Source organism: Streptomyces sp. 17_S59 (genome assembly GCF_056930295.1).
Genome location: NZ_JBXOWD010000001.1, coordinates 4,277,370 through 4,388,487, shown reverse-complemented (window position 1 = coordinate 4,388,487; position 111,118 = coordinate 4,277,370). Strand labels below are relative to the sequence as shown.

General features: G+C 70.8%; 110 protein-coding genes and 2 pseudogenes (2 of these 112 only partly in view). 50 read left to right on the top strand and 62 right to left on the bottom strand.

Going from position 1 to position 111,118, the window contains the following annotated elements:
• The 4 genes in view from AC1Z4A_RS19875 to AC1Z4A_RS19860 are tightly spaced (at most 55 nt apart) and all read right to left on the bottom strand, a layout consistent with a single transcriptional unit that may run on beyond the window.
• A protein-coding gene (locus AC1Z4A_RS19875; protein WP_483680642.1) for a hypothetical protein crosses the window boundary here: on the bottom strand, nt 1–1,097 show its 5' portion. 163 nt of this gene lie to the left of the window's left edge; only the first 1,097 of its 1,260 coding nucleotides appear in the window; the start codon lies at nt 1,095–1,097; its stop codon lies off the left edge, out of view.
• Between the two features lie 10 nt (nt 1,098–1,107).
• Complete coding sequence (locus AC1Z4A_RS19870) at nt 1,108–2,046, bottom strand: N-acetylneuraminate synthase family protein (protein ID WP_483680640.1); 939 nt, start codon at nt 2,044–2,046, stop codon at nt 1,108–1,110.
• Between the two features lie 55 nt (nt 2,047–2,101).
• Nucleotides 2,102–3,556 (bottom strand): cytidylyltransferase domain-containing protein, encoded by a 1,455-nt coding sequence (locus AC1Z4A_RS19865; RefSeq protein ID WP_483680638.1) that lies wholly within the window; start codon nt 3,554–3,556, stop codon nt 2,102–2,104.
• Between the two features lie 20 nt (nt 3,557–3,576).
• Nucleotides 3,577–4,905: a DUF6716 putative glycosyltransferase gene (locus tag AC1Z4A_RS19860; protein ID WP_483680637.1), complete on the bottom strand. Its 1,329-nt coding sequence runs from the start codon at nt 4,903–4,905 to the stop codon at nt 3,577–3,579.
• Nucleotides 4,906–5,092: 187 nt separating this feature from the next.
• On the opposite strand from AC1Z4A_RS19860, the gene AC1Z4A_RS19855 reads away from it, so the two are divergent.
• From AC1Z4A_RS19855 to AC1Z4A_RS19845, 3 genes are read left to right on the top strand one after another with little or no spacing between them, the layout of a single operon-like run.
• The gene (locus AC1Z4A_RS19855; RefSeq protein ID WP_483680636.1) at nt 5,093–6,076 is read left to right on the top strand and encodes a glycosyltransferase family 2 protein; all 984 of its coding nucleotides are present in this window, start codon (nt 5,093–5,095) and stop codon (nt 6,074–6,076) included.
• Nucleotides 6,076–7,428 (top strand): polysialyltransferase family glycosyltransferase, encoded by a 1,353-nt coding sequence (locus AC1Z4A_RS19850; RefSeq protein ID WP_483680635.1) that lies wholly within the window; start codon nt 6,076–6,078, stop codon nt 7,426–7,428. Before AC1Z4A_RS19855 ends, AC1Z4A_RS19850 begins: the two co-directional genes overlap by 1 nt.
• Nucleotides 7,425–8,561 carry an acyltransferase family protein gene (locus AC1Z4A_RS19845; RefSeq protein ID WP_483680634.1) on the top strand — a complete coding sequence of 379 codons (1,137 nt, stop codon included), beginning with the start codon at nt 7,425–7,427 and terminating at the stop codon, nt 8,559–8,561. The genes AC1Z4A_RS19850 and AC1Z4A_RS19845 overlap by 4 nt, the downstream gene beginning before the upstream one ends.
• Before the next feature lie 158 nt (nt 8,562–8,719).
• Here AC1Z4A_RS19845 and AC1Z4A_RS19840 read toward each other — a convergent pair whose 3' ends face one another.
• The 5 genes from AC1Z4A_RS19840 to AC1Z4A_RS19820 form a co-directional block, all read right to left on the bottom strand.
• Nucleotides 8,720–9,388, bottom strand: a complete 669-nt coding sequence (locus tag AC1Z4A_RS19840; protein ID WP_483680632.1) for a response regulator — start codon at nt 9,386–9,388, stop codon at nt 8,720–8,722.
• On the bottom strand, nt 9,385–10,671 hold the full coding sequence (locus AC1Z4A_RS19835) for a sensor histidine kinase (protein ID WP_483680629.1): 1,287 nt from the start codon (nt 10,669–10,671) through the stop codon (nt 9,385–9,387). Before AC1Z4A_RS19835 ends, AC1Z4A_RS19840 begins: the two co-directional genes overlap by 4 nt.
• Nucleotides 10,672–10,681: 10 nt before the next feature.
• Nucleotides 10,682–11,872, bottom strand: a complete 1,191-nt coding sequence (locus AC1Z4A_RS19830; protein WP_483680628.1) for an acyltransferase family protein — start codon at nt 11,870–11,872, stop codon at nt 10,682–10,684.
• Complete coding sequence (locus AC1Z4A_RS19825) at nt 11,865–12,851, bottom strand: alpha/beta hydrolase (RefSeq protein ID WP_483680626.1); 987 nt, start codon at nt 12,849–12,851, stop codon at nt 11,865–11,867. Before AC1Z4A_RS19825 ends, AC1Z4A_RS19830 begins: the two co-directional genes overlap by 8 nt.
• A gap of 145 nt (nt 12,852–12,996) precedes the next feature.
• The gene (locus tag AC1Z4A_RS19820; RefSeq protein WP_483680624.1) at nt 12,997–13,647 is read right to left on the bottom strand and encodes a TetR/AcrR family transcriptional regulator C-terminal domain-containing protein; all 651 of its coding nucleotides are present in this window, start codon (nt 13,645–13,647) and stop codon (nt 12,997–12,999) included.
• A 98-nt stretch (nt 13,648–13,745) separates the two neighbouring features.
• Between AC1Z4A_RS19820 and AC1Z4A_RS19815 the strand changes: the two genes are divergently transcribed.
• Complete coding sequence (locus tag AC1Z4A_RS19815; protein ID WP_483680622.1) at nt 13,746–15,308, top strand: FAD-dependent monooxygenase; 1,563 nt, start codon at nt 13,746–13,748, stop codon at nt 15,306–15,308.
• Nucleotides 15,309–15,474: 166 nt separating this feature from the next.
• Nucleotides 15,475–15,942 (top strand): hypothetical protein, encoded by a 468-nt coding sequence (locus AC1Z4A_RS19810; protein WP_483680620.1) that lies wholly within the window; start codon nt 15,475–15,477, stop codon nt 15,940–15,942.
• A gap of 123 nt (nt 15,943–16,065) precedes the next feature.
• Here the strand turns inward: AC1Z4A_RS19810 and AC1Z4A_RS19805 are convergent, their stop codons facing one another.
• Nucleotides 16,066–17,466 carry a GntP family permease gene (locus AC1Z4A_RS19805; protein WP_483680618.1) on the bottom strand — a complete coding sequence of 467 codons (1,401 nt, stop codon included), beginning with the start codon at nt 17,464–17,466 and terminating at the stop codon, nt 16,066–16,068.
• A 31-nt stretch (nt 17,467–17,497) separates the two neighbouring features.
• The gene (locus AC1Z4A_RS19800) at nt 17,498–18,001 is read right to left on the bottom strand and encodes a gluconokinase (protein WP_483680616.1); all 504 of its coding nucleotides are present in this window, start codon (nt 17,999–18,001) and stop codon (nt 17,498–17,500) included.
• 144 nt (nt 18,002–18,145) lie between these two features.
• Here AC1Z4A_RS19800 and AC1Z4A_RS19795 point away from each other — a divergent pair, with 144 nt between their 5' ends.
• Nucleotides 18,146–18,898: a FadR/GntR family transcriptional regulator gene (locus AC1Z4A_RS19795; RefSeq protein ID WP_483680615.1), complete on the top strand. Its 753-nt coding sequence runs from the start codon at nt 18,146–18,148 to the stop codon at nt 18,896–18,898.
• Between the two features lie 63 nt (nt 18,899–18,961).
• Here AC1Z4A_RS19795 and AC1Z4A_RS19790 read toward each other — a convergent pair whose 3' ends face one another.
• Nucleotides 18,962–20,431: an amidase gene (locus AC1Z4A_RS19790; RefSeq protein WP_483680613.1), complete on the bottom strand. Its 1,470-nt coding sequence runs from the start codon at nt 20,429–20,431 to the stop codon at nt 18,962–18,964.
• Between the two features lie 58 nt (nt 20,432–20,489).
• On the opposite strand from AC1Z4A_RS19790, the gene AC1Z4A_RS19785 reads away from it, so the two are divergent.
• The 7 genes from AC1Z4A_RS19785 to AC1Z4A_RS19755 all read left to right on the top strand — a co-directional run bounded on the left by AC1Z4A_RS19785 (nt 20,490) and on the right by AC1Z4A_RS19755 (nt 28,210).
• Nucleotides 20,490–21,020 carry an SseB family protein gene (locus AC1Z4A_RS19785; RefSeq protein ID WP_483680611.1) on the top strand — a complete coding sequence of 177 codons (531 nt, stop codon included), beginning with the start codon at nt 20,490–20,492 and terminating at the stop codon, nt 21,018–21,020.
• Nucleotides 21,017–21,589 carry a hypothetical protein gene (locus AC1Z4A_RS19780; RefSeq protein ID WP_483680610.1) on the top strand — a complete coding sequence of 191 codons (573 nt, stop codon included), beginning with the start codon at nt 21,017–21,019 and terminating at the stop codon, nt 21,587–21,589. The genes AC1Z4A_RS19785 and AC1Z4A_RS19780 overlap by 4 nt, the downstream gene beginning before the upstream one ends.
• On the top strand, nt 21,589–26,451 hold the full coding sequence (locus tag AC1Z4A_RS19775) for a putative T7SS-secreted protein (RefSeq protein WP_483680608.1): 4,863 nt from the start codon (nt 21,589–21,591) through the stop codon (nt 26,449–26,451). The genes AC1Z4A_RS19780 and AC1Z4A_RS19775 overlap by 1 nt, the downstream gene beginning before the upstream one ends.
• A 7-nt stretch (nt 26,452–26,458) precedes the next feature.
• Entirely contained in the window at nt 26,459–27,091 is a 633-nt protein-coding gene (locus AC1Z4A_RS19770; protein ID WP_483680607.1) for a YjaG family protein, read from the top strand.
• A gap of 84 nt (nt 27,092–27,175) precedes the next feature.
• Nucleotides 27,176–27,364: a hypothetical protein gene (locus AC1Z4A_RS19765; RefSeq protein WP_483680606.1), complete on the top strand. Its 189-nt coding sequence runs from the start codon at nt 27,176–27,178 to the stop codon at nt 27,362–27,364.
• The gene (locus AC1Z4A_RS19760; RefSeq protein WP_483680605.1) at nt 27,361–27,702 is read left to right on the top strand and encodes a hypothetical protein; all 342 of its coding nucleotides are present in this window, start codon (nt 27,361–27,363) and stop codon (nt 27,700–27,702) included. Before AC1Z4A_RS19765 ends, AC1Z4A_RS19760 begins: the two co-directional genes overlap by 4 nt.
• A 64-nt stretch (nt 27,703–27,766) precedes the next feature.
• Nucleotides 27,767–28,210 (top strand): macro domain-containing protein, encoded by a 444-nt coding sequence (locus tag AC1Z4A_RS19755; protein WP_483680603.1) that lies wholly within the window; start codon nt 27,767–27,769, stop codon nt 28,208–28,210.
• A gap of 243 nt (nt 28,211–28,453) precedes the next feature.
• Here AC1Z4A_RS19755 and AC1Z4A_RS19750 read toward each other — a convergent pair whose 3' ends face one another.
• The gene (locus AC1Z4A_RS19750) at nt 28,454–29,095 is read right to left on the bottom strand and encodes an NAD(P)-dependent oxidoreductase (protein ID WP_483680602.1); all 642 of its coding nucleotides are present in this window, start codon (nt 29,093–29,095) and stop codon (nt 28,454–28,456) included.
• A 96-nt stretch (nt 29,096–29,191) separates the two neighbouring features.
• Here AC1Z4A_RS19750 and AC1Z4A_RS19745 point away from each other — a divergent pair, with 96 nt between their 5' ends.
• A complete protein-coding gene (locus tag AC1Z4A_RS19745; RefSeq protein ID WP_483680601.1) occupies nt 29,192–29,563 on the top strand; it encodes a winged helix-turn-helix transcriptional regulator in 372 nt (123 codons plus the stop codon).
• 340 nt (nt 29,564–29,903) lie between these two features.
• Here AC1Z4A_RS19745 and AC1Z4A_RS19740 read toward each other — a convergent pair whose 3' ends face one another.
• The 4 genes from AC1Z4A_RS19740 to AC1Z4A_RS19725 all read right to left on the bottom strand — a co-directional run bounded on the left by AC1Z4A_RS19740 (nt 29,904) and on the right by AC1Z4A_RS19725 (nt 32,460).
• Nucleotides 29,904–30,449 carry a hypothetical protein gene (locus tag AC1Z4A_RS19740; protein WP_483680600.1) on the bottom strand — a complete coding sequence of 182 codons (546 nt, stop codon included), beginning with the start codon at nt 30,447–30,449 and terminating at the stop codon, nt 29,904–29,906.
• Nucleotides 30,446–30,715, bottom strand: coding sequence for a DUF7848 domain-containing protein (locus AC1Z4A_RS19735; RefSeq protein WP_483680599.1), 270 nt, complete (start codon nt 30,713–30,715; stop codon nt 30,446–30,448). Before AC1Z4A_RS19735 ends, AC1Z4A_RS19740 begins: the two co-directional genes overlap by 4 nt.
• Nucleotides 30,712–31,128, bottom strand: coding sequence for a hypothetical protein (locus AC1Z4A_RS19730; protein ID WP_483680597.1), 417 nt, complete (start codon nt 31,126–31,128; stop codon nt 30,712–30,714). The genes AC1Z4A_RS19735 and AC1Z4A_RS19730 overlap by 4 nt, the downstream gene beginning before the upstream one ends.
• A 105-nt stretch (nt 31,129–31,233) precedes the next feature.
• On the bottom strand, nt 31,234–32,460 hold the full coding sequence (locus tag AC1Z4A_RS19725) for a helix-turn-helix domain-containing protein (RefSeq protein WP_483680596.1): 1,227 nt from the start codon (nt 32,458–32,460) through the stop codon (nt 31,234–31,236).
• A gap of 185 nt (nt 32,461–32,645) precedes the next feature.
• Here AC1Z4A_RS19725 and AC1Z4A_RS19720 point away from each other — a divergent pair, with 185 nt between their 5' ends.
• The 8 genes and pseudogenes from AC1Z4A_RS19720 (at nt 32,646) to AC1Z4A_RS19685 (ending at nt 40,268) form a co-directional block, all read left to right on the top strand.
• Nucleotides 32,646–32,915 (top strand): hypothetical protein, encoded by a 270-nt coding sequence (locus AC1Z4A_RS19720; protein ID WP_483680594.1) that lies wholly within the window; start codon nt 32,646–32,648, stop codon nt 32,913–32,915.
• Nucleotides 32,916–33,251: 336 nt separating this feature from the next.
• A complete protein-coding gene (locus AC1Z4A_RS19715; protein WP_483680592.1) occupies nt 33,252–33,698 on the top strand; it encodes a hypothetical protein in 447 nt (148 codons plus the stop codon).
• 1,629 nt (nt 33,699–35,327) lie between these two features.
• Nucleotides 35,328–36,518, top strand: a complete 1,191-nt coding sequence (gene mycP, locus AC1Z4A_RS19710; RefSeq protein ID WP_483680589.1) for a type VII secretion-associated serine protease mycosin — start codon at nt 35,328–35,330, stop codon at nt 36,516–36,518.
• 6 nt (nt 36,519–36,524) lie between these two features.
• Nucleotides 36,525–36,794 (top strand): annotated as a pseudogene (locus AC1Z4A_RS19705) (carboxymuconolactone decarboxylase family protein); the annotation flags it as partial.
• Nucleotides 36,795–37,007: 213 nt separating this feature from the next.
• Nucleotides 37,008–37,202 carry a hypothetical protein gene (locus tag AC1Z4A_RS19700; protein ID WP_483680587.1) on the top strand — a complete coding sequence of 65 codons (195 nt, stop codon included), beginning with the start codon at nt 37,008–37,010 and terminating at the stop codon, nt 37,200–37,202.
• Between the two features lie 68 nt (nt 37,203–37,270).
• Nucleotides 37,271–38,512, top strand: coding sequence for a DUF1266 domain-containing protein (locus tag AC1Z4A_RS19695; protein ID WP_483680586.1), 1,242 nt, complete (start codon nt 37,271–37,273; stop codon nt 38,510–38,512).
• Nucleotides 38,513–38,626: 114 nt separating this feature from the next.
• On the top strand, nt 38,627–39,148 hold the full coding sequence (locus tag AC1Z4A_RS19690) for a hypothetical protein (RefSeq protein WP_483680584.1): 522 nt from the start codon (nt 38,627–38,629) through the stop codon (nt 39,146–39,148).
• Nucleotides 39,149–39,455: 307 nt separating this feature from the next.
• The gene (locus AC1Z4A_RS19685; protein WP_483680583.1) at nt 39,456–40,268 is read left to right on the top strand and encodes an alpha/beta fold hydrolase; all 813 of its coding nucleotides are present in this window, start codon (nt 39,456–39,458) and stop codon (nt 40,266–40,268) included.
• A gap of 79 nt (nt 40,269–40,347) precedes the next feature.
• Here AC1Z4A_RS19685 and AC1Z4A_RS19680 read toward each other — a convergent pair whose 3' ends face one another.
• From AC1Z4A_RS19680 to AC1Z4A_RS19665, 4 genes are all read right to left on the bottom strand, one after another.
• Nucleotides 40,348–40,773, bottom strand: coding sequence for a VOC family protein (locus AC1Z4A_RS19680; RefSeq protein ID WP_483680581.1), 426 nt, complete (start codon nt 40,771–40,773; stop codon nt 40,348–40,350).
• Nucleotides 40,774–40,843: 70 nt separating this feature from the next.
• The gene (locus tag AC1Z4A_RS19675) at nt 40,844–41,794 is read right to left on the bottom strand and encodes a LysR family transcriptional regulator (RefSeq protein ID WP_483680580.1); all 951 of its coding nucleotides are present in this window, start codon (nt 41,792–41,794) and stop codon (nt 40,844–40,846) included.
• Nucleotides 41,795–41,867: 73 nt separating this feature from the next.
• Nucleotides 41,868–42,395 (bottom strand): hypothetical protein, encoded by a 528-nt coding sequence (locus AC1Z4A_RS19670; protein WP_483680579.1) that lies wholly within the window; start codon nt 42,393–42,395, stop codon nt 41,868–41,870.
• 197 nt (nt 42,396–42,592) lie between these two features.
• Nucleotides 42,593–42,904, bottom strand: coding sequence for an SH3 domain-containing protein (locus tag AC1Z4A_RS19665; RefSeq protein WP_483680578.1), 312 nt, complete (start codon nt 42,902–42,904; stop codon nt 42,593–42,595).
• Between the two features lie 336 nt (nt 42,905–43,240).
• Between AC1Z4A_RS19665 and AC1Z4A_RS19660 the strand changes: the two genes are divergently transcribed.
• The 3 genes and pseudogenes from AC1Z4A_RS19660 (at nt 43,241) to AC1Z4A_RS19650 (ending at nt 45,754) form a co-directional block, all read left to right on the top strand.
• Complete coding sequence (locus AC1Z4A_RS19660; protein WP_483680576.1) at nt 43,241–43,801, top strand: RICIN domain-containing protein; 561 nt, start codon at nt 43,241–43,243, stop codon at nt 43,799–43,801.
• Nucleotides 43,777–44,250, top strand: a pseudogene (locus AC1Z4A_RS19655) (alpha/beta hydrolase); the annotation flags it as partial. The gene AC1Z4A_RS19660 and the pseudogene AC1Z4A_RS19655, both read left to right, overlap by 25 nt.
• A gap of 259 nt (nt 44,251–44,509) precedes the next feature.
• Nucleotides 44,510–45,754: an RICIN domain-containing protein gene (locus AC1Z4A_RS19650; protein WP_483680575.1), complete on the top strand. Its 1,245-nt coding sequence runs from the start codon at nt 44,510–44,512 to the stop codon at nt 45,752–45,754.
• A 26-nt stretch (nt 45,755–45,780) separates the two neighbouring features.
• Here the strand turns inward: AC1Z4A_RS19650 and AC1Z4A_RS19645 are convergent, their stop codons facing one another.
• The 9 genes from AC1Z4A_RS19645 to AC1Z4A_RS19605 form a co-directional block, all read right to left on the bottom strand.
• Nucleotides 45,781–45,993 (bottom strand): hypothetical protein, encoded by a 213-nt coding sequence (locus AC1Z4A_RS19645; RefSeq protein WP_483680574.1) that lies wholly within the window; start codon nt 45,991–45,993, stop codon nt 45,781–45,783.
• A 1-nt stretch (nt 45,994) separates the two neighbouring features.
• The gene (locus tag AC1Z4A_RS19640; RefSeq protein WP_483680572.1) at nt 45,995–46,597 is read right to left on the bottom strand and encodes a nucleotidyltransferase family protein; all 603 of its coding nucleotides are present in this window, start codon (nt 46,595–46,597) and stop codon (nt 45,995–45,997) included.
• Between the two features lie 40 nt (nt 46,598–46,637).
• Complete coding sequence (locus tag AC1Z4A_RS19635) at nt 46,638–48,272, bottom strand: acyl-CoA mutase large subunit family protein (RefSeq protein ID WP_483680570.1); 1,635 nt, start codon at nt 48,270–48,272, stop codon at nt 46,638–46,640.
• 159 nt (nt 48,273–48,431) lie between these two features.
• On the bottom strand, nt 48,432–49,952 hold the full coding sequence (locus AC1Z4A_RS19630; RefSeq protein ID WP_483680568.1) for a hypothetical protein: 1,521 nt from the start codon (nt 49,950–49,952) through the stop codon (nt 48,432–48,434).
• Nucleotides 49,952–50,629: an RNA polymerase sigma factor gene (locus AC1Z4A_RS19625; RefSeq protein WP_483680566.1), complete on the bottom strand. Its 678-nt coding sequence runs from the start codon at nt 50,627–50,629 to the stop codon at nt 49,952–49,954. Before AC1Z4A_RS19625 ends, AC1Z4A_RS19630 begins: the two co-directional genes overlap by 1 nt.
• A 34-nt stretch (nt 50,630–50,663) precedes the next feature.
• A complete protein-coding gene (locus AC1Z4A_RS19620) occupies nt 50,664–51,626 on the bottom strand; it encodes a DUF4328 domain-containing protein (RefSeq protein WP_483680564.1) in 963 nt (320 codons plus the stop codon).
• A gap of 267 nt (nt 51,627–51,893) precedes the next feature.
• Nucleotides 51,894–52,472, bottom strand: a complete 579-nt coding sequence (locus AC1Z4A_RS19615) for a hypothetical protein (RefSeq protein WP_483680562.1) — start codon at nt 52,470–52,472, stop codon at nt 51,894–51,896.
• Between the two features lie 98 nt (nt 52,473–52,570).
• Nucleotides 52,571–54,685, bottom strand: a complete 2,115-nt coding sequence (locus AC1Z4A_RS19610) for a glycosyltransferase family 4 protein (protein WP_483680560.1) — start codon at nt 54,683–54,685, stop codon at nt 52,571–52,573.
• A gap of 417 nt (nt 54,686–55,102) precedes the next feature.
• Nucleotides 55,103–56,752, bottom strand: a complete 1,650-nt coding sequence (locus AC1Z4A_RS19605; RefSeq protein WP_483680558.1) for a beta-N-acetylhexosaminidase — start codon at nt 56,750–56,752, stop codon at nt 55,103–55,105.
• A 408-nt stretch (nt 56,753–57,160) separates the two neighbouring features.
• Between AC1Z4A_RS19605 and sdhC the strand changes: the two genes are divergently transcribed.
• The 4 genes from sdhC to AC1Z4A_RS19585 are packed head-to-tail and all read left to right on the top strand — an operon-like array spanning nt 57,161 to nt 60,565.
• The gene (sdhC, locus tag AC1Z4A_RS19600; protein WP_483680556.1) at nt 57,161–57,541 is read left to right on the top strand and encodes a succinate dehydrogenase, cytochrome b556 subunit; all 381 of its coding nucleotides are present in this window, start codon (nt 57,161–57,163) and stop codon (nt 57,539–57,541) included.
• 8 nt (nt 57,542–57,549) lie between these two features.
• Nucleotides 57,550–58,023, top strand: coding sequence for a succinate dehydrogenase hydrophobic membrane anchor subunit (locus tag AC1Z4A_RS19595; protein ID WP_483680555.1), 474 nt, complete (start codon nt 57,550–57,552; stop codon nt 58,021–58,023).
• Between the two features lie 20 nt (nt 58,024–58,043).
• Nucleotides 58,044–59,798: a succinate dehydrogenase flavoprotein subunit gene (sdhA, locus tag AC1Z4A_RS19590; protein ID WP_483680554.1), complete on the top strand. Its 1,755-nt coding sequence runs from the start codon at nt 58,044–58,046 to the stop codon at nt 59,796–59,798.
• Nucleotides 59,798–60,565 carry a succinate dehydrogenase iron-sulfur subunit gene (locus AC1Z4A_RS19585; RefSeq protein WP_483680553.1) on the top strand — a complete coding sequence of 256 codons (768 nt, stop codon included), beginning with the start codon at nt 59,798–59,800 and terminating at the stop codon, nt 60,563–60,565. The genes sdhA and AC1Z4A_RS19585 overlap by 1 nt, the downstream gene beginning before the upstream one ends.
• A 69-nt stretch (nt 60,566–60,634) precedes the next feature.
• On the opposite strand, the gene AC1Z4A_RS19580 is transcribed toward AC1Z4A_RS19585, so the two are convergent.
• The 3 genes from AC1Z4A_RS19580 to AC1Z4A_RS19570 form a co-directional block, all read right to left on the bottom strand.
• Entirely contained in the window at nt 60,635–60,862 is a 228-nt protein-coding gene (locus AC1Z4A_RS19580; RefSeq protein ID WP_483680551.1) for a hypothetical protein, read from the bottom strand.
• 51 nt (nt 60,863–60,913) lie between these two features.
• Complete coding sequence (locus tag AC1Z4A_RS19575) at nt 60,914–62,491, bottom strand: ABC transporter substrate-binding protein (RefSeq protein WP_483680550.1); 1,578 nt, start codon at nt 62,489–62,491, stop codon at nt 60,914–60,916.
• 185 nt (nt 62,492–62,676) lie between these two features.
• Entirely contained in the window at nt 62,677–62,958 is a 282-nt protein-coding gene (locus AC1Z4A_RS19570; RefSeq protein ID WP_483680548.1) for an SCO4848 family membrane protein, read from the bottom strand.
• 109 nt (nt 62,959–63,067) lie between these two features.
• Between AC1Z4A_RS19570 and AC1Z4A_RS19565 the strand changes: the two genes are divergently transcribed.
• The gene (locus AC1Z4A_RS19565; RefSeq protein WP_483680546.1) at nt 63,068–64,456 is read left to right on the top strand and encodes a D-alanyl-D-alanine carboxypeptidase family protein; all 1,389 of its coding nucleotides are present in this window, start codon (nt 63,068–63,070) and stop codon (nt 64,454–64,456) included.
• On the opposite strand, the gene AC1Z4A_RS19560 is transcribed toward AC1Z4A_RS19565, so the two are convergent.
• From AC1Z4A_RS19560 to trpS, 3 genes are all read right to left on the bottom strand, one after another.
• Entirely contained in the window at nt 64,347–65,303 is a 957-nt protein-coding gene (locus AC1Z4A_RS19560; protein ID WP_483680544.1) for a YihY/virulence factor BrkB family protein, read from the bottom strand. The two genes, AC1Z4A_RS19565 and AC1Z4A_RS19560, sit on opposite strands and share 110 nt — an antisense overlap.
• A gap of 111 nt (nt 65,304–65,414) precedes the next feature.
• Nucleotides 65,415–66,005 carry a 2'-5' RNA ligase family protein gene (locus tag AC1Z4A_RS19555; RefSeq protein ID WP_483680542.1) on the bottom strand — a complete coding sequence of 197 codons (591 nt, stop codon included), beginning with the start codon at nt 66,003–66,005 and terminating at the stop codon, nt 65,415–65,417.
• 127 nt (nt 66,006–66,132) lie between these two features.
• On the bottom strand, nt 66,133–67,146 hold the full coding sequence (trpS, locus tag AC1Z4A_RS19550) for a tryptophan--tRNA ligase (RefSeq protein WP_483680540.1): 1,014 nt from the start codon (nt 67,144–67,146) through the stop codon (nt 66,133–66,135).
• 103 nt (nt 67,147–67,249) lie between these two features.
• Between trpS and rocD the strand changes: the two genes are divergently transcribed.
• Nucleotides 67,250–68,455 (top strand): ornithine--oxo-acid transaminase, encoded by a 1,206-nt coding sequence (rocD, locus tag AC1Z4A_RS19545; RefSeq protein WP_483680538.1) that lies wholly within the window; start codon nt 67,250–67,252, stop codon nt 68,453–68,455.
• Between the two features lie 151 nt (nt 68,456–68,606).
• On the opposite strand, the gene AC1Z4A_RS19540 is transcribed toward rocD, so the two are convergent.
• Entirely contained in the window at nt 68,607–68,885 is a 279-nt protein-coding gene (locus tag AC1Z4A_RS19540) for a hypothetical protein (RefSeq protein ID WP_483680535.1), read from the bottom strand.
• A 293-nt stretch (nt 68,886–69,178) separates the two neighbouring features.
• Between AC1Z4A_RS19540 and AC1Z4A_RS19535 the strand changes: the two genes are divergently transcribed.
• A complete protein-coding gene (locus AC1Z4A_RS19535; protein WP_483680533.1) occupies nt 69,179–69,859 on the top strand; it encodes a DUF6585 family protein in 681 nt (226 codons plus the stop codon).
• Nucleotides 69,860–69,919: 60 nt separating this feature from the next.
• Here AC1Z4A_RS19535 and AC1Z4A_RS19530 read toward each other — a convergent pair whose 3' ends face one another.
• Nucleotides 69,920–71,113 (bottom strand): glutathionylspermidine synthase family protein, encoded by a 1,194-nt coding sequence (locus AC1Z4A_RS19530; protein ID WP_483680530.1) that lies wholly within the window; start codon nt 71,111–71,113, stop codon nt 69,920–69,922.
• Between the two features lie 21 nt (nt 71,114–71,134).
• On the bottom strand, nt 71,135–71,470 hold the full coding sequence (locus AC1Z4A_RS19525; protein ID WP_483680528.1) for a hypothetical protein: 336 nt from the start codon (nt 71,468–71,470) through the stop codon (nt 71,135–71,137).
• Between the two features lie 85 nt (nt 71,471–71,555).
• Between AC1Z4A_RS19525 and AC1Z4A_RS19520 the strand changes: the two genes are divergently transcribed.
• Nucleotides 71,556–72,386 carry a hypothetical protein gene (locus AC1Z4A_RS19520; RefSeq protein WP_483683651.1) on the top strand — a complete coding sequence of 277 codons (831 nt, stop codon included), beginning with the start codon at nt 71,556–71,558 and terminating at the stop codon, nt 72,384–72,386.
• 33 nt (nt 72,387–72,419) lie between these two features.
• Here the strand turns inward: AC1Z4A_RS19520 and AC1Z4A_RS19515 are convergent, their stop codons facing one another.
• On the bottom strand, nt 72,420–73,421 hold the full coding sequence (locus tag AC1Z4A_RS19515) for a GlxA family transcriptional regulator (protein WP_483683650.1): 1,002 nt from the start codon (nt 73,419–73,421) through the stop codon (nt 72,420–72,422).
• 89 nt (nt 73,422–73,510) lie between these two features.
• Here AC1Z4A_RS19515 and AC1Z4A_RS19510 point away from each other — a divergent pair, with 89 nt between their 5' ends.
• On the top strand, nt 73,511–74,443 hold the full coding sequence (locus AC1Z4A_RS19510; protein ID WP_483683649.1) for an NADP-dependent oxidoreductase: 933 nt from the start codon (nt 73,511–73,513) through the stop codon (nt 74,441–74,443).
• Between the two features lie 661 nt (nt 74,444–75,104).
• Complete coding sequence (locus AC1Z4A_RS19505; protein ID WP_483680526.1) at nt 75,105–75,959, top strand: YwqG family protein; 855 nt, start codon at nt 75,105–75,107, stop codon at nt 75,957–75,959.
• A gap of 81 nt (nt 75,960–76,040) precedes the next feature.
• Here the strand turns inward: AC1Z4A_RS19505 and AC1Z4A_RS19500 are convergent, their stop codons facing one another.
• Together AC1Z4A_RS19500 and AC1Z4A_RS19495 are read right to left on the bottom strand one after the other, a co-directional pair.
• The gene (locus tag AC1Z4A_RS19500; protein ID WP_483680524.1) at nt 76,041–76,487 is read right to left on the bottom strand and encodes a hypothetical protein; all 447 of its coding nucleotides are present in this window, start codon (nt 76,485–76,487) and stop codon (nt 76,041–76,043) included.
• Between the two features lie 145 nt (nt 76,488–76,632).
• A complete protein-coding gene (locus tag AC1Z4A_RS19495; RefSeq protein ID WP_483680522.1) occupies nt 76,633–77,388 on the bottom strand; it encodes a dienelactone hydrolase family protein in 756 nt (251 codons plus the stop codon).
• Between the two features lie 391 nt (nt 77,389–77,779).
• Between AC1Z4A_RS19495 and AC1Z4A_RS19490 the strand changes: the two genes are divergently transcribed.
• The gene (locus tag AC1Z4A_RS19490) at nt 77,780–78,265 is read left to right on the top strand and encodes a hypothetical protein (RefSeq protein WP_483680519.1); all 486 of its coding nucleotides are present in this window, start codon (nt 77,780–77,782) and stop codon (nt 78,263–78,265) included.
• Nucleotides 78,266–78,547: 282 nt separating this feature from the next.
• On the opposite strand, the gene AC1Z4A_RS19485 is transcribed toward AC1Z4A_RS19490, so the two are convergent.
• Complete coding sequence (locus AC1Z4A_RS19485) at nt 78,548–78,808, bottom strand: DUF397 domain-containing protein (RefSeq protein WP_483680518.1); 261 nt, start codon at nt 78,806–78,808, stop codon at nt 78,548–78,550.
• A complete protein-coding gene (locus AC1Z4A_RS19480) occupies nt 78,802–79,635 on the bottom strand; it encodes a helix-turn-helix domain-containing protein (RefSeq protein WP_483680516.1) in 834 nt (277 codons plus the stop codon). Before AC1Z4A_RS19480 ends, AC1Z4A_RS19485 begins: the two co-directional genes overlap by 7 nt.
• Nucleotides 79,636–79,755: 120 nt before the next feature.
• Between AC1Z4A_RS19480 and AC1Z4A_RS19475 the strand changes: the two genes are divergently transcribed.
• Both AC1Z4A_RS19475 and AC1Z4A_RS19470 read left to right on the top strand, forming a co-directional pair.
• Complete coding sequence (locus AC1Z4A_RS19475; RefSeq protein WP_483680511.1) at nt 79,756–80,103, top strand: hypothetical protein; 348 nt, start codon at nt 79,756–79,758, stop codon at nt 80,101–80,103.
• Between the two features lie 441 nt (nt 80,104–80,544).
• Entirely contained in the window at nt 80,545–81,450 is a 906-nt protein-coding gene (locus AC1Z4A_RS19470) for a hypothetical protein (protein WP_483680508.1), read from the top strand.
• Here AC1Z4A_RS19470 and AC1Z4A_RS19465 read toward each other — a convergent pair whose 3' ends face one another.
• A complete protein-coding gene (locus tag AC1Z4A_RS19465) occupies nt 81,451–82,317 on the bottom strand; it encodes an LLM class flavin-dependent oxidoreductase (protein WP_483680506.1) in 867 nt (288 codons plus the stop codon).
• Nucleotides 82,318–82,432: 115 nt separating this feature from the next.
• On the opposite strand from AC1Z4A_RS19465, the gene AC1Z4A_RS19460 reads away from it, so the two are divergent.
• Complete coding sequence (locus AC1Z4A_RS19460) at nt 82,433–82,645, top strand: ferredoxin (protein WP_483680504.1); 213 nt, start codon at nt 82,433–82,435, stop codon at nt 82,643–82,645.
• Nucleotides 82,635–84,038, top strand: a complete 1,404-nt coding sequence (locus AC1Z4A_RS19455; protein ID WP_483680502.1) for an NAD(P)/FAD-dependent oxidoreductase — start codon at nt 82,635–82,637, stop codon at nt 84,036–84,038. The genes AC1Z4A_RS19460 and AC1Z4A_RS19455 overlap by 11 nt, the downstream gene beginning before the upstream one ends.
• Nucleotides 84,039–84,042: 4 nt before the next feature.
• On the opposite strand, the gene pdxR is transcribed toward AC1Z4A_RS19455, so the two are convergent.
• Complete coding sequence (gene pdxR, locus AC1Z4A_RS19450) at nt 84,043–85,527, bottom strand: MocR-like pyridoxine biosynthesis transcription factor PdxR (RefSeq protein ID WP_483680501.1); 1,485 nt, start codon at nt 85,525–85,527, stop codon at nt 84,043–84,045.
• A 47-nt stretch (nt 85,528–85,574) separates the two neighbouring features.
• Here pdxR and AC1Z4A_RS19445 point away from each other — a divergent pair, with 47 nt between their 5' ends.
• The 3 genes from AC1Z4A_RS19445 to AC1Z4A_RS19435 all read left to right on the top strand — a co-directional run bounded on the left by AC1Z4A_RS19445 (nt 85,575) and on the right by AC1Z4A_RS19435 (nt 87,472).
• Nucleotides 85,575–86,072 carry a carboxymuconolactone decarboxylase family protein gene (locus AC1Z4A_RS19445; RefSeq protein WP_483680500.1) on the top strand — a complete coding sequence of 166 codons (498 nt, stop codon included), beginning with the start codon at nt 85,575–85,577 and terminating at the stop codon, nt 86,070–86,072.
• 143 nt (nt 86,073–86,215) lie between these two features.
• A complete protein-coding gene (locus AC1Z4A_RS19440) occupies nt 86,216–86,599 on the top strand; it encodes a VOC family protein (RefSeq protein WP_483680499.1) in 384 nt (127 codons plus the stop codon).
• A gap of 93 nt (nt 86,600–86,692) precedes the next feature.
• Complete coding sequence (locus tag AC1Z4A_RS19435; RefSeq protein WP_483680498.1) at nt 86,693–87,472, top strand: isocitrate lyase/PEP mutase family protein; 780 nt, start codon at nt 86,693–86,695, stop codon at nt 87,470–87,472.
• Here AC1Z4A_RS19435 and AC1Z4A_RS19430 read toward each other — a convergent pair.
• The 9 genes from AC1Z4A_RS19430 to AC1Z4A_RS19390 all read right to left on the bottom strand — a co-directional run bounded on the left by AC1Z4A_RS19430 (nt 87,396) and on the right by AC1Z4A_RS19390 (nt 98,817).
• The gene (locus AC1Z4A_RS19430; RefSeq protein WP_483680497.1) at nt 87,396–88,538 is read right to left on the bottom strand and encodes a hypothetical protein; all 1,143 of its coding nucleotides are present in this window, start codon (nt 88,536–88,538) and stop codon (nt 87,396–87,398) included. The genes AC1Z4A_RS19435 and AC1Z4A_RS19430 overlap by 77 nt on opposite strands.
• 85 nt (nt 88,539–88,623) lie before the next feature.
• Nucleotides 88,624–89,601: an ABC transporter substrate-binding protein gene (locus AC1Z4A_RS19425; RefSeq protein ID WP_483680496.1), complete on the bottom strand. Its 978-nt coding sequence runs from the start codon at nt 89,599–89,601 to the stop codon at nt 88,624–88,626.
• A gap of 1 nt (nt 89,602) precedes the next feature.
• Entirely contained in the window at nt 89,603–91,636 is a 2,034-nt protein-coding gene (locus AC1Z4A_RS19420) for an ABC transporter permease (protein ID WP_483680495.1), read from the bottom strand.
• Nucleotides 91,633–92,736, bottom strand: a complete 1,104-nt coding sequence (locus AC1Z4A_RS19415; protein ID WP_483680494.1) for a quaternary amine ABC transporter ATP-binding protein — start codon at nt 92,734–92,736, stop codon at nt 91,633–91,635. Before AC1Z4A_RS19415 ends, AC1Z4A_RS19420 begins: the two co-directional genes overlap by 4 nt.
• 2 nt (nt 92,737–92,738) lie before the next feature.
• Nucleotides 92,739–94,274 carry a GMC family oxidoreductase gene (locus tag AC1Z4A_RS19410; protein WP_483680492.1) on the bottom strand — a complete coding sequence of 512 codons (1,536 nt, stop codon included), beginning with the start codon at nt 94,272–94,274 and terminating at the stop codon, nt 92,739–92,741.
• 72 nt (nt 94,275–94,346) lie between these two features.
• Nucleotides 94,347–95,855, bottom strand: a complete 1,509-nt coding sequence (locus AC1Z4A_RS19405; RefSeq protein WP_483680490.1) for an aldehyde dehydrogenase family protein — start codon at nt 95,853–95,855, stop codon at nt 94,347–94,349.
• Nucleotides 95,856–96,012: 157 nt separating this feature from the next.
• Complete coding sequence (locus AC1Z4A_RS19400) at nt 96,013–96,804, bottom strand: DcrB/PsbP domain-containing protein (RefSeq protein ID WP_483680487.1); 792 nt, start codon at nt 96,802–96,804, stop codon at nt 96,013–96,015.
• Between the two features lie 43 nt (nt 96,805–96,847).
• Complete coding sequence (locus AC1Z4A_RS19395) at nt 96,848–97,375, bottom strand: hypothetical protein (protein ID WP_483680485.1); 528 nt, start codon at nt 97,373–97,375, stop codon at nt 96,848–96,850.
• Nucleotides 97,372–98,817 carry a hypothetical protein gene (locus AC1Z4A_RS19390; protein ID WP_483680483.1) on the bottom strand — a complete coding sequence of 482 codons (1,446 nt, stop codon included), beginning with the start codon at nt 98,815–98,817 and terminating at the stop codon, nt 97,372–97,374. The genes AC1Z4A_RS19395 and AC1Z4A_RS19390 overlap by 4 nt, the downstream gene beginning before the upstream one ends.
• Nucleotides 98,818–99,828: 1,011 nt before the next feature.
• On the opposite strand from AC1Z4A_RS19390, the gene AC1Z4A_RS19385 reads away from it, so the two are divergent.
• Entirely contained in the window at nt 99,829–100,752 is a 924-nt protein-coding gene (locus tag AC1Z4A_RS19385; protein WP_483680481.1) for a hypothetical protein, read from the top strand.
• Between the two features lie 178 nt (nt 100,753–100,930).
• Here the strand turns inward: AC1Z4A_RS19385 and AC1Z4A_RS19380 are convergent, their stop codons facing one another.
• On the bottom strand, nt 100,931–101,113 hold the full coding sequence (locus AC1Z4A_RS19380) for a DUF6255 family natural product biosynthesis protein (protein ID WP_483680479.1): 183 nt from the start codon (nt 101,111–101,113) through the stop codon (nt 100,931–100,933).
• 485 nt (nt 101,114–101,598) lie between these two features.
• On the opposite strand from AC1Z4A_RS19380, the gene AC1Z4A_RS19375 reads away from it, so the two are divergent.
• Entirely contained in the window at nt 101,599–102,450 is an 852-nt protein-coding gene (locus tag AC1Z4A_RS19375) for a helix-turn-helix domain-containing protein (protein ID WP_483680477.1), read from the top strand.
• 17 nt (nt 102,451–102,467) lie between these two features.
• Entirely contained in the window at nt 102,468–103,043 is a 576-nt protein-coding gene (cyaB, locus tag AC1Z4A_RS19370; RefSeq protein ID WP_483680476.1) for a class IV adenylate cyclase, read from the top strand.
• Between the two features lie 252 nt (nt 103,044–103,295).
• On the opposite strand, the gene AC1Z4A_RS19365 is transcribed toward cyaB, so the two are convergent.
• Nucleotides 103,296–103,430, bottom strand: coding sequence for a hypothetical protein (locus AC1Z4A_RS19365; RefSeq protein ID WP_483680474.1), 135 nt, complete (start codon nt 103,428–103,430; stop codon nt 103,296–103,298).
• A gap of 362 nt (nt 103,431–103,792) precedes the next feature.
• On the opposite strand from AC1Z4A_RS19365, the gene AC1Z4A_RS19360 reads away from it, so the two are divergent.
• The 3 genes from AC1Z4A_RS19360 (at nt 103,793) to AC1Z4A_RS19350 (ending at nt 104,803) form a co-directional block, all read left to right on the top strand.
• Nucleotides 103,793–103,996: a hypothetical protein gene (locus tag AC1Z4A_RS19360; protein WP_483680472.1), complete on the top strand. Its 204-nt coding sequence runs from the start codon at nt 103,793–103,795 to the stop codon at nt 103,994–103,996.
• A 29-nt stretch (nt 103,997–104,025) separates the two neighbouring features.
• Nucleotides 104,026–104,205 (top strand): hypothetical protein, encoded by a 180-nt coding sequence (locus tag AC1Z4A_RS19355; protein ID WP_483680471.1) that lies wholly within the window; start codon nt 104,026–104,028, stop codon nt 104,203–104,205.
• 112 nt (nt 104,206–104,317) lie between these two features.
• Nucleotides 104,318–104,803: a hypothetical protein gene (locus AC1Z4A_RS19350; RefSeq protein WP_483680470.1), complete on the top strand. Its 486-nt coding sequence runs from the start codon at nt 104,318–104,320 to the stop codon at nt 104,801–104,803.
• A gap of 75 nt (nt 104,804–104,878) precedes the next feature.
• On the opposite strand, the gene AC1Z4A_RS19345 is transcribed toward AC1Z4A_RS19350, so the two are convergent.
• The 4 genes from AC1Z4A_RS19345 to AC1Z4A_RS19330 all read right to left on the bottom strand — a co-directional run bounded on the left by AC1Z4A_RS19345 (nt 104,879) and on the right by AC1Z4A_RS19330 (nt 109,255).
• On the bottom strand, nt 104,879–105,868 hold the full coding sequence (locus AC1Z4A_RS19345; protein WP_483680469.1) for a malate dehydrogenase: 990 nt from the start codon (nt 105,866–105,868) through the stop codon (nt 104,879–104,881).
• A gap of 153 nt (nt 105,869–106,021) precedes the next feature.
• Complete coding sequence (locus AC1Z4A_RS19340) at nt 106,022–107,056, bottom strand: helix-turn-helix domain-containing protein (protein ID WP_483680468.1); 1,035 nt, start codon at nt 107,054–107,056, stop codon at nt 106,022–106,024.
• Between the two features lie 610 nt (nt 107,057–107,666).
• Nucleotides 107,667–108,509 carry a helix-turn-helix domain-containing protein gene (locus AC1Z4A_RS19335; protein WP_483680467.1) on the bottom strand — a complete coding sequence of 281 codons (843 nt, stop codon included), beginning with the start codon at nt 108,507–108,509 and terminating at the stop codon, nt 107,667–107,669.
• A complete protein-coding gene (locus AC1Z4A_RS19330; protein WP_483680466.1) occupies nt 108,506–109,255 on the bottom strand; it encodes a helix-turn-helix domain-containing protein in 750 nt (249 codons plus the stop codon). The genes AC1Z4A_RS19335 and AC1Z4A_RS19330 overlap by 4 nt, the downstream gene beginning before the upstream one ends.
• Nucleotides 109,256–109,580: 325 nt before the next feature.
• Between AC1Z4A_RS19330 and AC1Z4A_RS19325 the strand changes: the two genes are divergently transcribed.
• The gene (locus AC1Z4A_RS19325; RefSeq protein ID WP_483680465.1) at nt 109,581–110,021 is read left to right on the top strand and encodes a hypothetical protein; all 441 of its coding nucleotides are present in this window, start codon (nt 109,581–109,583) and stop codon (nt 110,019–110,021) included.
• Nucleotides 110,022–110,130: 109 nt separating this feature from the next.
• On the opposite strand, the gene AC1Z4A_RS19320 is transcribed toward AC1Z4A_RS19325, so the two are convergent.
• Nucleotides 110,131–111,118, bottom strand: the 3' portion of a protein-coding gene (locus tag AC1Z4A_RS19320; RefSeq protein ID WP_483680464.1) for an NADP-dependent isocitrate dehydrogenase. It continues 230 nt past the right edge of the window; the window shows 988 of its 1,218 coding nt (coding positions 231–1,218); its start codon lies beyond the right edge, outside the window; it ends in the stop codon at nt 110,131–110,133.

Genomic DNA, 111,118 nt, shown 5'->3' with positions numbered 1-111,118 from the left:
GTGCCGGCGAGCGCCAGCGGCAGGGTGTGCACCACGGTGGAGGGGAAGCTCAGGACCGTACGGCCGATGGGCCCGCGCCGGGCGATCAGCTCCAGCGGCAGCTCGGGCCGGACGACCTCCAGGCCCAGCCCGGATATCCGGCGCAGCTTGTCGGTGTGCTCGCGGCGGTGGGCGAAGTAGCGGGTGGCGCCGTGGGCGCCGGCCAGGCCGGCGACGGCGGAGAGGTAGCGCTCGGGGTCCACCACCCCGGTCTCCACGAGGCTGGTGCCCACGAGGTCGGTGCCCCGGGTGAGGCGGGGCGGGCCGTAGGTGGCGCGGGTCCAGGCGAAGTCGTTGGCCGTGACGGTCACTCCGGGTGGCGCCTCCACCGGCATCGAGGTGAAGATCTGGACCCTGCGCCGGTCGGTCGGTGTGAGCTTCCGGCGCGCAGAAGCAGAGACCGGCGCGAGAAGGATCTCGCGCGCCCCGCGCCCACCGCGCCCGCTCCGGTGCCAGCGCACCAGGCGTTCACCCCGGGCCAGTTGGGCGACGAACTCCATGGTGGCCGTGCCGTCGTCCACCACGACCAGCTCCCGGGCCCGGGTGAGGGTCAGCAGCAGCTGTACGTACCGGGAGAAGGGGTCCCCGATGACGATGCGCTCCGCGCGGCGCAGCGGCCGGGCGAGCGAGCCGACGGTGCCCAGCGGCGCCCCGGGGCCGCCCCGGGCCTCCTGCCAGCGCACGCGGTGGCCCTGGTCCAGGGCCAGTTCGGTCATGCGGCGCAGCTGACCGCGGGTCATGGGGTCGTGGGGGGCCAGGACCACGACGAGGAGGTCGCCTGCGAGGCTACCCGGCGGAGCGATGTCGCGGGCGGTGGGCTGGCGGGGCACGCCGTCGCGGAGCGGGCGGGGCTCGGCGCGGGGTGCGGGCACGCGGCGGAGCGCGCTGCGGTACGCCCACTCGAGGACGTTCAGCAGCTGCACCGGGCTCTCCACGAAGGCCAGCGTGGCGGCGTCCGGCTCCGCCGGGCCGGGGCGCGCGGCCCCGCGGGGGCGGCGGGCGGGAGTACCCGCCGCCTCCGCGGGCGGGCCGGCCTCCGGCCGCTCGGGCGTGGTCACCGGGTGCCCATCAGACGGCGACCGGTTCGCGGTCGCCGCCCTCGGCGACGACGCCGACGACGCGGCGGAGCTTCTTCATCGGGCCCAGCTCGCTCTCGTACACCTGCTTGATCCCGTCGCCGAGGGACTCCTCGACCACGCGGATGTCGCGCACGAGCCGCTGGAGACCGCCCGGTTCGACGGAGGCGGCCTGATCCGAGCCCCACATCGCGCGGTCGAGGGTGATGTGGCGCTCGACGAACGCGGCGCCGAGGGCGACGGCGGCGAGCGTGGTCTGGAGGCCCGTCTCGTGACCGGAGTAACCGATGGGGACGTTGGGGTACTCGGCCATCAGGGTGTTGATCACCCGGAGGTTCAGCTCGGCGGCCCGGGCCGGGTAGGTCGAGGTGGCGTGGCAGAGCACGATGTTCTCGCTGCCCAGCACCTCGACGGCGTGCCGGATCTGCTTCGGGGTGGACATGCCGGTGGAGAGGATCACGGTCCGGCCGGTGGCGCGCAGGGCGCGCAGCAGCTCGTCGTCGGTGAGACAGGCGGAGGCCACCTTGTGTGCCGGGACGTCGAACTTCTCCAGGAACGCGACGGACTCGGCGTCCCACGGCGAGGCGAACCAGGCCATGCCGCGCTTGCGGCAGTGCTCGTCGACGGCCCGGTACTCGTCCTCGCCGAACTCGACGCGGTACCGGTAGTCGATGTAGGTCATCCGGCCCCACGGGGTGTCCCGCTCGATGTCCCACTGATCGCGCGGGGTGCACACCTCGGGCGTGCGCTTCTGGAACTTCACCGCGTCGCAGCCGGCGTCGGCGGCCGCGTCGATCAGGGCGAGGGCGGTGCCGAGGTCGCCGTTGTGGTTGATGCCGATCTCGCCGGTGACGTAGACGGGGTGGCCGGGGCCGACGGGCCGGTCGCCGAGGGTGCGCGTGCGCGTGCCGCTGCGCGGGGCAATGGTCATGACGAGGCGGTTCCTTAGGTGGTGAGGCGGATGGGGCGGGGTCACGGGTCACGGGTCACAGGGATGGGCCCAGGAGCCAGGTGGCGATCTCGCGGACGGCGCCGCGGCCGCCGCGCGTGGCGGTCACGGCCCGGGCGGCGGCGCGCACGGTGTCGTGGGCGTCCGCGACGGCCACGGGCCAGCCGACGAGGCCGAAGCAGGGCAGGTCGTTGACGTCGTTGCCGACGTAGAGCACGCGCTCGGGGGCGATGCCCTGCTCCTCGCACCACTGCTTGAGCGCGACGTCCTTGCGGTCGGTGCCGTGCACGACGGGCACGTTCAGCTTGCGGCCGCGGGCGGCGACGACGGGGTTGGTCTCCGTGGAGAGGATCAGCAGCGCGAGCCCGGCCCGGCGCAGCGCGGCGACGCCGAGCCCGTCGCCCCGGTGCACGGCGACGAGTTCGCGCCCGTCGGCGTCGATGAGGACGCGGTCGTCGGTCTGGGTGCCGTCGAAGTCGAGGACGACGGCGTCGACGTCCTCGCGGGCGGGCAGGGCTGCGGGCGACTCGTCGGTGTCGAGGAGCGGGGCGAGGGCGCGGGCCCGGGCGAGGTCGTGCGGGTCGTCGATCTCCAGGACGCGGGAGGGGTCGGTGCGGACGAGGTCGGTGCGGCCGAAGAAGCGGTGGCGGGTTTCGCGGAAGCCGCTTGCGTCCATGGCGTAGGCGGCGCCGGTCTCCAGGAGGTCCTGGGGACGGTCCTGGCGGCGGGGGCGGGTGATTTTGTCGTGGTTGACGCCGTGGGCGTCGGCGGCGCCGGGGGTTCCGGGGGTTGTTTCCCCGATCCCGCCCTTTCCCGAAACCGGGGGCTCGGCCCCCGGACCCCGGGGTGGTTGCTGCCCGGTGGGCCGGTTTGTGCCCACCCGTTCCGCCCTGCGGAACGCCTGCCCACAAACCGGCGGCAAATCCAGCCCGTCCGGCGTTTGAGGACCGGGGGTCTGGGGGCGGAGCCCTCGGTTTCGGGAAGGGGCGGGGTGGGGAATGCCGCCGGAGGCCCCCGCCCCGTCCCCCTCCCGCCATACGAAGCCGTGGAACGGGGCCACCGTCAGCGCGCTGTCCGCGCCGCCCTCCACCACCGCCGACGCCACCCCGTCCACGTCCCGGTGGGACAGGAACGGGCTCGTGCACTGCACCAGCAGCACCGTGCCGACCCGGCACCCCCGCATCGCCTCGTACGCATCCATCGCATGCAGCACCGCCGCCTCACTGCTCGCCGTGTCCCCCGCGATCGCCGCGGGCCGCTGGACCACGAGCGCCCCGGCGCCGCGCGCCGCCGCCGCGATGGCGGGGTCGTCCGTGGACACCACGACGTCCGTGACCAGGCGCGCCGCCCGGCACTGGCGGACCGCGCGGGCGACGAGCGGCACTCCGCCGACGGCGGCGAGGTTCTTGGCGGGCACCCCTTTGGAGCCGCCGCGGGCGGGGATGACGGCCAGCACGGCCGGCTGAGCGGACTCGGACTCAGACGCGGACATCGTGTACTCCTCGACGGTCGTCACAGCTCCCCCAGGCGGCGGATGACGGGCGCCACACGCTGCACCCCGTGCCGGTACGCCCCGCGCGCGGCGTCGCGCAGTGCGCTGCGGGTGGCGCGCCGGAGGGCGCTCTCCGGGCGCTCGGGCGCCGCCCGTCCGGGCAGCGGCCGGCCCTGCGGGTCGAAGCCGTGCCGGGCGAGGATGCCGGGGAGGTAGCCGGGGGCGGTGTGCGGTGTGTAGTAGGGGGCGAGCGGCGGCAGCGCGCGGCGTGCGGTCAGCTCGGCGAGGCGCTCGCGGGCCGCGTCGAAGGCGTGAGCGTAGCGGCCGTCCGCCGCGACGCCCTGGCGGGCCGTCCAGGCCGGGTCGGGCTCCGGCAGGTGCCCGGCGTCGAGCCGGTCCCAGGAGGCGAGGCAGCCGGAGCCGAGGAAGTGGTGGTTGCCCAGCGGTTCGCGGATGCCGAGGTCGGTGAGGACGGCGGTGGGGATGCCGCGGTGGAGGGACTCCAGGGCGGCCGTGGAGCTGACGGTGACGAGCAGGTCGGTACGGTCCAGGACCTCGCCCATGTTCCCGTACACCAGGCGGAAGTTGGGCGGCAGGACGCCGCCGCGGATCCTGGACGCCAGCTTCTGGTACGGGAGTTCCTCGATGTGCGTGGTGTGTTCGCCGGGCTTGCTGCGGAGTTTGACGATCACCTCGCGCTCCGGGTGCAGCCGGGCGTGCCGGGCGGCCCGCTCCAGGAGGTAGCTGCGGTCCGCGCGGCTCTCCGGCACGGACGGCTGGGCGGCGAACACCACGGTGTACGGGCGGTCTTGGGGCCTGCCCGCGTACCGTTCGCCGCCGAGGAACGGCAGCGCGCACTCCGTGACGGACTCCGCCGGGGCGCCCACCCCCTCGTACACATCCCGGAAACGTTCCGCGTCGTGGCGGGAGTTGGCGAGGACGAGGTCCGCGCCGTGCCGCAGCAGCAGACCGTCGGCGAGCTTCTCGTAAACGACCCCGACGTAGCCGGTGACAACAACGGGACGGCCCGGGTCCGGCCCCCACGCGGCGGCCAGCCCGTGCAGCACGGCCTGCACCGCGCCGCCGACGCAGGCGAGCACCACCACGTCGTACCGCTCCGGGTCGGCGGCCCGGACGAATTCGGCGCCCGTGACCTCGCGCGGTGCCCCGGTGCGGATGCCGACCTCGGTGAGCTGGCGGGGCGTCGGGGTCGCGCGGCCCCTCAGCAGGAAGCCGTCGAACCGGCCGGCCGGCGCGAGCCGGTGCGCGGTGAGCGCCCCCCATTTCCACCGGGTGTCGGAGTCCGCGAGCACGGCTGTTCGCGGTGGCGATTCGGAACGTGATGGCACATCGCCGACGATAGAAATCGATTCCGTTTTGCCGCCCAACGGGACTTCAACAACCGGTAAACAGCACACCGACGATCGGAGAATCGGTTGACGCGGCAGGGCGGTTCATCGTTCCGCCGCACTTCGTTCACCCGTGATTCCGCCGGGTGTCAGAACGAATGCCGGGCCACCGCATAGCGTCACGTGAGTGGTCAAGCTCTCCGTCGTCGTGCCGTTCTACAACGTGCAGACATACGCCCCCGACACACTGAGAAGTCTACGTGCGAACGCGCGGGAGGACTTCGAATTCATTCTCGTCGACGACTGTTCGACGGACGGGACGCCGGGGGTGCTGGAGCGCGCCGGGCGCGAGCTGCCGGGGGCCGTGCTCCTGCGTCACGAGCGCAACGGCGGCCTCGCCACCGCCCGCAACACCGGGCTGGACGCGGCCCGCGGCGAGTACGTCGCCTTCCTGGACGGGGACGACTGGCTGGCCCCCGGCCACTGCGCCCGGCTGGTCGCCGCCGCCGAGGACTTGGGCGTGGACTTCGTGCGCACCGACCACGTGCAGTGCACCGGCCGGATCCGGACGATCCACCGGGCGCCGGTCGGCCGCCGCGGGGTGCCGCTGAAGCCGCGCGAGGCGATACTGCCCGCCGACCGGTCCACGTCCGTCGACTACCCCTACGCCTGGGCGGGCGTCTACCACCGCCGCCTGCTGGACGAGGGGCTGCTGCACTTCCGGGACGGCCTGCGGACCGCCGAGGACCGCCCGTGGATCTGGCGGCTGCACCGCGAGGCGCGGTCCTTCGCCGTCGTCGGGCTGCTGGGTGTCTTCTACCGCCGGGGAGTAGCCTCCTCGCTCACGCAGATCGGCGACGTACGGCAGCTCGATTTCCTTCGCGCATTCGACCAGGTAATCGACGAAACTTCGCGCGATCCGGATGCGGAAAAGCTCCTCCCCAAGGCCGTTCGCACCTATCTCGCCATTATTTCGCACCACCTCGGCAGCATCGAACGATTCGAACCGGCCGTCGCCCGGGCACTGCGCTCGCTGAGTGCGGCGGCAATGAAACGCATGCCCCAGGACCTGCTCAAGGACGCCCTGAATTCCATGGACGACGACCGCGCCGCCCGGCTGCGGAGACTGCGTCGCAGGCCCGCCCCCGCACCCGCGGGGGTGGCCGGCTGATGCCCGCCCCGAAGCGCACCCAGCTCCTCCTCGCCTCCACCCTCTACGGCGCCGCCACGCTCGCCGCCGCCCTGGACGCCGGGCTGCTCCCCGCCGCCGACCGCCGGCTGCTGCTCGTCGCCAACACCGCCGCCACGCCCGAGACCACCCCCGCCTTCGACGAGGCCCCGGGCTTCGAGCGGCTGCGCTCCCGCTTCGACGGGGTGCTCTCCTGGAACGAGACGATCAGCCCCTTCCACCCCACCGGCTGGTCCCCCCGCCCCGACGACGCCCCCCTGTGGGAGCGGCACCTGCGGCTGCTGTGGGGGCTCGGCACCGACGAGGTGGAGATCGTCCTGGAGTCCCTCCAGGTCAACCCCGCGATGGCAGTGGCCCAGGTGTTCCCCGACGCCCCGCTGGAGGTCTACGCCGACGGGCTGATGAGCTACGGCCCCACCCGCAGCAAGCTCGACCCGCTGATCGGCACCCGGGTACGGCGCCTCCTCCACCTCGACCTCGTGCCCGGCCTCAGGCCGCTGCTGCTCACCGAGTTCGGGGTGGAGTCGCAGGTCGTGCCCGGCGAGGTGTTCACCAAGGTGCTGGCCGAGCTGTCCGACGCGGCCGCCGACGGGCTGCCGGAGGCGCCGGAGGGGGCCGCGCTGCTGCTCGGCCAGTACCTGTCCGCGCTGGACATCCTCTCCCCCGAGGAGGAGGAGCGGCTGCATGTGACGATGCTGCGCGGCGCGGTCCGCCGCGGCCACCGCGAGCTGGTCTTCAAGCCCCACCCCTCCGCCCCCGCCCGCTGGTCGCGGCTGCTGGAGGACGAGGCCGGGCGGCTCGGCGCCCGGCTGACCGTGCTGGACACGCCCGTCCTGGCCGAGGTGGTCTACCAGCGGCTGCGCCCCGCGCTCGTCGTCGCCTGCTTCTCCACCGCGCTGCTCACCGCCCGCACCTTCTACGGGCTGCCCGTCGCCCGCGCCGGCACGGACCTGCTGCTGGAGCGGCTGGCCCCGTACCAGAACAGCAACCGCGTGCCGGTGACCGTCGTGGACGCCCTGCTGCCCGACCTGGCGGAGGAGGAGCGGCCCGAGGGCGGCGACCCCGACCTCAACGGGCTGCTGGCGGCGGTCGGTTACGCGATGCAGCCGCAGATCCACCCCGGCCTCCGCCCGGCCGCCGAGCGCTATCTCTCCGCGCACCTGGACGCCCGCACCCGGCGCTACTTCAAGCGCCGCCGCCTGACCGCGCTGGCGCTGCCCGGCGCGATCCCCTCCCAGCTCGCCTTCCTGCCCCGCAACCCGGCCGTCCGCCGCATGGCCCGCCGCGCGCGGGCGATGAAGCGGCGGCTGACGAAGAAGACGGTGACACCATGACGGCTCCGGCTCCGGCCGCGACCCTCCCCCAGGCCCGCACGCCCGCACCGGACTCCGGCGACCGGAAGGGACGGCTGCGCGCGCTCGACGGGCTGCGGCTCGTCGCCGCGCTGATGGTCTGCCTCTACCACTACGGCGGCCGGGACGGCGACGTCAGCCGGGCGTGGGGGGTCTCGCCGCGGCACGAGTTCCCGCATCTGTCGACGGCCTTCGCCTACGGCTGCCTGGGCGTGCAGATCTTCTTCGTCATCAGCGGGTTCGTCATCTGCATGAGCGGCTGGGGCCGTCCGCTGCGCTCCTTCGCCGCCTCGCGCGCCGCCCGCCTCTACCCCGCGTACTGGGCGGCGATCGTGCTCGTCACGGTCGTCTTCGCGCTGCCGTGGGTGGCGTACAAGACGGTGTCGGCGAGCGACACCCTGGTGAACCTCACCATGCTCCAGCAGCCCGCCGGGGCCGACCGGGTGCTGGGGGTGTGCTGGACGCTCTGGGCGGAGCTGCGCTTCTACGCGCTGTTCGCGCTGTTCGTGGTGGCCCCGGGGGCCACGCGGCACCGCGTGGTGCTGTTCTGCGCGGTGTGGACGCTGATGACGGTGATCACCACGGCCTCGCACGTGGAGTTCCTGCGCGTGGTGTTCATGCCGGAGTACTCCGCGTTCTTCATCGGCGGCGTGGGCCTGTACCTGGTCCACCGCTTCGGGCACGACGCGCTGTCGTGGGGCATCGTCGCGATCAGCTTCCTGCTGGGCCAGCACTACGCCGTGGCGGGCCTGGCACACCCGCCGAACCCGCACTACTTCTCGTACCGCTCCCCCGCGGTCATCATCGCCGTGCTCGCCCTCGGCTACGCGGCCGTGGCGGCGGTGGCCCTGGGCCGGACCGGCCGGGTGAGCTGGGGCTGGCTGCCCTTCGCTGGGGCGCTGACGTACCCGTTCTACCTGGTGCACGAGCACCTGGGATGGGTCGTGATCGGCGGGCTACACCGGGGACTGGGCGTCCCGTCGTACGCGACGTTCGCGCTGACGATCGGCCTGATGCTGCTGCTGGCCTGGACGCTGCACCGGCTGGTGGAGCGGCGGTTCACGCCGCGGCTGCGGCGGGCGCTGGAGGGAGCGGGCGGGCCGGACACCCCCTAGGGTCTGTCCGATGGGCCAGCACAGGCCCCGCGCCGCCTGGCACGGCGCCTCGCCGCGTTGTCGCATCACCCGAGTACGCCCGGTACGCGGGAGATGCTCCGCCTTGCGATCCACCGCACCAGACGACGCGGGGCCCGCACTGACCCATCGGACAGACCCTAGTACCCGGCCGGGCGCACCAGGCCCGTCTCATAGGCGAAGACCGCGGCCTGGGTGCGGTCGCGCAGGCCCAGCTTGACCAGGATCCGGCTCACATGGGTCTTCACGGTCTGCTCGGCCACCACCAGCCGCCCGGCGATCTCGGCGTTCGACAGGCCCTGCGCGATCAGCGACAGGACCTCGGTCTCGCGCTCCGTCAGGCCTTCGACGCGGCTCTTGAGGGGGCCGCGGGAGCCGCCGGTCATCCGGGCGAACTCGGCGATGAGGCGCTTGGTCACGCTCGGCGCGATCAGCGCCTCGCCGGTCGCCACCACCCGCACCGCCTGGGCGAGTTCGGCGGCGGAGGCGTCCTTGAGCAGGAAGCCGGAGGCGCCTGCGCGCAGCGCCTCGTAGACGTACTCGTCGAGGTCGAAGGTGGTCAGTACGAGGACCTTGACGGTGGAACCGGCCGGTCCGGTGATGCGGCGGGTCGCCTCGATGCCGCCGAGCACGGGCATGCGGATGTCCATCAGGACGACGTCGGGGGCGAGTTCGGCGACCTTGGAGACGGCGTCGAGGCCGTCGACGGCCTGGCCGACGACCTCGATGCCGGGCTCGGCGTTGAGCAGCACCGTGAAGCCCTGACGGACCATCACCTGGTCGTCGGCTATCAGTACGCGGATCGTCATGCCGGGTCGTCCTTTGCGGGGTGCGTGGGAAGTTCGGCCACGACTTCGTAGCCGCCCTCCGGGGTGGGGCCGGCGGCCAGTTCGCCGCCCAGCATCGTGGCGCGCTCGCGCATGCCGAGGAGGCCGTGGCCCGCGCCGGGCGAGGGCGGGGCAGGGCGGTCCGGGGCGGTGTTGGTCACGCGGACGGTGAGCACCGCCGGGCCGTAGGCGAGCGCGACCCGCACCGCCGCGCCGGGCGCGTGCCGCATGGCGTTGCTGAGCGCCTCCTGCACGATGCGGAACGCCGACAGCTCGACGCCGGGCGACAGCGGGCGCGGCGTCCCCGTGGTCCCGGTGGTGATCGCGACCCCGGCGGCGCGGACGTTGCCGACCAGCTCCGGCAGCCGGTCGAGGGCGGGCTGCGGGGTGTGCCGGGTCCCGTCGGCCGGGGCGTCCTCGGAGCGCAGCACGCCCAGCACCCGGCGCAGTTCGGTGAGCGCCTGGACGGCGTTCTCGCGGATGCCCGCGAGGTTCTCCTTCAGCTCCTCGGAGGGGTTCTCGGCCAGATGGGGGGCGACCTGCGCCTGGATGGAGATCACCGACATGTGGTGGGCGACCACGTCGTGCAGCTCGCGGGCGATGCGGTTGCGCTCCTCCAGGAGGGTGCGCCGGGCCCGTTCCCCGGCGGTGATCTCCTCCTGCTCGACGAGCCGGGTGCGGGCCAGCCGGCTCTTGCGCAGCGAGGCGCCGACCAGGGCGGCGGTCGTGAAGCACAGCACGCCGGTGTTCCAGCCCGTGTGGTGGTCCTGCGTCTCGAAGACAGTGTTGAGCAGCCCGGACGCAACGGTGATCAGCAGCGCCGCGGCCGTGACCCAGGGGCGGACGCGCAGCGCGAGGAGGAGCAGCACGAGCGTGTGGGAGGCGATGCCCTCGGCGTTCCAGGGCCAGATCACGTTGGGGTTGATGGTGTCTTCCCGGACCAGCGCGGTCAGGAAGAGCACGGTCGTCGAGAGCCACCAGGCGGGCACCGGGCGGAACAGCGCCAGGACGACGGCGCCGGACTGGAGCAGCACGAGCGGCAGCCGGGTCGGCGAGGCCCCGACGCCCGCCATGTGCTCGGCCGCATTGCCCCAGCCCAGCAGCACCGCGACGACCACCACGTGGACGTGCGCCACCCGGCCCGTCCAGAGGGACCGGGGCAGCGGGTCGCGGGCCACCGTCAGCAGGCCCTCGCGCAGGGCGCGCGGCGCCGCCTGCAGGGCGGCCGTGACCCGTCGACCGCCCTTCCCCTCCCCCGTGTTCACAAGATCCACTCTAGACACGGGGCAGCTCGACGGTGCGTACGGGCCGCCGCCCGCACACGACCCGGGACCCGCCGCGCGGCCGCACCTGCTCGTGCGCCCGGAACGCGGCACAGCACACCAGCAGCGCGACCGCGAAGACCGGCAGCCAGGCGAGCCGGGCGAGCACCCAGCCCGCGCCGTCGGGGACGGTGTGCAGGCCGGGCAGCGGGCGGCCCGCGAGCAGACCGAGCGAGGTGACGGCCATCATCGCGGTCTGGTGCCAGAGGAAGACCGTCATCGCCGAGAGGTTCAGCAGGGCGACCGCGGCCCAGACGGCGGGCCGCGCGAGCACCCGCCGCAGCGGGGCACGCAGCAGGAGGGCGGCGCCGCACTGGGCGAGGCCGAAGGTGACGGCCGCGAGGGTGGGCGGGTTGAGGTTGGAGACCGCGGCGCCGGGCACGCCGACCATGGACGCCGGGTAGCCGGCCCACAGGACGAGTCCGGCGGTGACGGCGCCGCCGCCGAGCAGCAGCGCCCATCCGGTCGTACGGCCCCGCAGGCCGCCCCGGGCCCGGAGCGCGCCCAGGCAGTAGGGGACGAGCCAGCCGGCCGCCACGTTGAGCCAGCCGAGCCGGGCCGGGCCGCCGAGGCCGAACCGCAGGAGGTCGACGTGCAGCACCACGGCGAGCGGCCAGAGCGGGTGCAGCCGGGCGACCAGCGGAGTGGCGGCGGTGAGCACCGCGAAGACCAGCAGGAACCACAGCGGCGACAGCACCAGCTTGAGGAGCGTGTGCAGGGTCTCGATGCCGACCCCGGACACGAGCATCCCGGCGGCTGCCGCGGCCCACACCACCAGCACGGCGGCGACGGGCCGGAACAGCCGGACCAGCCGGGCGCGGAGCCACTGCCCGTAGGTCGTGCCCCGGGCGCGGGCCGAGGCGTAGCCCGCGGCGCCGACCTCGCCGCCTACCAGGAAGAAGACGGCGAGGGTCTGGAACACCCAGGAGACCGGGGTGAGTTCGGGCAGGTAGGAGAGGGGGCTGGTGGTGTGCACCGTGCCGCTGTCGGAGACGAGGGCGGTCACCAGCCAGTGGCCGAGGACGACGCCGAGGATGGCGAAGCCGCGCAGGGCGTCGAGGGCGCGGTCGCGGTCGGGCGGGGTGGCGGCGTCGATGCGGCGTAGGCGGTCACGCAGGGGGGTGACGCGCAGGGCGTTACGCATGGCTGCCCTCCTCGGCGGGCTGAAGGCCCGAGATGATCCGGGCGATGTTGGCCAGGGGTACGGAGCCGGGCTTGAGGTAGTCGCTGTGGCCGCCGTCGCCCGCCGGGAAGATCCGGGCGCCGAACTCCGGGGAGACGGGGTCGGTGCCGAACCCGACTGTGGCGAAGGGCAGTTCGAGCCGGGCGTGGGGCACACCGGCGATCCAGTCGCTGCCGCCCCGGCCCGCCCAGACGGTGGCGGGGGTGTGCAGCGCGGCCGCATCCGGGACGCCGACGCCGGGGCTGCCGTACAGGACGATGCCGGCAACGGCCAGCCCGGGTGCGGCGGCTGCGCAGACGACGGTGCCGTAGGAGTGGCAGACGAGGGAGGTCCGCGCGTCCGGCCTGGCGGCCCGCAACTCTTCGGCAAATCGGTGCAGTTCGCGACCGGCGGAGTCGGCCAGGTCGCGGGTCAGCACGTCGGGGGTCAGCATGCCCGGCGTGCGGTAGCCCAGCCAGGCGATGACGGCGGACCGGTCGCCGAGCTGCGCCCGGAGGGCCTCGGCGTCGGCCCGGAGGCGCCCGTACCGGTCGAGGTCGTTGTCCGAGCCCGGGACCAGCACGGCTATCCGCTCGGCCGAGGAGATGTCGCCGAAGACCTCCGCGGTGCGGCCGCCGTCGCGGCCGTCGAAGGAGAGGAACCGGCGCGCCGGGTCGGCCATGGCGTGCAGCGCGGCGGCCCGCTTCCGATCGCCGTGCCGCTCGGCCGCCTGCTCGGCGGCCCGGATGTCCGCGCGGGAGGCGGCGTACCGCTCGGCGAGCGCGGCGGGGGCGGCGTCCCGCAGCGGGGACGCGGCGGCGGGCGCGGGCGCGGGGACGGCGGCTGGCCGGGCGGCGCCCGCCACCGGCACGGCCACCGAGGCCGCGACGAGGGCGGCGAGCAGGGTGCGGCGCAGTCGGCTCGTGCGGCCGGTGCCGCTCGTGCGCGGGCGGGACGCCATGGCGTGGTCCTTCCGTACCGGGTGTCGTTCGTGCTTGCGGTACGGAAGCTATGGAGAAGGTGTCGTGGTCGGCGTCCCGCCGGGGAGCCAGGTTCGATGTAGCTCTCAGGTATGACGGGTAGCAGATGGCGGGTAGCAGATAACGCTACGGACGCACCTCCGGCGCGATCTGGGCCTCGATGCCCGCGACGACGATGCGCAGCCCGGTCTCGAAGCCCGCGTCGAGGTCCTCGAAGAACTCCCAGCCCGCCTCGGTCGCGAGCGGATGACCCTCCAGCTTGCGGGCGCGGTCGCTGAGTTCGTACATGGGGTCGCGCTCGCCGTGGGGGACGGGGTAGACGGACTGCTCCTCCATCACATAGCCCATCGTGTAGGTCTGCACGGTGAACCAGGCGCGGGCGGCGGTGCGCGGGGTGAAGCCGGCGTCCACGAGGACGCGCATCATCTCCTCGACCGGGCCCGCATAGCCGCCGTCCGTGAAGCGCGTGCCGCCGAAGACCTTGGCGCCGTCGCGGTACTCGAGCAGGAAGCCCCGGAGACCGCGGGCCACGCCGGCCAGGTAGCCCTGCCACGTGCTGCGGTCGACGGCGGCGATGGGAGCGGCCATCCGCCGGAACATCTCCGTGGCCACCTCGTCGAGCAGCTCCTGCTTGTTCTTGAAGTGCCAGTACAGGGCGGGGGCCTGGACGTTCAGCTCTTTCGCGATCCTGCGCAGCGTGAGCCCGTCGAGGCCCACCTCGTTCAGCAGGCGGAGGGCGGCGTCGGCCACCTGGGCACGGTCGATTCTGGAAACCACCTTGACAGCTTAACAACGTTCAGTTCACTCTGGGTGCAGACCGCACTTAACAAAGTTAAGGACGACTGAGGGGGACCCCTGTGTCTGCTCGTACTCCTGTGTCCGCTCGTACTCCGCACACCGAAGTCCTGATCACCGGTGCCGGCCCGACCGGCCTCGTGCTCGCCATCGACCTCGCCCGGCGCGGCATCCGCCACCGCCTCGTCGACCGCGCCGAGCGCGGCTTCTCCGGCTCGCGCGGCACGGGCATCCAGCCGCGCACCCTGGAGGTCTTCGACGACCTGGGCGTCGTCGAAGAGGTCCTGGCCGCCAGCCGCCCGGTGCCGCCCGCGCAGGACTGGGCCGGCCCCGAGCGCCGCGCCGTCCGCGCCCTGGCGGAGCACGCCGACGAATCCCCCGGCGTGCCGTACCGCTTCCCCCGGACGCTGCCGCAGTGGCGCACCGTGGAGATCCTCCGCGCCCGCCTCGAAGCACTGGGCGGCGAGGTGGAGTTCGGCACCGAGCTGACCGGCTTCGACCAGGACGCCAACGGCGTCACCGCGACCCTCCGCCGCCCGGACGGCACCACCGAGACCGTACGGGCGGACTGGCTCGTCGCGGCCGACGGCGGCCGCAGCACCGTCCGCCGGGCTCTGGGCGTGCCCCTGACCGGCGAGAGCCTGGTGGACCCGCGCCCGGCCCTGGTGGCCGACCTCCTGCTGGGCGGCCCCGACCGCGCGGAAATCGACCCGGACCACTGGCACATGTGGGCCTCGGAGGGAGGCGGCCTGATCGCCCTGCGCCCGCTGGAGGGCACCGACGCGATCCAGATCATCACCGGCTTCGCGGAGACGCACGGTGACCTGGACCTGGCGCACGACGCCACCCCCGAGGCCCTGACCCGCCACCTGACGGACGGCACCGGTCTGCGGCTGACGGTGGAGGAGGTGCGCTGGGCCTCCGCCTACAAGGCCCGCACGGCGATGGCGGAACGGTTCCGTGCAGGCCGGGTGCTGCTGGCCGGGGACGCCGCGCACGTCCACTCCCCGGCGGGCGGCCAGGGCCTCAACACCAGCCTCCAGGACGGCTACAACCTCGGCTGGAAACTGGAGGCCGTGCTGCGCCTGGGCGCGCCGGACACCCTGGTGGACTCGTACGACTCCGAGCGGCGCGGGATCGCCGCGCACGTGCTGGGGCTGAGCAGCCGCGTCCACGAGGCGGACCGGGCGAGCGGCAAGGGCCTCCACCGGCGCGGCAAGGAGGCCCACCAGCTGGACCTCGGCTACCGGGAGGGCCCGCTGACCCGGGAGCTGCGGCAGGACCTGGCCGAGGGCGCGCTGCGCGCGGGCGACCGGGCGCCGGACGCGCCGTGCACGGACGCGGCGTCGGGGGCGGCGGTGCGGCTGTTCGACGTGTTCCGCGGGCCGCACTTCACGCTGCTGGACCTGACGGGGGACGGGGCGGCGGTCGACGTGCCGGAGTGGGTGCGGACGTGCCGGGTGGGCGGGCCGGAGGCGGATCTGCTCGACGCGTGGGGGCACGCGAAGTCGGTCTACGGCTCCGGGCTGTTCCTGGTCAGGCCGGACGGCTACGTGGCGCTGGCCACGGACGAGCCGGGGGACGTGCGGGAGTACACGGCCGCGCTGCTGACCGCCGCTGCTCCGGCTCCGGTTTCACAGTGACCCCACCGGAAACGGCTTGCCCACGCCCGTAGTTCAGGCCAAAGACTGATACGAACACGTCATCACTTTGCCAAGGGCATACCTGCGCATGGTCTCGCTGAGAGAGTCCCCTTGCGGTGCCCGTCCGGGCACCGCAAGGGGAACCACCGGACAAAGGAGTCCTCTGGTGAGAAAGAGATCGGTGGGCAAGAGAGCAGCCGTACTTCTCGCAAGCTCCGCACTCGCCGCCGTCACCCTGACCGGCCAGGCGACCGCGGCGACCGCGCACCACTCCCCCGCGTCCGCGACGGCCAAGGGGATCACGGCGAGCCAGACGCGCTTCGCACCGTTCGTGCTCAACCACAACGAGTCGGTCAGCTCCGACACGGCCACGCTGGTCATGCAGTCCGACGGCAACCTCGTCATCTACGACGAGTTCGGCCGTGCCCGCTGGGCCACCAACACGGTGGGTCAGGGCTGGACGGCCGCCTTCCAGACGGACGGCAACTTCGTCGTCTACACCCGCTCCGGACATGCGGTCTGGGCGTCCAACACCGCCGGGCACCCGGGTTCGCGCCTGGCCGTCCAGGACGACGGCAACGTCGTGATCTACGACGGCAGCCAGGCGATCTGGAACTCGCGCACCCAGCACTGACTTCCCCAGCAGCTGTAGCGCCACCTTCCGCTTCCGGCAGGCCGGGCCCCTGTGTGCAGGGGCCCGGCCTCGCCGAGGAAGCAGGAACCAGCCACTCCCTTACAACACCGGCTACAGCACCGGCTACAGCACCAGCGACAGCGCCATCACGAACCCCAGCGACACCACGGAGATCACCGTCTCCATCAGGGACCAGGTCTTGATGGTCTGCCCGACGTCCATGCCGAAGTACTCCTTCACCATCCAGAACCCGGCATCGTTGACGTGGGAGAAGAAGAGGGACCCCGCGCCCACGGCCAGGACCAGCAGGGCCGCGTGCGTCGTGCTCATGTCGGCGGCGAGCGGGGCGACCAGGCCGGCCGCGGAGATCGTGGCGACCGTCGCCGAGCCCGTCGCCAGGCGGATGCCCACGGCGATCAGCCAGGCGAGCAGGAGGGCGGAGACGGACCAGCCCTTGGAGACGTCCAGGATCATGCGGCCGACGCCGACGTCGATGAGGGTCTGCTTGAAGCCGCCGCCCGCGCCGACGATCAGCAGGATGCCCGCGATGGGGACGAGGGACTTCTCGACCGTCCCGGCGAGCCGTTCGCGGCCGAAGCCCGCGGCGCGGCCCAGCGTGAACAGGCCCACGAGCACGGCCGCCAGCAGCGCGATCAGCGGCGAGCCTACGACGTCGGCGACGCGCTGGACATGGTTCTTGGGGTCGTCCACGACGATGTCGACGAGGGCCTTGGCCAGCATCAGCACGACCGGCAGCAGCACCGTGCCCACCGTGGCGGCGAAGCCCGGGCGGCGCTCCAGCTCCTCCGAGGGCCGCTGCGGGACGAGCTTCTCGGGCGGGGTGATGTCGACCCAGCGCGCCGCGTAGCGGGAGAAGAGCGGGCCCGCGATCACCGCGGTCGGCACGGCGACGAGGACGCCGAGGGCCAGGGTCACGCCGAGGTTGGCGCCGATCGCGTCGATGGCGGCCAGCGGGCCGGGGTGCGGCGGTACGAGGCCGTGCATGACGGAGAGCCCGGCGAGCGCGGGGATGCCGATGCGCATCAGGGAGAAGTTGCCGCGCTTGGCGACCAGCAGCACCACAGGGATCAGCAGCACGATCCCGACCTCGAAGAACAGCGGCAGCCCGATGATGCCCGCGATCAGCACGATCGCCCAGGGCATGGCGCGGTTGCCCGCGCGGGCGAGGATCGTGTCCACGATCTGGTCGGCGCCGCCGGAGTCGGCGAGCAGCTTGCCCAGGATCGCCCCGAGCGCGATGAGGACGCCGACGCCCGAGACCGTCGAGCCGAGCCCGGCCGTGAAGCTCGCGATGGCCTTGTCCATGGGCGCGCCCGCGGCGGCGCCGAGGACGAGCGAGCCGATGGTCAGCGCCAGGAAGGCGTGCAGCTTGAACCGGGTGATCAGGAGGACGATGACGGCGATGCCGGTGAGAACGGCGATGCCCAGCTGTGCGTGACCCGCCGACGTGATCGGTGCGGTGGGTGCTGCCGCGGCCAGCATCTCGACGCTGAGAGTGCTCACGGGGCTTCCTAGGAAAGAGAGTTGGGGGGAGTCAGAGCCGCCGCAGTGCGGCGACCGCCCGCTCGGCGATGACGGCCGCCTCGGGCGCGACGTCGACGACGACGCCCGCCTCGTCGGCCCCGAGCGGTTCGAGGGTGGCGAACTGGGAGTCCAGCAGCCGGGTGGTCATGAAGTGCCCCTTGCGGGCGGCCATGCGGGCGGCGATCAGCCCGCGGTCGCCGGTCAGGTGCAGGAAGACGAGCCCGGGCGCGGCGGCGCGCAGCCGGTCGCGGTAGGCCCGCTTGAGGGCGGAGCAGCTGACCACCCCGCCCGAGCCCGCACGGCTGCGGGCCCATTCCCCGATGGCGTCGAGCCACGGCGCGCGGTCCGCGTCGTCCAGCGGCGTCCCGGCGGACATCTTGGCGATGTTGGCGGCCGGGTGGAAGTCGTCGCCCTCGGCGTAGGGGACGCCGAAGGCGTCCGCCACCAGGGGGCCGATCGTGGTCTTGCCCGTACCGGCGACGCCCATGACCACGATGACGTGGGGGGTGGTCATGCGGGTGGTCATCCGTGCTCGCCTCGCTGTCTCCGTCGACATCGGTGTGGGCCTCACTGAAACCCATATGTACGACGTATTCAAGAGCCCGTAACGAAAACGTCATACTTAATCCGGAGGGGAAGGCCCCCGTAGGCTGATCCCATGCGCAACCAGGACCAGGGCGACCAGGGGAAAGAGGGCGGCGGCCGGGCGGCCCCGGCGGCGGGCCGGGATCTGCACGCCCGCGTGCTGGACGCCCTGGGCCCCGCGATCACCGCGGGCGAGTACCCGCCGGGCAGCGTGCTGCGGACGGACGAGCTGGAGGAGCGCTTCGACGTCTCGCGCACGGTCGTCCGCGAGGTGATACGCGTCCTGGAGTCGATGCACCTGGTCGCCTCGCGGCGCCGCGTCGGCGTGACCGTCCTCCCGGCCGAGGAGTGGAACGTCTACGACCCGCGCGTGATCCGCTGGCGCCTGGCCGGCCCGGACCGCCCGCGCCAGCTGCGCTCGCTGACCGTCCTGCGCTCGGCCGTGGAACCCGTCGCGGCCGGGCTGGCCGCCCGCCTCGCCACCGCCGAGCAGTGCGCCGAGCTGACCGAGCACGCCCTGGGCATGGTCGCCACCTCGCGCGGCCAGCAGCTGGAGCGCTACCTGGTGCACGACATCGCCTTCCACCGGGTGATCCTGCGCGCCTCCGGCAACGAGATGTTCGCGCGGCTCGGGGACGTCGTCGCCGAGGTCCTGACGGGCCGCACACAGCACCGGGTGATGTTCACCGACCCCGACCCGGCCGCCGTGACCCTGCACGTACGCGTGGCCGAGGCGGTACGGGAGCGGGACGCGGAGCGCGCGGAGGCGCTGACGCGGGAGATCGCCACGGGGGCGATGGCGGAACTGGACGTGCTGGCGCCCTGACCCTGGGTCAGGGGCGAGGCGTGCTCAGACCCTGACCCGGGCGGGGCCGGGAACCGTTCGGGCTCAGCTCGGAAGGCTGCCGGGCCACCGCTCGTACCACCGCTGGTCCGCCTCCAGCTGCGCCGCCAGCGAGACCAGCAGCGGCTCGCCGCCCGCCGGGCCGAGGAGCTGCGCGCCCACCGGCAGCCCGGCGGCGGTGAAGCCGGCGGGCACGCTGACGGCGGGCCAGCCGAGGACGTTCCAGGGCCAGGCGTACGGACAGGCCGCGGTCATCCGGGAGTTGGTGTCGCGGCTGCCGAGCCCGGACAGCTCGCCGACCCGCAGCGGCGGCACGGCCGTGGTGGGGGTGAGCACTGCGTCGAACCGCCCGAACAGCTCCCCGGTCCGCCGCCGCAGCGGCGCCTCGGCGGCCCGCGCCGCCCGCAGCAGGCCGCCGCCGAACAGCAGCCCGGCGCCCGCGTTGGCGCGCGTCCGCGGATCGAGCGCGGCGCGGTCGGGCGCCCGCACGGCCAGGTCGCGGACCCCGCCCATCGAGCGCGGCAGGAAGGTGAGCCCGACGAGCCCGTAGCGCGGGTCCTCCTCGACGACCTCGTGGCCCAGCCGCTCCAGCGTCTCGGCGGTCCGCACGACCGCTTCCCGCACCACCGGGTCGAGCCAGTGCCGCACGGCGGCGAAGGCGGGCCGGAAGGACAGCGCGATGCGCAGCCGCCGCCCGGGCCCGCGCTCCGCCGCGCCGAGCACGTCCACGGCGGCGGGCCGGTGCCGGTCGCGGGCGTGGGAGCCGCTCGCCACGTGCAGCAGCAGGGCCGCGTCCGCGACCGTACGGGCAAGCGGGCCGTCGACGGTCAGCCCGTGGAAGGCCTCCCGCGCGGGCCAGGCCGAGATGCGCCCGCGCTGCGGCTTGATGCCGACGAGGTGCGTCCAGGCGGCGGGGATGCGGATCGACCCGGCCCCGTCCGACCCCAGCGCGGCGGGCACGAGCCCGGCGGCCACGGCGGCGGCCGAGCCGCCCGAGGACCCGCCGGGGGTGTGCTCCGGGCTCCACGGATTGCGGGTCACGCCGAAGGCGCGGCCGTCCGTGACGGGCCACTGCCCCAGCTCGGGCGTGTTGGTCTTGCCGACGATGACGGCCCCCGCGGCCCGCAGCCGCCGCACGGCCTCGCTGTCGGCGGTCCTGGGCGGGAAGGTGCCGGGGCAGCCGAAGGCAGTGGGCTCCCCGGCGACGTCCATGTCGTCCTTGACGGCGACGGGCACCCCGAGCAGCGGGGCACGCTCCCCGGCCGAGAGCCGCCGGTCGGCCTCGTCGGCCTCGCGCAGCGCGGCCTCGGTGCGCACGAGGCGGAAGGCGTTGAGGGTGGGCTGCGTCTCGGCGATGCGCCGGAGGGCGTCCTCGACGAGGGCCCGGGAGGTGACGCTGCCGTCGGCGAGGGCTCGGGCCTGTTCGGCGAGGCCGCGGACGGCTTTCGGGTCGGGGCGGTGTGTGTGGCTCGTGTGGTCCGTGTGGCCTGCGCGCTTGGTGCCGATGTCTGTCATCTCGCTCCCCCCGCTGTGTCGTCGGGCTCGATGGAACGACCCAACCGAACACACGTTAATGGCACGTGTGTTGTGGTTGAACCCTGATCTGGTGCGATTTATGGCCATGTCGTTGGTTACGCTGCCGGACGGTGGCGGCGGCGGGGGCCGGGGAGACGAAGGCATTGACGGGGCAGTGGTTGTGACGGCGTTGCAGGAAGAGATAGCCGCGATACACGAGGGGCAGGGGCACCCGAAGGCGGCGATCGGGGAGTTCCGGCGCACGGCGGTGCTGGTGCCGCTCGACGAGCGCGGTGGCCTGTGGACGAGCACGTACGGCGGGGTGTGGTGGATCCACGCATTCACAGACGAATCGGCTTTGGCCCGTTTTGCAATAGCTCGCAGTGATGAGCAGGCGGACTGGGACTTCGTATCGGTGCTGGGCGCGCGCCTGCTGGACGTCGTGGTGCCGGGCGTCGGCGAGCCGGCAGGGGTGGCGCTGGACGTGGGCAGCGCCACCCCGTTCTTCCTGCCTCCGGTGACGGGAATCGTGCCGGATGCGGCGGCGGTGGACACCGAGGGCATCGAGGGTGAGGCGGAGGCGAAGTGAGCGACCTGGACGCGAGCCAGGAGGCGCTGAACGGGATAGCGAAGGGACTCACCGACGCCATCGGCGAGCTGAAGGACCTCGGGATGGGCATGGTGGGCGCCTCGAACACCGGCCGCGGCTTCGACGGCATGGAACTGACCGGAATGGACACCGGGCACGACGGCCTGACGAACGACTTCAAGACCTTCTGCGAGCGCTGGGAATGGGGAGTCCGCTCCCTGATCCACGACGGGAATGAATTCGCGCGCCGGGTGGGCCTTTCGGCAGGCATGTATTACGAGCAGGACAAGTACGTCAAGGGGACGTTCAAGGTGGTGGCCGCGGGCTTCGGCGCCGATCCCACGCTGTCGGACAAGCAGGTCGAGAACATGTCCATGGACGAGATCGCGGACCATGGCAACTTCGCGCACATCGACTACAGCGGCGATTCCTTCCAGCAGTCCTGGGACCGCGCGAAGCAGACCGACAGTGCGGCGTGGCAGGACTGGAAGACGACGCACAGCCCCGGGGGCGACGCCCTGAAGGCCGCGCAGGCGCATGAGGAAAGACAGGGCGGGGCCGAGCACTGATGAGTTTCCTCGGGGATGCGAAGCGCACCTTCAAGAAGGGCGTCGACAAGGTCGGCGACGAAGGCGAACACCTCTGGGACGAGGGCAAGAAGAAGGTCGGCGAGGGCGTCAACTGGACAGCCCACGAGCTGGGCAAGGGCCTGGACTACGTCGGCCTGCACGATGCGGCCAATGCCGTGGACGACTTCGGTGACGAATTCGCTTCCGAAATGGGCGCGCACGTCAATGAGAAGCAGCTGGGCCAGACCGAGCAGGCCGACGAGCTGATCCACGGCCACCCGTCGAAGATCCGCGCCTCGGCCTCCCACCTGAAGGACTTCTCCGGTGCCTTCAGCCGTGTGGGCAGCGGCATGGCGGCGCTGGACTCGGACCACTGGAAGGGCGAGGGCGCGAACGCCTTCCGCGAGAATTTCGCGATGCACCCGAAGCAGTGGACCCAGGCGGCGGAGGCGTGCGGCGACGCGGCCAAGGCCCTGGAGGCGTACGCGGAGACAGTGACCTGGGCGCAGGGGAAGGCCAAGGAGGCAATAGCGGCCTACAAGGCCGGCAAAGAGGCCCAGAAGAAGGCCATAGACGCGTACAACGCAAAGGTCGACGCCTACAACGAGGCGGCGAAGACGTACAACGCGAAGGCGAAGAAGGGCGAGGACCCGGGCGCCCGCCCGACCCCGCCCGGCGAATGCCCCAACGCGGGCCAGGACAAGATCCAGGAAGCGAAGGAGACCCTGGCCAACGCCCGTAAACAGCGCAATACGGCGGCAGAGCACGCGGCGACGGCCATCAAGGGCGCGCTGAAGAATGCCCCGAAGAAGCCGGCGTTCTCGGACCGCATGTCGATGGACCTCGACGACCTGAAGACGGCCGGGGCCATCGAGGTGACGCACGTCGCGGGCGGTGCCACCAAATCCGCCATGGGCGCGGTCAAATTCCTCCGCACCGTGAACCCCCTCGACCCGTACAACATCACCCACCCGGCCGCGTACCTGGAGCACGTCAACAACCTCGGCGCGGGAATGCTGACGCTCGCCAATCACCCGGACCAGATTCCGAAGGTGCTGCTGGGCGACGGCTGGGGGAAGGACAACAGCGAGGCGGCCGGAAAGCTCGGCTTCGACGCACTGACCGCGATAGCGAGCGGCGGCTCGAGCATCCCCGGCGCGGCGGGCCGGCGGCTGGCCATGAACGGCGCGAGAAAGGGCGCGGAGGAGGTCGCCGAGCAGGGCCTCCGGAAAGCGGGGAAGGAGGCTGCCGAGCGCGAGGCGGGGGCGGCCCGCAAGACGCACGACGAGAACCCGAACAGCGCGGGGCGCCGGGATGAGGAACGCTGCGCGAACGGCGACCCGGTGGACCTGGCCACGGGCCACATGTTCCTGTCCCAGACGGACGCGGCGCTGCCCGGCTCCCTGCCGCTGGTCTTCACCCGCAGGGTGCAGTCCAACTACCGGGCGGGCCGCTGGCTGGGCCCGTCCTGGGCGAGCACGGCGGATCAGCGCCTGGAGATCGACGCGGAGGGCGTGCTGTTCGTCTGCGAGGACGGCAGGCTGCTGTCGTACCCGCACCCGGCGCCGGGCGTCCCGACGCTCCCGGCGCACGGCCCGCGCTGGCCCCTGGAGTGCGCCGAGGAAGGGGACGGCTACGTCATCCGTGACCCGCGGGGCGGCCGCACCTGGCACTTCGCGCCGGTCGCCGACGGGGACGACGGTCTGGCCCTGCTGGAGCAGTTGACAGACCGGAACGGCCACTGGATTACGTACGCATACGACTCCGACGGCACCCCAACGTCGATCGCCCACAGCGCGGGCTACCGCATCCGCATCGCTGCCAAAGACGGCAGGATCACCGCCCTGCACCTCGTAGCCGGCGGCCCGGGCGGCACGGACGCGGAGCTGATCCGCTACGGCTACACGGACGGCAATCTGACGGAGGTCGTCAACTCCTCGGGGGATCCGCTCCGTTTCACGTACGACGAGCGGGGTCGGGTGGTCGGCTGGACGGACCGGAACGACCGCAGCTACCGCTACGAGTACGACGACGCGGACCGCTGTGTGTTCCAGACGGGCACCGAAGGGCACATGCGGTGTTCGTTTACGTACGGGGAGCCGGACCCGGACACGGGCCTGCGCGTCACGATGATGACGGACGCGCTGGGCCACGTGAGTCGGTACACCTTCAACGGCCGTTCGCAGGTCGTAGCGGAGACCGGCCCGACGGGCGGGACGACGGTCTCGCAGTGGGACCGCCACGACCGCCTGCTCTCGCGGACGGACGCGCTGGGCCGCACGACGGAGCTGCGCTACGACGAGGACGGCCGGCTGGTGGGGGTCGTCCGCCCCGACGGCCGCGAGAGCACGGCGACGTACAACGCCCTGGGCCTGACGGAGACGGTCAAGGGCCCGGACGGGGCGGTCTGGCACCAGGCGTACGACGCGACGGGCAACCTGACGTCGGTGACCGACCCGGCGGGTGGCGTGACGGCGTACGCCTACGACGAGTACGGCCACCCGGCGAGGGTGACGGACGCGCTGGGCGCCATCACGCGGGTGCGGTGCGACGCGGCGGGCCTGCCGGTGGAGATCACGGACCCGCTGGGCGGGGTGACGACGTACAGACGGGACCCCTTCGGCCGCATCACGGCGGTGATCGACCCCTTGGGCTCGACGACCCGCATGTCCTGGACGATCGAGGGCAAACTGGCGCGCCGTATCGCCCCGGACGGCGCGGAAGAGAAGTGGACGTACGACGGGGAGGGGAACTGCGTCACGCGCACCGACCCGATGGGCGGGGTGACGAGGTACGAGTACACGCACTTCGACCTGCTGACGGCGCAGACGGGCCCGGACGGCGTGCGGCACGAGTTCGAGCACGACACGCGTCTGCAGCTGCGGCAAGTGACCAACCCCCAGGGTCTGACGTGGTCGTACGAGTACGACCCGGCGGGCCGCCTGCTGTCGGAGACGGACTTCGACGGCAGGACGCTGAGGTACGAGCACGACGCGGCGGGGCAGGTGGTGTCCCGCACGAACGCCCTGGGCCAGACGATCACGTACGAGCACGACGCCCTGGGCCGTGTGATCTCGAAGAACGCCGAGGGCGCGATCACGACGTACGCGCACGACGCGGCGGGCCGCCTGCTGGAGGCGGCGGGCCCTGACGCGACCCTGGTCTACACCCGGGACCGCCTGGGCCGAACGAAGTCGGAAACGACGAACGGCCGCACGCTGACGTTGGGCTATGACCGTCTGGGCCGCCGGACGCGCCGGGTGACGCCGGCCGGGGCGATAACGACGTGGTCGTACGACGAGGCGGGCCGCCGGACGGGATTGACGGCCTCGGGCCAGACCTTCTCGATGGAGCACGATGCGGCGGGCCGGGAGACCGCCCGCCACTTCGGCGAGGGCCTGACCCTGTCCCACGGCTGGGACGCGGTGGGCCGCCTGGTCTCGCAGACCCTGACGGGCGGCCCGGACGAGTCGGCGTTCCAGCACCGCGCGTACACGTACCGCAGGGACGGCCACCTGACGGGCATCGCGGACGTGTCGACGGGCACCCGCACCTTCGACCTGGACGCGGCGGGCCGGGTGACGGCAGTACACGCGGCCGGCTGGACGGAACGGTACGCCTACGACGAGGCGGGCAACCAGACGGAGGCGCACTGGCCCGAGGGCCACCCGGGCAAGGAGGCGCAGGGAGTCCGCGAGTACACGGGCACCCGAATATCGAGGGCCGGAAAGGTCCGCTACGAGCACGACGAGCAGGGCCGTGTAGTCCTCCGCCAGAAAACCCGCCTTTCGCGGAAGCCGGACACATGGCGCTACGAGTGGGACGCGGAGGACCGCCTGCGGTCGGTGGTCACTCCGGACGGCACGAAGTGGCGCTACCTGTACGACCCGTTGGGCCGCCGCACGGCGAAACAGCGCCTGGCAAGCGAGACGGGCGAGGTCGCGGAGGAGGTGACCTTCGCCTGGGACGGCCCGACGCTGGCAGAACAGACGACGACGTCGACGAACCTCCCGAACCCGGTCACGCTGACCTGGGACCACAACGGCCTGCGCCCGGTCGCCCAGACGGAGCGCATATCGACGGCGGACGCGCCGCAGCGCGAGATAGACCGCCGCTTCTTCGCCATCATCACGGACTTGGTCGGCACGCCGAGTGAGTTGATCGACGAGGCGGGGACGACGGCTTGGCGCACACGGTCGACGCTGTGGGGCACGACGGCGTGGTCGAAGGACAGCTCGACGTACACGCCTCTGCGGTTTCCGGGGCAGTACTTCGACCCGGAGACGGGGCTGCACTACAACTTCCACCGGCATTACGATCCGGAGACGGGGCGGTATACGTCGGCGGATCCGTTGGGGCTCGTTCCAGCTCCGAATCCGGCTGCGTACGTACTCAACCCGCACACTTGGGTCGATCCGCTCGGCCTCATGCACTGCGAACCGAGTGCGGGAACGGAGGAAGACGCCCACCGAGCACTCGATCGGGCAGAAGACCTACAATCAATCAGAGACGACTTCTGGATGGCGCAAGAGAAAGGGACAACTGCAGTAATCGGCGTATTCAACTCCGAGACCAAGGAATTCGTAAAAAGGATCGGAATCAACGGCGGGGGTCCCATGCCGGGAGCTTGGAAGCTTCAGCCAGGCGAGGAATTCATCCAGGCGGCCGGGCACGCAGAGGAAGGCATTCTCAAGAATCTCGGGCCCGATGAATACGCTGTTTATGGGGCAGCATCACGAAACTTCTGCTGGGAGACTTGCATGAAGCTCATCGACACCCCTGGCGTCCACATAGGCGGCGAGGGGATCCGAGGGCACGCACCCCAGAATTCACCCTTTACGCTCTTCTGGTCTAAGGAGTAATGAATTCGTGAGTCAGTACATCGACGTCGCGGGCAGGTTGGAAGGTTCACCAAGTTCCTCCATCGTTGCCTTCTGTGCCCTGGGCGCCGAACAGTTGGCCCCTCTCTATCGCCTGCTGGGGGATCCCGAGTCCCAGGAATGGTATGACGACCTCTTGGAGCTGTGCTGGCAGGCAGCTTCTGGACTGCCTGTGGAGGATGAGTGCGTCGAAGCGCTCGAGTCACTAGAAGACTCTCCGGAACTGAATGCGGATGACACCGACCATCAGGAATTCTATGCCGGGCAAGCATTGGCGCTCGCAGCGAACACTTTTGCCGCATATCTGAACCCGTCGACAAGCAAAGCGAAACTCGCCGGCCAAACGGTTGAGACATTCTTGTCCGAGTTCGATTGGACTGTCACGGGAAGCACCCCTGCGATCCGCAGGGCAGGAGACCCACTTCCCGAACCGGGGCCACTCCACGCCTCGACCTTGCACATTCAGCGTGATGCACTGCAAACGCTGACCGAGTCACCCGAGACCGACTCAAGTAACGTGGCAACCATTCGTGAATCGACCAGAAGTCTTGCAGCCCAACTTGAGGGCGTTCTCCAGGACATAGCTCCACACTTCGGCTGGGAAATCACTGCGTCCCGCTAACTGAGACTGGGCGGCAAACGGTCAGCCACCGACGCGCAGGCTGATTTACTCCCTTGTCTGACCGAACTCACCAAAGGCGCCGCGATGCCGACCATCGATTGCCAGACGTTGCATATCGCCGTCCTGTCGGCGGCGGACCGGCCTCGGGAAACAAGCAAAACCCACTTCGAGGCCCCGGCAGTACCCCACGCGCAGCTGCTGGAGATCTCGATGAGCGTGGGAAAGATGATCAACTTCCGCGTGGCACCCGGAGCAGAGTTTCAAGCAGGATGAAACACGAGGGTAAACGAGGTCAGACTCCTTCCCAGCTATATGAAATCGTTCGACGTATCGCCGCCACGGATGCACGACAGCGTGAACTTGGTGCCGACCAAACAGCGGACTGGGTGTCCAGCTACTCGCAGGCCGATGGTCGGATGCTTGCAAACCTTCTGGCCATCTCTGCAGCTTGCGAGAAAGACCCATCCGCTTTGGAAGCGCAACTGCATGCCCTACTGGAACTTGGTTCGGGCGGGTTCACAGATTCGGAAAACACGGCACACCTGCATGGCATAGATCGCGAAACGTTTCCAACGGGCTTGGGTGATTACGTAGATGACCTTTTGGAATAGATCAGCTGACGCACCCTGCCCTACCCGGAGAAAAACGTCGAGCCCTGCATCGAGAGGAACTGCAATGGCCACCGTGTCACGACAAGGGGATCTGTTCACTGCCGATGACGTCGATGCCCTGGCGCATGGCTGCAATTGCGCTGGCGCCATGGGGCGCGGCATAGCCGTCGAGTTCAAACGTCGCTGGCCAGGCATGTATGCCGAGTACAAGTCCCGCTGCCAAACAGGGGACTTGCGCCCCGGAAAGATCTTCCCCTGGCAAGCAGAAGGCCTCTGGATCTACAATCTGGGGACACAGACCCACTGGCGCAGCCGCGCAGAGATGTCGGCCGTCCTGTCAGCAGTGGACGCCATGCTCACACACGCCGACCAACACGGCGTTCGGCGTATCGCCATGCCACGAATTGCTGCCGGGCTGGGTGGGCTCGAGTGGGCCGACGTGGAGGCTGCCATTCTGCCCGTCGTCGAGGCACACAAAGCCGACGCAATCGTCTACCACTTGCCCTGAGTGCGGAGCGTCGTTGAGAGATCACAGCCGACACTTCGTCCTCGGCTCAGGACCTTCGTGACCCGCAGGCACTTCGGTTTTCGGCCATGGCCCACCAGATGTTCCGGGCCGCCACCCTGTCCGCTGTGCTCGGGTCCCCGGTTCTCTGACCTTCTCAAGGAGTGCTTGGACGGCGTTTGTCTCCGCCCTCATGTAGGGCAGTGGCCTGAGCGCCCACCCGCCCAGGCCCTTCCGGTCACAGGCTCAGTGCGAAACCGCCCATTGCACCCCGCGACGCCGCGGCGTCTCGATCTCGTCCAGCAGAGCCACTGCCAGATCCGCATGCGATATCCGCCCCTGTCCCACCACCGCACCGACCGTGCTCACGTAGCGCCCGGTGACCTCGGCCTGCTCGTTCAGGTCCATCGGGGGGACCACCATCAGCCAGTCAAGTTCCGTCGCATCAGCCCGCAGCAGCTCGAACTCGGCGGCGTGCCCCTGGGAAAAAAGCCGGTACGCCTCGGGGAAGTCCGGATCATCCATCACCCGCACACCCGGTGAGACTTCCAGCGTCGTCGCGATGCCCAGCACCAGGAGGCGCCCCACCCCCGCCCGCACGAGCCCCTCCACCAGTGCCCGTGCGGCCGCCGTGAAGTACTCCTCGGCGGGCAGGTCCAGCCGCACCGAAGCGTTGATCGCCGCATCGTGTCCCGCCGCAGCCGCCGCCACCGACTCGGCGTCCGTCGCATCACCACGCACCACCGTTACCGCATCCGAAGAGCCAAGGTCTGGGTACTCGCCGGGGTCTCGCACCACCGCCGTCACCGTGTACCCGCGCCGCACGGCTTCGGCCACTGCCGCACGCCCGACGCGTCCGCCTGCCCCGAAGATCACGATCTTGCTCATGGTTCCTCCCGGAATTGCTTGTTCGGGCCTTGTGTACGGGCACGGTAGGTCGGAGGTACCCGGTTACTTCAACGGAACCGGCTCTATCGTCGACGTATGACCGCGCCCTTGAACGCCGACATGTTCGACCCGCACTGCAGCCACCACATGCCTATCCGGGTCGGCAACAAGTGGAGCGGCATGATCCTGCGCTGTCTTGAGGACGGCCCGCGCCGGTTCACCGAGCTGAAAGTGCCGCTCAAGGGCGTCGCCCCGAAGGTCCTGACCGAGACGCTGCGCGCGATGGAGCGCGACGGTTGGCTTACCCGAACCACGTACGAGGAGAACCCGCCGCGAGTTGAGTACACCCTCACCGAACTGGGACGTTCGTTGCTCGGCCCGATGAACGTGGCCTGCGCGTGGGCGCGCGAGCACCTCGATGAACTCCCTCGCATTGAGGAGCACGCGGGCCCACGCTCAGCGCATTGACCGGGAGGGGCTGCCCGGCTCAACTGACTCCTTGTCGGGCGCGAGGTCGGCGCTCATGCCGCATGATCGACCACCACAACCCACGACACCTGTCCGATATACCCAGATTCGCCCTACATAGCTTCGCGAATTCGGCCGCCAGAATCTCTTTGGTGCCGAGCCGAGCCACACGGGCACCCAAAGCGGCTGCTGTCAGCCGCCCCGGCCGGAACCTGACCAGGGCGGGCGGGATCAGATGAAGACGACGCCACGCGGCGGAGCGCGGGCACGATGTCACGCCGCCGCAGTTGTAACCGCCCTTTACGGACCTGGATCAGCCAACCTCAAGGCAAAGACGTGCTTACTGATTACGCGTCGCCCACAGCGAATGGCCCTGCGGCTCGCTGTCGTCCTGCCCGTCGGGTGACAGGCCCAGAAATGCGCGGAGTTCCCGGGCGCTGGCAAGCTGGCTCTCGTCGGAGGGGGCTGGCAGCAGCCAGTAGGCGCCGGGTGGGGACATGCGTTCAGGATTTGGGGCGGCGAGGTACGAGAAGTGGTCGTCCGGTCCCACGGCAGTGGTGTCGTGGACCGTGCCCCAGCTGGCGGCTGTGCCCTGCTGAACGAGAATGCTGTACCAATCTCCCCGCCGGGACACCACTACCCCGGCCTTCACACCGGCCTGCCGGAGGGCTTCCTGGATGGCTGGGTCATCGCGGATGCCCGTGATGCTGTTCAGCACGCGGGAGAACTTCAAGCGGATCACATCGAAGTGGTATCCGACCCGGATAGTGGGTGTCCGGCCCGCAGCCCATTCCTCGTGGACCAGGCGAGGATGGACCTCCCGGGAGGTCAGCCAGCGGCCTGCCTCGCTGTCGAGGGTGGGGTAGTGGGTGGGTGCGTAGGTCATGGCTGGGTCTCCTCATAGCGCGGGTTGCCGGGAGCCGGTTCCACGCGCCAGAACGTCGTTGCCGCCGAGACGAACTCACGGTGGGAAGGGTTTTCGCGGGTGTGCCTCAGGGCCCACAGCTCGCAGGCCAGCGGTTCGCCCTCACGCCTCTTGGACGTCTGGCGGCAAACCGTGCACTGCGCTTCGTACAGCGCCTCGCTCGGCATGTCGGCGCTGAGATCCAGCGCGAGGAGCCACTGCGGGGTCTCGGCGATGGCGCGCGTCATGGGCTGGACTCGAACCAGGTCTGAACCCGCGCAGCGAGCAGATCAATGTCGACCAGGAGACCGCTGCCGTCCGGCGCCTGGGCCCAGTGCACCCCCGGACCCTTGAGGCGGTCAGGGGCGGGCACGGCGACGTAGCAGGCACTCCCGATGCCTTCGCCACCGGGCGTCTCCCAGAGCAGGGCAGTACCGGACTCGACAAGGAAGAACACGTCCTGCCCGTCACGAATGGCGGGCCCATCGATCCCAGCCCGCAGAACCGCCTCTCCGATGACGGATTGAACGCGTACGGCATCCCACGCCCGGCCGACAGGCAGCAGTGCGACGCCCGCATTGGTGAGCCAGCGTTCGGCGTGTTCAAGGTCGGGGTCCGCAGTGGCAAGCCACTGCCAGATCTCGGTTTTGGTGATGGACACAGCTCGATCCCCTCGTCGCTGTCAGTGAGGGGATCGTGCCGCGCAATGGGATCTGTGCACTCACAAACTGTGGGGATGAACCGCCAGCGTTCCGCTTGACAGTTGTCAGACACCCGCCCAGCGGGCGAATCCGGCGATCGAGTCATCCTGTGACCGATCCAGCCGGACCAAAGTGGCCGCAGTGCTTCGTACGGTCGGGTGGAACCGGACGTGATTCGGCGACAGCTTCCGCGCGGTGACCAAATCCCGGTGGGCCCCCGCCCTGTCCCCCGTCGCCAGCCGGGCTGCCGCAACGTCGATGTGGTGATGGCTCGCCCGCTCAGCCGCGATCCCGGTGGGCAGCTCCCACTCGGCGCAGTCTTGCTCCGCACCCCACTCCCGGAGTCGCGCCAGAGCCTGCTCCGCATCGCCAGAGTCGATCAATGCCGCGATGTGGTGGATGCGCACATTCGTCGGCCCGAACGACATCTCGTAGTGCGCGGTGTCGGTGCGCAGATAGCCGGCGCACGCGCGGGCCTCAGCCAACCGTTGCTGCGCCCGACCCGCCTGCCCGTCCCGGGCCTCCAGGATTGCGAGCTTCAGCAGAACGGCACCTTGAATAGCCAACTGGGCGTCTGTCAGTGATCCTTCGGATGCAATCTGCTCAACCTCCCGCTCCAGACCTTCCAGAACACGACGAGCAGACGCAAACGTACCCATCCTGACCATGGCGCCAGCCTTGAGATACGCCGCAGTGAACTGCATCAGGGGATCACCGCACTGGCTGGCCGCCCACCGAACGCGCTCGATCGCCGTCAGCGAGAGATCGTGGTACCCGAGTTTGTGTGCCAGGCTGTTGGTCGCCCGGTACCCCTTCGCCAGCCACCAGAACGCGCGCTCCTGCTCCCGTCCAGTGGATGAGAGCGCAACATGCGTCAGCTCCGACAGCAGCCCCGGCAGCAGCGGGCCCATAGGAACATACTGGCCGTTCTGCCGCATCTCAGCGACACGTTCCATCTCCGCAACGAGCACCGGGAGCGGACGCGGTTCCATCAGAAGGTCGTCCGGGTTGTCGTAGGTCAACAGCACTCGGCGTAGTTCGGGGACAACCGCCTGGACCTGCTCCTCGGACTCGGCCCCGTTGACGTACGGCTGGCCCGTCAGCCGGTCAGGTCCCACCTTCAGGGCTCGGGCGATCTGCGCAAGCATTCCCGGCGCAGGGACCCGGTCGCCGGCCTCGTACTTCTGCATGGCGCTGACAGAGACGTTCACCCGGCCAGCCAGCTGCCGCACGGTCAGCTGCCGCACCTTCCGCATCTCGCGAATCCGCATGCCTACGTGGTCGCTGCTCATGCTGCTCCCTGCTAGGTGGCGCGTAGACCGTCAGCGTAGGACGCGGGCGGAGGGATTGCCCAGCACTGCTTGAGGTGAGGCTTGCGGGACGAGGGCCGACCAAGTCGGTACGGGCGCAGTCAGACGTCTGCATGCGCGCTGCGGCGAGGCTGTCCCGTAAGGGCCCCTCTCTGGGAGGATGACTGGTGGTAAGCACGCAGGAGTGGGAGGAGATACGTCGACGCCTCCATTTCGGGCAACGCTTCTCCGGACGGGTGACCCGGATACCAACACTGGGCGCCATCCGCGCCTTCGTGGACATCGGGCTCGTCGTTGGCGGCTTCGTCGACGTGTTGTTGCTTCCAAGAGACGCTGCTCGGTGGCCGACGGAAGGCACCGGGTCGGAGTTCGAAGTCTGGTGGGCCGATGAGCGACCCCAGGTTCGCTTGAAGCCCGTAGATCCGCAGTTCCTGTGAGAGGACTTCACCGACTGGCTCAACCGGTGGCGGCCTGGATGGCCCGAGGAACACGGCCCGCTCGTCTGCCCGTCCCTGATCCAGTACCGGGATGCCTAGACTGCGTTTGCCTGCCACTCGGGTAAGGCCATCCAAGCTTTACCGGCAGGTATCCGCCATCATTGCCTACTTGATCGGCCTTCCCAGCCGGAGCACCTGCCCCGAGATGCCCTGGTTCATACCTGAATAGCTACGCGAAGCCCGTGCGCCGCGTGCATGTACGTGTCACTGCCAGTCAGTAGCCTTGTGCGGCGGGTTGAAGAGACGGACCCGACTGACGCGAGGGGCGGGAGAGACGTGGGCGCGGGTGCGGCCGGGAAACTGGATGCGGAGCTGGAGTCGCTCAAAGACTTCAAAGGCAAGGTCGACGAGATCCTGACCACTCTGGGGGACTCGGCTGGGGCTCCATCACGTGTCGCCGAGGCCCGCCTCACCGCCGGCCTCCTGGGCGTGAACTTCACCGAAGCGCACTCCATATACGGCGCGTACAACGCGGTCCACTCCAAGCTGGAGACGCTCTCGCAGCTCCTGGCCGACCAGATCGAGGCGTTGGGGACGGCCGTGCAGGGTGCGCGTATCGGCTACGAGAACGTCGACACCGACTTGAAGGAGCGGATGCTGGCGATCCAACGCCGCACGCAGGAGCTGTACAACCCGGCGCTCGATCCGCATGCGGTGCCCACCGCTGCTCGGCAGCACGGGCAGAGCGGCGACGGTAACGGCAGCAATGAAGGGACGATCTGATGGCCACTCCCCCGGGCCCGGTCGGCCCCGTCACGCCGCTCATCAACCAGCCGGTCAGCGGCCTGTTCACCGTCTCGGACTTCGACTCGAAGTCCCACCAGGAATTGCGTGCCATGGTCGAGCACGCGGACCCCGCCACGGCCGCAGCTCTGGGCAACAAGCTCACAACGGCAGCCGGGGCGATCACCAAGGCCGCGGAAGCGCTCAAGGAGCACATGGCGAACGTCCACTGGGACAGCGAGGGCGGCGAGGCCTTCCGCACCTGGGGCGCGAACATGGTGAACGCCGCTCTGCGCCTCGGGCAGTTCAGCGAGCAGGCCGGTACGTGGATGGGGCACGCCGCCGAGACGCTGAACCATGTGCATTCCGCCATGCCCGCCTATTCCGACTCTTCCCGCGCCACGCTGGATTCCTACCTGAGCAACCACCCGGGCCAGGTGGGGGCAGTCGCCCCGGCGCTGCAGGGGGACCAGAGCGGTGGCGGGCTGCAGCAGCAGGGGCCCACGCAGCAGCAGGCATACGCGGCACAGAAGCAGCTCGACGCCGACCGGGCTGAGGCGGCGCGGCTCATGAGGCAATTGGCCGAGTCCTACTCGTGGTCGGCCCACAACATTCAGCAGGCGCAGCAGCCTACGTTTCCGCCGATGCCGGCGGACGTGCTGCCAAATATCGCTATTCACGGCACCGAGTACGACCCCGCTCCCGGAGGCGGCGGCGCTCAGGCTGGCGCTACGGTCTACGAACCTGCCCGGACACGCGTCGCGGCACAAGGTGAAAGCTCTCAAAGCGTGGCCTACCAGCCCGTCATGGACCGGTCTGTCTCCGCTGCAGGCGCAGGCAGTGGCTCGATTCCAGTAGTCCACCCCAGTGCAAGTCCCGTGTCCAACATGCATCCTGCGTCCATGGCAGTCGATGGTGGCCTTGCACCGTCCCAGGTCGCGTCCCTTCCTCCTAGCGGGCCGGCAGTACCGACGCAGCCTGGCAGCGGGCCGGGCAGCGCTCCGCTGTCTCCGCTTCTCGCTATCCCCCCAGTGGCGCCCATGGTCATAGGGCCGGTCGACCGTATGCCTGGCATAGGCGCACCGCGACAAGGGGCTGTCCCCGGTATCCCGGGGCGGGGCGTCAGCGGGGGACTCGTTCCAGCCCCGTCCGAAGTGCCCAAAGACGGTGTCATTGGCGGTCGCCCGATGCCCCGCACGTCGGGACAGCCATCGCCTCAAGTCCCACGTGGGACGGTCATCGGAACGGAGCCTGGCCAAGCACGCGCGTCGGCGGGCTACGGCACTCCGCATGCTGCCGCCCCGGGGTCCTATGCCGGTCGCGCTGGGGGAAGCAGCTCAGGCAGCCGCCGCCTGGTGTCCGAACCTGGTGGGATTGTCGGAGGTCGTGGACAGCGACGACCCGGGGCACAAGGAGATCGACCGTTTACGCAAGGGGGTGCAGGTCTGGTAAGGAACTCAGCAGGTAACAACGTCGGCCACGGTCGCAATACCTCGCGGCAAGGCCAGCGCCCTGACTACCTGACGGAGGACGAAGAGACCTGGTCTCAGGGGAATCGCCACGTCACTCCTCCCGTCATCGACTGATCTCAGGCAGAGACAAGAGGAAGAGATGCGTCAAGGCTGGGCCGTGGGTGCCCGCAGTTGGAAGACCGTGGCATGCGGTGCAGCTGCGCTGGTCGCGCTCATCGTCTGTACTGAGCCGGCCCAGGCGGATACGGTCCGCTCCCGGCAGTGGCACCTGGATGCGATGCATGCCGAGGAGCTGTGGCAGGTGAGCACCGGCTCCGGGGTAACCGTGGCTGTCATCGACAGTGGGGTGGATGCGGAGTTGGCGGACCTGCAGGGGCAGGTGCTACCTGGCAAAGACTTCTCGGGCATTGAGGGAGGGCCGCACTCGGACTACGACGGCCATGGGACAGCAATGGCAGTCCTCATCGTGGGGACGGGAAAGAGCAACGGAGGAACTGGGGCATCTGGCCTCGCACCCGGGTCCAAGGTGCTCCCCCTGCGTGTTGTCAACAGCCAGGCCCCTGCAACAAGGGTGCTGCCAGGCGCCTCCATGACCTCAGCGATTCGATATGCCGCTGACTCCGACGCAAAGATCATCAACATTTCCATGGCGAGCCCGGCGGAGAATCCCGAAGAGACGAAGGCGGTGGAGTACGCCGTCTCCAAAGGAAAACTGGTCTTCGCTGGCGTAGGAAATTCCGGCAACAAGGGAAACGAGGTCGAATATCCGGCAGCAGCCCCGGGGGCCGTGGGCGTAGCCGCCATCGGCCAGGACATCAAGGCAACAGCAGAGTCCCAAAGTGGACCGCAGGTGGACCTTGCAGCGCCCGGCGACAGCATGGTCACAACCTGCAAGGGCGGCACCGGCGTTTGCAGAAGCCACGGCACCAGCGACGCCACCGCCCTCGCCTCCGCCTCCGCCGCCCTCCTCTGGTCCGCCCACCCCGACTGGACCGCCAACCAAGTGCTCCGCGTCCTCATCAACACCGCAGGCGGGCCCAAGAACGGCGAGAAGCGCAGCGACTCCATCGGCTACGGCGTCGTCCGCCCCCGCATCGCGCTCCAGAATCCCGGCGATCCCGGCCCGGCCGACGTAAGCCCGCTCCCCGGGCCTTCGGACTTCGCGTCGACGCCGAGCACAGCGGCGGCGCCACATGCCGCCGGGGCGGCGCAAGCCTCCAAGCCGACAGACGAAAAGGACGGCCTCCTGACGAAGCGCAACGTGCTCGCCGCGAGCATCGGCACCGTGGTCGTCCTGGTAATCGCCGGCGCTGTCGTTGCCGCCCGGCGACGTCGCCGAGCAGCCTGACCTGACGTGGTCGCCGTCTGGCGCGAGTCCACCGTGTTCACCGAGGCCGAGCAGGCCGCGCTGGCCCTCGCCGATGAGGGCACCCGGCTCGCCGACGCGAAGCAGGGCGTGTCCGACGAGACCTGGGCCCAGGTGCACAAGCACCACGACGACGACCAGATCGCCGCGCTGATCTCCTTGGTCGCCCTGATCAATGCCGCCAACCGGCTCGCCCTGACCGTGCGCCAGCGGCAAGGTTCGTACGAGCCCGGCATGTTCGCCACCGCGCTCAACTGAACTGATCGGCAGGCGAATCCGGTCGGGCCCCGCCCCGGATCATTCGGTCCGGGGCCGGGCACCGCGCGCTGCGTTTCTCGCACTTTTAGCCCATGCGAGTGGAGTTCCGATCCCCCTCTTCCTAGGTCAAACATTCGGGCGCACCATGCCGGAAAGGACGGAATACCGAATAGGCAACCGTCCGGCCGTCCTCCAGGAAGAGGGAGACAGGCAATGTCCATCAACCAATCAGTGGCCGACCCGCAAGAAGACGTCTTCGATCTGGATGTCCGCCAAATCAGCAGCCCCGGCGCAAGCGGCTCGCTCAAGAACTACGACACGGAAGCCATCACCTGCCAAGGCGGTACCTGCGTGACCTGTGGCGACACCTGCTTCAACACCTGCGTGGGCACCTGCCTCGAGGGCTGATCAGGGGCCTGTACCAGGGAGGGCCCACACGCTGCCGGGGCGGGAGCCCCGTCGTACAGTTCCCCCCTATGGGGATACCGAAGCAAGCCGGGGACGACGCAGCGGCACAAGCTGTTCCGCCGATGCCTCCAATGCCACCGACGCCGCCGTGGCAGGCACCGACCGACGTCGAGCGGGAGCTGTACGAGGCAAAGACGCGGGGGGACTGGGCAGCGTACTTCGGCGTTCTCGCCCGCGTGGATCTCTACCACGCGATGTCCCGTAGCGTCGCCGACGGCAATCCCGGGTCGATTCTCGCCAGCCCTTACTGGGAGCCCCGCACGGGCAATGAGTGTTACGCGTACTTCACCTACGGCGCGCTTCCAGCCCCAGTGGAAGATCCGGTCTTCTACAGCACCAGTCTCTCCTCGATAGCCGATTACTGGCCTCGGCCGAACGCCTGGCTGGCCATCAACCCGGGTACCCCGTGCGAGGCATTTCTGCCTGCCGCCCCCGCCCACCGTGCGGCATGGGCCGAGCACGCGCAGAAAGCGCCCGCCGAGCAGTCCGCCGTATTGCACACGCTGCGGGTCGGTGCACCATTGCAGGGTTCGCTTGCTCACGGGCTCGCCTGCGGTGCCCTGTTGACCGTGCGGAACGACCTGCCCTGGAACACGTTCGCCTCACACGGCTACGGCTATCCGGCAGGGCGCAGGTCCCTCAAGGACTGGTGGGGCATCACCAGCCGCGAGGACTGGCAGAAGCAGCTGGCTTCCCTCCTTCAAGAAAGCGGATCCGTCTGGGAATTCGTACTCGAGGTACGCCGTGCGATCGCGCGCCAGTACGGCGGGGCTGTCGATGTGACCCACTGGCGAGAGGTCACTGCACGCGTTCTGCGACGTAATGCGGCCGAAGGCGGACGAGGCGACGACGATGCCGGAGTCGAGGCGGAGATCGGCCGACTCCAGCAGCTCATCGGCCGCATCACCCGCTATGAGGCCCGCTTCCGCGCCGACGGTCTGCTCGGCGAGAGCAGGCAGGTGCGGTCCGTCGATGCCTGGTATTACGGGCGGGCGTCGAACATGGCGCGCTGGGGTCTGGAATCCCGGTACTGCGGAGCCGCCGAGGCCGAGCACGCCATCATCCGTGCCGGCCGGCTCAGCCAGGCCACGTATACCTCGTGGGAGGACTTCTCCGCGGGCTTCATCCTGGGCCGGTGCCTCCACTTCGACGAGGAGGAATTCGGCCCCTGGTACCAGGACGTACTGGAGGTGCACCGCCTCCTGACCAGTGACCCGCAGAGCCCTTGGCTCACCCTTCCGTGGCGGTAGGGTCACGCGGGCCCGGCAACTCCAGACACTGGCCACGTGGCACGCCCCCGGCGCACATCCCTCGCAATTCGCCGTTCCGGTCCCCGGCGCTCCGGCCCGCGGCACGATGTGCGGGTGGCGATTTCTCATGAGCCGGTCATGGAGCTGGTGCGCGCCTCCATGGATCCCGCCTCTCACAAGGCCCGCAACCGCATGGACTCCCCCGCCTGCCGGGTCGTCTCCCGGGCGGCCCGCGCCGACCTTGCCATCGGGGGCGCCGACTCCGTCAACCTCCTGGCCATCGGTGCCGCCGTCGCGGCCGCGGGGCTGACGTCGGTGCTTGCCGAGCACAAGGGCCTGACCCCTGAGGCGTTCCTCGACTCCTTCGACGAGGCGGTCGACAGCTTCGGCCCCCGCACCGAGCCGGACATCACTCCCTTGATGAGGAGCCTGCTCCTCGAGGACGGGATGGGCGGCGCCGCCACGATCCTGGCGCAGCTGTTCCACGAGGACCAGGAGAAGTTCTTCGACCTCATCGTCGAACTGGGCGACTACGCCGCAACATGCATCGGCATCCTCGATCGCCTCAAGGTGAGCGATATCGAGCAGACGCTCGCCGATCTCGACGAGATGCTCAGGGACTTCGTCGAGGGCTGAGCGCTCCGGGCAGGAATGCTCCGACGGGTGCCCGGCTATGGGTGCGGTACGCGCTGCGCCGGTGCTAACTTGATGTCCAAGCGGCTTGGTACCGGCCGCGAAGAGACCCCCGCCGCGGAGGGCTAGTCCGCGACGAGGGCCCACCGAAAGAGATCGGACGGCGTGTGACCGTCAGCCCTCAGCTTCTTTGAGGACTGCCGGTCACCGTCCCGGGGCCGCCGCAACGGCTCGAGGGCCCAAGGGGCCAAGGAGAAGCCGTCGGTGACGTGTCGGCCCGCTGTCGGCCGCGGCAGGCATCCTTGCCCGTATGGCAGAACTTCTCGCAACATCCCACGATGGCACCCCCGTTACCGCTCTCGACGAGGGAAGCGGCCCCAGCCTGCTGGTCGTTCACCCCGGCGGCGGGGACGTGACCTCCTGGGACGGCGTCGCCCGGTCACTGACCGACGACTTCCGGGTCGTCAGGGTCCGGCGGCGCATCTACGCATCCGCCTCTGACGCCGGCATCGCGCCCGCGACCCATTCCATGGCCGTCGAGGCCGCCGACATTCTGGCGATCGCCGGGCTCCTCGCCCCGCCCGTGCTTCTCGTCGGGCATTCATCGGGTGCGGTTGCCGCCCTGGAGGCCGCGGTGCGCGCGCCTTCGGCATTCGCCGGGATGGTTCTCTACGAACCGCCCGTGCCCACAAAGTCCTTGGTCGCAGGTGAGGCAGGACGTCGCGCCCGTAATGCCCTGGCCGCGGGCGACCCCGTCGGGGCCATGCGGATCCATATGCGCGACATCGTCCGGATGCCGGAGGCACTCGTCGACGTGGTGACTGACGACCCGGACGTGCGGGCCGTGTTCTCCCGGTACGTGGCGGCGCTGATGGCCGACAACGACGCGCTCGACGGACTCGGCATCGGCACCGAGCGCTTCGGGGCGCTCGAACTGCCCGTGACCTTGGTCGAGGGCGATCTCAGCCCGTCGCATTTGCGGGAGCGCCTGGCGGATCTGGCGGCCGCACTGCCGACTGCCAGGGTCGTCACTCTCACAGGTCAGGGACACATCGCCCACATCTCCGGCCCCGATGCGCTGGCGGCCACGATCCGCGACGCGGCCGGGCGGGTGCTGCGCTGAGTACGCGCTCCCGGCGGGGAGGGGCAGCACAGCGAACGGCGCCCCCTCCCCGCAGGCGGGGTCCGCCCGCCGGGGCCGGTCAGCCGACCGCCTTGCTGATGCAGAACGGCTGGCCCGAAGGGTCGAGCAGAATCGTCCAGCGGCCCTCGCCCGGCTGGAACTCGGGCTTGGTCGCGCCCAGTTCCAGCAGGCGCTGCTCCGCCGCCGGGACATCCGCGAAGGACAGGTCCAAGTGGAAGGGCAGTTCCTGTGCCGGCCAGTCCGGGGCCTTGAACGACTTCGCCGTGAAGAAGAAATACGTTGTCTCCCCCACCTGGACCGGGAAGGCCGCCTCATTGCCTTCTTCGTCCGGGTAGCCGGGGCCCATTTCCGCCCCCAGCGCCGCCGCATAGAACTCGGCGAGCTTCCGGCCGTCCGGCGCCCAGATGGCGGGGCCGCCGATCCTGCCGAGCAGCTTCTTGCCGGCGTTGTTGTCAGCGTTGTTGTCAGCGTTGTTGTCAGCCATGACGATCCTTCCTCGGCACCTGTAAGGAGGGTGCGCTTCCGCGCTGTCCGGGGCCGACCGTAGCCATCAACTAGGTCAGCGGACGTCCTACTTGATCTTTCGCCGCAAGTCGCGGAAGGGCCGCTCGAAGCCGGTCCAGAAGGGCCCTGGCCGCGGGGCTCGTCGGGCCGTCCGTGCGCCAGGCCAGGGCTATGCGGCCGCGTGCGTGCGGGTCGGCTATGCGCACCGTCCGCACTCCAGCCGCCGCCTCCTCTTCCTCCGAAAGCTCAGGAATCACGGCTACCCCCAGGCCCCGCGACGCGAGCTGCACCGCGAGGGGCGGTGCTACCGCTTCGAAGGCGATGCGGGGGCGGAACCCGGCCTGCGCGCAAGCGTCGTCGAGCACTCCGCGCAGGCCGGTGCCGCGCGGCAGGCTGATCAGCGGGCGGTCGCGGAGCATGGTCAGGGGAACCCCGCCCGTGCCCTCCGCGTGCGCGAGAAGGGGGTCGCCCGGAGCCACGGCGGCGACGAGCGGTTCGTCGATGACGATCTGGACGGAAACACCGGACGGGGGTTCATCGTCCATGAGCCCGACGATGGCGATGTCGAGTTCGCCGCGGTTCAGCGCCGTGAACATCCGGTCCGACAAGTCCTCGCCGAGGGCGACGTCGACCTGCGGGTGCGCGTCATGGAAGCCGGCGATGACGGCAGCCACGTCGACCTCGCCGGTAGCGGCGGTGGCGCAGGAGACGAGGCCGATCCTGACCTGGCCCCGGAGCAGTCCGGTGAGTTCGTCCACGGACCGCCGCGCCCCCTCGGCGGCGGCGAGCGCCGCCCGTGCGTACGGCAGTACGGCCTCCCCGGCTTCCGTCATCGTCACCGTCCGGCCCGATCGGTCCAGCAGCGGTTGCCCCAGTTCCCGCTCAAGTTGCCGGATCTGGGCGCTCACCCCCGGCTGCGCCAGGTGCAGACGGGCGGCGGCGCGGGTGAAGTTCGCCTCCTCCACCACGGCGACGAAGTACTGCAGTTGCCGAAGCTCCATAACCGGTGATTTTAACCGGACGGCATATGCGCCCTTGGGCTTATGGCCGGGCCGCGCCCCCCTGCGTACCCGCTCACATCACGATGTCGAGCAACGCCCCCAACACACCGCTGCCGAGCGCGCACCAGAAGCTGCCCTTCAGGAGCCGTTCCTGCACCTGCGCGCGCTTCGCGTCCATCGGGCCGCCGTAGATCAGTGCCGGGACGCCCACGCACAGGAAGGTCAGCCCGAGACACGTTGCCGCGAGCCAGCCGAAGGCATACGCAGGGTGGACCACGTAGTACGTCCATGGGGCCTTGGCCACCTCGACCCGGCGCCCCAGCGCATAGTTCGGTTCGATGCTCGCCCGGTGATCCACGACCCGGCCGTCCGACGAACGGAAGGTGCCGTGGGACGTCACATCGACCCCGCCCCGGCTGCTGGTCGTGTACTCGTGCGTCTCCACCGTGAGCGTCCCGCTCGTGCCCGCAATGCCGGCTGCAAACGGAAGGCCGCATACGCCGAAGCCGCCGATGAGACAGGCGAGCAGCAGCGATATCGCACCACCGAACCGCGCCTTGGCGGGCGATACATTCTCTCTGGTTCTGGCCGGGTGTTTCACGCCGTTCACCGTAGACAGCGGGCCGGACGCCGCAGCCGCCCAATTCGCCATAAGTGGAGCAAGTGGACGGCCGTATATGCAATCCATATGCAGCCTTGGCTGCGGACCGGTCGTTGATTGACCGCACCTTTACCCAGCGCAAAGGGAAGCATAAAAGGAAAGGCCGCGAGGGGTGATTCCCTCGCGGCCTCCTCGTCCTACCAGCTCCAGTAGCGGTGCGAGATCCAGCCCGAGACGCCTGTGTCGACGTCGTAGACCTTGTCCCACTGACCGTCGCCCGAGACGTCACGGTGGGCCAGGCGGTGGTCGCTGTAGCAGAGGCCGACGACCGAGGCGGACGTGCTGGCGGCGGCCCGGATGCGGACGCCGTCGCCCGTGCAGTGGCCGTAGACGTCGTCGGCGTAGGCCGGCGCGGCCAGGGCGGCGCCGCCGAGCGTGGCGGCCACCAGCACACCGGCGACTGCGGCAACGCGCTTGCCCGCGCTCTTCCCCCGCATTGCAGATATCACGTGTTGCTCCTCAGAGATGTATCTACCAGCGCTGTTGATCTTCAGCTCCGGCGGCAGGAATCTATCGCGATCATGATCATGGCGAGTCGGTCGATACCGATCCATGACGCGATCACGACGCGTTGGTGACGTGCCGTCACATTCCATGCCCCGCCCGGGAGCCTTGGATCTTCCCCGGACCTTCCCCTAACGGGGAATCAGGTCGGCGAGCCCCTCCTCGCACGCCTTCGCCGCCTCCACCGAGCGCGGCAGCATGACGCTCTCGTAGGCGAGCGCGGCTTCCCCTGACGGGTTGGCCCGAATGCCGCTGTTGGTTCTCCCGGCGCATCTGGTGGCATGTACGTGCTCTTTTCTCACGCTTTCAACAGATCCCTCGTCACTGAACGTCGCATCCGTTCAAGGAGAATCATGTTCAGAGCACACAGAGCAGCCACCCTGTGCGGAGCCGTCGCACTTATGCTGTGCGGCGGCTTCGCCACATCGTCGGCCTCCGCCGCCCCGGCCGGCAAGGCGGTCAAGAGCCCGCTCCTTCGAACAGCCTTGAACAATAAGTGCCTTGACGTCTATGCCTTCCACCAGGAGGACGGCGCCACGGTCGTCACATGGGACTGCAACGGCGGTCCGCAGCAGCAGTGGTACTGGGACGGCGAGCAGCTCCGCACCTCGCTGAACGGCAAGTGCCTGGAGATCTACGCCTTCCGCAACGACAACGGCGCCGCCGTGAACACCTGGAACTGCGACGGCGGCATCAATCAGCGGTGGTACTGGGACGGTCAGCAGATCCGCAGCCGCATGAACGGCAAATGCCTGGACGTCATGTTCTCCAGAAACGAAGACGGTGCGCTGGTCTGGATGTGGGACTGCACGGGCGGCGCGAACCAGCGCTGGTACCAGTAGCACTCATCCCCGCCACCCTCTCCGACGGCGACGCCGCCGTCACCGTCGGCGTCATCTGCAACGACGTCCGCTGGCCGCGCTCGGTCTCCTCCTACGCCCGCGACGTCGCCGCCGACCGCGTCCGGCACCCGCTCACCGCGGGGGAGCCGTTCAATGTGACGCCCTGTGCGTTCTGGCAGAGCGAGCACTTGAACAAGCCCACCCGCATCACTGCGGACGGGCCCTCCAACATCCTGATGGTCCAGAACCTCCGCGATCCCTCCACCCCCTACCGCGGCGCGCTGAAGATGCGCCAGGCCCTCGGCGACCGGGCCCGGCTGGTCTCCGTGGACTCCGGCGGGCACGAGTCCTACCTGGTCAACGGCAATGCCTGCGGCGACCGCACCGTCACCGGATTCCTCACCTCCGGCAAGCGGCCGGAGCAGGACGTGCTCTGCACGGCGGGGTGATCCCGCGTTCCGCAGGCCCCTTCCGGCCCGTCGGTGCGTGCGCAGGTTTCCGGCCAGCGTCATTGGTCCTGACCAATTACCGCGCTCGTCAGGTGATCACCGGTGGCGCTACGTTCGCCCCCGATCAGGCACCGTCACCTACCACCACATCACGGGCCGGGTTCCGGCCTTCGGCATGCGGAGCCCGACCGGGGGAAGGGCAACGATGAGTCGCTTAGGAACAACCGGCCGCTGGACCAGAGGAGTTGTCTCCCTCGCCGTGGCCGCCACGTCGGCGCTCGCCGGCATGACCGCCATGACGGGCACGGCCGCCGCTGCCGGCACCGGCACCGGCACCGGCACTCCGAAGATCGGGGACTCCTGCACGGCCGCCGATCTCGGCAAGCGGTACCCCTACGTCAAGAGCGTGCACCAGGCGCCGACGATCACGCACTTCAAGGGCTGGTACGTCACCGACGGGTCCACGGGCAGCCAGACGGTCGCGGCCACGACCACGAACGTGGTCTCGGTCGACGTCGACTTCTCCGCCAAGGTCGAGGGCTCGTTCAAGAACGACATGCTCGGCCAGGTCGGGGGCAGCCTGGGCCTGGACGTGAAGGTGTCCTCCTCCTCCACCAGCACCGAGACCCAGTCCATCACCTGGAACTTCGCCAAGCCCGGCTACTACGGCCTCTACCAGGGCACCCGCAAGGTCACCGGCGAGTACGGCAGCATCAACTGCAACCGCGTCGACCTGGGCAACGGCATCTCCGCCAGGCGGTGGGTCGAGGGGCCCACGAGCGGCACCTACACGACCTTCACCACGGTCGAGGAGGGCGCGGTGCGGTGTGAGGACGCCGTGCCCCCCAGCAGCATCATGAAGAAGGCTCAGGAGGTGCTCGGCTGCGGGGCCACCGCATCCGCACGAGCGGGCGCGAAGGCTCCGGCAGCGGAGAAGCCGGCGGAGAAGCCTGCGAAGAAGACGGCCGAGCCGGCACGCAGGACCGCGGATCGGAAGGTCTCGGGGGACTGGGGCGGCTGGCCGCCCAGCACCACCGTGCCGCCGGGCTTCACCTGCGACGCGCACTCCTACAAGATCGGCACGCCTGACGGCGCCCTGTTCTGGTCGGCGCCCACTTCCTGGGACGGCAACGCCGTCCAGCTGAGCAAGGCCGACTCCGGCTGGTTCGGCAACACGAATGAGTGGCAGGTGTGCCGCGGTCCGGAGAACGGCGGGATCGCCGAGCACATCTTCATCAACCGCTCGGACAACAAGTGCCTGAGCCTGGCCGAGGCCAACGCGTCCGACGAGGGCGCCCAGCTGGTGCTGGACGACTGCAAGGCGGATCCCCTCCAGCGCTTCTACGTCTACCGGGACGTTCCCGGCTCGGACAAGGTCGGCATCCAGAACAAGCTCAGCGGCTACATGGTCGGCCAGGAGCGCGCCGCCGAGGGCCAGCCCCTGCGCCAGTACAGCGAGGGGAAGCAGGACGGCAGCGGGACGTACGTCCTGACCAAGGTCTGAGCTTCGCGGTCGAGCACACGCCGTTCCTAGAACAGCTGCTGCTGCCCCTGCATCGGCGGCTCCTCCGGGTCGAACAGCCTCGGCTCCGTCGCCAGCAGGGGCGCCGAGCGGCGCGAGCCGGGGCAGGAGATCAGCTCGAAGGAGACGCGGCGGCCCGGCGGGTCGTGGCGGGCGTAGCGGCCGCCGACCACGGCGATCTCGCGGGAGCAGACGGGGCAGGTTCGGCGGGGAGAGGACATCTCACCAGTCTGGCGCAAGCTCGGCCGCGGTGAGGTCCCGGACCCGGTCCGCCAGGGCCCGGACCCCGGGGTCGTCCGGGTCGGCCCGCTCCGCCTCGGCCACGAGGTGCGCGAGGTCCGCGGCCCAGTCGCCCGTCGCGCGGCGGTCCGAGCCGATCCGGGCGCAGGCCCGGTCCAGCAGGCCGCGGGCGCTGAGCGGGTGTCCCCGCCCCAGCGCCTTGAGCACGGCGACCGCGTTGGCCAGTGCGCTGGTGGACGGCTGCCACTCCCCGCCGCGTCCGGCGGGCTCCGGGACCGGGCCCTCCGCCCGTACCTCCAGGTCCAGTCGCCAGAAGAGCGGCAGGTCACGGAAGAAGCAGAACAGCAGACGGCGGTCCGGGGCCGGCCAGTGGGCCGGGTCGCTCCTCGGGCCGCCCTGCAGCGGCAGGACCGCCGCCACACAGCCGGCCACCCCCGCCACGCAGTCCGCGAAGCGCTCCCCCGGCACCGTCCAGCGCAGGTCGATGTCGCTGTAGCGGTCGGCGGTGCCGTGGGCCAGGGAGCCGCGCAGGGTCACGGAACCCTCGGCGCAGCGCTGCTGCAGCGCCGCCGTGATCGTCTCCAACGCCTCCGAACGCCCGGAGCAGTCGGCGGGTTCAGCAGCGTCAGAACGCTTCCGTGGGCACATGCGAACCCCACACCTCGCGCAGCGCCCCGCAGACCTCCCCCACCGTCGCCCTGGCCCGCAGTGCCTCCTTCATCGGCGGGAGGACGTTCTGCGACGTGCTCCCCGCCGCCTTCCGCAGCGCCGCCAGCGCGCCCTCGACCGCCGCGCCGTCGCGCTCCTCCCGCAGCCGGGCCAGGCGCTGCCGCTGCCGGGCCTCGATCTCCGGGTCCACGCGCAGCGGCTCGTACGGCTCCTCCTCGTCCAGCCGGAAGCGGTTGACGCCGACCACGACGCGCTCGCCCGCCTCCGTCTCCTGGGCGATGCGGTACGCATTGCGTTCGATCTCGGCCTTCTGGAAGCCCTCCTCGATCGCGGCGACCGCGCCGCCGCGCGCCTCCACCTCGTCCATCAGCTCCAGGGCGGCGAATTCCAGCTCGTCGGTCATGGACTCGATCGCGTAGGAACCCGCGAACGGGTCGGCCGTCGCGGTCACGTCCGTCTCGTGCGCGAGCACCTGCTGGGTGCGCAGGGCCAGCCGCGCGGCCTTGTCGGTGGGGAGGGCGATGGCCTCGTCGAAGGAGTTGGTGTGCAGCGACTGCGTCCCGCCGAGCACGGCGGCCAGGGCCTGCACGGTGACGCGCGCGAGGTTCACCTCGGGCTGCTGCGCGGTGAGCTGGACGCCGGCCGTCTGGGTGTGGAAGCGCAGCATCTGCGACTTGGGGTCGTGCGCGCCGAACTCGTCGCGCATCACGCGCGCCCAGATCCTGCGCGCCGCGCGGAACTTGGCGACCTCCTCCAGCAGCGTGGTCCGGGCGACGAAGAAGAAGGAGATCCGGGGCGCGAAGTCGTCGACGCGCATGCCGGCCGCGACGGCGGTGCGGACGTACTCCACGCCGTCGGCCAGGGTGAAGGCGACCTCCTGCGCGGGCGACGCGCCGGCCTCGGCCATGTGGTAGCCGGAGACGGAGATGGTGTTCCAGCGGGGCAGCTCGGTCCGGCAGTAGGCGAAGATGTCGGCCGTCAGGCGCAGCGAGGGCTTGGGCGGGAAGATGTAGGTGCCCCGGGCGATGTACTCCTTGAGCACGTCGTTCTGGATGGTGCCGGTCAGCCGGTCGGCGGGCACGCCCTGTTCCTCGGCCACCAGCTGGTAGAGCAGCAGGAGCACGGCCGCGGGGGCGTTGATGGTCATGGAGGTGGAGACCTCGCCCAGCGGGATGCCGTCGAAGAGTTCCCGCATGTCCTCGACGGAGTCGACCGCCACGCCCACCTTGCCCACCTCGCCGGCCGCCAGGGGTGCGTCCGAGTCGTGGCCCATCTGGGTGGGCAGGTCGAAGGCGACGGACAGGCCGTGCCCGCCGTGGGCGATCAGCTGCCGGTAGCGCGCGTTGGACTCGGCGGCCGTGCCGAAGCCCGCGTACTGGCGCATGGTCCAGGGGCGGCCGGTGTACATCGTGGGATGGATGCCGCGGGTGAAGGGGAACGCGCCCGGGGCGCCGAGCCGGTCGGCGGGGTCCCAGCCGGCGAGGGTCTCCGGCCCGTACACGGGACGGACGGGCAGGCCGGACTCCGTCGAGCGGGGCGCGGGGCGGTGCTGCCCCTGCCCGGTCGTCGATCGGGGCGTCGGTTTGGTCATGGGTCGCGCCTCCCGCTCTCCTCGGGTCTCACCTTCGGAGGGTAGAGGGGCGGCGCGGGCAGAGCGGGGGGAAACGCCCCGCCCGCGCCAAATGCGCGGAGACGGCTAAATGGGGGGAACTCCGGCTCCTGCGCCGCCGATGACCAGTCGGCTCACTTCTTACAGCGCCAGCGTGCCCGAAAGTGTCACACCCGCTGTCCGCGCCGGGTCCGGGGCACTCACGCGGGGCACGGTGCCGGTGGCCGTCGGGGTGGTCGGGGTGCCCTTGTGGACGAGGTCGTCCAGGTCCGAGCCACCCTCGTCCTCGTTGCCGCCGCCCTTGGCGTCGGTGCCGCCCAGCAGCCGCTCGCAGTACGTCCGTACGGCCGAGGCGCCGCCCGCGGTGCGCTCCAGGATGCGGACCGAGTCCTCGTCGACGCCCTTGCCGCCGCCGAGCTGGTGCCTGCCCGCGGCCAGGTAGTCGCGGCAGACCCGGGCGGCCCAGTCGCGGCCGGCCGGGGGGAGCTTGGGCAGGCCCTTGGCGCCGCCGTCCTTGTCGCCCTTTCCGCTCTGGTCGTCCTGGTACGGGCTCGCCGAGGTGCCGCCGCGGCCGTTCTCCTTGCCGTCGGGCGTGGCGGGGACGCCGCCGCCCGGGCTCGGGGAGCCGTTCGCGCCGGGGGTCTCGCCGGTCCGGCCGTGGCCGCCGCCGTGCGAGGGGGACGGCCCGGGGCGCGTGGGGCCGGGGGCGACGGTCCCGGGGCCGGAGCCGTCCGCGACGGTCACGCTGCTGGCCGGGGCCGGCTCGCGGTCGCCGCCGAACGGGGTGGGCAGGACGCCCGTGCCCGCCGCGACCGCGACCCCGCCGACGGCGCAGCCCGCCAGGGCGAGCGCGAGGGCCGCCTTGGCGGGGCGGTGGAAGAGCGAGCGGAAGGCGAGGGCGGATCTGCCGAAGCCCCGGCCGAGGTGCACGACGGGCTCGGGCGCGGGCGCGGTGGCGGTGGCGGTGCCGACCGCCGAGGCCCGCGCCGCGCGGAACGCGGCGAGCGCGGCCTCCTCCCCGGGCATGGGGGTGCCGGGCCCGGGGCCCTGAAGGGGCGCGGGGTCGGCGAGGGCACGCAGCGCGGCCACGATCTGCTCGGCGGCGGCAGCGGGGGTCGTGGCGCGGTGGGGCGAGGGGACGTGGGCCGGACCACCGCGGTGACCGACCCGGTCCTCGGGCCCGCCGGCCGTCACGCTCGCGCCGTCCTGCGCGGCCTCGTGCCAGGCCCGGCTCGCGGCCGGGTTCGCAGGTCGGTCGTCGGCGCGGCGCACGGGCCGTCCGTCGGCCGGGTACGCGGCATCGCGCGCAGCCGTGGTCCCGTTCACGGCCGCAGGCGCAGCCTCGGATCCGGCCCCGCCCGCGGCCGACTTCCCGGCCCCGTCCTCGGGCCCGCCGTCGGCCCGGCGCACAGCCCGGCCGTCGGCCGAATCCGCCGCATCGCGCGCAGCCGCGGTCCCGTTCACGGCCGCAGGCACCGCCCCCGTTCCGGCCCCGCCCGCGGGCGTACCGCCTGCCGCGTGCTCGTCCGCTTCGTCGTTCCGCGGGGTGCGGGCGCGCGCGTCCGCGGGCTCCGCCGTCGTTCCGTGTGCGGTGGTCTCCCCCCGCAGCAGCCGCTCCACGGCGTCGTCATCCAGCCAGTCGTACCGGTGGTCGTCCGCCATCACATGTCCTTCTGCGTCCGCGGGCGCAATTGCGTCACACCGGCAGAAGCACTTGCTCCGCCGGCCCCTGTGTGTGACTGCCGTCGTCCGTCGACTTCCTCGTCGGCGTACGGCCGGCCGTTGTTGCCTCCCCCGGTCACCATCTCTGCCAGCCGTCGCAGGCCCCGGTGGGCGGCCGTGCGCACGGCGCCGGGGCGCTTGCCCAGCACCCCGGCGGCGCTCTTGGCGTCGAGTCCGACGACCACCCGCAGGACCACGGCCTCCGCCTGGTCCTGCGGGAGCTGGGCGATCAGCGCGAGCGTCCGCCCGGTGCCGAGGGCCTCCAGCGCCTCCCCGGCGGTGTCCGCGTCGGCGGCCCGGCCGGCGAGTTCGCTCTCGTCGCCGCCTATGGCCGGGCGCCTGCCCCGCATGCGTATGTGGTCGAGGGCGCGGTTGCGCGCGATGCGCGCGGCCCAGCCGCGGAACCGGTCGGCGTCGCCGGTGAACCGCTCCAGGTCGCGGGCTATCTGCAACCACGCCTCCGAGGCCACGTCCTCGGCCTCGGCCTCGCCGACCAGCGTGCGCACGTACCCGAGCAGACGAGGGTGAACGGCCCGGTAGACCGTACGGAAAGCCGTCTCGTCCCCGCCCTGGGCCGCGCGCACCGCGGCGGTCAGCTCGGCGTCGTCCCCCTGCACGCTCTCATCCTGCACCACTTGCCTTACCCGGGATTCAGTAGCCCGCCGGACGGTTGCCGAATGGATTCTGCGGCTGGCCGGGCGGTGCGTACGGGGCCCCGTAGGGGGGTGCGGGCTGGGCGGCGGGCGGGAACCCCGGCGCGGGGGCGGCGGGCATGCCGTACGGCATGCCGACGCCCATCGGCGGGGCGGGCGGGCCCGCCATGGCCCGCTGCTCCTGCATCTTCGACAGCTGGCGGACGACCGCGATCGCCATCGCCGCGGCGACGACGTAGAGCAGGAGCGCGAAGATGCTCATGCTGAGCGAGGACTTCAGGTCGTTGACGTTGTCCCGCCAGTTGGTGCCGGTGTAGTCCCCCCGGAGCTTGCCGTTGGCGACCGAGTAGTTGACGGACGCCACGATGTTGCAGACGCTGGCCACGATCCAGAACGTCCACCAGGTGTTCAGCACGCCCTTGCGGACGTTCTGCGGGCCCATCGGGGAGCTGGCGCGGTAGATGTCGTTGGCGATCTGCTTGGGGAACCAGAAGTTGACGATGGGCGTGAACCACGCACCTGCCGCCCAGCCCGTGCCGAACCGGTGCGAACCGGGCGCGAAGAACTCCGCGTTGATCCGCATCCGGCGGAACCACACGGCCCACAGCGTCGCGTTGGTGATGAAGACGAGGAGGTAGAGGATCATCGACACGGCGTAGAAGCCGTCCGCGTCGTCGGCCTTGCTGCGGACCGAGAACGAGGCCCCGTCGTTGAGCAGGCTGTCGATCGCGTCGATCTGGGCCATGCGCGCCGCCATCATCAGCAGCAGCGCCGGGATCGTCAGGGACAGCGTCACGACGAGCGTCACCCGCACGCCGCGGCGCAGGTCCACCCCGCCGACCGGCATCCCGGGCACGGCCGGGTACGGGTACATCGGCGGTGCCGGCGGCATGGCGCCCATGGGCGGCTGCGCGGGCTGCTGGAAGGCGCCGCAGGCGGCGCAGCGCCCGTCAGGACCCACGGCGGTGGCGCGGCAATGACCGCACGGAAACATCTTCTCTGACCCCCAAGGGTGGTGACTCGACCCCGGCCACCGGAACAACGACCGACAACGACTATGAGCCGGTGATACTACGCGGCCCCGGTGACGCCCGGGTGTGACGGTTTCGCGGCGGACGGCGCTGTAGGAAGTGCGTACCCCACCAGGGTTCGCAACGGACGGGCGGCCGGGGCCTCTCCTGTGGGGGGTGGCGGCCCCGGCCGGCCTCCGTCCGCCGAAAGCTTTCCTCTACCGCCTGCCGCCGTGCCGCAACGCCGCCTCCGGCTCCGGCTCCGGCTCCGGCATCCCCAACTCGCCGAGCAGCTCGCGGAAGAGGTCCTCCACGCACGGGTGCGGCTCCGCCGTCAGCACCCTCGCCAGCTCCCCGGCGTCCGCCGGGTGCCCGGCCGCGGCCGCCCACGCGGCGCAGTGCGCGGCGGCGGTCTCCGGGGCGGGGAAGAGTTCGTCGAGGGCGAGTCCGGTGTCGGCCATGTAGCGGGCCAGTGCCGTGCGCCCCAGGCAGGCCCACCACGGCGGGCCTCCGGGGCCCGCGCCGCCGAGCACCGCGCAGTCGCTCTCCATGACGTACGCGGCCAGGGCCGGTGCGCCGGTCTCGTCGGCGAGTGCACGGACGAGTACGTCCATTCCACCCAGATCGGGGTGGAATAGGCGATCCGGGTGATCCGGGTGTTCCCACAGCTGCCAGCCGTCGCCGAACGCCCCGCGGTGCACCAGATGTTCGCGCGCCGTGCCGAGGACCGGGCACTCGGCGAGCGCCCGGTCGCCGTCACGGCCGACTAATAAGTAACCCCAGAAGCCCATGCCCATGCCGGTCCATCCCCTTCGGTCCGCGTTCGAGACGGGCTCGAACGGCTCTGGGACTTACAGCGCGCAGGCTTCCTCCTGCGTCACACCCGACCCAGCAGCTACTCGGCGGCGCCGGCCTCCGTGGCGACGTCGAGGTCCTTCACGGTGACCGTCAGATCGTTGGTCACCGTGAAGTACGGCCGCAGCCGGACCTCGCCACGGACCGCGCCCGGGAACGTGTCGATGCCCTTGCGGTCGGCGAAGTCGCCGGCGATCCGGCCGACCCGCACCAGCGCGGCCCCCGCCGCCGGGCGCACCCACAGGTCCCACAGGTCCTGCTCCTCGATGCCGATGCGACGGGCCATCGGCTCGTACGGCAGGCAGCCGCTGCCGTTCTCGAGCGGCGCGCGGACGTCGCCCACCGAGCCGTCGCCGCCGCGCAGCCGGGCGATCAGCTCCGCGCCCTCGCCCAGCTCCGCGCCGTGCGCGGTGACGGCGACGGTCAGCCCGTCGGCGCCGACGCGCACCTCGCCCGCTTCCATGTGCGCGGTGCGCAGCCAGGTCCGCACGGCGAGGAAGCCGTCGCTGGTGGCGTACGGGACCCAGGCGCCCACACCCTTGGCGGTCTGCTGCAGCGGCAGCGACAGCAGGGCCTTCTGCTCGACGAGCGCGGCGGTCAGCCGGCGCCGGGTCTTCTCGCCGGACTTGCCGCCGGAGCGCTCGACGTAGACGTCCCAGCGGCCCTCGGACATGACGTGCTCGCCGCGGGCGACGCGCACCCCGACCCAGCGGCCGGGCTCGCGGCCCTGCTGCGGGAGCGCCACGCGCACGGTCTCCTTGCCCTTGCTGCCGCGGTGCCGGAGCAGCAGGTGGCTGTCGGCGGCGGTCAGCTGCTCGGCGCGGACGCGCACGGTCAGCGAGCCGTCGGCTTCGGCGGCGCAGCGGGCCTCGGGGTGGGCGGTGTCGCCCTGCGGGCGGGGGGCCGCGGGCTGCTGCGGCTTGCGGCCGCCGCCGAACAGGCTGCGCAGGAGCCCGCCCTTCTTGGGCTGCTGGGTGGTGCAGCCGGGGCGCAGCTCCTCGAACAGCTGCTCGTACCGCTGGGCGATGGCGTCCGGTTCGTACCGGTGTGCCGACTCGCGGGCGGCAGTGCCCAGCCGCTGCCGGAGCGCGGCGTCGCCGGTCAGCCGGAGCAGCGCGTCGGCGTAGGCGTCGACCGCGTCGGAGGCGTCGAGAGGTCCTCCGAGGGAAACAAGGATGCCGTCCGTGCCGTCGGTGAGGATCTCGCGCGGGCCGTACGGGCAGTCGGTGGCGATGACCGGCAGGCCGGCGTGCATGGCCTCGACGATCGTCATGCCGAAGGACTCGGCGTCCGAGGCCACCGCGGCGACCGCGCCCTTGGACCACTCGGTCTCGATGGGCGAGCGGGCGCCCATGAGGGTGATCCGCTCGTACAGGCCCAGCTCCTCGATCTGCTTGCGGAGCTTGGCCTTGGCCGGGCCGCGGCCGTAGATCCGCAGGTTCCAGTCGGGGCGCTCGGCGGCGACCTTGGCGAAGGCGGCGATGAGGCGGTCGTAGCGCTTGACGCCCACGAGGCGGCCGGCCGAGACGATGGTCTTCGACGTCCCGTCGGAGGGCTCGGCGGCCGGGGCCGGGACGGCGTTGGGGATGGAGAGGATGCGGGCCTTCGCGTCCGGCAGCGCCTCCCGGTAGTGCCCGGCGTCCGCCTCGGAGACGGTGGCGAAGGCGTCGAGGGCGGCGATGGCCGGGTCCATCACGGCGTGCAGCTCGGCGACGTGGGCCTCGTGGGTGAGGTGCTCCTGGCCCAGGCGCAGGTAGGGGCGGTCGGCGCCGTACTCGGCGAGGTAGCCGATGAGCTTGGGGCGGGTGGCGATGACGACGTCGGCGTCGGTGGCGGCGAGGTGCGCGGCGACGCGCTGGTCGGTGAGGGCGGTCGCGGCCATGCGGCCGTTGTCGATGCGCTCGTCGCGGAAGACGGCGCTGGGCTGCTGGTTGAGGGGGGTGTCGTGTTCGTCGCCCTCGGTGCCCTCGCGCATGTCGACGAGGGGGGTGAGGGTGACCCGGGGATCGATGGTCAGCTCGGGCTCGTCCACGGGACGGTTGACGCTGACGATCCGCACCTCGTGGCGCTCGGCGAGGGCGGCGGCGAGGTTGACGGTGGAGCGGATGGTGCCGCCGATGCCGTACGCGTTGTGCAGCAGGAATTCGATCTTCATCGGGCCCTCGTTCGGTGCGCGGGGCGCGCGGGGCGCGCGCAGCGGTTCTCGGGGGGAGGGTAGCCGAGGCGGTGTGGGGGGCACGTGGGCTTGGGGGTGGGGTGGTTTTCCCCTGACCCGCCCCTTCCCGTAACCGGGGGGGCAAGCCCCCGGGCCCCCCGGGCCCCTCGCGCTGCGCGCGGGCAGGCTCGGGGGCTCTGCCCCCGGACCCCCGGTCCTCAAACTCCCCCAGCTACCGCTGGGAGGTGCCCCCAGACGGGCTGGAAATCCAGCCCGTCCGGCGTTTGAGGCTGCGCTCGATTTGCGGCTCCGCCGCGCGGCGCGCGCAGCGCGGTCCGGGGTCTGGGGCGGAGCCCCCCACGCGGCGGAGCCGCAAATCGATACAGCCGGGAAGGGGCGGGATCGGGGAATACCCCCTCAGCCCCGGGCCCGGGCCGCCAGGGCCGTGAAGTCCGCCCACGACGCCCGCGGCGGGCGCGGGTCCCAGACCCGCTGGGACAGGGCCGCCAGAGGGAGGCGGATGCCAGAGGCCACCTGGTCCGGCGTCTGCGCCGTCGCGTGGTCGCACCACACCGCCAGCCTCCCACCCGGCACCCGCCCCGGCCCCGCCTGCGCCGCCGCCACCGACGCGCTGCCGCGCAGCACCGCCGGCGACCAGTCCCGGTAGATCCGCTCCCCGGAGGGATAGCGGAAGTCGTTCGGCTCGCCGAGCACGTAATAGAGGAAGTCGTCGTTGAGGTTGACCACCGTGCGTCCCTCGTTCAGGTACTCCTGCGGCGGCCGCGCCCCCAGCTCCTTGCCCGTCCAGTACTCGACCTCGATCGACGGGTCGGGCGCGACGACGCCGTCCGGGAAGAAGCCGTCGTTCCATGCCTTCGGCGTCCTGTCCAGGCCGCGCACGACCGCCGCCCGGTCGTTGAGCCATCCGGTGGCCAGGTCCTGGACCCGGGCCCGGGTGCCGTACTTGCGGCGGGCCGCCTCGGCCAGGCCGGGGTAGGAGGCCTGCGGGTCCCTGGCCATGAGGGCGCGGTACTCGTCCGCGCCGAGGTGGAACCACGCCCCGGGGAACAGCGGAGCGTACTCGCGCAGCAGGTCGTCGACGATCCGCGCGGACTCGGGATTGGCGATGTCGACCGCCCCGCGCGCCACCGTCCCGGACGCATCGCGCAGCTGGAGCCCGGGGTGGGCGGCGATGACCGCCCCCAGGTGCCCCGGCGAGTCGATCTCCGGGACCACGGTGATGTGCAGGGCGCCCGCGAGGTCCGTGATGCGGCGCAGCTCGCCCTTGGTGAGGTGCTGCGCCGAGACGATCTCGGGGTGCGAGGAGCTCTCGATGCGGAAGCCCTGGTCGTCGGAGAAGTGCAGGGCGAGCTGGTTGAGCTTGAGGTCGGCCATCTCGCGCAGCCGGGCCTCGATCCAGTCGGCGGGGAAGTGCTTGCGGGCGATGTCCAGGTTGAGGCCGCGCTGCGGGCGGTCGGGGCGGTCGTGGATGTCGCCCTCGGGGAGGCCGCCGCCGGTGCGGACGGCCTGGAGGATCGTGCGGGTGCCGTAGAAGACGCCCGCCTCGTCGGGCGCGGTGACCGTCACCTTGCGGTCGCGGGTGAGCAGTTCGTACGACTCGGCGCCGCCGTACTGCCCGGGGCGCAGGGCCAGCTCGACGTCGCCGGCGCGGGCGGGGCCGGCGGCGGAGGCGAGCTTCAGCTCGCCGGCGAGCCGGCGGCCCTCGTCGGCGAGCGGGCCCTTGGGGTCGGTCACCACCCGCGCGCCGGGCGCGGGCCGCCAGCCGGGCCCGGCCCGCTGGATGTACTCCCGGACGGCCGGCACGGTGCGCGGCACGCCCGCCGGAACGGGCGCGGGGGCGGCCGGGGCGCCGGGGGGCGCGGCCGCCTGCGCGGAGGAGGAGGCGGACGACTGCGGCGAGCGCGAGTCGTCCCGGCCGGGGTGGCCGGTGGCGCCTTCGCGGGGGCAGCCCATCAGGGTCATGGTGGCGAGGAGGGCCAGGGTGGCCACGCTGCCCCGGATGGCCGACGTCCGGGCGATCCTGACCCGCGGTCCCCTGCGTGCCATGCGTCCCATGGAGCAAACCTCCCATGTGGGCTATGAAGCGCGAAATTACGCGAAGCAAGGCGAAACAATGCCAAGTAACGCGAAGATATTGCTTTTCGGGCCAAGTACGTCGACAGTACGTCGGCCATGCGCCCGAAACGCCTACCGACCGGGTGAATTTCGTGCGTTAGCGGGACGCCCGGCGGGGGCCGCCGCTACCGGGGGTACGCTTCGCTCTGCCAAGGGGCACAGTGCTGTGCCCCGGTCGGCCCTAGCCCGTACGTGCCTGTTTGATCACACCTGAAGCACCCCGCGGGACCGAACCGACAAGGCGTCGCTACGATGGCCAGGGCCGGTGGACCGTACCCGGCCGGGCCCGACCGACAGTGAAGCCGGCAGGCCCCGATCCCCGCTCCCGGAGGGTTTTCCGTGCCGGCTGGAACGCTGTACCGCGGCCGGGAAGGCATGTGGTCCTGGGTGGCTCACCGAGTCACCGGCGTCCTCATTTTCTTCTTCCTGTTCGTGCACGTCCTCGACACCGCACTCGTCCGCGTCTCTCCCGAGGCGTACGACAAGGTCGTCGCCACGTACAAGACGCCCGTCGTCAACCTGATGGAATACGGCCTCGTGGCCGCCATCCTCTTCCACGCGCTCAACGGCCTCCGCGTCATCGCGGTGGACTTCTGGTCCAAGGGCCCGCGCTACCAGAAGCAGATGCTCTGGAGCGTCGTGGGCATCTGGGCCGTACTGATGGCAGGCGCCTTCTACCCCGTGCTCCAGCACACGCTGCGCACGCTGTTCGGGAGCTGAGTCGCGAAATGTCCGCTGAAACCACCTCCGCCGCCGCCGTGAGCGACGTCTCCCTCTACGACGTCGACAACCCGGCCCCGGTCATCGAGGCGCCCCGCAAGCGCACCCAGAAGACGCCCAAGGCGACGCGCACGAACTTCGAGCTGTACGGCTGGCTGTTCATGCGTCTGTCCGGCATCGTGCTGGTCGTCCTGGTCCTCGGCCACCTGCTGATCCAGCTCGTCCTCGACGGCGGCGTCAGCAAGATCGGCTTCGCCTTCGTGGCCGGCCGCTGGGCCTCGCCGTTCTGGCAGGCATGGGACCTGATCATGCTGTGGCTCGCGATGCTCCACGGCGCCAACGGCCTGCGCACGGTCATCAACGACTACGCGGAGCGGAGCAACACCCGCTTCTGGCTGAAGATGCTGCTGTACACCGCCACGGTGTTCACCGTCCTGCTGGGCACGCTGGTGATCTTCACCTTCGACCCGAACATCCGCTAGAGCCCGGGGCTGACGCGACCATGAAGATCCACAAGTACGACACCGTCATCGTCGGCGCCGGTGGCGCCGGCATGCGCGCGGCCATCGAGTCGACCAAGCGCAGCCGCACCGCGGTGCTCACCAAGCTCTACCCGACCCGCTCCCACACCGGCGCCGCCCAGGGCGGCATGGCCGCCGCCCTCGCGAACGTCGAGGAGGACAACTGGGAGTGGCACACCTTCGACACGATCAAGGGCGGCGACTACCTGGTCGACCAGGACGCCGCCGAGATCCTGGCGAAGGAGGCCATCGACGCGGTCCTCGACCTCGAGAAGATGGGCCTGCCGTTCAACCGCACCCCGGACGGCACCATCGACCAGCGCCGCTTCGGCGGTCACAGCCGCAACCACGGCGAGGCCCCGGTCCGCCGGTCCTGCTACGCCGCGGACCGCACCGGCCACATGATCCTCCAGACGCTGTTCCAGAACTGCGTCAAGGAGGGCGTGGAGTTCTTCAACGAGTTCTACGTCCTCGACCAGCTCATCACCGAGGTCGACGGCGTCAAGAAGTCGGCCGGTGTGGTGGCGTACGAGCTGGCCACCGGCGAGATCCACGTCTTCCAGGCGAAGTCGGTCATCTACGCCTCCGGCGGCACCGGCAAGTTCTTCAAGGTGACCTCCAACGCGCACACCCTCACGGGTGACGGCCAGGCGGCCTGCTACCGCCGCGGCCTGCCGCTGGAGGACATGGAGTTCTTCCAGTTCCACCCGACCGGCATCTGGCGCATGGGCATCCTGCTGACGGAGGGCGCCCGCGGTGAGGGCGGCATCCTCCGCAACAAGGACGGCGAGCGCTTCATGGAGAAGTACGCGCCGGTCATGAAGGACCTCGCGTCCCGTGACGTCGTCTCCCGCTCCATCTACACGGAGATCCGCGAGGGCCGCGGCTGCGGTCCCGAGGGCGACCACGTCTACCTGGACCTCACCCACCTGCCCCCGGAGCAGCTGGACGCCAAGCTCCCGGACATCACCGAGTTCGCGCGGACGTACCTGGGCATCGAGCCCTACACGGACCCGATCCCGATCCAGCCCACCGCGCACTACGCCATGGGCGGCATCCCGACCAACGTCGAGGGCGAGGTGCTGGCCGACAACGACACCGTCGTCCCCGGCCTGTACGCCGCCGGCGAGGTCGCCTGCGTGTCCGTCCACGGCGCCAACCGCCTGGGCACCAACTCGCTGCTCGACATCAACGTCTTCGGCCGCCGCGCGGGCATCGCCGCCGCGGAGTACGCGCAGAAGGCCGACTTCGTCGAGCTGCCGGAGGAGCCGGCCTCCCTCGTCCTGGAGCAGGTCGAGCAGCTGCGCGCCTCCACGGGCAGCGAGCGGGTCGCCGAGCTGCGCAAGGAGCTGCAGGAGACCATGGACGCCAACGTCATGGTCTTCCGCACCGAGCAGACGATCAAGACGGCCGTCGAGAAGATCGCCGAGCTGCGCGACCGCTACAAGAACGTGTCCATCCAGGACAAGGGCAAGCGCTTCAACACCGACCTGCTGGAGGCCATCGAGCTGGGCAACCTGCTCGACCTGGCCGAGGTGATGGCCGTGTCCGCGCTGGCGCGCAAGGAGTCGCGCGGCGGTCACTACCGCGAGGACTACCCCAACCGCGACGACGTCAACTTCATGCGCCACACCATGGCGTACCGCGAGGTCGACGCGGAGGGCAAGGACTCCATCCGCCTCGACTACAAGCCGGTCGTGCAGACCCGCTACCAGCCCATGGAGCGTAAGTACTGATGAGCACCGCGACTCTCGACAAGGCCGAGGCCGCAGGCGCCGGCGCGCAGGCCTCGCCGTACATCAAGGTCACCTTCCGCGTCCGCCGGTTCAACCCGGAGGTCTCGGCCGAGGCGACCTGGCAGGACTTCGAGGTCGAGATCGACCCGAAGGAGCGCGTCCTCGACGGTCTGCACAAGATCAAGTGGGACCTGGACGGCTCGCTGACCTTCCGCCGCTCCTGCGCGCACGGCATCTGCGGCTCCGACGCGATGCGCATCAACGGCCGCAACCGGCTGGCGTGCAAGACGCTGATCAAGGACATCAACCCGGCCAAGCCGATCACGGTCGAGCCCATCAAGGGCCTCACGGTCCTCAAGGACCTCGTGGTCGACATGGATCCCTTCTTCCAGGCGTACCGGGACGTGATGCCCTTCCTGGTCACCAAGGGCAACGAGCCGACGCGCGAGCGCCTGCAGTCCGCCGAGGACCGCGAGCGCTTCGACGACACCACCAAGTGCATCCTGTGCGCCGCGTGCACGTCCTCGTGCCCGGTGTTCTGGAACGACGGCCAGTACTTCGGCCCGGCGGCGATCGTCAACGCGCACCGCTTCATCTTCGACTCGCGTGACGAGGCGGGTGAGCAGCGCCTGGAGATCCTGAACGACAAGGACGGCGTCTGGCGCTGCCGCACGACCTTCAACTGCACGGACGCCTGCCCGCGTGGCATCGAGGTCACCAAGGCGATCCAGGAGGTGAAGCGGGCGCTGATCACGCGCCGCTTCTGACCTCCGGTCAAGGTCGTACGACGAAGGCCCTGCTGCCGCCGAACCGGCGGAGGCAGGGCCTTCGTTCACTCACCCTCCCGTGTCATAGCCCACGGTGTTGGTGGCCAGCTCCTCGGGGGTGATCTCGCTGGCCCAGCCCTCGGGGGGCTCCTGGTACGGGCTGCACGCGCCGCACGCGGCGCACGTCCAGCGGCCGTGGATGCCGTGCACGACAGCTCCGCAGCCGGCGCACGTGTCGGTCGTGTAGTAGGGCGGCTCGCCCGGCGAGGAGGGGAGCCGCCAGGGGTGCAGTTCCATGGCACCCAGATTGCCACGGGCAAGGCGGGCCCGGACACACTCCTGCATGTCTCAGATGCGGGCCAGGCGCCAGAGCCGCCAGATGCCGGTGCCGTCCGACAGGTACTCGGTCCCCGAGATCGAGGACGTGCTCAGGACGTAGTCCTTCTTCTGCCACAGGGGCACCAGCGGCACGTCCTCCGCGACGATCCGCTGGATGTCCCGGAACTCGCCCGACACCTGCTGGCGCCGGTAGCGCTGGCGCGTGGCGCGGATCAGCTCGTCCACGCGCCCGCTCGCATAACCCGAGTGCAGCGCGTCCTCCTCCCCCACCAGCGGGCTGGTGAAGGTCTCCGGGTCCGGGAAGTCGGCGACCCAGCTGAGGCAGTACGCGTCGTACGCGCCCTTGGCGTAGCCCTCCTGGAACTCCTGCCAGTCCGCCTTCCGCGTGGTGACCTGGAACAGGCCGGTGTCCTCCAGCTGCTTCTTGAGCAGCGCGGCCTCCGCGTCCGTGGCGGCACCGCGGGAATAGGCGAGGCCGAAGCGGACGGGCAGGGCGACGCCCGCGCGCTTGAGGATCTGCCGGGCCCGGTCGGTGTCGGGCCGGGGGTAGAGGTCGTAGAAGGACGTCGTGTGGCCCGTGAGGCCCTGCGGGATGAGGGAGTACAGCGGCTCGACCGTGCGGAGGTGGACGTCCCGGGTGATCGCGTCGCGGTCGACGACGGCGGCGATCGCCTGACGGACCGCCAGGGGCTTCACCGGGGAGCCGTCCCGCTGGTTGAAGACCAGCATGCGCACATTGGCGGCGGCGGTCTCGCTCACCCTGGCGCCGGGGTCCCCGGTGCCGGCGTTCGCCAGATCGGCGGGCGGCAGCTGACGGGCCACCACGTCCAGCGACTTGTCCTTCCAGGCCCGACTCATCCGCTCCGGGTCGTTGAAGTAACGGACCGTCACATCGCTGCCGACGCTCTTGACCGCGCCCTTGTAGTGCTCGTTGGGCTCCAGTTCGGCGCTCTCGCCCGGCCGGTAGGCGGTCAGGGCGTACGGGCCGGAACCGTCGGCCCCGGTGCCCGTGCGCAGCTTGTCCGGCGGGTAGGCCGTGCTGTCCACGATGGACCCGGCGCCCGTGGCTATCTTGAACGGGAAGGTGGCGTCCGGCGTCTTCAGCCGGAAGACGACCTCGTCGTCGCCGGACGGGCCGACCGCCGTCGTCACCGATTCCAGGGTCTCCAGGAGCGGCCCGGGGCCCTGCGGGGACTTGATGCGGGCGATCCGGTCGAAGGAGAACTTCACGTCCTTCGCGGTCAGCGGGTGCCCGTTGGCGAACTTCAGGCCCGACCGCAGCCGGCAGGCGTACGTCCGCAAGTCCTCGCCCTTGAAGGTGCAGCTGCTCGCCGCGTCCGGCACCGGGCTGCCGGAGCCGGGGGTGAAGGTCAGCAGGGACTGGAAGACGTTGCCGTACAGCGCCCAGGAGCCCGCGTCGTACGCACCCGCGGGGTCGAGCGTGCTGACCGCGTCGGTCGTGCCGACCCTGATCGGCCGCTCGTCACCGTCGCTCCCGGGCACGAACCGGCAGCCCCCGGCCCCCGCCGCGAGCAGCGCAAGACCCGCCGCTGCCGCCGCCCCCACCCGTATCCGGACACCACGCATCCCCGCGCCCCTCCCCGCCCAGTGATGCGCATCACCGTAAAGGGGGAACGTTCGTGCGTCCCGGGAATGCGGGAAGTGATCAACGGTCCCTCCGGATGGGGTACGGAGTTGTCCGCTGCGGACCGGTTTCGTGCCCTGCGGCTCGTCCTGTTACGGACCTCGTCCGAGCCCCGTTACAGGCCTCGTTATGAGCTGCGCCGCAAGGCCCGTACGCCACGCAACCCGATCAGTCCGACGGCCGTCCCCAGAAGAAACGAGGTGATCGCCAGGAGCAGGTGCACCCAGAAGTACGTGGTGGGGGCGCCCGAGTCGTCGAAGGCGAGCCCGCTCCCGTCCTTCCAGAGGTTCTTGACGAAAGTGATCCAGATGAACCAGCTCCACACCCCGAAGGCGAGCAGGAACCAGGACACGGGGCGCGAGAGGGTCGCGGGGGTTCGGGGGGCCGCTTCCCCGGAAGACTTCACCATGGGTTTCAGTATGCGTTCGGGTTCACCGACTGGTCCTATCGGGTCCTCGACGGGGCCCCGCCGTGGGGCAGCGCCTCTGTTGCCGGGTCCCGGGGGTACGTTCACCAGCGTGCCGACGATCACATCACACCACCCGAGGTACTCCGCGTACTCCACGGCGCGACACCGCCGTGGCGCGAGCAGACCCCGCGGTCCGCGCGGCTCCGCCGTGCTGGCGGCCGGCGTCTCGCTGCTCGTCCCCCTGGCGACCGCGGCCCCCGCCCTCGCCGACCCGGGCTCGCCCTCCCCGACCGTGAGCGCGAGCGCGGGCGCCACCCCGGGCCGGAGCACGGCGAGCCCGGCGAACCCGGCCGCCGACGGCAAGGGCAAGCCGCCCCGGCGGCCGCCCGCCAAGATGTCCACGGTGGGCGGGGAGCTGCTGGGCAAGCCCGGCACCCAGGTCCAGCTCGGACCCGGGGCCCCGGCGCTGCCCGAGGAGCTGAGCGGCGACTCCTGGATCGTCGCCGACGCCGAGTCCGGCGACGTGCTGGCCGCGCACAACGCGCACTGGAAGCTGCCGCCGGCCTCCACCCTGAAGATGCTCTTCGCCGACACCGTGCTGCCCAAGTTCCCCAAGACCCAGCAGCGCAAGGTGCAGGCGTCGGACCTGGCCGGGATGGGCGAGGGCAGCAGCCAGGTCGGGATCAAGGAGGGCATGGCCTACTCGGTCCACGACATGTGGCTGGGCGTCTTCCTGCGCTCGGGCAACGACGCCGTGCACGTCCTGTCCGCCATGAACGGCGGCGTGGAGCGGACCGTCAAGGACATGCAGGCCCACGCCGAGGACCTGCAGGCGCTGGACACGCATGTGATCACCCCGGACGGCTACGACTCCGAGGGTCAGGTCTCCAGCGCGTACGACCTCACCCTGTTCGCCCGCTCCGGGCTCCAGAAGGCCGACTTCCGCGAGTACTGCTCGACGGCCCGGGCGCAGTTCCCGGACGAGGAACGGCCGGGGCAGACCAAGGAGATCGTCAACACCAACCGGCTGCTGACCGGCGCTCAGGGCCTCACGCCCTACAAGGGCATGGCGGGCGTCAAGAACGGCTCCACCACCAACGCGGGCAACACCTTCACGGGCGTGGCCCAGCACGACGGCAAGAAGCTGCTCGTCACCGTCATGAACCCGGACATCAAGGAGCCCAACGAGGTCTACAAGGAGACCGCGCGCCTCCTGGACTGGGGCTTCGAGGCGGCCGGGCACGTGAAGCCGGTGGGCGTGCTCGTGGCGCCCGAGGGCGCCGCCGCCGACAAGTCGGGCGGCAGCGGCCCGGGCGGGCACGGCAAGGGCCCCGGGAGCGCGCAGGCCGCGGTCGCCGGCGGCGACGGGATGTGGACGGCGATCGGGCTCACGGGCGGGGCGGTGGTCCTGCTGGCGGGGGCGGCGTATGTGGTGCACCGCCGTCATCCGCTGCCGGAGCTGGTGCGCCGGAAGGACCGGGACCGGGGCCAGGGCTGAGGTTCTTCGGGCTGTGCCGCGTGGCCGTCCACGCGGCACAGAAGAGCGTCAGCTTCGCCGTGAAGTTGATCCACAGCAGGAGGGCGACCGGTGTGCCGAAGGCGCCGTACATGCTCTTCGCCGCGACCCCGCGCAGATAGCCGCTCAGCACGAGCTTGAGCACTTCGAGGCCCACCGAGCCGATGAGTGCGCCGGTCAGCAGCCGGCGGGGGCCGGGGTGGACGCCGGGCAGCCGGGTCAGGACGTAGAGCATCAGCAGGAAGTCGGCCAGCACGGCGATGCAGAAGCCCGCGGCCGTGAGGAGGCCGTCGGCGCCCTGGAGGTCGGCCCGCCGGGCCACCCAGTCGACGGCCGCGGTCGCGAAGGCCGAGCAGGCCACGGACAGCAGGGCGACGCCGCCCAGGCCCACCAGCAGGGCGGCGTCCTTGGCCTTGGCCAGCAGGGGGTTGCCCGGGCTCTCCTCCAGCTCCCACACCGCGCGCAGGCACTCGCGGAGCGAGCCCACCCAGCTGATGCCGGTGAACAGCAGCAGGGCTCCGGCGACAAGCCCGACCGTGCCGGCGTTGTCCGTGAGGGCGCTGAGGTCGAGGCTCCCGGAGATCCCGGGCACCTGCTCGGCGAGCCGCCGCTCCAGGTCCTTGGTCTGCCGCTCGCTGAGCACGCCGGCGGTCACGGCGGCACCGAGGGTGAGGAGGGGAAAGAGGGCGAGGAAGCTGGTGAAGGTGATCGCGGCGGCGAGGCGGGTCCACTTCACGCGATCGAGTGTTTCGTAGGAGTGCCAGGCGTGGGTGCGCATGGCCTTGGCGGCCAGGGGACCGAGGACGGGGATGCGGGTGAGCCACTCCATGATGGGGGTTTCTTTCCCCGGCCCCGCCCAAAAAATCAGCCTGTCTGGGGGCACCTCCCAGCGGTAGCCGGGGGAGTTTGAGGACCGGGGGTCCGGGGGCGGAGCCCCCGGTTACGGGAAGGGGCGGGGTGGGGGAGAAAAAGCCCGCACACCCTGGCGCGGGACCGTCGGGGTTACGTCCGGCTCAAACGGAAACCGGCGCTCGAGGCGCCAGATACCGTCCTCTCCCTGCTCGTAGAGCGCAAAGCCCTCCGTCGTCCACGAAGCCTCGTACTCCGCCAGCTCCTCGAACGCCCGGTCCATCGCCTCCTCGGCGATCCCGTGCGCCACGGTCACGTGCGGGTGATACGGGAACTGCAGCTCCCGGGCCACCGGCCCGGACGCGTCCCGCACCCGCTTCTGCAGCCACGCGCAGGACGCCGACCCCTCGGCCACATTGACGTAGACGACGGGCGAGAGCGGCCGGAACGTCCCCGTCCCGGACAGGCGCATGCGGAACGGGCTGCCCGCCGCCGCGACCTCGGCCAGGTGTTCCTCGATCGCGGGCAGCGCGGAGGCGTCCACCTCGGTGGGCGGCAGCAGGGTGACGTGCGTGGGAATGCCGTGGGCGTGCGGGTCGCCGAAGCCGGCGCGGCGCTTCTGGAGGAAGCTGCCGAAAGGCTCCGGGACCGCGATCGAAACGCCGACCGTTACGGTCCCCACTGCGTTCTCCCTCCTGTGCGCCTGTACGTGACGTGCCCGTGGTCAGTGTGACGGCTGCGCCGTCCCCGCTGCCAGATCTCCCGGCCTGCACGGACGGTACCGGGCCCGGTGCCCCGATCCGTGCCGATCAGTGCTTGGCGGGCAGGAAACCCATCCTGTCGTACGCCTTCGCCAGCGTCCCGGCCGCGACGGCGCGGGCCTTCTCGGCGCCCTTGGCGAGGACGGCGTCCAGCGCGGCGGGGTCGTCCAGGTACTCCTGCGTGCGGGCCCGGAAGGGGGTGACCCACTCGACCATGACCTCGGCGAGGTCGGTCTTGAGCGCGCCGTAGCCCTTGCCCTCGTACTTCTGCTCCAGCTCGGCGACGGTGGCGCCGGTGAGCGTGGAGTAGATGGTGAGGAGGTTGCTGACGCCCGGCTTCTTCTCGGCGTCGAAGCGGACGACGGTGTCCGTGTCGGTGACCGCGCTCTTGATCTTCTTCGCCGAGGTCTTGGGCTCGTCGAGGAGGTTGATCAGGCCCTTGGTCGTGGAGGCCGACTTGCTCATCTTGGCCGTCGGGTCCTGGAGGTCGTAGATCTTCGACGTCTCGCGGACGATGTGCGGCGCGGGGATCCGGAAGGTCTCGCCGTAGCGGCCGTTGAAGCGCTCGGCCAGGTCGCGGGTCAGCTCGATGTGCTGGCGCTGGTCCTCGCCGACCGGCACGGCGTCGGCCTGGTAGAGGAGGATGTCGGCGACCTGGAGGATCGGGTAGGTGAACAGGCCGACGGTGGTGCGCTCGGCGCCCTGCTTGGCGGACTTGTCCTTGAACTGCGTCATCCGGGAGGCCTCGCCGAAGCCGGTGAGGCAGTTCATCACCCAGCCGAGCTGCGCGTGCTCGGGCACGTGGCTCTGGATGAACAGCGTGCAGCGGTCCGGGTCCAGCCCGGCGGCCAGCAGCTGGGCGGCGGCGATCCGGGTGTTGGCGCGCAGCTCCGCGGGGTCCTGCGGCACGGTGATCGCGTGGAGGTCGACGACCATGTAGAAGGCGTCGTGGGTCTCCTGCAGGGCCACGTACTGGCGGATGGCGCCGAGGTAGTTCCCGAGGTGGAACGAGCCTGCGGTGGGCTGGATACCGGAGAGTGCGCGCGGACGATCAAGGGCCATGCACTCATTCTCTCAGGTGCGGAAGCGGACCCGGGCCCGCGGTGCGATCGCGGGTGTAGAAAGACGTCATCAGCACCATGCCCCGACCGGAACGGAGCACACGTTGACCGCCACGGAACGCAACATCGCCGCCGCCGATCAGTACAGCGCCCACAACTACCACCCGCTTCCGGTCGTGGTGGCGACCGGGCAGGGCGCGTGGCTGACCGACGTCGAGGGCCGCCGCTACCTCGACATGCTCGCCGGGTACTCCGCGCTGAACTTCGGCCACTGCAACCGCCGCTTGATCAACGCGGCCAAGGAACAACTGGACCGCGTCACCCTCACCTCGCGCGCCTTCCACCACGACCGCTTCGGGGAGTTCTGCACCGCGCTGGCGGAACTCTGCGGCAAGGAGATGGTGCTGCCCATGAACACCGGCGCGGAGGCGGTCGAGACCGCCGTGAAGACCGCCCGGAAGTGGGGCTACCGGGTCAAGGGGGTGCCCGACGGCAAGGCGAAGATCGTCGTCGCCGACAACAACTTCCACGGCCGCACGACCACCATCATCAGCTTCTCGACGGACCAGGAAGCGCGGGCGGACTTCGGTCCGTACACCCCGGGCTTCGAGATCGTCCCGTACGGCGATCTCGCGGCGATGGAGGCCGCGGTCGACGAGCACACGGTGGCCGTGCTGCTGGAGCCGATCCAGGGCGAGGCCGGGGTGCTGGTCCCGCCGCCCGGCTATCTGGCGGGCGTACGGCGGCTGACCGCCGAGCGGAACGTCCTGTTCATGGCGGACGAGATCCAGTCCGGCCTGGGGCGTACGGGCCGGACGTTCGCCTGTGAGCACGAGGACGTGGTCCCGGACGTCTACATCCTGGGCAAGGCGCTCGGCGGCGGCGTGGTCCCGGTGTCGGCGGTCGTGGCCTCGCGCGACGTGCTGGGCGTCTACCGCCCGGGCGAGCACGGCTCGACCTTCGGCGGCAACCCGCTGGCGTGCGCGGTGGCCCTGGAGGTCATCGCGATCCTGCGCTCCGGCGAGTACCAGGAGCGGGCGACGGAGCTGGGCGAGCACCTGCACCACGAGCTGGGCCTGCTGGCGGGCGGGGGTGCGGTGACGGCCGTCCGGGGCCGCGGCCTATGGGCCGGGGTGGACATCGCTCCCGGGCACGGCACGGGGCGGGAGGTGTCGGAGCGGCTGATGGAGCGCGGGGTGCTGGTGAAGGACACCCATGGCTCGACGATCCGGATCGCCCCGCCGCTGGTGATCAGCAAGGAGGACCTGGACTGGGGGCTGGACCAGCTGCGAGCGGTCCTGGAGGGCTGAGCCCCGGAGGCCGAGGCGCACCGGGTGCTACCGGGTGCGTACCCGGTACGCGCCGTACGTGCGTACCGGGTACGACCCTGCTGGCGTGGCCCCACCCCCGTGACGGGCCACGCCGGTCCTGCGGTGCCTACCGGCAATCAACCCCGGGCGATCAGCCCCAGGGGTGGTACTCGCTGTCGGCCTTCTCGCAGTCGTGCAGCTGACGCGCCTTGGCGTCGGCCTGCGCGTTGGCACGCCGGGCGGCGTCGTACTCGCCGAGCCGCTTCAGCTGGGCGGCCTTGTCGTGCAGCTGGCGGATCTCACCGCGCAGCTTGGCCTGGTTGCAGGTGTAGGTGGCGGCGGAGGCCGTCTGCGCGGGGAGGGCGGCGGTGAACAGCGCGCCCCCGGCGAGGGCGGCGGCCACGGCGAATGCGGATATGCGTCGTCGCATGTGTCTCTCCAAAACGACTACGGAACGTGGTCGGAGCCACGGAGCGTAATAGAGAAACGGACTGCGAGGGTCCGGCAAGTCGGACAGAGCCCGCGAAAAACGGACCGTCAATTCACCGTGGCCTGCGTCACGTTCGCGAATGGACGCGGAATCATCACAGGACCCGACCGAAACGCACACATGCCGGGCCTGTTCAACGTCACTTGACCGTGCTTCCGCCCCCTCGGGAACGGGGCTACCGTGAGCGCGCTTGATCGTGCTCGATCGCGCAGTCGAACCAGAGGGGCACCCGCATGGACGACGAGATCCTTTCCGAGCGGCCGACCGCGTCCGCCGCCGCGCTCGCCGGCCAACGCGGCCTCGGCGACTGGGTCCAGACATACGCCTCACGGCAGGGCTGGACGTACAAGAAGTGGCGCGACTGGCGGCTGTACGTCCACACCGGCGGCATCGTCGTGACGGCCCCCGACGGCTACGCGGCTGCTTACGACTGGGCCACCTCACGCGTCCTGCAATACCGCCGCACCGTCAACGGCGCCCTGCGGGACGCCCGGTACACCCTGATCGACCCGGCCGGGAACGCCGTGAACATCGGGCCGGGCTCACGCGCCATGGCGAACGGCGAGAGGCAGCGCCTCGGCATCACCTCGATGGTGAGCGGCGCCCCGTTCCGCTACCCGGGCGACTGGGGCGACTACATCGAGCGCAACGTCACCCGGGCGCAGCTGCCGGCGGTGGTCGCGCGCATCCAGCGCGGCGAGACCGTGGAGTTCGGCTTCTACCGGGCGGACCGCCACGGCGTGACGGGCAAGAAGAAAACGGTCGCCTGGTCGGAGATCGCCGACTTCCGCGTGTACGACGCCAGGCTGAGCTTCAAAGACGCGGGCGACCGGACCGTCGGGGACGTGGAATACGCGCATTACATACCCAATTTCAACCTGTTCCTCAATGTGTGCCAGCACTTGAAGGGCTGACTGGCTGACTGGCTGGCTGGCCGGCCAGCCGACCGACCGACCAACTGAAACTCTCCGCCGTCAAAGAATCACGTGCGGCACGAATCGCGCGTAATAGTCCGTGACGAGCCCGTCCGACTCGCGGATGCCCAGCCCCGCGGGCTCGCCGTCGACGACCCAGGCGCCCAGCAGGACATGGTTGCCGTCGAACGCGGGCAGCGGGGCGAGTTCCTGGTAGCAGCAGGGCTCGTCCTGCAGGACCGGGGCGGCGCCCGGCTCGTGGAGGGTGATGCCCGCGCCCTCGCGGCCCAGGAGCGGCTTTGCGGCGTAGCCGCGTGTGCGGGCCAGTTCGCGGGGGCCGTCGAGGTAGGCGGGCAGCAGGTTGGGGTGGCCGGGGAACAGCTCCCACAGGATCGCCAGGAGCGCCTTGTTGGAGAGCAGCATCTTCCACAGGGGCTCGATCCACAGCGTGGATCCGGTGCCGCCGCCGTTGTCGAGGGTGTCCAGGGCGCGGGGGCCGAAGTCGTCGGCGACCAGCCACTCCCACGGATAGAGCTTGAAGCAGGCCCGTATGAACCGGAGCTTCTTGTCGACGAAGCGGCGCGACAGCCCGTCCCAGCCGATGTCCTCCATCGAGATCGCCTCCGTGGCGATCCCGGCCTGCTCGGCGGTCTCGCGCAGGTACGCGACCGTCATCAGGTCCTCGCCCAGCTCGTCGCCGATCGAGTGGGCGAAGTGGACGGGGGCGCCCGGCGGGAGCAGGGCGGCCTGCCGCTTCCAGGCGTCGACCAGCCGCTCGTGGAGGGAGTTCCACTGGTCGGCGTGCGGAACGTCCGCGAAGCGCTCCTCCATCCAGAACCACTGCGGGCTGGCGGCCTCGACGAGCGAGGTCGGGGTGTCGGCGTTGTACTCCAGCATCTTGGCGGGGCCCGTGCCGTCGTAGCGGAGGTCGAACCTGCCGTAGAGGGAGGGCAGTTCGTCGCTGCGCTCCCAGGAGTCGGCGATCAGGGCGGCCAGGCGCGGGTCGGTGATGCCGAGGTCGGCGAAGCGGTCGTGCGCCACGATGTGCTCGGCAGCGGCCAGGCACATCGTGTGCAGCTCCTCGACGACCTCTTCCAGGGCCTCGATCTCCGGGAGGGTGAAGGAGTAGTACGCGCTCTCGTCCCAATACGGGCGCAGCGAGCCGTCCGCCTGGCGGGCGAGGGGGTAGACGAGGCCCTGCTCCTCCACGGTGGACTGCCAGCCGGGGCGGGGGGTGGTGCGGTGGCGTTGCATGGCGGTGCTTTTCCTTGGTTCTCAGCCGCCGCCGGATCCGGAGCCGGAGCAGCCGAAGCCGCCGCGCGAGACGGCCTTGCTCTTGTCGAAGGTGCCGCTGTTGGTGTAGCTGCCGGAGGTGCCGGACTTCCCGGAGCCGTAGTACCAGGTGCCACCGCCGCCGCTGCCGCCGCTCCTGCTCGAGCACGCCTTGGAGTCGAGGACCTTGTAGCCCTTGCCGGCCTCGTAGCTGTTGCGGTCGACGCACCGCTTGTCGGGCTCGGACCCGCAGGAGGTCAGGGCGGTGGCGAGGATGCCCATGCCGCCGAGTATCACGGTGCTGGACCGCAGACGCCGTCGTTTCTTCTTCTGTTCCATGTCTGACGCCCCCGTAGCGTTCGAAAGTGCGTACACACTAAACCCGGCCCCTCCGACGCCCTACAGTCGGACCGTGATCCTTGGCATGATCTGTGCGCTCGGCACGGCGGTCTGCTTCGGCGCCGCCTCCGTCCTCCAGGCCGTGGCCGCGCGGGCCACCGCCCCCGGTACGGGCTCGGGGGTCGATCCGATACTGCTGATGCGGGCGCTTCGCCAGTGGCGTTACGTGGCGGGCCTGGCCCTGGACGGGGTGGGCTTCCTGCTGGAGCTGGTCGCCCTGCGCCACCTCCCCATCTACGCCGTGAGCGCGGCCCTCGCCGCGAGCCTCGCGGTGACGGCGGTGACGGCCGCGCGGGTGCTGCGGGTGCGGCTGAGCGGCGTGGAGTGGACCGCGGTGCTGGTGGTGTGCGGCGGGCTGGGGTTGCTCGGCCTGTCCTCGGGCGCGGAGGGGGAGGGTACGGGCTCCGACGCGCTGCGCTGGGGCGTGCTGTGCGCCGCGGCGGGCGTGCTGGCCTTCGGCGCGGGCGCGGGCCGGCTGACGGGCCGGGCGCGGGCGGCGGCGCTGGGGCTGGGCGCGGGGATCGGCTTCGGGGTGGTGGAGGTCTCGGTCCGGCTCGTCGACGACTTCTCGGTGACGGGCGTGCTGACCAACCCGGCCGCGTACGCCCTGCTGGTGGGCGGGGCCGCGGCCTTCCTGCTGCTGACGTCCGCGTTGCAGCGCGGTTCGGTGACGGCCGCCACGGCGGGGATGGTCATCGGGGAGACCATCGGCCCGGCGTGGGTGGGGGTCGAGTGGCTGGGCGACCGCACCCGCGAGGGGCTGCTCCCGCTGGCCGTGACGGGGTTCGTGCTGGCCGTGCTGGGAGCGCTGGCGCTGGCGCGGTTCGGGGAGGCCCCGGAGCCGGTGGAGGCGTGAGCGCCTTCTTGTGTTCGTTCCTCAGGCCCGGCCTCAGGCCCGGAACGTGCGCCGGTAGGCCCCCGGCGAGACGCCGATCGCCGCGTGCAGGTGCTGCCGCAGCGTGGCGTCGGTCCCGAAGCCGACGCGCTCGGCGATCCGGCCCACCGGCAGGTCGCTGGTCTCCAGCAGGTGCCGGGCCAGGTCGACGCGCTGCTGGATGATCCACTGCCCGGGGCTCAGCCCCACCTCGGCCCGGAAGCGCCGGGTGAACGTGCGGCGGCTCATGCCCGCGTGCGCCGCCAAGTCCTCCAGCTGGAGCGGCTCGTGGAGCCGGTCGAGGGCCCAGGCGCGGGTCGCGGAGGTCCCGGCGTCCGAGGTGTGCGGCACGGGCCGCTCCACGTACTGCGCCTGGCCGCCCTCCCGCTGCGGGGGCACGACGCAGCGCCGGGCCACCTGGTTGGCGACCGCGCTGCCGTGGTCGAGCCGGATCAGGTGCAGGATCAGGTCGATGCCCGCGGCGGCGCCCGCGGAGGTGAGCACGGGTCCCGCGTCGACGAACAGCACGTCGGGTTCGAGCTTGACCTGCGGATACCGGCGCCGGAAGCCGTCCGCGTGGAACCAGTGCGTGGTGGCGGCCCGGCCGTCAAGCAGCCCCGCGGCCGCCAGGACGAACGTGGCGATGCAGATCCCCACGATCCGGGTGCCGGGCCGGATCAGCTCCAGCGCCTCGGCGACGCGGCGCGGCAGGGCGTCCCTGTCGACAACCTCGGCGAACTCCTCGGAGGCGGGGATGATCACGGTGTCGGCGCGGGCGAGCGCGGAGGCGTCGTGCTCGACGGCGATCGAGAAGTCGGCGGACGTACGGACCGGGCGCCCGTCCACGGAGCAGGTGATCACGTCGTAGAGCGGCCGGAAGTCGGGGTCGGTGGCGGCCCCGAACAGCCGCGAGGCCAGGCTCAGCTCGAAGGGGATGACCCCGTCGAGGGCGAGGACCACGACCCGGTGAACCCGGTGCGCATCCATGTCATCCATGCCATCCACGACGCCCTCCATGTCACCCATGGCCCAATCCTTGCACATCCTGGCCTTCGGGCCACTGTTTGCGCAGGTCGGAGTCGAAGGAAGCTGAGGTCATGACGAAGATGAAGGCGATCAGCCAGAACACGTACGGCGGCCCGGAAGTCCTGCACGAGGTCGAGATCGACCGCCCGGAGCCCGGCCCCTCCGAGGTGCTCGTCCGGGTCCGCGCGGCGGGCATGAACCCGACCGACTGGAAGCACCGCCGCTTCAGCGGCCTGGTCGGCCGGCTGCCGATGGTGCTCGGCTGGGACGTCTCCGGCGTCGTCGAGGCCGTGGGTCTCGGGGTGACGATCCACAAGGTGGGCGACGAGGTCTTCGGCATGCTCCCGTACCCGCACGGGGTGGGCACGTTCGCCGAGTACGTGGTGGCCCCGGCCCGGGCACTGACCCGCAAGCCGGAGAACGTCGACCACGTGCAGGCGGGCGCCGTCCCCCTGGCCGCTCTGACGGCCTGGCAGGCCCTCGTGGACGCCGCGGACATCCAGAGCGGCCAGCGCGTCCTGATCCACGCCGCGGCGGGCGGAGTGGGCCACTTCGCGGTGCAGATCGCCAAGGAGCGGGGCGCGTACGTGATCGGCACGGCGAGCGCCCCGAAGCACGAGCTGCTGCGCGAGCTGGGCGCGGACGAGCTGGTGGACTACCGGAACCAGGACTTCACGCAGCTCGAGCCGGTGGACGTGGTCCTCGACGCGCTGGGCGGCGAGACGGCCGCCCGTTCCCTGGACGTCCTCAAGCCGGGCGGTCAGCTGGTCTCGATCGCCCTGACGTCTCTCCCGGACGACATCACGGCCCGGGCCGAAGCCAAGGGCCTGCGGGTCCTCCCAGTGCTGGTGGAGGCAGACCAGGAGGGCATGCGCACGATCGCGGACCTCATCCGGACGGGCAAGCTCCGCCCGGTCGTCGAGGCGACGTTCCCCCTGTCCGAGGCCGCGAAGGGCCACGAGCTGGGCGACACGGGGCGGGTCACCGGGAAGGTTGTTCTCACGGTTCCGTAGTGGACGGAATCGGGGGCGGGGGTGGGGTGGTGGCGGTACTGTGGAACCACGCCCAGCTCGCCCGGCTACATGCCGGGTGGTGCGGCTGGGCCGGTCTGCCGGATGGTTTGTCCGGGCATCCGGCGGGTCTGTCGAGTCCCGGGCAGCTTGAAGCCCACCACCGGGCCTACGGTGGCGGGCCTCCTAGAAGGATCTCGTGATTCCCGCGCTGGAAGGCGGGATCAACGGCGGTGCCTCACCTCCAGCCACAGGCGGGCAACCGTCACGATGAATCCGGCAACGGTCATCGTGCGGCGACCCCACTTGCGGACTCGAGACCGGATGAGGGACCAATCCTTCTTTTTGCGATGGCGCACGCGCGCGCCTTTCCCCAGGTGGGCGGTAACCCACTGGCGACAGGCCCTCCGGTTGGAGGACCCGGCCGTGGGCGCGGCCGACCCTGGACAACCGGGGCGGTCGCGCCCCAGTCGGATCCCCCGGCATGGAGGACGGCTGACAGCAGCGGGGAGCCCCGGAAATCAGGCGCTTGAGTGCGTCGAGGGCGACTCTAGCCACCCTTTGCCCCAACTCGCGCTGATTTGCGGAAAGTTGGGCGCAGCCCTGGAAGCCGTGATAGGGCACTCGGCATGGATTGTCAGTGGTGCCGTGCATCATCATCGGCATGACAGCACAGACTGCCCCTGACGCCCTGCACACCTTTGCCCGTGAGCACCTGCCCGCCGACGTGGCCGAGCGGTGGATCGGGCTGCTGCGGCCCGCAGCCCTCCTGGAGAGGGCCACGGGCGCGGCCTCGGAGGCGGTCGTCGGCCGGCTCGGCGGTCTGCCGGAGCTGCCGGACAACGAGGAGTGGCCAGTCTGGGAGGGCCACGGCCCGCTCTCCTTCATCGCCTCCGTCGACCTCGCCGCGATCCCCTCCGGCGAGCTGGGCATCCCGCTTCCGGAGGACGGCACGCTCGCCTTCTTCTACTTCGACGGCCAGATCGACGACGGGGACGCATTCGTCACGCCCGACGATCCCGACAGCTGGGCGGGAGCGCGCGTGGTCTACGTCCCCGGCGGGGTCGCCGTCAGGAAGCGTGCCGTGCCGGAGGGCCTGGACGCGTACGACGAAGTCCCGCTCGCCGTACGCGTGCAGGCGACCGCCACCGACATCGGGCACCCGATCCTCCGCGAAGCGTTCGCCTCGGACTCCGATCAGGCGGTGTTCTCCGATGAGTTCACGGACGCCTTCTACGATCTCGTCCACGCGGGACACCGAATCGGCGGCCACGCCGACCCCGTCCAGGGCCCGGTCGAGGACGAGGTCGCCCACGGCGTGCTCGGCAAGGACCTGCGCTGGGACGATCCCCGCATCGAGGATGAGGCGCGCGAGTGGACGCTGCTTGCGCAGTTCGACTCCGACGGCGATGCCGACATGATGTGGGGCGACTGCGGTGCGCTCTACTGGCTGATACGCCCGGCGGACCTCGCGGCCGGGCGCTTCGACCGGGCGATGTTCACCTGGCAGTGCAGCTGAGACACGGCGATGGGGTGACCGGACGCCGCTCGCCGGTCACCCCACCCTTTGCTCTTCCTCGTGCTACTCCGCCTGCTCCGCCTACTCCGCTTCGATCGGGCGGATGAATTCCAGAGTCCACGTCTCCTGGAACTCCGGCTTCGGCGGCACGATTTCGATCTGCGCCCCGCGGTGCGGCGCACGCCAGGCCAGGCCCTTGTCCGACAGGATCTTGACCCCACCGATGACCTGCTCGAACGTGAACTTCGCCCATTCCTCGCGCGGGGTGTTGTTGACCCAGAGCTTGTCCTCGGCGAGGACGAAGCCCGCCCGCTCCTCGTAGGCGAGGTGGATCACGTACGGCGACCCGGGTACGGGCTCGGCGGGAGCGATGGCCCACTCCTGCTCGTACGGGACGGGGTACGGGCGGTCGACGATGACGGGCGCGCCGTACTTGACGGCGTGCTCCGTGGCCGTCACCAGCATGCCCGGTCCGATGAGGTGGGCGTGGATCTTGTAGATGCCGGGCTTTACCGGGATGGGAGGCATGTGCGGGACTTCCTCTCTCTCGGTCCGCCGGCGGCGGATCCGCCGCCGGTCAACGTGTCCCACCATCACGGGTACGCCCGGAGCCGACCAGGGCGAGATGCCGCCAAGTCGACTTCGGCCGGGACTGCTCGGTCACAGTTGCGAATCAGGCGACTCGGCCGAGGTGCCGGGCGAAGAAGCGGACCGCGCTGTCCGCCTCGAACCTCGGCGTCTCCTTGTGCCTGCCCGTATTGACGTGCAGCGTCTTCTCCTTCGAGGCGAAGGCATCGAACAACGCAAGACCGGATTCCCGCGGGATGTGCTCGTCGTCCCACTGGAGCACGAACTCGATCGGGATCGTGATCTGCTTCGCCGTCTCGGCCAGGGTGTCGGGCCAGTGGAGGCCGAAGACCGCGGCCGCGATCCTGGGATCCACCGCCGCCAGCCGCACGCCGATCGCAGTGCCCATGTTCAGGCCGAAGTAGCCGACCGGGCCTTCGGTGCCGATCTCCGGGAGTTCCTGGAGCGCATCCAGGGTTGCCTGCCACTCCGGCACGGCGCGCTCGGCCAGGTAGTCGTTGTAACGGACGACGATCGGGCCTTCCGGCTCGCCCGCCGCGCGTGCCGCAAACATCGCGGCTATCTCTTGCTCGTCGTAGGCCGTGCTCGGCCGGTCGCCGTGACTGGGTGCGTCGATGCAGGCGACGTGGAAGCCGGCGTCGGTCACGAGTTGGCGGGCACGGCCCACCATCCCCGGCCACCTCTTGTGGGTGCCGCCGCCGTGGCCCATCAGCACCAGGGGTGCGCGGTCGGTGGCAGTTGCGGTTGCGGGCGACCAGAGTACGCCGGGGATCTCACCCACGGTGAAGTCGCGTTCAGTGACACCGTTCGACGAGGTTTCAGAAGTGAAGTAAGTAGACATAGTCGTTGCCCTTCGGGAGTGCCTTGTTGCTGAGGCGCTCCCGGCGACAACTACGTCTATCGCCCGACCGTGACGATGAGGGGGAGCACCCACACAGATACAGCGTTCATCGGGGTCTCACCTCCTCGGGCGGTGTCTCGGTCGTCCCGAACGCTAGCAGGCGGATGCCGTCCCGCCCTGCCTATTTTTTCCTGCGGATCAGCTGTCATCCCGCAGTACCTCGACGCCCGCGGGCTGCCCCAACCCCTGTGGTGGCGGCCAAGGCAAATGGCCTTCGAACCTCAAGGTCCCTGACGAAGTCGCTCATTGGTGTTCGTTGGCCCCGTCCGTGCCCCTGGGGAGGCGCGGCCTCCCTAGACTGGGCGATCGCGACGGAAGGAAATGATCACAAATGCGACCCGTACGCTTCCAGGAGTTCGCCGTCAAGGCCCTCGCTCAGGCTCCGGGCATCCGCACGGTCGAGCCGTGGGAAGAGGGAACGAAGAGACCATGCGGCTTGAAGATCGAGTTCACCACCGGCGCACAGATCTGGACCGCGATCACCTACGCTGCGGCCCCCGGTGAGAAGATCTCTGAGGAGGAGCCTCCGCCGGTCGAAGGTGAGCCGTCGGCTGAGGTGACGTTCCCCGAGCTTCTCCAGGGCGGCAAGATCCCGGTGAAGACGGCGGAGCTGTACCTGGCCGCGGCCCTGGCGAACTCGGGCCATCGGGAGATCGCCGAGACCTACGGCTACTCGCACCGTGGCACGCCGAGCATGCACCCCGGGTTTGGTGTGAACTTCCACAGCGGGGCGCGGATCTTCTGCGTGTTCCAGTACGCGCTGCGCTCCGGCCAGCAGCCTGGCGGGGCGGCCTACGACCTCCCCGAGGCGGTCTAGCGGTCGATCTCCCGTGGACCGCATCATCGGGGCCGCAGTGTGTGGTGCCCGATGGGAGGTCTGCATGCGAGGCCAGCGATTCGACCCGATGCAGTGTCACGGAACCTGCCCGGAGTGTCAGCAGTGGGTGGGTGCAGAGCCGGGGGAACAGGTGGCGTACCACCAGAAGCCCGACGACAGTCGAGAGACATGCCCAGGGAGTGGACAGGCAGCACAGTAAGTGCGTTGTGGAGCCCCGCATCTGAGTGGCGCGGGGCTCTTTTGCCTCGCCATGTTCGCTCCTTAGCCGCGTTTCAGAGCCGTTACAAAGGTGGACCAGGCGGCGGCCGGGAAGTGCAGGGCCGGGCCGGTGGGGTTCTTGCTGTCTCGGACGGGGACGGTGCCGGTGCCGATGCCGATGCCGATGGGTATGTTGTCGGCTATCTCGACACATTCTGCGCCTGTATCGCTGTATGTTGACTTGCGCCAGACGGCAGCTACCTCGACGCAATCCTCCTGTCCCGCGCTGTACGTTGACTTGCGCCAAGTGGCCTTGCTCAGCATGTGTCGAACTCCTCGATTGCCTTTTCAATCCATCTGCTGGACGCCACCGTCGAGAGCGCCGCAGCGTGTGCACGGTGGTAACGATGGGAGTGCCGGGCAACCGCTTTGCGATCTCTCACCAAGGCGGTCAAGGAGGCGCCTCCCTCCAGGTAAACCACATTCGGGGCATTGTCGAACGACAAGAGAGTCACGGATTCGCCCATAGCCGCGTGGCAGCCAACCGAGAACGGCAGAACCTGCACCTCGATGTTGGGAGCCTGGACACACTCCAGCAGGCTTGCGAGTTGTTCACGCATAGCTGATGGACCGCCTACAGGGCGGCGAAGTACGGCTTCGTCGAGGACGGACCAGTACAGCGGCGCCGAGGGGCCCTCAAGAAGGCTCCTGCGAGCAAGTCGTGCCGCTACCTTCTCTTCAATTTCGTCAGCGCTGCACCACGGCAGGGCCTCACGAATGACCTCCCGGGCATACGCCTCGGTCTGCAACAGACCCGGCACGTGGTGCGCAAGGTATTTGTGCACGGCAGTCGCCTTGGCCTCGTACTCCTTGTACTTACGGAACGCGTCCGTGGGCGGGAACCGCTCAGCATGGTCCCGCAGATCGTTGAGGTCCCCGTCCGCCCCGAGGAGTTCGTCGAGTCGCTTCGAGATGGCCTCGGTGGGCGTCTCATTGCCCAGTTCGTACTGGGCGATCCTGCTGTGAGCCACCGGAACCATGGCGCCCAACTCGCGTTGCGTCAAACCCGCCCGCTCGCGCAGCTTGCGCAACTTCGCCCCGTACAGGGCCGCCAGAGACACCGATGGGTCAAGTTCCTTGGGTGCGGGCACCGCTACCACCCGTTTTCGCGTTGCCGTGCCGAAAATCGTTACCCCTGGTGAGCGTAGCCCCACGCCCCGATGCTGGGAACCGAAACCGGAGCGGACAACCCACGACCGAGGTACTCACCCATGCCCCATGACTTCGACTCCATCCGCCAGACCGCCGCCCGCATGGCGCGCGAGCTGCATGACGCGCTGCGTGCGCACGGACATGCCGTGCAGGTCGTACCGGAACCGGCGTCCCACGGGAAGGCGTACGTGACCTTCCTCTGTCCCCTCCGCGAGGTCGAGGCCCGCCTCATCACCGACGCCCTGGCCGCCTACCCCGGGGCCAGGCCCCACGATCACGGCGCGCCCTGCGAGGAGTGCCGCGCGATCAAGCGCAAGCGGGCCAAGGCCCTCCGCGACGGCGACACCGTCTCCGCCGTCGAACTGACCTCCAGCATGGGCGTCCATCTGCGGCAGGCACACCCCTGAACCGCATCTTCATGGGTGAAATCTGCCGCGAACTCCCCCTTCTTCTGCGCCCTTCGGCAGACCATCACCACCATGACCCGATGCCAAATGTGCGGCAGTCCCATGTGGTGGGACACGACGCCCCACTCCCCCATCTGGTACTGCTCCGTCTGCAACCATCCGCCGGAGCGGAAAACCAACACCGCCGCCATTCCGAAGCCCTGCCCCGCCGGGTGCGCCAGCCCCATCACCGACACCCTGCGCGACGGCACCCGGCGGCACATCTGCCATTAATCGCACGGGCGTTGGAAGTGTGAAGCATCCTCCACAAACCCTGTCCGTGCAGTAGCGTGCCCGGCATCGGGTTGCCTCGTGCCATATACGGGGCGACCCCCGGCGCTGGCTGCAACCGGCGACGGGGGTCTACACCCGAGAACCCAGGCTCTCGAAAGGTTCTCAGCGATGCTCCGGCATGCTATCGCCCCCGCGCGCTCGTTCACCCAAATCCCGAACGAGATCCTCCTCCACCCCCACCTCTCCGCCACCGCCAAGGCCCTCCTCTCCTACGTGCTCGCCCTCCCGCCCGGCGTCAACCTCTCGCTCTCCCAGGCCGCCGAGCGCCTCGGGATCAAGAAGTCCGCCTTCCAGCTCGCCAAGAAGGAGCTGAAGGCGGCGGGTTACCTCCGCGAGTGGCGTCACCAGACCGAGGGCGGCCGCTGGGCCACCACCCAGCTCGTCTCGAACGTCCCGCTCACCCCCGAAGAGGCCGCCGCCGTACGCGACGGACGCGAAGCCGCCTCCGTGCCGCCGACCGCCCCCGTTCCGGCCGTCGGTGCCCCGACCCCTCCGGCCGTCGGCCGTTCCCCAGAAAACACTGAGGGGAACACTCCCCAACCTCCCCACCATCCGCTCGCCGAGCGCGGTGCGCTCGCGCTGACCACCGTCACCCGGGGCGAGCGGCGCCTGCGCCTGAACAAGCAGGCCGTACGCACCCTCGCCCCGCTCGCCGCCGAGTGGCTGGCCCGGGGCGCGACCTTCGGTGAGCTGCGCGACGCGCTGACCTCCGGGCTCCCGGAGACCGTCCACTCACCCACCGGGCTCCTCCGCAACCGCCTCCTGCGCAAGATGCCGGACCCCGCACCCGAGCCCGTCCCTGCTCCCCCGCCCCTGCAAGCCTGTGCAGGCGGCTGCGGGCGCGTGATCCGGCCCGTCGCGGGCGAGACCCGCTGCCGTGACTGCCGCCTCCAGGCCGCCGAAGCCGCCGCGCTCGACAACGTCTCCGGCGCCGTCGCGGCCACCCGGCGCGGCATGGCCGCCATTCGCGAAGCGCTGGGCAGCGGGCCTCGTGACCGGCCGATCCGGGCCTAGTTACAGACCCAGCGCATCGGCGAGGCGGTCGATCTGGTCGGCGTCCGAGGAGTAGCAGTAGAGCATGACCTCGTCGGCTCCGATGCCGGTGAATCCCTCGACCGCCTCGCGTATCGCGTGCGGAGTGGTGAGGAGGCCGTTCGCCATGTATGCGGGGCGGCCCGTGAAGGCGTAGTAGTCGCTGATGTTGCGCCGGGCCTGCTCGACGGTGGGCTCCGGGCCCAGTGCCACGTTCGCCTGGGCGACAAGCCGGGGGCGGCCGGGACGGTCGTACTTCTGCCAGGCCCTCTCGACGTCGCGGAACAGCCCGTCCATGTGCTGCGGCGGCAGCGCGGCGCCGAGGAACCCGTCGCCGAACCGGGCGACCCGCTCAAGAGCTGCCGGGGCGAAGCCGCCGAACAGCACCTCGGGGCCGCCGGGCGTCGCCGGTGCGGGGCCGACGGGGCCGACTCCCTCGCCGTACGGCTCACCGGACCACGTCCGGCGCAGCGCGGCCATCTGCTCGTCGAGGCGGCGGCCGCGGCTGCGCATGTCGATGCCTGCTGCCAGGCAGTCGTCCTCGCGGCCGCCGATGCCGACGCCGAGCGTGAAGCGGCCGCCCGACATGCGGTCGAGCGTGGCGGTCTGCTTGGCGAGTATCGCGGTGTTGTGGTGGGGCGCGATGAGCACTTCGGTCTGGACGCGGATGCGGGACGTGGCGCCCGCGAGAGTCGCGAGGGTGACGAGGGGCTCGGGGTTGTCGTAGACGAGCCGGTCGAGCAGGCCGAGGGTGCTGAACGGGCCGGCGTCCGCGCGCCGGGCCCAGGTGTGGCCGACCGTACCCCGGGCCTGCGTTTCCGTGCAAGGTCTTTTCCCTGCGGTCGTCACTCCGCGTCATCCCCCTCCCGGCCCAGCCCCGCCCGCGCCCGCCCCGAATGGGGAGTAGGACGGAAGTGACCGACGCGGCGCGGAGCGCGAAGCGAAGAGCGAGGAGCGGAGCCGGATGCGGATCGTCGTCGATCTCAATCGCTGTCAGGGCTACGCCCAGTGCGTGTTCCTCGCCCCGCGGGTGTTCGCGCTGCACGGCGAGGAGGCCCTGCTGTACTCGCCCGCCGTGCCCGACGGGCAGGCCGAGCGGGTGCAGCGGGCCGCGGCGGCCTGCCCGGTGCAGGCCATCATGGTCGGCGAAGAGGCGGGCAGCGGCCGTGTCGCGTGAACGCGACCGCGAGCGTGAACGCGACCGTGAGCGTGAGCTGCTCGAAGCGCGGATCGTCATCGTCGGCGCCTCCCTCGCGGGGCTGCGCGCGGCCGAGGCGCTGCGCGCGGAGGGGTTCACCGGGCCGCTGACCCTGATCGGGGAGGAGCCCCACGCCCCGTACGACCGGCCGCCGTTGTCCAAGCAGGTGCTGCTGGGGCGGGCGCGGGCCGAGGAGTGCGGGCTGCCGCAGCGCCGGAAGGTGGACGCGACGTGGCGGCTCGGCGTGCGCGCCGCGGGGGTCGACCCGGACCGCAAGCAGGTGCTGCTCGCCGACGGCGAGCACGTGCCCTTCGACCGGCTGCTCATCGCCACCGGCACCCGGGCCCGGCCCTGGCCGATGCCGGACGAGGCCAGGCTGGACGGCGTGCTGACCGTGCGCACCCGCGACGACGCCGCCGAACTGGCCCAGCGGCTGGACGCCGGGCCGCGGCGGGTGCTGGTGATCGGCGCCGGGTTCACCGGCTCGGAGATCGCCTCCGCCTGCCGGGAGCGCGGCCTCGACGTGACCGTCGCCGAGCGCGGGCCCGCGCCCCTCGTCGGCGCGCTCGGCGCGAAGCTGGGCGCCTTCGCCGCGCTGCTCCAGCGCGAGCACGGGGTGGACCTGCGGTGCGGGGTGACGGTCACGGGCCTCACCAGCAGCAACGGGCGGCTCACCGGGGCCGAGTTCTCCGACGGCAGCCGGATCGAGGCGGACGTGGCCGTGGTCGCCCTCGGCGCGATGCGCAACACCGAGTGGCTTGCCGACTCGGGGCTCGCCGCGGGGCCGCGCGGCGTGGCCTGCGACGCGGGGTGCCGGGCGTTCAACATGTACGGGATCGTCACGGACGACGTCTTCGTCGCCGGGGACGTCGCCCGCTTCCCGCACCCGCTCTTCGAGTACCAGATGCTCTCGCTCGAGCACTGGGGCAATGCGGTCGCGCAGGCGGAGGTCGCGGCCCACAACATGATCAGCCCGGGGCCGCGTAGGCGCCCGCACCTGGCGGTTCCGGCGTTCTGGTCCAGCCAGTTCGGGCTGAACATCAAGTCCGTCGGGGTGCCGACCTTCTCCGATCAAGTCGTCCTCGCGCAGGGGTCCGTGGAGGAGCGCAGGCTCGTCGTGGTCTACGGCTACCGGGGGCGGATCACCGCCGCGGTCAGCGTGAACCGGGCCAAGTGGCTGGACCACTACCAGCGGCTGATCGAGACGGCCGCGCCGTTTCCCCCCGTGCCCGGCGCCGCCGACCGGCCGGAGACCGCCGAGCCGGTGCCCTCCGACGTGCCGGACCCGAAAGTGCTCTCGCACGGCCCGACCGTGGCGCTCACCGGCCATTTGCCCGACCGGCGCCTGACCCTGGTGCGGCCGGGCGGCTAGGCCGTCACTCCGCGGGCCCCGGCAGCACGCTGAGCAGGGCCTCCAGCGCGCCGGAGAAGCCGTGCTCGGGCGGGGTGCCGTAGGCGACGAGCACGCCGTCGCCGGGGCCCGGGTCCGAGGCCGGGAGGCCGGGGTGGCGGAAGCGGCCCAGGCCGTCCAGGGCCAGGCCCCGCCAGGCCGCGGCCTGCACGGTGGCACGCTCTGTGCCCGGCGGGAGTTCGAGGACGGCGTGCAGGCCTGCCGCAATGCCGGTGACGCGGATGTGCGGGGCGTGCTCGGCGAGCGCGGCCACGAGCCGGTCGCGGCGGCGCCGGTAGCGCAGGCGCATGGCGCGGACGTGCCGGTCGTAGGCGCCGGACTCCATGAACTCCGCGAGCGCGAGCTGTTCCATGACGCCCACGCCCCATTCCCCCACGGACCTGACCTCCAGCACGTCGCCGACGAGGTGCTCGGGGACGACGAGCCAGGCCAGGCGGAGCCCGGGGGCCAGGGCCTTGCTGGCGGTGCCGCAGTAGACGACCTGTTCGGGGGCGAGGCCCTGGAGCGCGCCGACGGGCTGGCGGTCGTAGCGGAACTCGCCGTCGTAGTCGTCCTCCAGGATCAGGCCGCCCGTGTGCGAGGCCCAGTCGACGGCGGCGGCGCGCCGGTCGGGGTGCAGGGGGACGCCGGTGGGGAACTGGTGGGCGGGGGTGAGGAGCATCGCGCCCATGTCCTGCGGGGGATCCTGGCTCAAGTGGTCCGTGTGCACGCCTTTCTGATCCAGCCTCAGAGGTATGGTGCGCAGTCCGGCCCGGTCCGTGATCTCGCGGTGGGCCCACAGCCCGTACGACTCCGTGCCGATCGCCTCCACGCCGCGGCGCCGCAGCACCCGTCCCATGACCGCCAGGCCCTGGGTGAACCCGGCGCAGACCACGATCCGGTCCGGGTCCAGGCGCACCCCGCGGGTGCGCGCCAGGTAGCCGGCGAGGGCCGCCCGCAGCTCCGGGCGGCCGCGGCCGTCGCCGTACCCGAAGGCCTCGTGCGGGGCGGCGGCCAGGGCGCGGCGGGTGGCGGAGAGCCAGGCGGCGCGGGGGAAGGCGGACACGTCGCAGGGGCCGGCGCGCAGGTCGTGCACGGGGCGCGGCGGCACGCGGGGCGGGACGGAGCGGCGCGCGACCGGCTCGCGGGGCGGGGCGGGGCGCTGGGCGACGCGGGTGCCGGAGCCCTGCCGGGCGGTGAGCCAGCCCTCGGCGACCAGCTCGCCGTACGCCTCGGCGACGGTGTTGCGGGCCAGGCCGAGGTCCTTGGCGAGGGTGCGGGAGGAGGGCAGGCGGGTGCCGGGGGCCAGGCGGCCCGAGCGCACGGCCTCGCGCAGGGCGCGGGTGAGGGCGGCACGCACGCCGCGGGCGGCCGCCTCACCGGTGCCGGCGGTCCCGGCACCAGCCCCGGCACCCGTCCCCGGGAGGTCCAGGTGCAGATCCACGCCCGAAATGGCCCACGAAACATCCATGGCAATGGACCATACTCCTGGGCTATCCGGGTCGTACCGTCGTTGTCATGACGAACACGACTGCAAACGAAGCAACGCACGGACACGGACACGGACACGGCCCCCGGATGCGGTTCCACCAGGTCGCACCCGAGGTCTACAAGGCCATGTACGCCCTCGAGAAGGCCTCCCGGCAGGGCCTGGACCCGACGCTCATCGAGCTGGTCAAGATCCGTGCCTCCCAGCTCAACCACTGTGCCTTCTGCCTCGACATGCACGTCAAGGACGCGCGCAAGGCGGGCGAGCGGGAGGAGCGCATCTACCTGCTCAACGCCTGGGAGGAGGCCGCGGGCTACTACACCGAGAAGGAGCAGGCGGCCCTCGCTCTCACCGAGGCCGTCACCGTCCTCACCGACGGCTTCGTCCCGGACGAGGTCTACGACCGCGCCGCCCGGCACTTCCCCGAGCAGGAGCTGGCCCAGCTCATCGCGCTGATCGTCACCATCAACTCCTGGAACCGGATCGGCGTGACCACGCGGCTCGCGCCCGGTGCGTACGAGGCCTGAGGTCTTAGGGCCAAGGCATGAGCCGCCTGAGCCTCGCGGTTCCCACCGGACCGTACCTATGATCGAAATGCGGCACCGCGCGTCGGTCACCGGCCGGGTGAGGCGTGGAGGTGTCCGTGAGATTGCCTTCGGAGGCATCCACCTTGTCTGTCGAACTGAACCACACCATCATCGCTTCCAAGAACAAGCGGGAGTCGGCGGAGTTCCTCGCCCACATCCTGGGCCTGGAAGTCGGGGACGAGTGGGGCCCGTTCATTCCGGTCTCCACCGCCAACGGCGTGACTCTCGACTTCGCGGAGGTTCCGTCCGGATCGCCGGTCGCCCCGCAGCACTACGCCTTCCTCATCTCCGAGGAGGAGTTCGACGCGTCGTTCGCGCGGATCAAGGAAGCCGGGCTCACGTACTGGGCCGACCCGCACCAGAAGCAGCCGATGCAGATCAACCACAACGACGGCGGCCGGGGCGTGTACTTCCCGGACCCGTCCGGGCACGGCATGGAGCTGATCACCCGCCCGTACGGCGGCTGATCCCGGCCCAAGCCGATCCGGCCCAAGTGGCCCGCGGCATCGGGCGGCGAATGGACCACGCCGCCGGGCCGCCACGGGCCTACCGTCGTCGGCATGACGACGACGAACGACAGTGCGGGGACGACCGCCGCGACCGCCACGGCTGCAGCGGCCGCCTTCCGCGCACTTCACCACGACCGGGCTCCCGGCTCTCCCCTCGTCCTTCCCGGACCCTGGGACGCCGCCAGCGCCCGTGTCTTCGCAAGTGCGGGCTTCCGGGCCCTGGCGACGCCGAGTGCGGGGGTCTCGGCGTCGCTGGGGTACGCGGACGGCGCCGCGCCGCCGGAGGAGATGTTCGCGGCGGTCGCCCGGATCGTGCGCGCGGTGAGCGCGGACGGCGTGCCCGTCACGGCCGACCTGGAGGACGGGTACGGGCTCGCGCCGGGCGAACTGGTGGAGCGGACGCTGGAGACGGGGGCCGTCGGCTGCAACCTGGAGGACACCGAGCGCGGCTCCGAACGGCTCAAGGACCCGCAGGAGCAGGCGGATTGGCTGGCGGAGGTACGGGCCGCGGCAGGTGACCGGCTGGTCCTCAACGCCCGTGTCGACACCTTCCTGAAGGGCGTCGGGGACGTCTCCGCCGCGATCGATCGCGGGCGGCTGTACGCGGCCGCGGGTGCCGACTGCGTCTATCCGATCCTCGCCCCGGCCGAACTGCTCGCGCCGATCGCCGAGGCCGTCGGGCTGCCGGTCAACGCCATGGCCAAGCCCGGCGGCCCTTCGCCGCGCGAGCTGGGCGCGCTGGGTGCGGCGCGGGTCACGTTCGGGGGCGGTCTGCACCGGCAGGCGATGGCAGCGGTGGAGGAGGCGGCGGCCCGTCTGCTGGCCTCCTGACGCCGCCCAGGGCCCCCAGGACCCGGGCCATGTGCTCGTCGGCCGCCGCGATCAGCACCCGCTTGTCGCCGTCACGGCACTCCGCCACCAGGAAGTGGGGCACCAGCTCCGGTCCGGGGTCCGAGCGGTAGGGCGGGCGGACGCGCTCCACGACCAGCGTGTCCGGCACGACCTTGCGGGCGATGCGGCCCGTGGGATCGGGGGTCGACACCAGCAGGCCGGGACCGGCGACGAGGACGTTGAAGCCCTCCACGCTGTACGGGACGTCACCGATGACCATGCCGGTGAGGATCTCCTCCCCGTCGGGGACGACCGGGGTGATCCCGACCGTGTCGGTCTTCTCCCGGCGGTCTCGGAGGGTGTTCCCGACGAGCACGGTGGCGGCGACGACCACGATGGGCACGGCGCCGACGGCCGTGTACTCCAGCGCGTCCGCCGTGGTCTCCTGCGAGTAGGCGCCCAGGCCCCCGGCGCACGCGACGGCCGCTGCCGCGAAGCACGGCACGGCGACCTGCCAGGGCGAGCGCCGCTGCGACCTGGCCGACCGGCGTGCCAGCCAGTACGCCGACCAGAAGAAGGGCAGGGGGAAGGGCGCCAGCACCATGCCGATGACGGCGGGCAGTTGGAAGTCGTTCGTGGGAGCCGCCTGTGTGTACTGCCGCCCGCCCTGGAATTCGACGAAGCGGATCTCGCCCCGCCAGCTCCAGGCGGTCACGGGATCGCCGGGCCTGACGACGTCCACGACCGGATGCTGCCCCTTCATCTCGATGATGCGGCGGTTTCCGTCGCGGTCCGTGAAGCGCAGCGAGAAGCGGGGCGTCTTGTGCTGGGTGTCGCGGACGACCTTGACCACGGTGACCGGCTCCGGCCGGAAGCAGTCGCCGGCCGCCGGGCAGACGGGCGTCGCCAGGAAGTCGCGCTCCTCGGCGTGCTCGGCGGGGACGACGACGAGGAGCAGGATGCCCGCGGCTACCGCGGCGACGAGGCCGAGGACCGCGTAGACGGCGGCCGACCGGCGGTCCTTGCGTGATGCTGATGCGCGCGGTATGCGCGCCTTGGTGGACATGGCGTCATTGTGCGCCTGTGGTGCCCGGGGACCGGCGGCAGGGGAAGGGACGCCGGTCCCCGGGAATCCGGAACGGGCTGCGGAATCAGCCCGTCCATGCCTTCCACTTCTCCGGGTGCCGCTGCACCCACCGCTTCGCCGCCTCCTCCGGCGACAGCTTGTCCTCCGCGATCATCTGCGCGACCTCGTTCTGATCCGCCTTCGTCCAGCGGAAGTTCTCCAGCAGCCGCGCGGCCTTCCCGCCCTTCCGCTTGAAGTCCGTGTTCAGGTATTTCTTCAGCGGCGTCGTCGGATAAGCGCAGTTGACCGTCGACGGATCCTTCGTCCCCTTCTCCGCACACGCGTCCGTGTACTCGGGGAGCTTCACCTCGACCATCGGCACCTCGTTGAACAGCCACTGCGGCTCGTACCAGTACGTCAGGAACGGACGCTTCTCCTTCGCGAACTGCTTGATCTGCGTGATCTGCGCCGCCTCGGAGCCCGCGAAGACGACCTGGTAGTCGAGCTTCAGGTTGTTCACCAGCGCCTTGTCGTTGGTGACGTACGACGGCGAGCCGTCGAGCAGCTGGCCCTTGCCGCCGCTCTCCGGGGTGCGCAGCTGGGAGGCGTACTTGTTGAGGTTCTTCCAGTCCAGGACGTCCGGATGGGCGTCGGCGAAGTACTTGGGCACCCACCAGCCGATGTGGCCGGTGACCCCGAGTTCGCCGCCGTCGGAGACCGTCTTCTTGTCCTCGACGTACCGCTTCTCCTGGTCCGGGTGGCCCCAGTCCTCCAGGATCGCGTCCACGCGGCCCTGGCTGAGGGCGTCCCAGGCCGGGACCTCGTCCACCTGCACGGTGTCCACGCGGTAGCCCAGCTCGTGCTCCAGCAGGTACTGCGCCACCGCCGCATTCGCACGGGCGCCCACCCACGACTGCACGGACAGCGTGACGGTCTTCGCGCCCGCCGCATTGGCGTACGGGGACGACTGCTTGGTCATGTCGGCCGCGCCGCAGCCCGTGGCGGTCGCCGCCAGCACGGCCGCGGTTGCTGCGGCCGTGGCCGGAATCGCCTTGCGCTTCATCTCAGTTCGCCTCCTTCGCATGCGCATCGGCCGCCTTCGTCGGTTGCGTCACCCTGTCGAGCATCAGGCCCAGGCAGGCGATCGCCGTACCGGCCACCAGGCCCACGGCCAGGTTTCCCTGCGCCAGTCCGAAGACGACCTCGTAGCCGAGGGCGCCACCGCCGACCAGCGCGCCGATGATGACGACGGACAGCACCAGCACCACCGCCTGGTTCACGGCCAGCAGCAACTGCGGCCTCGCCAGCGGGAACTGCACCTGCCGCAGCTGCTGCCCGCCCGTCGCGCCCAGCGACCGCGCGGACTCCAGCGCCGCCGGGTCCACCTGGCACAGGCCCTGGCCGACGATGCGGACCACGGCCGGCAGCGCGTACACGATCGCCGCGGCGGCGGCCGGGGCGCGGCCGACGCCGAAGAGGGCCACGACCGGGATCAGGTACACGAACTGCGGCATCGTCTGGCAGACGTCCAGCACGGGGCGGAGCAGCCGCTCCACCCGCTCGCTGCGCGCCACGACGACCGCGACCGCGAAGCCCAGCACCAGCGTGACGGCGACCGCCGCCAGCACCTGGGAGAGGGTGTCCATGGCCGGGTCCCAGCGGCCCAGCACGCCGATCGCCGCGAGCGACAGGACCGCGGTCAGGGCCGAGCGCCAGGTGCCGATCAGCCAGGCCGGGACGGCCACGAGCAGCAGAGCCGCCCACCAGGGGAGGGACTGCAGGCCGTCGCGGAGCGGGTCGAGGACCCAGCCGGTGTAGTGGGCGGCCCAGGCGGCGGTGCCGCCGATTCCGGGGAGACCGTTGTAGAGGTGGTCCACCAGCCAGTCCTTGGCGTGGTTGACCGGGGTGGCGATTTCCACTGTCCAGTGGGTGGGCCAGGACTGTGCGCCTGCGAGGCGGGCTGCTACGGCTATGGCGGCCGTTGCAGCCGCGGTTGCCGCCCACGTGGTGACCGTTCGGGTGCGGGTCCGTGTTCGGTTGTGCCCACCCGTTCCGCCCTGCGGAACGACTGCCCACAACCGGGCGGCGGAGCCGATCCCCGACGTCATGCGATCCAGCACAATCGCCAGCAACACAATGGGAATTCCCGCGGCCAGGGCGCTGCCCACGTCGACCGTCGACAGGGCCTGGTAGACGCGGTCGCCCAGGCCGTCGGCGCCGATGACCGACGCGATGACGGCCATCGACAGGGCCATCATGATCGTCTGGTTGACGCCCAGCAGCAGCTCGCGCCGCGCCAGCGGCAGCCGGGCCGTGCGCAGCCGCTGCCAGCCCGTCGCGCCCAGCGAGTCGACCGCCTCCAGCACGCCCTTGTCCGCGCCCCGCAGGCCCAGCGCCGTGAGCCGGGCCATCGGCGGGGCCGCGTACACGACCGTCGCCAGCACCGCGGGCGCCACGCCGATCCCGAAGACCAGGACCACCGGGAGCAGGTAGGCGAAGGCGGGCATCGCCTGCATGGTGTCGAGCACGGGCCGCAGCGCCCGGTACATGCGCTCCGACAGCCCGCCCGCGAGGCCGAGCAGCGCGCCGACCACGATCGAGGCCGCCACGGCGACCACCATCAGGGCCAGCGTGCGCATCGTCGGCACCCACATGCCCAGCAGCCCGCACACGGCGAAGGACACGAGCGCGGTCACCGCCGCCCGCACCCCCGCCAGGCGCCAGGCCAGCAGCGACGCACCCGCCGTGACCCCGGCCCAGCCGAGGGCGAGCAGCACGACGTACACGCCGCGCACGGAGGCGATGACGGCGTTGCTGATGTGCCCGAAGAAGTACAGGAACAGCCAGTGGCTGTCGCGGTTGTCGACGATCCAGTCGTTGGCCTTGTGCAGCGGGTCGTCCAGGGCCACGGTGAGCCCGGACGGCCAGCTGCCGCTCCCCCAGCGGGCGGCGGCGAACGGCACGAGCGCGGCCGCGAGGACCGCGAGCAGCAGCAGCTTGCGGACGGCCGGGCGCCGCCACGCGGCCCGGAGGGCGGTGGCCGGCGGCGGGGCGGCCGCGGTCACCGCCGGTCGCCCCGTCGTCGTGGTCGTGCTCATGCGGCGGCCTTCTCCAAGCTGTTCCGTCCCCGGTCCAGGCCGGCGACCACCCCCAGCAGGCTGCTGGAGTCGACGACGCCGAGGCAGCGCCCGGCGTCCACGACGCGGGCCGAGGTGCCCGTGCGGGCCACGGCCTCGATGGCGTCGGCCACGGTCGTGGCGGGGGTGAGGGCCGGGCCGGTCGTGGCCTCGTCCGCGTCCCGGACGGGCCGCATGGCGCGGCGCACGGTCAGCACCTGCTCGCGCGGGACGTCGCGGACGAAGTCGCGCACGTAGTCGTCGGCCGGGGAGCCGACGATCTCCTCGGGGGTGCCGCACTGCACGACCCGGCCGCCGCGCATCAGCGCGATGCGGTCGCCGACGCGCAGCGCCTCGCTCAGGTCGTGGGTGATGAAGACCATCGTGCGGCCCTCGTCGCGGTGCAGCCGCACGACCTCTTCCTGCATGTCGCGCCGGATGAGCGGGTCGAGCGCGCTGAACGGCTCGTCGAACAGCAGCACTTCGGGGTCGGCGGCCAGCGCCCGCGCCAGGCCGACGCGCTGCTGCTGGCCACCGGAGAGCTGAGCGGGCCGACGCTCCTCCATGCCCGCGAGGCCGACCTTCGTCACCATCTCGGCGGCCCTGGCGCGGCGTTCGGCCCGGCCCATGCCCTGGATCTCCAGGCCGTAGGCGACGTTGTCGAGGACCGTGCGGTGCGGGAGCAGGCCGAAGTGCTGGAAGACCATGGCGGCGCGGTGCCTGCGCAGCTCGCGCAGGGCGCCCTTGTCCATGCCGCACACGTCCTCGCCGTCGATGGCGATGGTGCCGCTGGTGGGCTCGATGAGCCGGGTCAGGCAGCGGACGAGCGTGGACTTGCCGGAGCCGGAGAGGCCCATGACCACGAAGCACTCGCCGGGGCGGACGTCGAAGGAGACGTCGCGCACGGCCACGGTGCAGCCGGTGCGCTCGCGCAGCTCCTCGGCGGACAGGCCGGCCAGCTCACCGCCCGGCACGCGCCCGGCCTTGGGGCCGAAGACCTTCCACAGGTTGCGGACGGAGAAGACGGGAGCGGTGGTGGCTGTATCGACAGCAGTATCGACAGCCGTATCAACAGTGGGCATCTTTATGCCTCACCCCCTTGTGTCGCGGCCTCGACCAGCAGTTCGGCACACTTCTCGCCCACCATCAGCACGCCGATCATCGGGTTGACGGCCGTCATCGTCGGGAAGACGGAGGCGTCCGCGATGCGGATGCCGTCCAGGCCGCGGATGCGCAACTGCGGGTCCACCACGGCCAGTTCGTCGCCCGTCGCCGCACCCATCCGGCAGGTGCCCGCCGGGTGGTAGACGGTGTGGGCGACCTTGCGCGCGTACTCGCTCAGCTCCTCGTCGCCGGTGATCTCCGGGCCGGGGCAGACCTCGCGCTTGAGCCAGCCCGCCAGGGGCTCGGTCTTCGCGATCTCGCGGGCGAGGCGGATGCCGTCGACGAGCGTACGGGCGTCGTAGTCCTCCTCGTCCGTGAAGTAGCGGAAGTCCAGGGCGGGCTTGACCGACGGGTCGGCGCTGGTCAGGTAGAGCCGGCCGCGGCTGCGCGGCTTGGGGATGTTCGGGGTCATCGACACGCCGTGCTCGGGCTTCTCGTAGCCCAGGCGCTCGGGGTTGTCGGTGAAGGGGATCTGGTAGAAGTGGAACATCAGGTCGGGCCCGTCCGACTCCGGGTCGCGGCGGACGAAGAGGCCCGCGTCGGAGTCCATCGCCGAGTTCTCCGGGATCGGCCCGTCCGTCTCCCACACGATGACCGACTCGGGGTGGTCGAGCAGGTTCTCGCCGACGCCCGGCAGGTCGTGGACCGCGGGGATGCCGAGGGCCTCCAGGTCCGCCCTGGGGCCGATGCCCGAGTGCAGCAGCAGCCGCGGGGTGTCGACGGCGCCCGCGCAGACGAGCACCTCGCGCCGGGCCTCGACGAGGACCTCCTCGCCGTCCTTGGTGCGGACGTGCACACCGGTCGCCCGGGTGCCCGCCAGCTCCAGCCGGTACGCCCAGGTCTCCAGCATGATGTGGAGGTTGGGGCGGTCGAGGAAGGGGTGGAGGTAGGCCACCGAGGCGCTGGAGCGCTTGTTGTTCTCGGGGTGGTAGGCGAGGTCGAAGAAGCCGGCGCCCTCGTGGAAGGGCTTGTTGTTGAAGCCCTCGACGCGCGGCACGTCGGCGGCCTTCTGCGCCGCCTCGACGAAGTCCCGCGCGATGGCGTTCCGGTCCTTCTCGTCCACCGGCACGATGTTGTTGCGCAGCCGGGCGAAGTACGGGTCCATGGACGCCGCGTCCCAGCCCTCGGCACCGGCGGCCGCCCACTCGTCCCAGTCGCCGGGCAGCGGCTTGAAGGATATGAGGGTGTTGTGCGAGGAGCAGCCGCCCAGGACGCGGGCGCGGCTGTGCCGGATGCGGGAGTTGCCGCGCGGCTGCTCGGTGGTCGGGTAGTCGTAGTCCAGGTCGCCGCCGAGCAGGCCGAGCCAGCGGCGCAGGGTGAGGACGTCCTCGCGGTCGACGTCGGAGGGGCCGCCCTCGATGACGGCGACGGTGACGCCGGGGTCCTCGGTGAGGCGGGAGGCGATGACGGAGCCGGCGGTGCCGCCGCCGACGACGACGTAGTCGTAGAGAGGCATGTTGGGGGTGAACTCCTTCTGCGACGAACCTACTTCGCGTCGCGATGCGTACGGGCGGGCGGTGTCCGTGTCTCAGCCAGCGAACCAGCGCACGGGCGCGGGGGCCAGGTTCTGGTAGACGTGCTTGGCTTCGCGGTACTCGGCGAGGCCCGAGGGGCCCAGCTCCCGGCCGATGCCGGACTTGCCGAATCCGCCCCACTCCGCCTGCGGCAGGTACGGGTGGAAGTCGTTGATCCACACCGTGCCGTGGCGCAGCCGCCCGGCGACCCGGCGCGCACGGCCCGCGTCCTTCGTCCAGACCGCGCCGGCCAGCCCGTACTCGGTGTCGTTGGCCAGGGCGACGGCCTCGTCCTCGGTGTGGAAGGTCTCGACGGTGAGGATCGGGCCGAAGGTCTCCTCGCGGACGACCGTCATGTCGCCGTGGCAGAGGTCCAGGACGGTCGGCGCGTAGAAGTAGCCGTTCTCCGGGCGGACTTCGCTGGGCTCGGGACGCCTGCCGCCGCAGCGCAGGGCCGCGCCCTCGGCGAGCGCGGAGGCGACGTACGCCTCGGTCCTGGCGAGCTGTGCGGCGGAGACGAGGGGGCCGCACTCGACGCCCTTCTCGGTGCCGCGGCCGAGCCTGATCCGGTCGGCTCGGCGGGCGAGTTCGGCGACGAAGCGGTCGCGGACCGACTCCTCGATGATGAGCCGGGAGCCCGCCGAGCAGACCTGGCCGCTGTGGATGAAGGCGGCGTTGAGGGCCTGGTCGACGGCGGTGTCGAAGTCGGCCTCGGTCTCGCAGGCGTCGGCGAAGACGACGTTGGGGTTCTTGCCGCCGAGTTCGAGAGCCACCTTCTTGACGGTGGGGGCGGCGGCCCGCATCACCTTGGTGCCGCTGGCGAGGCCGCCGGTGAAGGAGACGAGGTCCACGTGCGGGTGCTCGGCGAGGCGGGCGCCGACGGGGTCCCCGGCGCCGGTCACGAGGTTGGCGACACCGTCCGGCAGCCCGGCCTCGGCCAGCAGCCGCACCAGGTGCACGGTCGACAGCGGGGTGACCTCGCTGGGCTTGACGACGAAGGTGTTGCCCGCGGCCAGAGCCGGGGCGATCTTCCAGCTCGCCTGCAGCAGCGGGTAGTTCCAGGGCGTGATGAGCGCGCACACGCCGACCGGCTCGTGCACGACCACGCTGTGGACGTCCGCCGAGCCCGCGTCGACGACGCGGCCGGGGCCCTCGGCCACGACGAGGTCGGCGAAGTAACGGAACGCGTCGCGCACGCAGTCGACGTCGATCCGGCCCTCTTCGAGAGTCTTGCCGGTGTCGCGGCTCTCGGTCAGCGCGAGTTCCTCGCGGTCGCGCTCGAGCAGCCCGGCGACGCGCCGCAGCAGCGCGGCCCGCTCGGCGACGGGCGTGCGCGGCCAGGCACCCGCGCCCCCGGCGAAGGCGCGGCGGGCGGCGGCGACGGCAGCGTCGGTGTCGTCCGCGCCGCCCTCCGCCACGACTGCGAGGAGCGTGGCGTCGGCGGGGTCGAGTACCTCCCGCTGGGCGCCGGACGCGGCGGCGCGCCACACTCCGTCGACGTGGATGGTCTCGACTGACGACATCACTCTCTGCCTCTGCCTTCCGGTTCTTCAGCGGTCCGGGTCCCGTCACCGGGCGGCCGGCGGGCGGCCGGACCGGCAACGGGACGCTGCTAACCAGAAGGCGGAAACCTATGCCTCTCTTTTCACAAAGAGTGACACGGGTCACTCAGAGTCGCGGCTAACTGCAGGAGGAGACGTTCGGGCAGAAGGACCCCAGCAGCTGCCGCTGCACGGCATAGATGTGCTGCCAGTCGCTGTCGGGCCCGCCGACCAGCAGGGCGTACTGCTTGCCGTCGGGCGCGGTGTAGGCGCGGACGACGACGCGCCGGGTGGTGGAGTCGGGCAGCGTGTAGGTGTACTCCAGCTCGGCCGGGTTCCCCGGCCCGGTGGCGTTGATCAGCCGGGTCTTCCGGTAGTCCTTGTACTGGGAGACGTACGACTCGATCTCCTGGACGGACTGGTACGGGGTCGCGGCCGGCGGGGTCAGCACCCAGACCTGGACGAGACTGCGGCGGTCCGGCGACTGGTAGAAGACGCTGCCGCGGTCCGTGCTGCGCTGCCAGCCCGTGGGGACGTCCAGGACGTAGCCCTCGGGATCCACGGTGTGGAGGAACCCGGGGGCGGCCGGGCTCGGTGTGCTCAGTGTGCTCGGCGTGCTCTGCGTGCCCGTGCCCGGCTCATAGGTGAAGGGGGGCATCTCCGTCGGGTACGGCTCGGGGGTCGCCGAGGCGGTCAGGCCGGGCGACAGGGGAACGTGGGGGTTGTCGTCACCGCCGCCGTCGTCGCGTACGAACGCCCAGATGCCGGTGCCGAAGCCACCCGCGAGGACCGCGCCGAGGAGAATCCCGGCGAGGATGCGGCCGCGGGGCGGCCGGCCGGGGTCCATGCCGGGCGCAATGGTGACGTCGGGTTCGTGTCCGTCGGGCGGGGAGTCGACCCACTTCTGCAGGTCCGCGTCCCAGTAGTTCATGCGCGTAGCCGCCTAACGCTCGTACTCGCACTCACGCTCATGCTCACGTCAGTAAGGCGCTGATCGCCTGGACGACCGCGACGGCCGAGGCCAGCCCTCCGGCGACCGTCGCCCCGCCGGTCAGCAGGTCGCGCAGCCGCCGCAGCCGGCCGGGCCGGGTGCGGCCGCCCTGCTGCTGGGCGTCCTCTTCGAGGCCGGCCAGCTCGGCGTCGAGTTCGTCGAGCCGGTCGCCTTCGGTGCGGGCGAAGCCGGGCAGCTCGCGGCGGAGTTGGCGGGCGTGGGCGAGCAGTTCGGGGGTGATGGAGAGCAGCTGATGCGAGGCGTCGACGGCCTCGGCGTCGTCGCCCTGGGCGAGGGCACCGCCGGACATGGCCCCGACGGCGATGCCGCCGTCGGCGGGCGGCGCGGGCACGGGCACGCTCGCGCCGTTGGCCGCGGGACGCCCGACACGCTCGGACCGGTCGGCGGCCTTGGCGCCGCGCCCCTGCGCGACGGCACCACCGCTCAACTCCCCGATGGAAATCCCCCCACCGGCCTTGTTTTTGTCGTCGCTGTTCTTGTCGTCGTTCATCGTCCCGAACTCCCCGTTGCGCTCTTGGCCTCGGCGCCCTGCCCCTGGGCCACGGCGCCGCCGCTCATCGAACCGATGTAGATGCCGCCCTCGCTGATCTGCACGATCTGCTGCTCGAACCGGTCGGTCTCGAAGCCCTGGGAGTAGAGGGCGTCCCGTACTCCGCTGGCGATCCGGTCCTGGACCGTCTTGACGTAGCGGCTGATGTCCATCTCCTGGAACAGCGAGACCTCCGGCGTGCCGGCCATCTCGCGCACGGAGTCGGCCGGGCCGTCCGGCAGGGCGCGCCAGGGGTCGGCGAGCCAGGTGCGGAAGCCGGAGACGGCGGCGCGGACGGCGGAGACCATCGAGGCGAAGCCGGCGGCGGGGGCGCTGAGCAGGGCCCGTACGCCGTCGCGCAGGAAGTCGTCCTCGCCGCGGGCGGCGATCACGTCGACGGCGCGGAACTCCGGCCGGATGGGCGTCAGGACGTGCGGCACGACCTCCAGGACCAGCATCCCGCCCTGGGTGTGCACCCTGACCAGCACGGACACCACGACCTGCTCGTCCCAGGCACCGACGCGCACGCGCAGGAAGTAACGGCGCGCCTCACCGCCCTCGTTGACGGACTCGGCCAGGTGCCACCGGACGGTGGGGTTGTCGTACGCCACCATGGGCCGCTGCGGCCCGACGGGCAGATAGACGAACTCCTCGATCTCGAGGTCCTTCAGCCGGTCCCGGCTGGTCGCGGCGGCCGCCTCGCGCAGGGCTTCCAGCCGGGGCCGGATCAGCTCCACGACCGTACGCCCGGTGAAGGGCGCGGCGGGCTTGCCGGTGTCGTTGGCGTCCTTGCGCTGCTTCAGCTCCAGGGCGAAGGACCACGGCTCGTAGGGCCGTCCCATGCCGATGAACGGCCGGGAGGGGTCGTAGATGGTCAGCCCGGCGTACTGCTCACGGTCGATGGCCTGCGCGACCTTGCGATGGCGGGTGGAGACGGGAACGGCCCGCGGCAGCTGCCCGAAGGCCTCCCGGCTCAGCTCCTGCCGCATGATCCCGGCAACGCGGGCCCGGTGCAGCCACACGGGCGCGGCGAGGAAGAGCGGGAAGATGATCCCGACCCAGTTGTCCGCGCCCTGGAACAGCGCGGCGAGGACGAACAGCCAGTAGGCGACGGTCAGCAGGGGCGGCCCGATGGGCAGCAGCTTCTTGAGGGCGCCACTGCCCTTGAGGGCCTGTCGGAGGGTGCGCCGGTCGACGAGGTACACGGAGGACCCGCGCCCGGTGGAGGCCTGGGCGGTCCAGTGGAGGAGGCACACCACGGCATAGGCGGTGGACCAGATGGGCACCGCGAGCCCCTCGGGCGTGGTGGAGGCGTCGACACCGATGAAGAGCCCCCACAGGAGGAGCAACAGCAGCGCGGTAGTGGTGTCCTGCGCCCGCGCGCGCAACGCATGCGTGAGCACGGGCACGGCATCCACACCGAGCGAAGGCGCAACGGGCCGCTCGGCGTGCTCGACCAGCTCTTCGATGACGCGCCGGCGGAATTCGATGTCGAGGTAGGCCCCCGCGCAGAGTAACCGGGTTGCTTCTGTGGGGGTGGTGGCGTGTGGTGGTGCTGGGGATGCCCCCGCTGCCCCCTGTGGTGGAACGGAATGGCTCATTTCGATCCCCCGATCCGTCGAACTCGCTTTCGCTTTACACGAGTTGACGTTTATGTGGAAGTCTCCAGAGTAAGCCAAGAGGGGCTCTTGGGACCCCGCCGGTAACGGATTACTTGCCGCAGGCATGCAGCCGACCGCCGCGAAACCACCTCTTGACGCCAGGTTTCCGGGGCGGGAGGCGTGTTCGGGGCTCGCGCGGCAGGGGGCGATCGCGGGATGGGCGGGCCACGAAGATCGTCAACTTCCCGCGAGGGGCTGGGGGGAGGCGGGCAAGGAGGGTTCCCGGCCAGGGTGCATGGGGGGTGGTGGGGGTCGGTCACCCACCGGCACTACGGTTCCGGCTTTCGCCTGACGGCGCGGGGCGCGATGCCTTACGGTGGGGCACGCCGAGTAGTTGGCCGTTCGGGGCGTAATGGTCTTACGCCCCGCCGGTCAACCCTTGCCGGTCATCACCAGGGCCAGAGCAATCAGGGTCACCAGCAGCTCCACCAACGGTGCCGCTGCCTTCACCATGCGCCGGACTGGCTAACCGCCCCCGAGTTCCCTGACCGGGGCCCGTCGGGCGGCAGTCGATACCCTTGGACGACTCTCCCAACTGGGCACACTACGACTTCGCGATCCCCACGACACAGACCGCGACCCGGTGACCCGATGCACCCCCAAGCCTCTACAGGATGCACTCGGATTAGGGCAAGCGCACACTGGAGTGAGATGAGACCCGGAGTAGCGAAAGAGGTCTCCGTGAACCCCAAGGCCCACGATCCACTTTGGAAAGCTCGCTGGCGCGTCAGCTGTCTGACCAGGGTCAGTTGGATGATGGACGCTGCCGAGGCGGCCGCCGTCGAGCGAGGGTGCAAATTCGACGAGACCGCTGGGACGTATGCGCACGGCCCTCGGGAAGTGCTACTTCTTTACCATGGTGTAATCGATTACGCGGAAAAGGTGATGGCGGCCACGAAGAGCAAGGGGCCACCATGGCGCTACCCCGGATATGCGGATCTAGCTATAAGTCACATGCACCTAGCCGATACCCTGCTGGTTCGCGTTCTCCCAAGTCGACGCCTTTGGGGGGAATTGCCAAGGATACGTAGCGTGGTCCACGACTACCTTCCACCCGAAGACCCACGCCGCAGGTGGCTGGAGAGCCAAGACGGACCCATTGCGGACCTACAGGTCGCCTACCTTCAACGTGACCGACTCGTAAGCGCATTGCGTGGAGCATACGTAGCGCACGGCCTCCGGAGGGGCCGAATCCGAACATTCAATAACGTCTTGCTGGTCTCGGCAGCGACACTGCTGCTCTTGGCCGTCTCACTGGGAATATCCAGCTTGTTCAGCCCAGCCGACCTCACTTGCCTAAGTAAAACACTATGCCCCTTGGGTAATAAGAGTAACAGCGGTGATGTTCTCGTTGTGGAATTCCTCGGCGCAGTAGGGGCCTCAGTGGCATCCGTGGTCGCCCTCTCGCGGATGCAGCGAATCGAGGACCCCTATGTTGTTCACGTCGCACAAGCAGTACTGAAGATACCTCTCGGAAGCCTGACAGCTATCCTCGGGCTCCTCCTGCTGTACTCCTCGCAACTTATCCCCATTACCGCCACATGGCAGATCCTGGCCTATGCAGTAGTTTTCGGATACTCGCAAGAGTTGTTCACGAGGTTGATCGACAAGAAAGGTGACGAATTGCAAAGGGCAGCTACACCAGTAGTTATGCGATCGCCATCGTCTGACGAATAATCGGACCACCTTCCGCTATCGGCCCGGAAGTATGACCCGACCCTGTGGGTATGGGCCATGCTCGAAACCGTCGCCTTCTCCGGACAACCGCCCACCGTCCTCGTGGACGCGTAGGTCGAAGCCCAGGAATGGGTCTGTGTGGTCACAACGCGACCGGAACGCCGCTTCCCTCTCAGCCTCAGTCATCGGCAGTCCGGGCTGCGGACTTGTAAGGGCGAAGTGCTGCGCAAGGTAGCCCCGGAGGCCGGAGTGCACCGTACTCCGTGAAGCGGCGGACGCCGCACTGGTCACAGCTGGATACACCCTTGTTGTGAGTCCAGCCCGAGAGGTGCTGGCAGTTGCTTGCGAGGAGGCGGTTCACCACGAGCCTCCGCCGACCGGCAAGTGGGCCTGGCGGAAGTGGTCCCGCACCGCGATCGTCGCTGCCACCGCCCGCGTCCTGTCGCCCGCGTCTACGGCTGTCCGCTGTGCCGTCTCCAGATCGAGGCACTCAGCGCAATCGACCGGTCGCGCCGACAGGCCAACAGGAAGACTGGCCGCCTCGCGTTCGGCTCGGGTCGCCAGCCTCAGTACGCTCGCAGGAACGTCCCACTGCGCACCTCCGCCGGGCTCCTTCACCTGCACACGCACATCGGTACTACCAACCACCTGCGCGAGCCTGTTCTCCCGGATATCGACAACGTATGCGCCCACCCTGTACGTCATCGCTGTGTCATTCCCCTTCGCATAGCGGGTCGTTCGTTCACGCCCACAGGATCGGGTGATCCGGCCCCTCCGCCCCATACCCGACCGGTAATCTCACCGTGGGATGACTTCCCATCCCGCCTGCGGATGGCAGGGGCTGCTATGTCGACAGTGCTGATGCCCGTCGAACTGCCCACCTGGGCCTGGGAACGAGCGGAGGTGCGTCAAGCCCTGCGCTCGCGGGACATCGGTGCAGTGTTTCGCCACGCACAGCAGTACACCGGCGCAAGTCAGTCCCGCATCGCAACAGCGATCGGCATGACGCAAGCCCGCGTCAACGAGATCATCAACGGACGCCGTGAGGTTTCGCGGCTCGACGTGTACGAACGGATCGCGGACGGCCTGTCCATGCCGGACGATGCCCGGCACCTCCTCGGCCTGGCCGCGAGTCGTGAGAAGCGCCATGGAGACGCCGCCTTCGACCTTGCCGCATTCCCCGAAGTCGTGCGCGTGTACGCAGCACAGCACTCGGCTGCCGGAGAGATACAGCAGCAGGCTCGCGAGGCCGCGGAGTTGGACGTACTCGCCGTGCGCGGCCTCGGCTTGATCGGGTTGAACGACTCTCTTCTTCGGGCTTGTCTGTCGCGTGAAGAACGCGGCATACGCTTGCGTGTGCGAGTGCTGCTGCTCGCCCCGGACTCGGATGCCCTCAGACAGCGGGCCACGGAGATCGGGGAGTCTCCCGAGTCGCTTGCGAGTGGGGTGCGCCTGGCGGAAGCACGGCTGCGGGACCTCGCCGGCAGCTGTGACATCCAGGTGTACCGGTATTGCTCGCTCCCCATCTGGCGGCTCGTCCGTACGGACTCCACCATGTTCGTCAGCGCCTTCGATGCCGGTTGGGAAGGGCATGAGTCGGCGACGTACAAGGTCATGGAGACATCGCACGGGCCCCTGTTCAGAGGATTCAGGAGAATGTTCGAGGACATCGTCGACAGCGCCGAGCGCACGGTCTGAGCGGAAAGAGGACTCCCGTGATCGAAGCCGAGCTGAAGGCCCGGGTCCACTCGCCACAGGCAGTCATGAGGCAACTCGACGCACACGCCACAGCCCGCGTCGAGGTGTATCAGGACACGTATTACGACCGGCCCGATGGCGCCCTTGAGAAGGCCGACCAAGAGCTGCGCGTGCGTACTGTGCACAGTCCGGACGAGACACGGACAATGCTCACCTTCAAGGACACCGCGATTGATGAAGGTTCCGGTTCCAAGCCCGAGTACGAGACCGGCGTGGCGGACTCCGAGTCGATGCACGCGATCCTGTGCGGGCTCGGCTACGTGCCCGTCATCACCTTCCAGAAGCGATGCCGCAACTACGAGTTCGAGGTGCATGGCTGGAAGATGCTGGCGACGCTCGTGCGGGTGCCCGAGATCGATGGGACGTTTCTGGAACTCGAGACGCTGGTCGCCGAGGAGTCGGAGGTCACTGCGGCCCTCGACGAGCTGCGCGCGGTGCTCACCGAGCTGGGCATCGGTCCGGAGGACCTGACACGGGAGCTGTACACCGAGGCCGTGGCCGTCGGCAGGGATGCCAACCGGAATCCCGCGTAGGCCGGGTCCCGGGCCCTAGGGAGCAGAGGCAATGGGGATCACCCGCCGGCACCACGAATCCGGCTGTCGCCTGGCGGGCGCGGGACACTATGCCTTACGGTAAGTCATCGTGCAGGGGGTTGCCCTGCCGCTCTCGTTGCAGTCGCTTGGTCGGTTGGAACGAGAAAACCCGCCGCGGGGAGGCTGGATCCCCACGACGGGCGTACCGACTGGTTGGGCCGTTCGGGGCGTACTGGTTATACGCCCCGCCGGTCAACCCTTACCGGTCATCACCAGGGCCAGAGCAATGAGGGCCACCAGCAGCTCCACCAACGGTGTCGCCGCCTTCGCCATGCTCCGCACCCGGTCCCAGTCGACCGGCTTCTTCGGCTTCCCGTGTCGGGCCATCTATGCGCCTCTCCTCAGACCAAGGACTCACCAATCGGCGAGACCCCATAAGGGCCCTCGGACACGGCATCGAAATCAGCCGCCCCCGAGACCCCTGGCTGGGGCCCCGGCGGTGGCGAGCTGACCCAAGGTCAGCGCTGGCGCAACACAGTGAGGCAGACTCTACCGACTCGTTCCCCGCGCGCGTAGGGAAATGGCGTCAACTCTGCGGACTCACAAGGGGTATGCCTCAGCACGTCGGCGATCTCCGCAGCTGAAGGAGGGGATGTACGCCAGCACCTCTGAATGATGGTCAACCCCAAGGGGCCAACAGCAGCCCTTCCCCCGTAAATTGAACGCGTTCATCAGGGGAGGGGCCGTTCATGGAGAACACGCTGGAAGCCGAGCCACGAGTCCACTGGCTGCAGCTGTGGATCGCTGCCGGTGCGGCGCTGACTGCGGTGCTTGTGTTCCTCTATACGCTGATCTACAGCTATCTGGGCGGACTCTTCGTCGCACCCACCATGGCCGTCGCGGTACCGCTGTTTCTTACGCAAAGCCGCAGGCGTTTGCCCGAGCTTGTCTGATCACCGGGCTGGCACTCGTCGTCTGTTCCATGCTGGGCGTCCTGCTGGGCATGTTTCTCTTTCTGCCCTCGGCACTGCTCCTGCTGCTGGCCCCTGGCGCGGATCCGCGCAGGCGTCCGGCCGTCGCGTTGATGCTCAGCTTGGTTGGCGGGCTGGTGCTGGCGGGAGTCATCGCCGGCACCGCGTGGTGGTGCTGGCACTTCTCTTAGGGCAAGGGACACCGACCGCCGTGCCGTCTGGGCTGGGTCCCGGGCCCCCCTCCACGATCCTCCCCGCACAATGGGCCGTACGGCGCAGTGCCGCAGCGGGGGAAGGTTTCACATGCAGAGTACGAACGGCGAGGCTGCCCTCGTCATAGCTGTCGTGGTCGTCGGGCTCGTCGTGCGGCGGCAGTTGCGGACGCGGCCGGTGCGGCCTGTCGGGTCGTTGGTCTGGCCCTTGGTGCTGGGGGTGCTGGGCGTTGCCGGGATTGCCTTTGGCGTTGCCTCCGTCGTCAAAGAGCGGGCCTTGAGCGTGTCGGCCGTCGTGCTGCTCGTCGTGAGTCTGGGTGTCGCCGCCGGGTTCGGTGTGGTCCGGGCGCGGACCGTGCGGGTCTGGCGTGGGGAGCAGGGGGAAGTGCTGCGGAAGGGGTCCGCCGCCACCACCGGGCTGTGGCTCGTCTCGGCCGCCGCGCACTTCGCGCTCGGGGTGTGGATCGATCATGCGGCCGGGGTCGGGGTGCTGGGGGCCGCGTCGCTTTATGCGTACCTTGCCATCGGGCTGGGGGCGCAGAATCTGCTCGTGCGGGCGCGGGCTCTCGCGCTGTGAAACAGGTGTGAGCAGGTGTGAACATGCGGGTGCCCCCGGCAGCCATCCCATGGCTGCCGGGGGCACCCGTATACGTCAGATCAGGCCGAGCGCGCGGACCGCCTCGCGCTCCTCCTCCAGCTCCTTCACCGAGGTGTCGATGCGGGCGCGGGAGAAGTCGTTGATCTCCAGGCCCTGGACGATCTCGTACTTGCCGTCCTTGCAGACGACCGGGAAGGAGGAGATGAGGCCCTCCGGGACGCCGTAGGAGCCGTCCGAGGGGATGCCCATGGAGGTCCAGTCGCCCTCGGCGGTGCCGTTGACCCAGGTGTGGACGTGGTCGATGGCGGCGTTGGCGGCCGAGGCGGCCGAGGAGGCGCCGCGGGCCTCGATGATGGCGGCGCCGCGCTTGGCGACGGTCGGGATGAAGTCCTCGGCCAGCCACTGCTCGTCGTTGACGATCTCGGCGGCGTTCTTGCCCGCGACCTCGGCGTGGAAGATGTCCGGGTACTGCGTGGCGGAGTGGTTGCCCCAGATCGTCAGCTTGCGGATCTCGGAGACCGGGGTGCCGGTCTTCTTGGCCAGCTGGGAGATCGCGCGGTTGTGGTCCAGGCGGGTCATCGCGGTGAAGCGCTCGGCCGGGACGTCCGGCGCGGCGGCCTGGGCGATCAGGGCGTTGGTGTTGGCCGGGTTGCCGACGACCAGGACGCGGATGTCGTCCGCGGCGTGGGCGTTGATGGCCTGGCCCTGCGGCTTGAAGATGCCGCCGTTGGCCTCGAGGAGGTCGCCGCGCTCCATGCCCTTGGTGCGGGGGCGGGCGCCGACCAGCAGGGCGACGTTGGCACCGTCGAAGGCCACGTTCGGGTCGTCGGTGATCTCGATGCCGCGCAGCAGCGGGAACGCGCAGTCGTCCAGCTCCATGGCCGTGCCCTCGGCGGCCTTCAGGCCCTGCGGGATCTCCAGGAGGCGCAGCTTCACCGGCACGTCCGCGCCGAGGAGGTGACCGGAGGCGATGCGGAAGAGCAGCGCGTAGCCGATCTGGCCGGCCGCGCCGGTGACGGTGACATTGACGGGAGTGCGGGTCATGGCGGTCTCCTGCTGCGAGCTGGCGGTGGGTGTCCCTGCCCAAGGTGTGCGGATCTCTCTCGGTGTCAAGAGATCCGGCGTCAGGCTATCCGACCTCGCCCCCGCTGTACTGCCGACCCGGTGTGGGACGCCTCACCGTGCCCACGACCGGGGTCAGCCGGTCGGCCCCGCCTCCGCCGCGGCCGCCGACTCCGGCGGTCCCGACGACGCCGGGCGCGGCACCGTGCAGCCCTTGCGGCCCGAGGTCAGGGAGGCGCAGGCCGAGGCCTTGCCCGAGTCGGTGACGGCGATCATGCGCGTGTGCCCGTCGGTGCCCCGGTCGACCTTGCCGCTCTCCGTGCGGGCCCCGCCGCCCGTACCGCTTATGCGCAAGGTGTCCCCGGGGGCGGCCTGGGTGATGCGGGCCCAGGCGGCGCCGCACGCCTTGCTGTAGCGGACCTCCAGATACGACGTGCCGACCGTCGCGGAGCCCGCCGTCGTCGCGAGCTTGCCGCCGCAGCCCATGGTCTCCGGGTCCTTGCCGGCGCAGTCGTTCCCGGTGCACTTCACCCCTTCGGGCAGCCCCGCGGGCGTCCCGGGCGCGGTGCTCGCGCTGGGCGTGGCGACGGCCCCGCCCGCGATCTTGCCGTCGTCCTTGTCCGTGCCCAGCAGCAGCACGGCCGCGACGGCGACGAAGAGGGCTCCCACGGCGCCGACGGTGAACAGGACGGTGTTCCGGCGAGGGCGGCGCGGGCCGCGGTCCGTCCGGTCCCGGCCCCGGTCCGGTTGCACGGGGATGGCCCTGTCCCGTACGTCGGGCGACTCCGTGGGCTCGGGGAAGCCCGTCTCCACCGGGGGGCGGCCCTCCGCGCGCAGGGCCGTGCGCACCTTCGCCTTGTCGCTCTCTTTGCCGCTCTCCTCCGCCGGCGGGCCGAACTCGCCCAGCGCCGCCCTGGCCTCGGCGACGCGGATCGCCTCCATGGTCACGTCGTGCCGCAGCTCGGAGCGGCTCCACGCGCGCTCGGCCAGCTCCCACAGCGTGCCGAGGTGGCCGACGTCCGTGCCCGTCACCTCGGCCAGCGCCTCCGCCGCCCCCCGCGGCGGCAGCAGACGGCCGTTGAGATATCGCTCCCACGAAGTCTTGCTGTAACCGGTACGGTCCGCCACCGCACCGATGCCGAGCCCGCTGCGTTCGACAAGTCTGCGCAATTGTTCGGCGAACTCTCGTACCTGTGGATCGAGTTCCTCCGGTAGCGCCCTCCAACGAGGCATTGCCCTCCCCTGTCCCCCGGTACGTACGGTGGTCTTCCCCGTGTCGCTGCGCTTCCCCCTCCACAGCCTCGCTTTCGGCTACCCATGGGGATGCCCGAAACCAGCATGTCAGTTCCCAATGGGGCGGCGCATGGTGGCACTTGAGGTTGATCAAGCTGTTCGAGCCCGTGAGGCGCACGCCCCCGGCTCGCGCCGGCCACGCGTCCGCGGCGCTCGGCCCGTCACCGTCCGGTGACACACCTGGGGGCTTCCTGATGCCGGATGGGGACCCGGTACCGGAACGGTCACTTCCGTGCCACAGGGGCCCGGCCGACCTTGATCCGGAATCTCCCGGTCATGATCATCAACGGGAGTGAGCGGCAGCCCGTCCTCCCACGGGGGTGGAGGACGGGCCGCCGGCTCTCCTCCACCCGGCTTCTACCCAGATGCCGCCCGGCGCACTCGGCACACACGGCAAAGACATATGCCGCTTTATCCGCTTGCAGCTGTCCGCATGGGTCCACCGCGTCCTCTTCGTCTACTGCGTCTGCTGCTTCGTCTACTGCGTCTACTGCGCGAAGCACTCGGGGTCGCCCCCGGCAGCGCGCCGCACACAGACCCGCGCCTTGCCGGGATCCCTCGTTGCCGTCATCGCAGTCGACAGATAGACCTCCGTGTCCCGCTGGCTCGCGGCCCTGATCTCCTTGGCGTCCGTCCCCGGCAGGGACAGCTCGACCCGGTCGCCCAGGCGGAGGCTCATGGCCCGCACCCATACGGCGCCGCACTGCTCGCTGTAGCGGATCTCCACCCGCTGCCCGCCCGACGCCCGGCGCGTCAGCAGCGTGACCAGCTGGCCCTGCACCCCGCAGCCCATCTGGGCGGGGTCCGCCCCCTCGCACTCCTCGCCCTTGCAGCCCGGCTCGTACGACTGCGGATACGGGGAGGAGGCCGTCCCGGCGCCGCCGGGCCCGTGTTCGCCGGACGCCTGTCTGCCCGCCGTCAGGAACAGCGGCACGACGAGGGCCGCCACCGCGACCGCGGCGCCGGACAGGACGAACGCCCGCCAGGAGCGGTGGGGTGGCCCCGAAGGGCCGGACGGCTGCGCCGACCCGCAGTCCGCCGCCGGGTCCTCGCCCGCCCGGGCCGGCGCGCCCGCCCGGCCGCTCCACGCCTGTTCCGCCAGCTCCCACAGCGCCAGCAGCCGCCCCGGCGGCTCGCCCGCCAGCCGGCACAGCGCCTCGACCGCGTCCCGGGGCGGCAGCTTCTTCCCGTTGAGATAACGCTCCCAGGAGGACTTGCTGTACGGAGTGCGGGCGCCGAGCGCCGCCAGGCTCAGGCCCGTCCGTTCCCTCAGTCCGCGCAGCCCGGCGGCCAGCCGGGCGCACTCCGCCGGAAGGACGCCGCCGCTCACCGCCGCAGCTCCCCCCAGGTGTCCGGCCCGACGATGCCGTCGACGACCAGGCCGCGGGCCTTCTGGAACGCCATGGCGGCGTTCTTGGACCGCTCGCCGTAGGAGCCGTCGGGGAGCCCGGGGTCGAAGCCGTGGAACTTCAGCAGGCACTGCGCCTCGAGGACCTCCCAGCCCGTGCTCTGGAGGTCCATCAGCTGGGTACGGGTCGTGCTGTACCCGGCACGCAGCTCGCCGTCCTTGCGCTGCACGTCGCAGGGGTGCGCCCGGCCCTGTACGAACACGAACGGGGCCGGAGCACCCCCGCCCGCCGCACCGCTCCCCGCCTTCGTGCCGTCGTCCTGCCAGGGGCGGGCGACCAGCAGCCCGACGGCCAGGGCCGCGGCCAGCACTGCCACCGCCCCGGCGAGCACCCACGGCCGCCGCCACACGGCCCGCCGCGACACCTCCCCGGGCGGCGCCGCCGCCCCACCCTCCGGCATCGCCGCCCACGCCTCCTCCGCGACCTCGTGCAGCACCAGCAGCCGGACGGGCTCCGCGCCGCACACCCGCGCCAGTTCCTCGACGGCCCCGCGGGGCGGCAGCTGCTTGCCGTTGAGGTAACGCTCCCAGGAGGAGCGGCTGTAGGAGGTCTTGGCCGCCAGGGCGGCCAGGCTGAGCCCGCTGCGGTCCTTGAGTCTTCTGAGCGGGACGACCAGCTGGCACACCCGCTGATCCAGTGCAGCGGGTAATTCCTTCCAACGCGACATGTTCCACCCCATACGCGTCAAGGTCCCCCGAGGCGGGGAGCCGCCTCCTGTTCCGCACATGATGGCGACGCCCGGGCACGGATTCCCACAGGCGCGCAAGGGGGCCTCGACTTCCGGCCACCGCCGCCGTCGCTCCGCCGTCCCGGCGCGGTGCCGTGGGACCCGGCGTCCCCGCAGGTCAGCCCGTGGGACGTCCCGCGTCGTCCCAACTTCCGCTGCTCGCCTGGCAGTTGCGGAAGTGGCGCATCAGAGTCATCCCTGCAAGCCGGGCGGCGCGGTCCACCCCGCGCCGCCCGTCCAGGACAACGGGGAGGATCCCGAACCAATGAACGCTCGCAGGAACATCGCCGTCGCGGCGGCCACCGCCCTCCTGGGCGGCGGGCTCGCGCTGGCGGCCCCGGCGGCCGACGCCGCCCCGGCGCAGGCGGCCGGCACCTCGGCCCAGGTCCAGGTCCAGGAGCGCTGGCAGAACCTGTGGAATGCCGACATCTCCGCCGACTACCTCAGGACACACGACAAGAAGTGGGTATCCGGGGTCAGCACCGCACCCAACGGAGCGAACATGGCACGCGGCGTCTTCACCTGCTACGGCGGCGGCCGGGCGAGCCTGACGGTCAGGACCACGGCGGGCAAGTCGAACACCAAGACCTCCAACTGCGACGGCGTGAAGCACTACTCAACCGTGGCCGCCAGGGGCGGCGAGGGCTTCAACCTCATCCTCAAGGGATCGAAGCAGACCCATGTCGAGGCCTGGGTCGGCGGCTGAGCGACCGGCCGGCCCTGACTGCCGCCCGCGGTGCGCGACCTGCCGCGGGCGGTGACGGCGGCCCGTCCTCTTTCGGGGGAGAGGACGGGCCGCCGTTCGGAGGCTATGCCTACGCCGCCATCCGCTGCCGCAGCCTGCTGTCCAGCGCGTCCAGGAACTGCTCCGTGGTCAGCCACGGGGTGTCCGGCGAGATCAGAACCGCCAGGTCCTTGGTCATCTGGCCGCCCTCCACCGTGTCGATGCAGACCCGCTCCAGCGTCTCCGCGAACCCGGCGACCTCGGGCGTGCCGTCCAGCCTGCCGCGGTGGGCCAGGGCGCGGGTCCAGGCGAAGACCGAGGCGATGGGGTTGGTCGAGGTCGCCTTGCCCTGCTGGTGGCGGCGGTAGTGGCGGGTGACCGTGCCGTGCGCGGCCTCGGCCTCGATCGTGCGGCCGTCGGGGGACATGAGGACCGAGGTCATCAGGCCGAGCGAGCCGAAGCCCTGCGCCACGATGTCGGACTGCACGTCGCCGTCGTAGTTCTTGCAGGCCCAGACGTAGCCGCCCGGCCACTTCAGCGCCGCGGCGACCATGTCGTCGATCAGCCGGTGCTCGTAGGTCAGGCCCCTGGCGTCGAAGTCCGGCTTGAACTCGGCGTCGAAGACCTCCTGGAAGATGTCCTTGAAGCGACCGTCGTACTTCTTCAGGATCGTGTTCTTCGTGGACATGTAGACCGGGTAGCCGCGGTCCAGGCCGTAGCGGAACGAGGCGCGCGCGAAGTCGCGGATCGACTCGTCCAGGTTGTACATCGACAGCGCGACCCCGGCCCCCGGGAACTCGAAGACCTCCAGCTCGACCGGCTCGGAGCCGTCCTTCGGGGTGAAGGTCATGGTGAGGGTGCCCGCGCCCGGCACCTTCAGGTCGGTCGCGCGGTACTGGTCGCCGAAGGCGTGGCGGCCGACGACGATGGGCTTGGTCCAGCCCGGGACGAGGCGCGGCACATTGCTCATGATGATCGGCTCGCGGAAGATCACGCCGCCGAGGATGTTGCGGATGGTGCCGTTGGGCGAGCGGTACATCGCCTTGAGCTTGAACTCCTCGACCCGCGCCTCGTCCGGC

Bases quoted from the DNA above. Each gene is read 5' to 3' on its own strand.
- AC1Z4A_RS19595 (WP_483680555.1), top strand. From the start codon at position 57,550: ATGTCCGCTGAAACCACCTCCGCCGCCGCCGTGAGCGACGTCTCCCTC.
- AC1Z4A_RS19385 (WP_483680481.1), top strand. From the start codon at position 99,829: ATGATGGACGCTGCCGAGGCGGCCGCCGTCGAGCGAGGGTGCAAATTC.
- pdxR (WP_483680501.1), bottom strand. From the start codon at position 85,527: ATGGATGTTTCGTGGGCCATTTCGGGCGTGGATCTGCACCTGGACCTC.
- AC1Z4A_RS19485 (WP_483680518.1), bottom strand. From the start codon at position 78,808: ATGCTGAGCAAGGCCACTTGGCGCAAGTCAACGTACAGCGCGGGACAG.
- AC1Z4A_RS19425 (WP_483680496.1), bottom strand. From the start codon at position 89,601: ATGAAGCGCAAGGCGATTCCGGCCACGGCCGCAGCAACCGCGGCCGTG.
- AC1Z4A_RS19740 (WP_483680600.1), bottom strand. From the start codon at position 30,449: ATGACCTACGCACCCACCCACTACCCCACCCTCGACAGCGAGGCAGGC.
- AC1Z4A_RS19360 (WP_483680472.1), top strand. From the start codon at position 103,793: ATGGAGAACACGCTGGAAGCCGAGCCACGAGTCCACTGGCTGCAGCTG.
- AC1Z4A_RS19695 (WP_483680586.1), top strand. From the start codon at position 37,271: ATGGGGATACCGAAGCAAGCCGGGGACGACGCAGCGGCACAAGCTGTT.
- AC1Z4A_RS19825 (WP_483680626.1), bottom strand. From the start codon at position 12,851: ATGGCGTCCCGCCCGCGCACGAGCGGCACCGGCCGCACGAGCCGACTG.
- AC1Z4A_RS19375 (WP_483680477.1), top strand. From the start codon at position 101,599: ATGTCGACAGTGCTGATGCCCGTCGAACTGCCCACCTGGGCCTGGGAA.
- AC1Z4A_RS19870 (WP_483680640.1), bottom strand. From the start codon at position 2,046: ATGACCATTGCCCCGCGCAGCGGCACGCGCACGCGCACCCTCGGCGAC.
- AC1Z4A_RS19460 (WP_483680504.1), top strand. From the start codon at position 82,433: ATGCGGATCGTCGTCGATCTCAATCGCTGTCAGGGCTACGCCCAGTGC.
- AC1Z4A_RS19570 (WP_483680548.1), bottom strand. From the start codon at position 62,958: ATGGTGAAGTCTTCCGGGGAAGCGGCCCCCCGAACCCCCGCGACCCTC.
- AC1Z4A_RS19610 (WP_483680560.1), bottom strand. From the start codon at position 54,685: ATGAAGATCGAATTCCTGCTGCACAACGCGTACGGCATCGGCGGCACC.
- AC1Z4A_RS19845 (WP_483680634.1), top strand. From the start codon at position 7,425: ATGACGGCTCCGGCTCCGGCCGCGACCCTCCCCCAGGCCCGCACGCCC.
- AC1Z4A_RS19675 (WP_483680580.1), bottom strand. From the start codon at position 41,794: ATGGAGCTTCGGCAACTGCAGTACTTCGTCGCCGTGGTGGAGGAGGCG.
- AC1Z4A_RS19330 (WP_483680466.1), bottom strand. From the start codon at position 109,255: ATGTCGCGTTGGAAGGAATTACCCGCTGCACTGGATCAGCGGGTGTGC.
- AC1Z4A_RS19430 (WP_483680497.1), bottom strand. From the start codon at position 88,538: ATGTCCACCAAGGCGCGCATACCGCGCGCATCAGCATCACGCAAGGAC.
- AC1Z4A_RS19790 (WP_483680613.1), bottom strand. From the start codon at position 20,431: ATGACAGACATCGGCACCAAGCGCGCAGGCCACACGGACCACACGAGC.
- AC1Z4A_RS19575 (WP_483680550.1), bottom strand. From the start codon at position 62,491: ATGCGTGGTGTCCGGATACGGGTGGGGGCGGCGGCAGCGGCGGGTCTT.
- AC1Z4A_RS19405 (WP_483680490.1), bottom strand. From the start codon at position 95,855: ATGTCGTCAGTCGAGACCATCCACGTCGACGGAGTGTGGCGCGCCGCC.
- AC1Z4A_RS19410 (WP_483680492.1), bottom strand. From the start codon at position 94,274: ATGCCTCTCTACGACTACGTCGTCGTCGGCGGCGGCACCGCCGGCTCC.
- AC1Z4A_RS19530 (WP_483680530.1), bottom strand. From the start codon at position 71,113: ATGCAACGCCACCGCACCACCCCCCGCCCCGGCTGGCAGTCCACCGTG.
- AC1Z4A_RS19850 (WP_483680635.1), top strand. From the start codon at position 6,076: ATGCCCGCCCCGAAGCGCACCCAGCTCCTCCTCGCCTCCACCCTCTAC.
- AC1Z4A_RS19725 (WP_483680596.1), bottom strand. From the start codon at position 32,460: ATGAGCAGCGACCACGTAGGCATGCGGATTCGCGAGATGCGGAAGGTG.
- AC1Z4A_RS19535 (WP_483680533.1), top strand. From the start codon at position 69,179: ATGGACGACGAGATCCTTTCCGAGCGGCCGACCGCGTCCGCCGCCGCG.
- AC1Z4A_RS19325 (WP_483680465.1), top strand. From the start codon at position 109,581: ATGAACGCTCGCAGGAACATCGCCGTCGCGGCGGCCACCGCCCTCCTG.
- AC1Z4A_RS19580 (WP_483680551.1), bottom strand. From the start codon at position 60,862: ATGGAACTGCACCCCTGGCGGCTCCCCTCCTCGCCGGGCGAGCCGCCC.
- AC1Z4A_RS19355 (WP_483680471.1), top strand. From the start codon at position 104,026: ATGCTGGGCGTCCTGCTGGGCATGTTTCTCTTTCTGCCCTCGGCACTG.
- AC1Z4A_RS19520 (WP_483683651.1), top strand. From the start codon at position 71,556: ATGATCTGTGCGCTCGGCACGGCGGTCTGCTTCGGCGCCGCCTCCGTC.
- AC1Z4A_RS19760 (WP_483680605.1), top strand. From the start codon at position 27,361: ATGAAACACGAGGGTAAACGAGGTCAGACTCCTTCCCAGCTATATGAA.
- AC1Z4A_RS19445 (WP_483680500.1), top strand. From the start codon at position 85,575: ATGACGAACACGACTGCAAACGAAGCAACGCACGGACACGGACACGGA.
- AC1Z4A_RS19745 (WP_483680601.1), top strand. From the start codon at position 29,192: ATGACCGCGCCCTTGAACGCCGACATGTTCGACCCGCACTGCAGCCAC.
- AC1Z4A_RS19470 (WP_483680508.1), top strand. From the start codon at position 80,545: ATGCTCCGGCATGCTATCGCCCCCGCGCGCTCGTTCACCCAAATCCCG.
- AC1Z4A_RS19490 (WP_483680519.1), top strand. From the start codon at position 77,780: ATGCGACCCGTACGCTTCCAGGAGTTCGCCGTCAAGGCCCTCGCTCAG.
- AC1Z4A_RS19785 (WP_483680611.1), top strand. From the start codon at position 20,490: ATGGCACGTGTGTTGTGGTTGAACCCTGATCTGGTGCGATTTATGGCC.
- trpS (WP_483680540.1), bottom strand. From the start codon at position 67,146: ATGGCCCTTGATCGTCCGCGCGCACTCTCCGGTATCCAGCCCACCGCA.
- AC1Z4A_RS19830 (WP_483680628.1), bottom strand. From the start codon at position 11,872: ATGCGTAACGCCCTGCGCGTCACCCCCCTGCGTGACCGCCTACGCCGC.
- AC1Z4A_RS19435 (WP_483680498.1), top strand. From the start codon at position 86,693: ATGACGACGACGAACGACAGTGCGGGGACGACCGCCGCGACCGCCACG.
- AC1Z4A_RS19755 (WP_483680603.1), top strand. From the start codon at position 27,767: ATGGCCACCGTGTCACGACAAGGGGATCTGTTCACTGCCGATGACGTC.
- sdhA (WP_483680554.1), top strand. From the start codon at position 58,044: ATGAAGATCCACAAGTACGACACCGTCATCGTCGGCGCCGGTGGCGCC.
- AC1Z4A_RS19685 (WP_483680583.1), top strand. From the start codon at position 39,456: ATGGCAGAACTTCTCGCAACATCCCACGATGGCACCCCCGTTACCGCT.
- AC1Z4A_RS19350 (WP_483680470.1), top strand. From the start codon at position 104,318: ATGCAGAGTACGAACGGCGAGGCTGCCCTCGTCATAGCTGTCGTGGTC.
- AC1Z4A_RS19750 (WP_483680602.1), bottom strand. From the start codon at position 29,095: ATGAGCAAGATCGTGATCTTCGGGGCAGGCGGACGCGTCGGGCGTGCG.
- AC1Z4A_RS19680 (WP_483680581.1), bottom strand. From the start codon at position 40,773: ATGGCTGACAACAACGCTGACAACAACGCTGACAACAACGCCGGCAAG.
- AC1Z4A_RS19605 (WP_483680558.1), bottom strand. From the start codon at position 56,752: ATGGCACGCAGGGGACCGCGGGTCAGGATCGCCCGGACGTCGGCCATC.
- AC1Z4A_RS19415 (WP_483680494.1), bottom strand. From the start codon at position 92,736: ATGCCCACTGTTGATACGGCTGTCGATACTGCTGTCGATACAGCCACC.
- AC1Z4A_RS19775 (WP_483680608.1), top strand. From the start codon at position 21,589: ATGAGTTTCCTCGGGGATGCGAAGCGCACCTTCAAGAAGGGCGTCGAC.
- AC1Z4A_RS19795 (WP_483680615.1), top strand. From the start codon at position 18,146: ATGCGCAACCAGGACCAGGGCGACCAGGGGAAAGAGGGCGGCGGCCGG.
- AC1Z4A_RS19515 (WP_483683650.1), bottom strand. From the start codon at position 73,421: ATGGAGGGCGTCGTGGATGGCATGGATGACATGGATGCGCACCGGGTT.
- AC1Z4A_RS19800 (WP_483680616.1), bottom strand. From the start codon at position 18,001: ATGACCACCCCCCACGTCATCGTGGTCATGGGCGTCGCCGGTACGGGC.
- AC1Z4A_RS19765 (WP_483680606.1), top strand. From the start codon at position 27,176: ATGCCGACCATCGATTGCCAGACGTTGCATATCGCCGTCCTGTCGGCG.
- AC1Z4A_RS19840 (WP_483680632.1), bottom strand. From the start codon at position 9,388: ATGACGATCCGCGTACTGATAGCCGACGACCAGGTGATGGTCCGTCAG.
- AC1Z4A_RS19500 (WP_483680524.1), bottom strand. From the start codon at position 76,487: ATGCCTCCCATCCCGGTAAAGCCCGGCATCTACAAGATCCACGCCCAC.
- AC1Z4A_RS19395 (WP_483680485.1), bottom strand. From the start codon at position 97,375: ATGAACGACGACAAGAACAGCGACGACAAAAACAAGGCCGGTGGGGGG.
- AC1Z4A_RS19525 (WP_483680528.1), bottom strand. From the start codon at position 71,470: ATGGAACAGAAGAAGAAACGACGGCGTCTGCGGTCCAGCACCGTGATA.
- AC1Z4A_RS19560 (WP_483680544.1), bottom strand. From the start codon at position 65,303: ATGGAGTGGCTCACCCGCATCCCCGTCCTCGGTCCCCTGGCCGCCAAG.
- AC1Z4A_RS19635 (WP_483680570.1), bottom strand. From the start codon at position 48,272: ATGACCAAACCGACGCCCCGATCGACGACCGGGCAGGGGCAGCACCGC.
- AC1Z4A_RS19540 (WP_483680535.1), bottom strand. From the start codon at position 68,885: ATGCGACGACGCATATCCGCATTCGCCGTGGCCGCCGCCCTCGCCGGG.
- AC1Z4A_RS19510 (WP_483683649.1), top strand. From the start codon at position 73,511: ATGAAGGCGATCAGCCAGAACACGTACGGCGGCCCGGAAGTCCTGCAC.
- AC1Z4A_RS19700 (WP_483680587.1), top strand. From the start codon at position 37,008: ATGTCCATCAACCAATCAGTGGCCGACCCGCAAGAAGACGTCTTCGAT.
- AC1Z4A_RS19400 (WP_483680487.1), bottom strand. From the start codon at position 96,804: ATGAACTACTGGGACGCGGACCTGCAGAAGTGGGTCGACTCCCCGCCC.
- AC1Z4A_RS19475 (WP_483680511.1), top strand. From the start codon at position 79,756: ATGCCCCATGACTTCGACTCCATCCGCCAGACCGCCGCCCGCATGGCG.
- AC1Z4A_RS19645 (WP_483680574.1), bottom strand. From the start codon at position 45,993: ATGTCCTCTCCCCGCCGAACCTGCCCCGTCTGCTCCCGCGAGATCGCC.
- AC1Z4A_RS19735 (WP_483680599.1), bottom strand. From the start codon at position 30,715: ATGACGCGCGCCATCGCCGAGACCCCGCAGTGGCTCCTCGCGCTGGAT.
- AC1Z4A_RS19615 (WP_483680562.1), bottom strand. From the start codon at position 52,472: ATGGGCATGGGCTTCTGGGGTTACTTATTAGTCGGCCGTGACGGCGAC.
- AC1Z4A_RS19420 (WP_483680495.1), bottom strand. From the start codon at position 91,636: ATGAGCACGACCACGACGACGGGGCGACCGGCGGTGACCGCGGCCGCC.
- AC1Z4A_RS19365 (WP_483680474.1), bottom strand. From the start codon at position 103,430: ATGGCCCGACACGGGAAGCCGAAGAAGCCGGTCGACTGGGACCGGGTG.
- AC1Z4A_RS19660 (WP_483680576.1), top strand. From the start codon at position 43,241: ATGTACGTGCTCTTTTCTCACGCTTTCAACAGATCCCTCGTCACTGAA.
- AC1Z4A_RS19630 (WP_483680568.1), bottom strand. From the start codon at position 49,952: ATGGCGGACGACCACCGGTACGACTGGCTGGATGACGACGCCGTGGAG.
- AC1Z4A_RS19505 (WP_483680526.1), top strand. From the start codon at position 75,105: ATGACAGCACAGACTGCCCCTGACGCCCTGCACACCTTTGCCCGTGAG.
- AC1Z4A_RS19495 (WP_483680522.1), bottom strand. From the start codon at position 77,388: ATGTCTACTTACTTCACTTCTGAAACCTCGTCGAACGGTGTCACTGAA.
- AC1Z4A_RS19585 (WP_483680553.1), top strand. From the start codon at position 59,798: ATGAGCACCGCGACTCTCGACAAGGCCGAGGCCGCAGGCGCCGGCGCG.
- AC1Z4A_RS19345 (WP_483680469.1), bottom strand. From the start codon at position 105,868: ATGACCCGCACTCCCGTCAATGTCACCGTCACCGGCGCGGCCGGCCAG.
- AC1Z4A_RS19865 (WP_483680638.1), bottom strand. From the start codon at position 3,556: ATGTCCGCGTCTGAGTCCGAGTCCGCTCAGCCGGCCGTGCTGGCCGTC.